Origin of the sequence: Komagataeibacter diospyri, assembly GCF_006538165.1 — a bacterium.
Lineage (GTDB): Bacteria > Pseudomonadota > Alphaproteobacteria > Acetobacterales > Acetobacteraceae > Komagataeibacter > Komagataeibacter diospyri.
On record NZ_BDLU01000032.1, the window covers coordinates 52,868 to 168,210 of the forward strand.

Below are 115,343 nucleotides of genomic sequence, written 5' to 3' on the forward strand. Positions count from 1 at the left end.
ACGAATATGGCTGCCTGGGCGAGACGCCGCCCACGGAATGGACAACCTACCTCAAGGCGCTCAAGGCCATCGCCAGCGGGACGGATACGACCATCACCGCGCTGCCGGCGGCCCCCACGGACACCACGTCCGACGCCACCGCGTCGACCACGACCCAGACGGCTACGACCGCGACAACGCAGACGGCGGCCGCCGCCACTTGATGCGGGTCTCCGGCCCGTTCCGCGCCTGCCTGACCGCCCTGTGAGGCGGTTTTTTATTGCCTGGAAATCTGATGTTCATTCTGTGGAGACTGCTGGGGTTCGGTGAAGATCCCCAGCTGCGTGACCGGCTTGTCCGTGTCGAGACCAAGGTCGAATCAACCGAGACGGACCTGCGCGCCCTGCGCGTCGAGGTCCGCACCCTGTCGACCGAAATGCGCGAATGCATGGGCCAGCTGATCGGCGGCATGAAGGCGGTCAAGGCGATCGGTACGGCCATCGTGGGCCTGATCACCGTCATCGGCACCGTGGCGGCCGCCCTGTTCGCCTATCCGCCGTTCTGCGACTGGGTCACGCATCTCCTGCACGGTGGCCATCCATGACTGCGGGCAATGCCCCGAACAAGGAACATGACGACATGAGCGAAAGGCTCCCGCGCGGCATCCGCAACAACAACCCGGGCAACCTGGACTATGTCGGCCAGCCCGGCGCGCATCTTGAAACCGGCGTGCCCTGCCCGCGCTTTGCCGCCTTCCCCACCATGGCGGACGGCATCCGCGCGCTACGCGACCAGCTATTGCGCTATGGTGAGCGGGGCCTGACCACGGTGCGCGCCATCATCTCCGTGTACGCCCCCGCCAGCGAGAACCCCACCGGGGCCTATGTTTACGCCCTGTGCAGCCATATGGGCGTGCAGCCCGATACCGTGCTGGACCTGCGCGACCCTGCCATCCAGCGGTCGCTGATCGCGGGCATCACGACCATGGAGAACGGGCCGGGCCATCTCAGCCCGGACCAGATCGCCCAGGCGCTTCAGGCTACGCCTGCGGTGCCCCACCCCGTCAGCGAGGCCTGATATGGATCCTGTCTCTCTCCTGCAGGATGTCCTGTCGATGCTCCCCGCGCAGTATGCCGGCGACATCGTGGTCATCGTGTCGTTCCTGATCTCGACCTGCGCCCTGATCGCGCGGTTCTGGCGGCCGCCGGATCCAACATCGAAATGGGTGCTGGTCTGGACCATCGTCACCGCCATTGCCCAGGCGCGCGGCTGGAACCTGCCCGCCTACCAGCCGGGCAAAAAGGCCGCGATGGTGCCCGCAACGGTTCCGCGCAGGGAGGTCGAGCAGCGCCTTGACGTGCCGCCCGGTTCCACCCGGCCGGGCAAACCACCAGTGCGCGCTTCCCCGCCTGCCTGACTGCTACAGCCCCGGCCCCGTGGTTGGACGGCCGATAAAGGCCGGGACTGCGCGCGCAGGATACGCAACCGGAACACGCATTTGTGTAACAAACCACAACCCAAAGTAACCGCCCGCGAGGCGGTTTTTTTTATGGAGACGCCAGATATGGCTGACGATACCAGCACCGCCATCCCTGCGCTGGAAGGCCTGCTCGAAACCGCGCTGGGCAAGCGCGACACGGCCGCCACGCAGGCGGACATCCAGCTGGGCGGCACCGTGCTGCAGCTGCTGATCCCCGTGATTGTCGAACGCGCGGCCCCCAACCTCGACCTCGCCGGTGTCGATGCCGCCATCACGAAGATCGTGGGCGGGGTCGCGGACCTGAAAACCGCGATCGAGGCGAAGCCGGCAACAGTGGCCGCTACGGTTGCGCCCGCAAAGGTCGAGGCCCCGCACCCGGTCGTGCCCGGTCAGCCCGTTCGCTGACCTGTCAACCTGATCCGGCCGGTCTGTAAACCGACCGCCGGGCCTCCCGCATCCTGCCACCTGTAAACTGGTCCACCTGCATCACACGAAAAACGCCGGTTTCCTGCGGCGTTGTGGTGCGGGTGGACTATTTTCATATCAAGACTGGAAAACTGGTCCATGACCCAGCGTGTCAACTTCGTCGCCGTCGATGGCGGCCGCCGCCGTTTCCTTGGCATGGGGCTGCTGTCAGCGGCCGGCATCGCCGCCGCCGCGATGCTGCCCGGGTGTAAGAGCACCACCACCGGCAACGTCACCACCATCACAATCAACGTGGCCGAGATCAAGGATTACGGGCAGGCCGGCCTGAATGCCGTCACCACCGTCCTGAGCATCGCGGCCGTCGCCAGTGCGATCGGCACGCCTGCCGTGGGCATCATCGGTCTGGCGGATACGGCACTGTCCACCGCCCTGACCGACTTTTCCACGGCGGCCGGGTCCACGCTGACCATCACCTATGACGACACGGACTGGAAAACCCGGGTGGACAGCATCCTGTCCGCGCTGACCAAGGTGGAAAGCGACCTGAGCGCCGCGATCACCGGGGTCTCGACCAAGGTCCCCAGCACGGACCTGTCCGACGCCAACACGGCCCTGAACGCCCTGGGCACCATCGTGTCGGCCTTCAAGGCCCTGCTGGATAGCGTGGCTACGCGCCGGAATGTCGGGGCACGCCTGTCGGGTTCTGCTGCAGCCCCCTCCCAGGCACAGGTGCAGCAGGCGCTCCAGGTGCTGGGGGTGACGGCATGACGCGCACCGGCATCTTCGCTCTCTGGGCTGCCAGCACCATCGGTGGCGTGCTTGGGGGCTTTATCCTGCTGGCCTATCTGTCGAGCAATTCACGATGACGCCCTTCATGGAGGGCGTCATCTCCGGTGCGGGCGGCGTTGTCGTCCTCATTGGATTGCTGGTCACGATCCCGCTCAAACTGCATGCGTGGTATATGGCAGCACAGTTACGAGACCGCGGACTCCAATAAAGCAAGATTGGTTCAAATCGAGCATTCCATAAGATTCCAGATACCTGCAAGCCATCAAGAAACCTGAGGAAATAAAATTCATAGAATTCTAAAAAATCTAACGCGTGAAGTATTCTACAGCAGCAGATACCATTGAGTTGACCTTTCCATCTATTTTCTTAATATTTTCATCATATGGCCTTGGTTTACTTTCTCCATAATGAGTAAATTTGCTTGTCAGCCAGTTTTTGATTACAGGCGTAATGGCATCCCTTATTTCTCTTGAGTTTAAATTCCACATCCTTGATTTATCTCTAAGAGCATCAGCTCTCCCTTTATCTGAAGGATGCAATGCAAAATTCAGGTCGACCCGCGAATAACATCCGCATATACAGTCTTTTATTTCGTGCAGAGCGTCTTCTCGTGACATCTATATAGTTTCCTTTACTTTATGCGACTGCTAAAACCTCGACGGTAGCTCGCCGCCCTAATGCGTGAAGTGCAGATTCTACACGACCGATTTTACTCTCATGTAGCAGATCCCGCATGCGCCGCACGGACGATTCCGCCACACCCAACCGACGCGCTAGTTCCACGTTACTGACCTTGTTCTCGAGCATGGCCATATGCAGTGCCAGCTTGGCGGCTTCCAGCATAGGCACATAGACCAGCGGGCGACCATTGGCCGCAGGCGGCATGGGAACGGCAACACCATCATCCACATAGATGGACAGCGACGTAACCAGAAGGTCCCGGGCCTCGCGCAGGGCTTCCTCCCGGGTTGCGCCCTCGGTTGCCCCCGGCAGTCCCTCGAATGAAGCCGTGATGGTGCCGTCCGGATTGGTCTCCAGATCGACCGGGTAAGCGTAAAGCATCCTCATACCTCCAGATCGGTTTCGGTCAGCCCGAGATCCTTGAGGATCTTGCGGAACGTCCCGGTGGCAATGTCACCGCGATGGTTCGACACCACGGTCGGCTTGCCGTTCAGCCGCACCACGATGTGCGACCCCTTCCCCTTACGTTCGGTCATGTCCCAGCCATTTTTGTTGGCGAGGCGGCGGAGACGGGCGAGGAGGTCAGCGGCTTTCATGTCCACAATATCGCGCATATATGCGCGAATGTCAACGGAAATCGATCATAAATGAACGAGAAAAGCCCCCAGCTTGCGAACATGCGCAAGCTCGGTTGCCATCCTGCTCAAAGGCGCAAGGGCCAGCCCTTCCTATACGCCATGCGCGGGTTCATGGCCCGGCAGGCCCCTGTGCGGCTGGATCGCAGTGGTATCAATCCCGCACCGCTGATGCTGGGCAATGACGTACTGGGGGACTGCACCAGCGCAGGCATCGGCAATCACCTGCGCGCCACGGCTGCATTGGCAGGCTTCCAGATCACCGTCGCCACACCGGACGCCGTCCAGTTCTATTCCCGCTCTACCGGCTACGTGCCCGGCAATCCCGCCACGGACAATGGCGGTGTGGAGGTGGACGTACTGACGACGGCCCTGCGCAATGGCTATGCGCTGGCGGATCAGACGCTATTCCCGCTTTGGGGCAGCGCCGATCCCGGCGACCTGAACGGGATCCGCAACATCACTGCAGGCCTGTCCGCCGCCTATCTGGGCATACAGCTGGCCACGGCGGATATGTGGGAGGATCAGGACGGCAACCTGCCGCCCGTGTGGGACACGGACAGCCCGGCCGACCATGGCGATCCGACGCCGGGCAGCGCTGGCGGTCATTGCCTGCTGCTGTGGGATTATGCCGGCACGGCCGACACCGACCTGGTCACGCTGCTGACTTGGGGCAGCCTGCAGAAAGCGACATGGCGCTGGGTCCGGTCGCGGATCATGGAAGCGCATGGGCTGGCATGGCGTCAGCTTCATGAACCGGGCAGCCTGTACCCGGCCGGTGATGACTGGGCGGCGCTGGTCGCGGCCAATGACGCATATCTGCGCGGCGCGGCATGAGCCGGGCTGACCGGCTGACATTTCTGTTCGCCTGCATGGTGGCCGTATCCGGATTTTTTTATCATCCACCGACTCACCATGCCTTCACCTCCATGATGTCCTGCAGGCGCGTCGTGTAGGCGGGCGACAGCATCGCTTGGCGAGCGCGCCACGTCCGGTCCAGTCCGTTGGAAAGCGGCCTGACCGTGCCGCGCCCATAGCGGCCGTTCACCGCATCCAGTGCGTCCATAAGCCGGGATGACTTTACCGGGTCCCGTGTCTGGAACAGCCCGGTCTGCATGCCAGCCGGACACAGTCCATCCAGCATCACGCCCGCCTTGAAATACCGATACCCCGGCTTCCAGATCCTGCGCAGCAGCCGGAGCGCCTCGGTAATCAGGACAAGCGTGTCACTGGTCGGCTCAATGCCACAGGATTGCTGGTTGGCGTACCAGCTTGTGTCCTTCTGGTGCGGGTTGGTCTGGATGAACACGGTCATGAAAGAGGCTGTCATTCCCTCAGCCCGCAGCTTTTCCGCCGCCGTAGTCGCATAGTGAGAGACGGCCTCGCGCAGGTCCGTCCAGTTATCGACCAGCCGGCCAAAGGTGCGGGTGCAAGCCAGTCCCTGCCGTGGCGCCGCAACCTCAGACAACGGCAGGCAGGATTGACCCCGCAGTTCGGCCTGCACGCGGGCACCGACCACTGTCAGCATGCTCCGCGCAGCCCGGCTGTCCATGGCCACGAAATCGGCAATCGTCTGGATCCCGGCGCGCTGGAGCTTTTCAGCAGTGCGGCGGCCGATGCCCCATACTTCCCCGATGGACAGTTCGCGGAAATAGGCCTGGCGGTCTGCCTCCCTGCTCAGATCGCATACGCCATCCAGTTCGGGCCGGTCCTTCGCGATACCATTGGCCAGCTTTGCGATCGTCTTGGTTGGCCCCCAGCCGATGCAGGTGGGGATCTTCGCCACGGCACGCACTTCGTCACGCAACTCACGGCAGAAAGCCGGCAGGTCATAGGGCAGCCCGGACAGGTCGAGGAACATTTCATCGATCGAGTAAGGTTCGACGCGAGGCACCCGGCTTTCCAGCACCTGATACATCCGGCGGCTCATGTCGGCATACAGCGGGTAATTGCTGGAATACCACTGCACGCCCTTTAGATCCGGTCGCTGCCGGATGAGATGCCAGGCATCGCCCATCTTGATGCCCAGCTGCTTGGCCTCTTTCGTGCGGGCTATGGCGCAGCCGTCATTGTTGCTCAGCACCACAACCGGTGCCGTGCGGATCCGCGCCTCAAAGACCCGCTGGCATGAGCAGTAAAACGAATTCGCGTCGATCAGGCCATATATCGGCATGGCCTAGATCTTCATGCGCACCAGGGCGGCGACCACGGCCCACACTTCCGAATCATGTGCAGGGTCCAGCGGATGCATCTGGGCATCCTGCCCTTTGCCCGAGCGCAGCCACCATGCTCCGCGCTGCCGGGTGATCTCACATACGATGGTCTGGTCCTGCCAGCGGGCCACGACCACGCAGCCAGACTGCGGTCGGGCTGCGGTGTCCACGATCAGGATATCCCCGTGCAGGATCCCGCGCGCGGCCAGCGCGTCCCCCACCACACGGACGGGATAGCGGTTTGGTCGGTGCAGATCGAGGGCTTCGCTCAGATCGATCGGCCCCTCGGTACTGTCAGAAGCCGGGGAGGCAAAGCCCGTAGTCCTGTCTCCTGCGTAAGCCCCTGACATGATCAGCCCGTCCTCTCTCAAAGATGAAATGAACGTAACATGAACAAGCCAAACGGTGTCAAGTTTGTTCTCGTAATGTTTTGCTGCATGGTGCTGTCTGCCTGCGCAATCCATCCTGCGAGGATCTCCACCACCATCCCGCAGGCCATGGCCGGTATTCAGGCCAGTCTGGCGCAGGCCGGGGTGGTGTCGGTATCGCATGCGGGCGATTGGACAGAGAATCAGGATGCCCGGTTCACGCGCGCTGTGCGTGCCGCCCAGTGCAGCCAGAACGTGGCCGACCCGGTGGTGGGCACGATTGCGGGCGATGTGACACTGCAGCTGTCCGGGCAGTTCACGCAAGGCGGCCAGTTCAGCGTGGGGGCGATCACGACCGCGCCCACCTTTGGCATGCAGGCCGATGCCAGCCGGGTACGCGGGCAGACGGTCAGCTTGCCGGTGGCCTATGCGCCCCTGTCATCCATGCCTGACGTGGAGATGGGGCGGCAGCTCGGCTATGAGACGGAAATGCTGGCACAGAACGATGATGCCCGGCACGCCGAGGCAACCCGGCTGATCGCCGATCGGGAAAGGCTGCGTGGTAGGGTGCAGGCTATGATTGATACTTGGGCTGCCAGCGAATGCGTCAGACCCTCGCCTAGCGTCCCATTCGTCGGTCAGAAACGATAACTGCAAACGTCTCGACCCATACAAACGGATCGAGACGCCCGCAGGCATCGGTTTTGCAAAACATTCCCTTGTTTTTAAAGGAAATACCGGTGCCTTCTAAGCTGTGGGTCGCTGGTTCGAATCCAGCAGGGCGCGCCACTTTTCAATGACTTGGCGGCTAAAAAGTTTGCACGGTTTGCAGATGGTTTGCAGTGCACTATGGCTCATTGCGGTTTCGCCCTGCTCCAGAGCCTCCGTGCGGCAGCGATCGAGACCATCTTGCTGGTCTCCTGCCGCTGATACTGCTCCCACAACTGCATATCCGCGACATCAGTGCGGCGCGGCAGATATGTGTCGATAATCCGCTGGCAATAATCGATCCCATGGCCGCTGATCAAGGCGATCTGGGGCGTTGTGGCTATGACCTGATCCCATGCACGGCTGAAATTACGCCGCACCCACTTCTTTCCGGTCGGGCTGGGTACCAGCAGCTACGGACCTGGGTTTCCAACGCGGCCGACGACATTGCCCGACCGGACTGCCATTTCCTGATCGATCGGACGCACATTTGGTCACGTAACAGACCATGGGCACATCCAGCAGCGTCCCCGTCTTGGATTACCGCAAGACTATGCGCAGACGCCCGTCCCGTTCAGAAATGCGCGAAGCATCATGTCGCAACAACCATCCCGGTCAGGATCAGCTTGCCCCGTATCTCAGATGGAACCTGCAGGCTGGACTGCTGGACCTTCTGGAACGGAAGGACCGGCATGAAGCGTCCTGTCCGGAAAGCGGAAAGTGATGTCCAGATGCGGCGGATGCTGCATGCGCATCATCAAGAAAAGCTATGGAGATCTTTTCAAAGTTCCCCGATCGCAAGATAGCCTGTAACAGTTTGAAAATCACATATGCCCGCCCGGCTTCGGCTTTGGGGGAAATTGACGCCTGCAACACGGAACGCATGCGCATATGGAGCGGCGTGAAAACAGATAATTCTCAATGCAGCCTCAATGTCTGGCGTCATTTCATCAGGTAGGGCGCTTTCTTTCAGGCGCGTGATCTCCGCGTCTCTTTCCGCGCCCCTGCTCCCTCAGAATAACGCAATCATTCACCACGTTCCGATAATTACCCCTGTTTGCGTCCGGGGCCGGAACACCTGACGCGTCGGCATTTCGGGTCTGGTGTCTGGCAACCGGTCGAAGAAAGGGGCACCTTACCGCCCCCTGTAAGTTCTGGGAAATATTCTATTCCGGCATTAAGCCCGAACCACCCGTTATTCTTGTAATGATCCCGAACTTCGTGAATTCAAAGCAGGATTTGACCATATTCCATATCAGCCATTACAGTAATATATTGTAATTACAATTGACAGGATTTTTGTTTTTTATATCATACTCAATACGAAATCCGAATATGGAATGTATATATGTCCGAGGCAACAAATATAGAACTCGATCAGGATGAAGAAATATTTCTTGATCAATTTTCGGATTTTGTCCTGACCTCCCCTCTCAATCCTCGACCTGACGGACTAAAACAGGTCGGTTTTCTTGGGCGCAATATGGAAACAGGGCGACCGCCTGTCACCATTTATGGAAAAGATGGTCATTCCCCGGAACATCCTTTTAAAATCGTCTGTTATTATACCGAAGACAACATATACAAAGAATACGCGGAGCGCCTGCGGACAAGCGCAGCCCGTTTTGGCCTCGATTGCTATTTGAAGCCGATTCGGAGCAAAGGCATATGGGAACATAATTGCGCCTTGAAAGCAGAGTTCCTGCTTGAAGAATGGTCTACCTCCCCCGACCCGATCGTCTGGGTCGATGCCGATGCGACCATTGAAAACATGCCCTCCCTGTTTGCATGTATCAATGCTGATATCGCACTTCATAAATGGACATGGGATCATGCCCATGCCGATGATGGGTGGGAATTCTGTTCCGGCACGCTCTACCTAGGGAAATCTCCTTATACAAAGGCGCTGCTTGAACAATGGGTGCTGCGATGCCGGGCCGACCCGATGACATGGGATCAGGTTCATCTATGCAGTGCCTGGTGTGATATAAATAGCAAACTCCCGCTGAAGACGGCATGGTTGCCACGTGCTTATTTGCAGATCGAAGGCGCGCCGGAAACAGATGCCGATGTCATCAAGCACTGGCAGTGCTTCGCGCCAGCTTCGCGCCGAACGCAAGACATCTCATTCCACTGCCCTTAAGATTACCGATCAGGGCATGGTCGATCGTCAGTTGAATCGCCTCTGGCGCAAGCCGGAGGAACTCTTCTGGATCATGGAGGAAACCAGCGGTACGAATCAGGGAAACAATCTGAATTTCCCCGAGGGATTTGATGTTCAGGCTGCGTTGAAAAAATCTGTCGACGGACATTTTCCTGTGCTGGAAATAGGATGTGGCGTCGGTCGGATCGCGTCTCTGTTCAGGCCGGACGAATATATTGGCGTTGACATCAATCCAACCGCACTTTTACAGGCCAGGACGTTATTCCCCGACCATACGTTTCGTATTCATGATCAGGGTTACGAATATCCTGAAAGTCCAACAGCACTGTTTTATACTGTCCTTCTGCATGTTTCCGATCATGAGATCGAAAACATTCTCCAGCTTGCCACAAAGGACCGCGAACGTCTGATCATCGCAGAGATCATGGACCGGAGATGGCGCCGTTCTGGAAATCCACCAGTATTCAATCGTGACCCCGAGGAATACATACTGATCATGCAACGGATAGGATGGGGTCTGGCATCAGCTTTTAAATATGAATACGAACATTATGCGAGGCAGCCGTGGAATATAGGCCGTGACAGCCGCTTTACAATGCTGGCATTCGAACCAATACGGCCGGAATCGACTGCCCTGAATGACTGAACGGACTGCATGTCCGTTTGTAATGAGCAGGGTGTGCAGTCCGCCTTTTCTTGGTCGGGTCCCGGGCATGAAAGTTTCAACCGCTCATATGAAGGCTCTGGCATCAGGGACTGCATAGCTGCAGATGGCCATGACAGAGCGCTGTCATTCACGCTTTCGTCCGGTCAGGCACACGACTGCCATCTGCTTATCCCCTATGCAGTGATCTGCCGCGAAGGCACGGCGGCTCTATTTTCGCCCATTGGGCATCGGTCAGAATGACGCGATTCATATGGTCTTTGAATTATATTCAGAGGATTGAAAAAATCCTTACCAAAAACTTCGGGAGGCTCTTGTCTCCCGCCAATACCATCTGCACTGCATGCCGTTTTTTGTCATGTCTTACATTCGTATCCAGCCCGCAACCCGTCAGGCAGGAATGCGTTGCCTATCCATGGTTACGAACGCATTACAGCCAGAATATGGAAAGCTTTCATTAATAATGGTCACGACAGATCATTCATGTGACCATTTACTTTTTCATCATGCCGAAACCATAGCCTGATTATTCATTCCATTAATGCATACACAAACAATCCAGACGCAAAACCTTGTCCATGAATTCATATCTTTATTCAAGACAGTGAAACGACATTGATCACATGACAGGAAGACCATGAAAAAAACGATCCTGTGTCTGGGCGTGCTGGCCGTTACGGGGTGTGCCACCAGACCTGCCGAAATCAATGCGCAATATGTGAACCCCGAACCTTACATGCGGCAGAACTGCGCGCAGCTTGCCCAACTGGATGAAACGGACACACAGGCCCTTGCCTCGGCAGATGCAGGGCGCATGGCGCACACCCGATATATCCAGCCCGGCCAACTGAAGGGCGAACTGGACGCGGTCCATACGGCCGAACGCGGCAAGAATTGCGTGGGGCGCTACAACGCGTCAGATTATGACAGCACCGGCGCGGTCTATCCTGACAGGATACTGCCTGACCGTCCTGCCCCGGCGGTGACGACCATGCCCGCCCGCAGCAATATCCAGAGCGGCGTCAATCCGGGCACAGGCACAGGCAGCATTACGGCACATTCCTCTGTCGCCGAACAGCAATTGTCCAGCCCGACTTATGTCGCACCGACCAGTCGTGCCTCCAGCTATCCAACGCCGAGCATGCCGGTACCAGCCGCAGGCTATACGACGTCCCCGTCCTATACTGCCAGTCCATTCCAGTAACCTGGCACGTTGCCCGGCTTCCATCGGCGCACTGATAAATAAGAAACAGAAGTTTGCGAGTGTCGCCTTTTTTCAAAAAGGCGGCATTCTCCAAAGCTTTTTGAAGAACGCCTCACCAAAAACTTCCTTTATGATTTGCAGACTGGCTTTTCAGACAGTCATTTAAATATCCCGCCCCGCCTGGCCGTCCGTTCCCCTGTTGTGGAAAAACGGGCGCTCAGGCGGAAACATGACAGTCGCCACAATCGAGACGCTACCTTCAGATTGTGCTGAGCACCCCGCCATCGACACGCACAGACGCCCCGGTAGTGGCGGAAGCCTGTGGGGACGACAGATAAACCACCATGTTCGCCACTTCCTCCACCGTTGCCGCACGGCGGATGATGGATGTGGGCCGATGCGTCATGACGAATTCAGCCGCAACTTCCTCCAGTGGCCTGCCGGTCTTTTCCTGTTCGGGTTTCAGCATATCCGCCAGCCCTTCGGACAGCGTCGGCCCCGGCAGCACGGAATTCACCGTAACCCCCGTTCCCGCCATCCGTTCCGCCAGTCCACGCGCCACCGAAAGCTGCGCTGTCTTGCTGAAACCATAATGGATCATTTCGACCGGGATGTTCAGCGCGGATTCCGAGGACACAAAGACAATCCGCCCCCAGTTCCGTTCCTTCATGCCCGGCAGATAGGCACGCGACAGCCGCACGCCGGACATGACGTTGACCTCGAAAAACCGGCTCCAGTCCGCGTCTGGCGTATCAAAAAAATCCTTCGGTTCAAAAATCCCCAGATTGTTGATCAGGATATCACACGATGGGTACGCGGCCACCAGCGCCGCACACCCCGCTGCCGTGCCCAGATCGCCCGTGAACCCTTCGGCCTTTCCCGCGCCAAGGCCGGACAGGTCCCGCACCGCCCTGTCCACCGCAGGTGCCTTTCGCCCGTTCACCACCACCCGCGCCCCGCTGGTGACCAGTCCCTTTGCAATGGCCATCCCGATGCCGCCGGTTGATCCCGTTACAATGGCCGTGCGGCCCGTCAGGTCAATGTGCATGGTCCCTACCTCCTGCAATATCTGAAAACGGGGCACATCGTACACCAGACATTGCCCCGCACAACCGACCCGGAGGCCGTGATGGGACATGAACGGACCGGCAGCGCATCCCGCACCGCCAGCTGGCGTCCCGTATTGTTCAAACCCGCGTGATGATGACGCAGGCATCATATCCGTCACACTGCTTTTCCTCCTTGGCCATGCCCGGAAACCACGCAGTGAGTGTGCCCCTGCCCTGTTCCCGGCACGCATTGACAATATACCAATGGATATAGTCACGATGGGGAGAGCGTTCCCGCGACGGGTCGCGCCAGCCGGGATCATCCCATAGCCTAGCAACCCGTTTGTGCGTTCAGACAACGCAAACCTTCGTCCGTTATGGAAAACATGACCCACGAAGCAGCCACAAAGGACACTGACGACATGACCAGTCCCTATCGCACCATCAATCCGGCCACCGGAAAGACGGAAAAGGTCTTTGACCTTCATGACGACAAGACAATGCTGGCGAAACTGTCCACCGCCCACCAGTTCTGGGAAAGCGACTGGCGGCACCGTTCCATCGCACAGCGCAAGGCGATCATGCTCAAGGCTGCGGAAATCCTGCGCCGGGACAAGGAAAAGCATGGCCGCCTGATTTCCATGGAAATGGGCAAGATCCTGCCCGAAGCTATCGGGGAAATCGCACTTTCGGCCGATATCCTCACCTATTACGCGGAAAAGGCCGAAACCTTCCTTGCACCGCGCGAACTGCCGGTGTCGCAGGGCCATGCAACCGTCACCAGCGAACCGCTGGGCATCATCTATTGCGTGGAACCGTGGAACTTCCCCTATTACCAGCTCGCCCGCGTCGCGGCCCCCAACCTGATGGCGGGCAACGTCGTCATGGTCAAGCACGCGCCGAGCGTGCCACAATGCGCCGTGGCGTTTGAAGAGCTGTTCCGTGAAGCGGGCGCGCCCGAAGGTGCGTATACCAACCTGTTCATTACCAATGACCAGTCGGAAAAGCTGATCGAACGCCCCGAAGTGCGTGGTGTCGCCCTGACCGGCAGCGAACGCGCCGGCAGCGCCGTGGCGTCACAGGCCGGGCGTGCGCTGAAGAAAAGCACCATGGAACTGGGTGGGTCCGACGCCTTCATCGTGCTGGATGATGCCGATCTGGACAAGGCCGTGCCCATGGCCATTCGTGGGCGCATGTCCAATAACGGTCAGGTCTGCACTGCAGCCAAGCGGATGATCGTGCACAAGTCACTGGTCGATGAATTCACGTCGCGCCTGAAGGTGGCAGTGAATGAATTCCAGTACGGCGACCCGCTGGAACAGGGCGTCACCCACGGCCCGATGAGCAGCCAGGCCGCCATGGAACGGGCCGTGTCCCAGGTGGAAAAGGCCGTGTCCCACGGGGCGGAACTGGTTGCGGGAGGCAAGAAGATCGACCGCGAAGGCTTTTTCATGAAGGCCGCGATCCTGACCAGCGTCACCAAGGACAACCCCATTTTCTATGAGGAAATCTTTGGCCCCGTCGCCATCATCTATTCTGTCGGCAGCGATGACGAAGCCATTGCCATGGCCAATGATTCGCCATACGGACTGGGTGGATCCATCCAGACCAGCGATGTGGAACGTGGCCGTCGCGTCGCGGCACGGATTGATACGGGCATGGTGTTCATCAACAACATTACCGGCTCGGCACCCGACCTGCCCTTTGGCGGGATCAAGAACTCCGGCTATGGTCGTGAACTTTCGGAATTCGGCATTGAGGAATTCCTGAACCGCAAACTGGTCCATACCCCCTGATCCAGCCCTGCCGGATTGCGCCCCCTGTCGTATGATGGGGGGCGTTTTTTATATGCAGCCCATTGGATCACGCCACGACGACGCATGCGCTCTGGCGCGGTATCATGCTCCGACTGGTCAGACCAAACCCGCAATGGATACCTTGCGAAGGGAAAGCATAGGAAACGGAATCTCCAGTTCATGTCATAAAAAAGACCAGAATATGTGCCACAGAAAATAAAGTATCTGTTTGTAACAAATATGCGTTTTTTTGTTTCAAATGAGACATAAAATGTGTCAGCGATTATAAACTGTATTAATTTTTTATTTTTGCGTGTCAAAATCATTTGCATGCGTATTGTCTATATCATCAACAGCCTGAATGGCGGAGGCGCCGAACGTCCGCTGCCCGATATCGTGGCGCAAATGCGCGCACGCGGCCACGATGTCCATGTCCTCGCTCTGGCGCGAAAGGCTGGCAATGCGGTTGCCTGGCTGAAAGACGCCGGGATTGTCCATGACATCCTCTCCCCACGTCCCGAAAAATTTGCCTCTTTGCGCACGACGCTTGCCGCCGTGCGTCGTCACGCACCCGACCTGATCTGGACATCCCTGACACGCGCGACCCTGTACGGGCAGATGGCGGGCATCGTGCTGCGCAGGCCCGTGGTAAGCTGGCAGCACAATGCCTATCTTCGTCCATGGAATCGACGCATCCTGCATGCCACGCACAGGCTGACGGATCTGTGGGTGGCGGATTCCCGCTTTGTCGCAAAATGCACGGCACGACAGCTGAATGTGCCGGAACGCGATGTAATTACATGGCCCCTGTTCACCGCACAGGCCCACATGCCACAGGCCGCGCCATGGGCCGGACCGGGTGACGGACGCGGGGTGTTCCGCCTGGGTACGCTGGGCCGACTGGAAGCCCAGAAAAATTACGGGCTGCTGATCCAGACCATGGCCTGTCTGCGTGATCATGCGCCGCACTGCCGCATCCACCTGGATATCGGTGGCGAAGGCTCCCTCGCCCCGCAGTTACAGGAGCAGATCACGACACTTGGGCTGGATAATATAACACTGTCGGGCTTTCAGGCCGACCCGTTCGCATATTGCGCCGGGCTGCATGGCTATGTGCAGCCATCGCTGTTCGAAGGGCTGTGCATCGCCCTGCATGAAGCGATGCAGGCGGGCGTGCCATCCATCGTCACGCCCGTGGGTGCCATGGCGGACGTTGTGACGGATGGGGAAACCGGTCTGTTCCTTGATCCTCCGACGCCGGAACGCCTCGCCAGCCTGCTGCTGCGGCTGTACGACAACCCCGCGCTGTGCGCCCGGATGGGGGCCGCTGCCCGGCAGCAGGTCCTGTCTTCGTATAACCTGAATGCGATAACGGCTCAGGCCCGGGCAGTCATGGAACGGGCGGAACAGCTGGTCGCCACGCAGGCTGGTGCCGTGCGGGCCGGTACCAGCCCCCTTACCCCCATCAGGTAATCAGGGTACCACATCCCCTTATCCCTTCAGGTGGAATACGACCGGCAGCGTAAGATGCGTGCCTTCCAGCGTGCCACCATCAGAAGTGCAATGAACATTGCGCGCGGCGGCAACGGCCGTGCTGTCCAGATCGTCGTAACCGGTACTGCTGCGCAGGTTCGCCTGCACCACCTGTCCCTGTCCGCCAATAACCAGATCCACCAGCGCGCTGCCTTCTTCATGCATATGCCGGGCCATGGGGGGATAACGCCATGCGGGTGGCGTACAATGCAATGCGGAGGCAGGCCGTGCAGCCGTTGCAGCCTGTTGCGCATGCCCGGATGCCGTCGTGGCGTGGGCGGTATCGGTCCGGGCCCCGGACGGGGGTGCAGGCGGCGCGACAGATTCTGCATGCGTGGCCGTTGCGTGGGCGGATGCCCGCGGCGGTGATACGGGCGTGCTGACGGGGGGATGCCGCATGACTGGCATTTCCTGCTTGCCCCCCACACGGGGTGTGGGCTGTGGCTGTGGCTGTGGCTGTGGCTGTGGCTGTGGCTGTGGCTGTGGCTGTGGCTGTGGCTGTGGCTGTGGCTGTGGCGTAGCCGGTCCGGGGGGCGTTGCAACCTCCGGCCGGTCAAAAAAGACCTGAATGGCATTTTTTTCGCTGGGTGATGCAGGCACGCCCTGGTGCCCCGGCAGCAGCCATGCCCCGATCACGCCGTGTCCCAGCACCGCCAGCAGCACCGCCCACCCGGCCGCCATGCGCGCCCAGCGCCCACGCGCCCGTGCACCGTCGGGGACAAGCAGCCGGGCTGCTGTTCTGTCTTGCTGTTGCGGCACGGTTCCATCCATTGTAGCCGGTACGGCGGCCTGCGTTCCATTTGACAAACAGGAACGCACCCACGAGAACATAAATCTGTTACCGCCTTATCTTACAACCACAAAGAGCCTGTTCAATCATGGGCCATGCCCGCCACCCCTTCCTGCATGACATGCCTGTGATCCGCTGGGTCATGGTGCTGTGCGCGTGCATGGGGCTGTGGGGACAGTTGCTGATTGAAAGCCGCAGCATGCCGGGGGAACTGCCCCGGACCACCATCATGCGGCTGACGGGGATCGATATCGCGCCCCCGGGACATACGGCCACCACGGTCCATAGGCCCGCCCATCATCATGCCATGATGGATGGCATGCCTGCCGGTCCGCACGACATGGCGGCCCATCCGGGCCATGACCATGCCGAAGGCTGCCCGCTGTGCCCGCTTCTGCACCTGCCCGCCCTTGCGCTGACACTCCTGCCCTTCCTGCCGCTGCCATCCCTGGCATGGCGGCAGGCCCGGCATGAGCCGCGACAGCCCCGCGCGCCCCCATCCTCTCCACTCGGCTTGCCGCCGTCACGGGGGCCACCTTCCGTTTCCTGAACCCATGCGCTGTCGCATGCCCGACCGGGTGTGCGCATTCCCGTTCCCTGTTCAGGACATGAAAAGTGACTTCCATAAAAAGAACGGCCGCGTCCATTGCCGCGGCTGCTGGCGGCTACATGCTGGCTGCCGGCCTGTACCCCGTCATGGCGCAGGCCGAAACCACCGTAACCCTACCCGGCCTGTCGATCGAGGACACGGCCGAAAACACCCCCATGGGTGACCGCCTGCTATCGGCCAGTTCCCCATCGCAGGCGTCCCGCACGGCAGCCAGCCTGAGCAGCCCTGATACCGCCAGCCTGTTTCGCAACCAGCCCGGCGTCAGCACCTATTCCGCAGGCGGGCTTGCGTCCCTGCCGGTCATCAACGGCATGGCCGATGACCGCGTGGCGACCGTGGTCGATGGCGTGCGCATTGCCTCAGGCTGCCCCAACCACATGAATCCCGCCCTGTCCTTCATCGACCCCGACAGCGTGGACACGGCCACCGCCATTGCCGGGATCACCCCCGTCAGCATGGGGGGCGACAGTACCGGCGGCACGATTGATGTGGAACGCAAGGACCCGCAATTCGCGCGCCATGGCAAAATACTGGTCACCGGGCATGTCACCGGCACCTATCGCAGCAATGGTGGCGGCTATGGCGCATCGGGCAGCCTGACGGTGGCCAATGACATGTTCAGCCTGCGCTACAACGCATCCTACAGCCAGGCAGGCGATTACAATGGCGGAGGGGATGCGGGCGTGGTCCGCTCCACCAGCTATCTGACCTACAACCATGCCGTGACCTTTGGCATGCACAAGGACAACCACCTGTTCACCCTGACATTCGGGCAGCAGGACACCCCGCATGAAGGGTTCGCCAACCAGTACATGGACATGACCAACAACCGCTCCACCTTCGTGAACGGCAAGTATGTCGGCACCTTTGACTGGGGCGAACTGGAGGCGCGCGGCTACTGGCAGCGCGAGGACCATGCCATGGACTTCCTGCCCGACCGCGACAAGACCACCCACATGCCCATGAACACCAACGCCCGCATGGCAGGCTACAGCATCAAGGCCACGATACCGCTGGCAGAAGGGCAGACCCTGCGGCTGGGCAGTTCGTTCGACCATTCCGGGCTGAATGACTGGTGGCCGCCTGTTGCCGGCAGCATGATGATGGGACCAGGCACCTATCACAGCATCAATGACGGCCATCGCGACCGACTGGGCCATTTTGTGGAATGGGAAGCGGCATGGACTCCGCGCGTGACCACGCTGCTGGGCTTCCGCAATGACCTGGTCATGATGAATACGGGGCCGGTATCCGGCTACTCATCAACCATGAACATGATGAACATGGCCAATATCAACGCGGCCAATGCGTTCAATGCCACCGACCGGGGCCGGACGGACGTGAACTTTGATGTCACGGCCATGGTCCGCTGGAAACCCCGCCGTGACCTTACGATCGAAGGCGGTTATGCGCGCAAGACCCGCTCGCCCAACCTGTACGAACGCTATGCCTGGGGGCGGTCGGCCATGGTCACCAGCATGATCAACTGGTTTGGTGACGGCAACGGCTATGTCGGCAATCCCGACCTGAAGCCTGAAGTCGCCAATACCGCCTCCATCACCGCCGACTGGCATGACCCGAACGGCGACAGGTGGGACCTGAAGGTCCAGCCTTACTACACCTATACCCACAATTACGTGAACGCACAGCGCCTGGCATCGGCCGGGCAGTTCTACACGCTGGGATTCGTCAACCATAATGCCCAGAGCTACGGCATAAACGGTTCGGGCAATTACCGCCTGTGGCAGAACACCCGTTTTGGTCGTGGGGAAATCGTGGCCAACATCAACTGGGTGCGCGGGCAGGACCTGACCAATGGCGCGGGGCTGTACCATCAGATGCCGACCAATGGCAGCGTATCGCTGAACGAACGGTGGAAGAACTGGAGCGGCCGGGTGGAAATGACCTTCGTGAAGGCCAAGGACAGCGTGGACTGGGTCCGCAACGAACCCCGCACGCCCGGCTATGCCCTGCTGGGACTGGGGGGACAGTACCACTGGCGCTACATGACGCTGGATGCCAGCATCGACAACGTGCTGAACCAGAAATACGAACTGCCGCTGGGTGGATGGTCGCTGGCCGATAACGCGGCAACCGGCGTGCTACGTGCGCTGCCGGGCATGGGCCGGTCATTCAATGTCAGCCTGACCGCCAACTTCTGACCAGATAAAAAAACAGAAAGTTTCCAGACGCCGCCTTTTTCTAAAAAAGGCGGCGTTCCCTGAAGCTTTTTGAAAAAAGATTCACCGAAAACCTCTTTAAATTTACAGGGGCTATGTTCCCTTTTCAGGCACCGGCGCCGGGGACGCATCTCCTGCCGCCGCTCCTGCCGGCCTGCGTCCCGGCGCCATACGGCGGAACCATGCCACGACCGGACGCAGGCAGACACCCAGCATGATAAGACCCGCCACGACGGCTGCTGCCGCCGCCCCTTCCAGATGCCACGCCATGGTCATGCCATAGACCAGCGGCAGGTAGGTCAGGGTGACGATGATCCGCCCTTTCAGCACCTGCGACACCTGCCCGATCACGGTCAGCAGCGGCTCCAGCGGCACGACCCCAAGCCCCAGTATCGCACTTCCCAGCATAAGCATGATCAGCGAACGCCCACCATGCCAGTGGACATGCAGCATCCATGTCAGCAGGATATTGCCCACCGCCATCGCCACCCCCATCAGCAGGATGGAAAACCCGCCGATCATCAGGAACAGCTTGATCGTCACGCGTTTGATGCCATACCAGTCCTGTTCTTCACGCAGGCGGATGAATTCGGGGTACAGCGCGGGCATCATAAGCTGTGCCGGCTTGGCGATCCCTTCGCCAATCTGGCGGGAGACGCGATAGACCGCCGCATCGGCCGGGCCAAGGATCCCCCCCACCAGCAACGTGCCGAACTGGTTGAAAACCGACCCCAGCAGATGGTTGCAACTGGTGGACAGGGTAAAGCGCCATATGCCCGGCGCATCACCCGCCTTCAGCGGGGCAAACAGGCTGAAACGCTGCGTGGCGCCCGTATGGCGCAGTTGCAGCCACCCCAGCATGGTGCTGCTTATGAACATGACCAGCTGTGTCACGCTCCATACCAGCAGATAGTAATCCAGCCCCATGTGATACATGAACCCGATGCCCGACCCCACGGTGCGCACCAGCGCGCCGGACAGGTCGGTCAGCATGGTCAGCCAGAAGGAATTGCACAGCCGGAACACCCCGGCCGACCAGCTGGTGTTCATGAATGCGATGGTCAGCATATAGGCAAAGGCCGCCCCCTGATCCGCCGCCGGCCACCCCATATAGGCACCGAACAGTGCGACCCCCAGCGTACCCACCAGCCACCCGACGCCGCCGCTTATGTAATCGGCACGGATGCAGAAAGCCAGCACACGCGAAAACTGTGCCTGGCGGCCATTGGTAAACGGTTCGGTGCCGTAATGCAGCAATGGCTGCCACGACAGCAGGTGCGTGGCCTGCGATACGGCGGCCCCGAACGTCGTAACCAGCATCAGCACACCGAACTGCGACAGCCCCAGCGCCCGCACCGCCCATGCGATATAGACAAAACTGCAGATCGCATTTGTCGCCCGCCCGGCAATCAGGAAACCGGTATTGCCGAAAATGCGCTTGAGTGCATCCCGTTCAGAAGTGGACATGGGTGATCACACGTACAAAAACCCGCGCACGGGATGGCCCCGGACACGTGCCCTCGGAACAACAGGCGAAAACGATAGCGCAGGCTCCCCTAACTGAATACGGACGAGGAAGGAGGCCGGCAGACTGGCCCCTGCCACCGTTCATCCGTGTATCCCACGGCGGGCACTGTAATGCGCCACGCCTGCCGGGGCTAGTCCCCGCCATGCACGTATTGCAACCGGGATGCAACTGGGGAGGCCGCCAACGCCCATCCCGCAATCATGCACAGCCATCCCGCCGTGGGCTGTGTCAGTAATGAGCTGGTGGACGCCATGGGCCAGAAAACCAGTGTCACGACAACCGCCAGCATCAGCCGCTGCGGGTCGCGTGTGGGGGCGACATCCTTCCATATGGTCACCAGCAGGCAGGCAACCAGTGCAATAAACAGCCCCATGGCAGGCAGTCCCCCCATGGTTCCCATCAGCAGGTAATAGTTGTGCGGATGCAGGTTGCAGCCGGTCGCACCGCCATGCGGCCCTTCCGCCACACCCAGCCACGGCAGGCCGTGAAAATACACCGGATCGGGACAGGCATGGCGAAACCCGTCAAACCCCAGCCCGAACCACGGGTGCTGCTGGATCATCACGCCCGCGCGGATGAACAGCATGCCATACGGGCTGTCGGCAAAGGCATGCATGTGCGCGATGAAGTTCACGACCAGCTTGTGATACGCCTGCGGCGCCAGCACCGGCGACAGCGCCACACTACCCGCCCCCAGCAGCCCCACGGCCACCAGTCCGCCCCGCAGGCGCGGCACCAGCACACCGACAATGCCCATTCCCCCCAGCATGAGGAACAGCGGCATGCGCTGCGCCACCAGCACCATGGTCAGCACCAGTCCCAGCAGCATGGCCGCCGCCATGACCCGCCCCCGCGCGCCTTCACGCTGCGACAGCCGTATGGCGGCGGGAAACAGTCCCGGCAACGCCGTCATGAACAGCCCCGATCCCGCGCGCGGCGCCCATAACGGCCCCAGCAGCGCGCCATCCGCCCACCGGCCGTAACCCCATATGTTGTGCCCCCATATGTATTGCTGCCAGCATCCCGCAACCAGCCATATGGCAACGCTCCCATACACCCGCGCCAGCACGGCACGTATGCGCGCAGCGGGCAGTATCCACACCTGCAGGGCGGCGATGAACAGGAAATATCGCCCGAAGCACACGGCCTGCGCGCGCCCATGACCATCCCCCATGACCATGGAGGAAAGGATGATCTGTCCCCATAGCAATCCCGCCACGATCACCCAGGGCTGCCGCAACCAGTTCCCGTGCCGGGTTACAATGCTATGGGCCCCGAACAGCACCGCCACCACCGTCACCACGATTTCAGCAGGTGCCAGCGCATACAGCAGCAGCACCGGCATGGGGACGACAAGGCCGGTTGCAATCCGCCACATCCACTGTTCAGTCTGCTGCTTCAACCTGTGTTCTCCCTGTTCACGCCCCTGCTGGCGGGATGTATCGCAAGATGGGTCGAAGGCAAAACCGTAGCGGGCCTTTCCCGACATGCCGTATCAACGGAATCCTGATAAAGCGCGGGCATATTGTATTTGTAAAACCGGAAAAAGATCCGCATCCTTGCCACCGGCATATCAAAACACGGGAGACGGCATATGGAAGACGAAGACGGCATCGTAACCGAACGGAAGGTTCTGGTGCACGAGATCCGCGCCGACCTCGAACGTCTGTCCGAAACAGTGGACAACGCACAGACGGTGACCGCTGACATCCGCGCCACCATCGCCATGGTGGCCGACAAGATGGATGCGCTGTCCGACCTGATGCGTTAGGGGCTGCCTGCATTCAACATAACCGGATCGTAGCGCACGAGATGGACAGACCCCATGAATGCAAGGAACGTTCTTTTACATCGCAAAGCAATCCTGAAGGCATATGCGGAAGACTGCATGCAACAGGCCTGAATTTGAAACTTCCTGTAAATTTCAAATACGTTTTGGATGAAGCTTTTTTCAGGAAGCTTCACCAGACGCCAGTTTTTTGAAAAAGCGGCCCCCATAAAACCTTTATTACTTTTCAGCAAAGTATCATTTTTAACACCCCCTTAAAAATTTCCTTATTCCCCTGATACAAAATGATATTTTCCAGACACGTATCTGATACGCATAACAGTTAAGAATTCCTCTCATCTGGAGGAAGACAGACATGATAAAGAAAATCGTCTTTCTGGCGCTGGCCATACCGGGTGCCGCAGTGGTCAGTTATCCGACAATCACCAATGCGCATCGGGTCGTTGGCCCAGCTTCCCTTTTCGATCAACCGGAATCCGTAAGATCGTATGGATTCGCGCCAGATGGGAACACCGCAGCATTACCAGAAACTGTCTGCAACAGGTCCTGCAACCCGTCACGATCGTCTGGAAAAAAATTCTTTCTGACAGGTAATAGGTTGAAAAAAAGGTAAAACGATCGCTGGTAGCGCCATATGCCGCAGATAAACATATTTTGAAATATATTCCGCCCCATATCGGCCTTTTATTCTTAACAAAAATTTCATAATCTTGACCTGAAATTATATAAAATATTCAGGCAGATATATTGTGGGAACCAGTAATACCTTTTTCAATACTTCATTAAACGCTTTTTTTATGTTGGTTGCGCCTGTCTCCCTCCCCACCATGGCAATGGCGACAACAATTTCAGGAAACGACAACTTTACCTTAACATCCGGAGAAAGTGTGGTTGCGGATGACGACAAGGGTATTTCCCTGAAAAAACCAGACAATCTGTCTGTCACGGTCGATCAGGGCGCGAGCATCACCTCCTCCGATGACGCAATCCATGCCGGAAGCGCCACTAAGGGAACGGTATCCATTACCAATAGCGGCACCATTGAAAGCACTACTGATGGACAGGCCATTGATCTGAACGACATTACGGGTACGTCCAACAGAACAACCATCACGAATACCGCAAGTGGCGTCATAAAAGCGGATAATGATGATGGCATCCGCCCGGGTACAAACGCCACGGTTGTCAATTCCGGGACCATCTATGCCGATGGGGCCGTCGGGGACAAGCATGACGGGATTGATTTTCAGGAAGCCCCCACCGGCACGGTCATCAATCAGAGTGGCGGCCTGATTTCCGGTGAACGCCATGGCATCACGACAGGTGGCTATGTCGATGTCTATAATGCTGCGGGCGCTACGATCATTGGGCGGAACGGGTCAGGCGTCGGGTCGGATGGCACCGGCAAGGTCGTAAATTATGGCACGATCATAGGCGGCTATAATGGATCCGGTACCGGAGATGGCGATGGGGTCGATATTGATGGTGCTGCGTATATTGACAACTGGGGCACCATCCGTGCTGAAGGCGCTGCCGGCGTAGATGCACAAAACCAGACAAACATATCCGAAGGCCTCGCCTTAACCGGTGGCGGCACGGTCATTAATGAAAAAGGCGCACTGATCACGTCCGTCCAGAGTGGGATAACCATGTGCTGCTCTGACAGTCCATTTACTTTCCATAACTATGGCACAGTCCACGGAGACAATATTGGGGTCGGTGTCAGCGGTCAAACTTCCATATATAATTATGGTGCCATAACGGGTGGATATGCCGCCCTGGCAAGCTGGATTATTGGGCCATCGACCACATCATTATATAATTACGGAACCATATCCGGCGGGACCGATGCCATCCTGAACTTTTCCGATTACAATACGTCCATTTACATGGCAAGCGGATCCCGGATTATTGGTGATATAGAAAATTATGGAAATATAAATTTCAGTGTTGATTCAACCTATAATATGGACAACCACATTATAGGCAATGGCGACATTATCAAATCAGGCAGCGGCGATCTGGTCCTGACGGCCAATAATGGCAGTTCCTTTACCGGCGCTACCGATATTCAGGCAGGCACCCTGACGGTTGATGGCTCCATCGCCTCTTCCACGGTAACGGCCCAGTCGAACACAATGCTGGATGGTAATGGCACGGTCGGAAGCGTAATAGTTAAGGACAACGCCACCCTGATGGCAGGTACCCCCGCCAAGGCAGGCACCCTCAAGGTAAATGGCAGCCTGCAGCAGCAGGCCGGGTCGTCCTATATCGTGAATGGCGGGCATGTATCCGTAAGCGGACAGGCACAGATCGGATCGAACACGCAGTTGGTCATGGCATCCACTGCGGGCATAGCCAATGGTTTCCGCAAATCAGATGAAGCCGGGATATACCGGGTCCTGACCGCGTCACAGGGACTGAGCGGGACTTATACCACACTGGTTGGCAATACGCAGATATCCGCTTTCGATGTCGTGACAGAAGGTTCGGACGCAAACGACGTATATCTGCGCCTGGAGCAGGTCCGTTCCTTTGCCGATGTTGCCCACACCCGTAACGAAAGTGCCGTGGCACATGCTCTGGACAGCATGACAGCGGGCGCGATGAAGGATGATGTCGGCCTTGTCGGAAATAGTGCTCAGGCCCGGCAGGCATTCAATGCGACATCTGGTGAAATCCATGCGTCCGCCCGCACGGAACTGATCCAGGACAGTTTTTATGTGCGCAATGCCGCCATTGACCGCCTGCGCGGGGCTGCATGCGATCCTGGTGCGGGCACCCAGTCCACCGCGACCATGAAAGGCCGCCGCACCGATGGCACCTGCCAGTCCGAAGGTGCGGCAATGTGGGGTGAAGCCTATGGTGGCTGGGGCCATAATGCGGGCGATGACAATGCCGGTTCCATGCACCACAGTGTCGGCGGCTTCGTGCTGGGGGCGGATACGTCCGTATTTAGCACATGGCGCATTGGTGGGCTGGTCAGTTATGGCCACTCCGGCTTTGAGGTCGGCAGTCGCTCATCTTCAGGCCACAGCAACAATGTGTCGGTTGGCGGCTATGCCGGGACGCATTGGGGACGCCTGGCCCTGCGACTGGGCGCAACATATTCATGGGATATGCTGGGCATCAACCGTCAGGTCATGTTCGCGGGTTATTCAGGGCGTGAAAACAGCAGCTATCTGGGGGGCACCGCCCAGGGTTTTGGTGACCTTGGCTACCGCTTCGACGTCGGGCATGTGGCATTGGAACCGTTTGGAAATGTTGCCTATGTCAACCTGCATACAGATGGCTTCAATGAACATGGTGGTAAAGCCGCGCTGGTCGGTCGGGGAATGGATACGGGCACGACCTATTCGACTTTTGGTTTACGCATGTCGTCCAATATACAAATGGGTTCCCTGCTTCTAATGCCGAATGCCAGCCTGGCTTACCGCCACACCTTTGGGCACCTGACACCAGCGACACAGGAATATTTCGCACGTGGCGATGGCCCGGCGTTTGATGTGGCAGGCGTTCACCTGTCGGAAAATACCGCCGTGCTGGACGCTGGTCTGAAGGCAAGAATGACCAACCGGGTCAATATTGGCGTGTCCTATATCGGTCAGTATGGTGAACGTTCCACCGATAGTGGTATTCGTGGAAAATTCGATCTGAAGTTCTGACTTCCCTGTATACGGACTGAGGCTGCCCTTATGTTGCCCTGCATGAGGTATGCAGGCGCAACAACCAGCCTCAACCTGCCCCATGACATGAAGACGGTTTATATTGAGTATCGTACAAACCCGCCATCCCTCGCGTCTGTTCCGGCGTGACGCATAACAGGAAATCAGCAGCCCGGAGACCTTAAGGACCGGGATGCATACCAACCTGTCCAGAACAGCCATCCATCCGACGGCCACAATTACAAAGAGTTATGTACGTGACTATTTAGAATTTCTTCTTCTTTTTCACACATGCATTACCGACAGGCGATCCGATCCGGGTGCGAAACAGCGGCGCAACGGATCAATTCCCATGAGTTCTGTATGACATCAGTCTTCATAGCTGACCCAAATCCGTCAAATCAGAAATACAATCCTATGTACCTTACCCCTCAGCCGGGAATTGACCAGAACGTGTAAACTTGGCGCGATGCAGGAAACGAACCTATATGGCACCATAACCCGCTTCAACAGCGCATGAACGGGGTCAGGTGCTGCTGCCAGCAAAAAAAGACGATACTGTAACCATACAAAATGCAGCATTTTTTGTGCACGGTCACATCTAGACGGCGGCGGTCTTGAAAATCTCCGCCACTCTCCGATAAATTTCCAAAATCGTTTATTATCAATACGATGGCGTGCGTTCATATTCCGCATGTAACGCCCTGCTCCTGCCTTCCCGAACATCAGGTCGGCACAAAAACCGGCACAGCCATCGACGCGGATCACCAGCCAGATCGCGGGTGATCGCCGGAGATCACCCGGTATGGTTTTTCATTGAATATGATACCATATTTCAGTATCATCCGTTTATGAAAGCCAAGCACCGCCGCACCCTCGAACTGATCTTCAGGCGGCCTGTCTCCGGCAACGTGCCGTGGGGCGACATTGAAGCCCTGTTCATCTCACTGGGCGCCGAAGTGTCGCGGGAAGGATCACGCATTGGCGTGGTCCTGTTCGGGGAAATCAGGGTCTTTCACCGCCCCCACCCCAAGCCGGATACGAACAAGGGTGCTGTGGCATCAGTGCGGAAATGGCTGGAGCAGAACGGAGTAACGCCATGAACAACGTGATGGAGATTGGCGGCCACCGGGCCGTCATCCAGTTTGATCCGGAAATCGGCATGTTCCGGGGCGAATTCCTTGGCCTGAATGGCGGGGCGGACTTCTACGCAGACAGTGTGGAAGGGCTGCGCAGGGAAGGCGAGACCTCGCTCCGCGTGTTTCTGGAAATGTGCGAGGAAAAGGGGATCGCCCCTACCAAACGCTACTCCGGCAAGTTTCAGGTCCGCCTGTCACCAGATGTTCATGCCCGTGCCGCTGAGATTGCGGCCGCCCGTGGCGTGAGCCTGAACCGGCTTGTTCAGGATGCGTTGGAGCTTGTTGAGCGGTAAGATTCACTTATCAATCAGATCGTGAATTACTGGTGCTGTTTTGTAAGGGAGGCGAATGGCAAGGCCTGAACGGGTTCCTGCCGTTTTTTCACCTGACACACATTATGTGTTTATCTTGTGCATAAGAGCTTTAATGCACACTACATATTGTGCTTTCCTCTTCCAATATTTTGAAGGTACGGCTATCCAGATTTCAGACAAAAAGAAAGGGGCTAGGATTCGTGGTCCTGCCCCTCTCTGCTCCGCAAGCGAATTGGCCGCCTGCGGAATGCTCTCTTGTGTAGCATGGGCCATATGGCCCGTACAAGATGCAGGGTCAAGGCGGCTTACATTAAAACTGTAGGTTACAAATTGACCAACTTCAGCAATGCTTCGCTATATGAGCAGGCAATCCGCTCCCAGCAGCGGCTATATGTTCGATATCATGGGTCAGATCGTATAATTGAACCGCATACCTTCGGCAGATGTCGTAACGGCAATGAATTGTTGCGCGCTTGGCAGGTCTCAGGTGGTAGCCGTTCTGGCATACCAACGGGCTGGAAGCTGTTCAACGTAGACGAAATAAATACTGCACAACCGACAGGTGAAACATTCCCCATTCCCCAGCCTGGGTATAAACGTGGTGATACAGCCATGCGCGTAATCTACGCGCAATTGTAAATCCACCACAGTTGCAACGGCCCGGTTCAAATGCCGGTCCGTTGTAGACTGCACAGTCAGACCAATGCTTCATTATGCTCTCTTTCTGATTCTCTTTCCTCAAAAGAAGATCCTATGCGGCCTCCACCAGATCACGGCGCGGAAGGCCCAAGATTATCGCGCACGTAACGCTGGTGGTCCCAACGCTCCACAAAATAGATCACCCACGCCAGCGCGGACTGTACCACGATGATGCCAAGAGCCGCCCAGATCATTCCATCCGTCCCTGCCGCCAGCAGTCGCGCGCGAACGCGATGAGCAGATAGCTCACCGCGCAGGCCGCCCCCAGCACGAAGCCGAGGGCCAATCCGGAATAGAAGTTCACGACGCCTGAATGGCCGCGTTATCGGCCTTGCACTTGGCGTAGATCGCTTCGATGTCGGCTGCGGTCGGGCCGGTGCTGCTCTTGGTCTGCTCGACCGCCTGCACGATGGTGGTCCATGCTTCGGGCCCGTATTTCTCGATCAGGCCGATGACGGTGGTGGCGCCGCTTACGATGGCGCTGATTTCCGCTGTATCCATATCAGTTGCTCCCCGTGGTCGTGGTCGCCTGCGCGTCGGCCAGCGCGGATTGCAGTCCGGCCAGCGCGCTTTCGGCAGTGGAAACGGTGGTGGTGGTCAGGCTGTCTCCCGCGGTGATGGCGTTATCCAGCGCGGTCAGCGGGGTCATGGCGGCGGCGGATGCCGTCTTGATCTCGGCCTTGACCGTGGCGTTCACATTGCCGCTGGCCAGATAGGCTTCGGCACCAGTGGCGGCCACGTGGTAGGCGCTCATGGTATCGTATGCAGCCTTCTGCAGGTTCACCTGCCTGTCGGATGCACAGGCCCCGAGGGTGGCCAGCGAGAGGACGGCGGCGCAGGCCGCCAGGCGGGATCGTTTGATCATGTCGGTTCCTTATGGCCAGATCACGGCTGGCGTGTAGGCGGACCACGTGTTCTCTGCCGTGCAGACGTAGATGCCGCCGGATGCGAAAATGATGGTGCCGGGCACCCCGGGCGCACTGTCGGACGCGGGCGCGGCCCCGATGGTGATGGTCAGGTTTCCCGCGCCATCAACTCCGGCTGCGCTTGTTTCGATCATGCGCTGCGCATCAAGGCGCGTCGGGTATTTGCCGGGATCGAAAGGTCGACTGCGCCTGATGGGGTTAGGCGTTCCCATTGGTCGCCTGCTCCGGCCGGCCTTTTTTGTTCAGGACCGGGATACCGGCCGAAGCCACGGCCTGCTTGGCGGCAGGCTTGTCCGCCACCGGCACGCGCACGCCCGATTGCCCCGGTTTGAAGTGGTTTTCCGCCCAGCCGATGTTCAGGCCGATGGTGGTGATGACCTGCCAGGCCACCGCCCACCGGCTGCCTGCGTGCGGCGGCGGCACCATCGCGGTGACTGCGCCACAGGCGATGATGAACAGGGCGACATAAAAGGCATACTGCTCCGGAACCTCGGTCAGCAGCAGCGCGATGACGGCCCCGAGACCGCCCAGTTTTGCAGTGGTGTTCATGCACCATCTCCATGCAGGCCGATCCGGTAGAAATCGTGATGGCCGATTGTCTTGATGAAAAACCGGGGCAGCGCCCACATCGGGACCGGGCTGCCGTGCCGGTAGTAGCTGTCCGCGCCGTCCGTCAGGTCCACCAGCGCTCCGGCCACCAGTTGCAGGGCCAGTTCGTGAGCCGTCCGGTATTGCGGGTCGGACTGGTTCAGGCTGGCTATCTTCCCGGCGTTGGGATCATCCGCATTCCAGCAGGAGAACTGCCACGGCGCGCGGCAGACGGATGTGATGTCGCGGCCCCACCAGCCGGGGTGCGCCGCCCGGTTGCCGATTACGTTCAGGACCGCCTGCATGCCGCACAGCCCTTCCCCCCTCGCCTCGCCCCATGCGGTGCGGGCTGCAGTGTCTATGGCGGTGGCGTCCAGCATCAGCCGAACACCCCGTGCCAGATGTGGCAGACGGCGCGCCATGCGGCGTCTCCGATCTGGCCCCAGCCCAGCAGCCCGGTAATCAGGACAGCCCAGAACATCATCCGCTTGTCGCGGGCCGCTTCCCGTTCCTCGATGCGTCCCAGCCGGGAGGACAGGTCGTTATCGCGATTGTCCTGCTTTTCCTGCAGGGCGCTGAAACGGTCGTTCATTTCACGGCGGGTCTCGGCGGCATTATCGTTGACCGCCTGCATCAGAAGCGCGTTCTGGTGCTTCATGTCATCGCGCAGATTGTCCTGCACGCCTTCGACGCGGGCGACACGTTCACGCACCACGGCGACTTCCTCGACCGTGGCATAACGGGGATCGGTCATCAGTGAGATACCGCCTCACCGGACACGCCCGTCCATGCGCTGCCGTTCCACAGCACCAGCACGCCAGCGCTTCCGCTGCCGATCCTGCAGTCAGAGCAGAAGGAAGGAATGCCAGTCTGCCCCGATGCGGGAAGTGCTGCATATGTGGTGGAAAGCGGGACGCCTATGCCCTGGGACCCCGGCGTCTGTGCGCCGAAGTCAAACAGGCCATGGTCCATGGGGGACGTGGGTGCTGCATGCGCCTGCACCGTGACAAGAAGGCTGGCGGCTGCCAGAAGGTGAGAGAAGCGCATGCCGTCCCCGAAAACTGAATGGTCAGGTTTTCGGGGTATGGGTGGTTTGTTAGTACGGTGTGGGATGGCAGGCGTTTTTATCCCTCACATACCGTGATCTCTCGGCACCGACGTAAAGCATAACTTGACACATTAAGCGTAAAGCAATACTTTACTCTCGATGGAAATCGAAAGCATCAGACACAAGGGATTGCACCGGTTTTTCGAGACAGGAAACCCGAAGGGAATCGTGGGAGATACTGCCCGCCTGCGCAAGATGCTGGCTTTTATCGATGCTGCGGCTTCGCTGGATGAACTTTCGGTTCCACCCAATTACGGCCTGCATGCCCTGTCAGGAGATCGGGCCGGCACATGGTCCATGACCATAACGCGCAACTGGCGGCTGACCTTCCGGGTCAATGACCAGGGCGCACTGGAAGATATGGATATGGAGGACTATCATGGCGCTTAAGATGCACCCGTCCCTCGCCGTAAACGTTGGGGACTGGATCAGAACTGAACTGGTTGAGCCCCACGGCCTGAAGATCAAGGAGCTGGCCGAACACTTCGGGGTATCACGGCAGGCGCTGAGCGCCCTGCTGAACGGTCGCGCCCACCTGTCCGCCGATATGGCGATCCGGTTTGAAAAGGCATTTGGCGTAAAGGCCGATACCCTGATGCGCATGCAGGTGGCATGGGACATGGCGCAGGCCCGCATCCATGAGGCGGACCTGCATGTGCGGTCTCTTGTCGCGGCGTAACAGTCCGGTCGCGTCCCCTCCCCGCACAGGCAAGGAAGGGAACATTCCACCTACCGGCCTAACTGTCGGGTTTGTTCCTGCTTGATCCGCTGCACGTCATTCCACATCTGCATGATGCCGTGCGCCGCAGCCCGCAGGCTACGTTCGCAGTTGTCGGCATTGGCCTTGTCCGGGTGGTGGTAGATGCGGGTGCAGACGGCCAGCGCCTTGCCCAGTTCACCGGCGACTTCGGTGGCGGACAGGGGCTGCGCATCTTCAAAGAAGTCGGGCTTTTGCGGCGTGAGATCGACCGCCTGCCCCATGTCTTCTGTCCGTATATACCGCCCCAGCACCTTCACCGCGAACAGCACCCGCTCGCCCAACGGGTTGACGGTCCAGACCAGCCCGGTACGTGTCCGCGCCAGACGTTCCCATTCCGCCGTGGGTTCCAGGCGGGCCACCACGATATTGCCCTTCTCATTGACGATCACGGCCTCGGTGCCCGGCGCAAGGTGGCAGTCATTCGCATCGAACAGAATCAGCTTGCCATCAAGCTGTATGGCCCCGCTCATGTTGGGATTGCTCCCGAACGATGCGCGAAAGGGCGCGGGGTTGCCTTCTGGGCCAGTCCGGCCGCCAGCGTGGTGTCATCGTCCGGCACGTCACCGATGATCGTCCTGATCTTCGCCAGCCCCTTCTGCGTAATCATCGGCTGGCCCACGCCTTCGACATAGCCGGTACGCCTGACCTCGACGTTCTTGGACTCCATCAGCCCGGCCTTGATCTTGTCGGCATAGGCGCACTTGCGACCTGTGACGCTGTGGGTATAGAGCCAGCCGAGTTCGATCAGCCGGTTGACGAACTTCCGCTCCGGCCACCCGCACTGCTGGGCTGCGGAACGCAGGTTATGGACCCCTTCGAGTGATGCCAGTTTATCGAGGGCCGCCACTTTGGGTTCCAGTGCCCTCTTTTCCTCGACTAGCTTGTCACGCTCCTGTGCCAGGCGACCAGCTTCGAGAAGGGCTTCGGCGTAGGTCTTGGGGAGTGCCGGGGCCTGCTGGGCTTCCAGTTCCATCCATCGGCGGACCACCTTCAGGCGCAGGTCGGCGCGGTAGCCGAGGACGAGGTTGTAGGTCAGATCCTGCGGGAGGTTATAGCACTCACGCTCCTTGCCTTGAGCGTCTAGATAGGTCGATCCAAACTTGGATCGACCCTCTCCGACCTGTTCCAGCATAGCGCGAATGTCACGCATAACGTGCGCATGTTGCTTGGCCGTCAGTTCCGCGATCTCGCGGCTCGACATGGTGAGTGCGTTTCCTGTGGAAACTGCTATGGTCGGTATGCTAAAAGCCGTCATTCGTTGGGTTCCTTATTCAACGTGAGAAGCATCGGGGGATTGTTTGGCGACGTGCCCCGATGCTTTGTCTTCTTCCATTCGCAGTCTAATGAGAAAATTGATTTCTGCATTCATACTGCGCCGACTTTTAAAAGCTTGTGCCCTAATCCATTCATGAGATGGCGGATCAAGCCTTATCTGAAGAGGCTTTTTTTCTTCCGTACGAAACGAAGACACTTTCCTATCCTTAGTCATTCAACGGGGCTATTCCCGTTTCTGACTAATGCCATTTTGGGGTTATGGCGTCAATGCTTATTTGGCATTATGTTCCTTGATTGTGTCCTCTATCCGTGCGTAATGGACTTCACTGCGCCAACCATAAAGCAACTCTTCCCATTCAAATATTCTATGAATTGACACAATATCGTTTATATTTAAATTAAAAATATTCCAGTCTTCATTCATTCCATTACATCCAAATGAAATAACATCCTTATTTACTCCCAAAAACCTTCCACACATTGCATCAATATTACTTGTGAAAATAATCATTGGCCTTCTGAAAGATTTACACAAATCGCCGAAATATGGATCAATTAATAAATTAATGTCTTTCATGTAGTATAAAATGTCCCCAGACAGCCACCTCTCCGACAACGAGTCTGAAGGCATCAAGAAGGCTGTAACATTCTTCGGAACAGACAGATCCTCATCCAATAACCCTGGAGGACAAGAAACTTTCATTGAAGTATTATCCAAAATAACAAATGAATTCGTTTTTTGTGACTTTATGGTTGATTTTACATCAATAAGAATTTTATTTTTATTATTCGTCTCCTGCAGTATATTAATATCGTTCCCTGCCAATAAATCGTTTATACTGACATCAAGGGCTTTTGATATTTTTTCAATATACTCAACAGTTAACCTTCTTTGCCCTTTTTCGAGCCGATCTATTTGAGACTGAGAAACACCGAGAACATTCGCCAATTTAGCTTGAGACAAGCCGCGAATCTCTCTCATTTCACGTATATAATTTTTCTTTGCCATGACCCATTATGCCGTACTGGCATATCAGCCGTCCAACACCATATTGGCATTATAATTAAAACGTCTTTCTTCCTTTCCTGTCCCACACTACAGGCATTTTGTTCCCCCCTTGTTCGCTACCACGTTCCAGTTATCCATCCGACCCCTTCGCCACAATGCCTGCCTCATTTCCCGCTATAATGGCCTGACGACCGGGCTGCTTGAAGGAAGTTGAACGAATGATGCATCATACCCGATCGACGCAGAACGCCAGAAACATCACGATATAATTCGTGAGGTTGCAACCAATATGCCATCAAACCATATCTACCTTGAATGAGAATAAAGGAATAATTTCCTATTTTCTTGTTCATATTGGTTCTTAGATGTAAAATTCACACCTAGGGTGTATCCTCAGACGCATGAATGGCGTTGTATGCGAAAACAGTTTTGCACGGGTGCATTCATGCGCGACGGGCAAGACCGACAGAGCTTGGGTTTGGACGTGAGAGCGTATCCCGAGCTTTTCGTGTCGAAAGAGTTTTGTGGAGGCATTTAGTCAGGGAGGTCATGTGATGCCTAATCATAATGTTGCGGCGATCGCTAACGAGTTCCTCAAACGCGCACGCAGAGATGAGTGTGGACTGACAAATATGCAACTCCAGAAGCTTCCATATATTGCTCATGGATGGGGACTCGTGGCGTTAGATGCGCCGTTAATTGAACAGCAGCCACAAACTTGGCCATACGGTCCGGTTTATCCAGACCTGTATCAAGATTTGAAAAGATATGGTGCTGGCTCAGTGACTGCCCTAATTCGAGAAAACAACTCTTCTCCATTCAAGGAAGAACGAGGGGATGTGATTTCTGGGTGTTTGACACGAGCAGAGTCTAAACTCCTAGATACAGTATGGAAGAAATATGGAAGTTTATCTGGAAGCGCTTTATCTAGGATCACGCATCTTCCCGACACTCCGTGGTCTCAAGTAATGAAAACAGATGGCCCATTTTCGACAATAAATAACGAAGTTATAAAAAAACATTACAAATATTTAAAAAATAAAAATATAGAAAAAGAAAAGTCTTGATTCTTTATGTCCACAACTCAGGATCAACCTGACCTTTCTTTTATAGGCCCAGCAGCAGAATTATCAGAAGATAGCGAAACTGCCTCCCCTCCGGGAGGTAGTTCTGCGGGTGATGAAAAGAATCCTGATAAAGACAATGGCAATGTGGCCGATTTTGTTACTGCCTTTGCCAGACAATTAGAGGCCGAAGCTCGAGAGGCCGCAATTGCAGACAGCAAAGCAAAACGAGAAAGAGAAAAAGAGCGACTTCTTGATGAGTTGAAATCATCAAGACAAGACAGAAAAATAAAAAGAAAATTTAGTGATGATGTATTGAGTTATCTTTGGTGGTTTTCTTTCTGTTGCTTAGCAATAATTTTCCTTCAAGGTTTTTCTCCAAAAGTAGATCTTCATTATCATAGCGATCATTTTTGGAATATCGAGCTAAGATCGAGTGGTTTCCATATTGGAAATACGCCGCTGACAACATTGATCGGCAGTACGGCAGCAAGTGCTATTGGACTGGTTGCAATAGTCCTAACCGGCCTTTTCAAAGTTAAAAAAGATGAAGGAAAGAGAAAGGATAGCGACAAAAAAACCTGAAACCAAGATTGAGCAGACTGATAGAATAGCAGGACTGCACACCGCCCATATCCAGCACCCTCGAAGACGTAGAACGCCTGGCAAAAGCTCTTCAATCTGCATCACCTGCATAGGCCATGTAGTAGTCAGACGACTGCCACAAAGCGCCAGCCCGGTGTTGATTCCGTAATATCAGAAGATTACGCAATGCCCGCCGAGCAGGCGCATTTCCGGGCGTTGGCGCGGAAGCATCTGGAAAGGCTGCTCTAAAATTTAGCGGCAGGCGGCCTTCCGGATTTCACGCAAATTGTATCTACAATTAAATTGATCTTATGCTCTTTATCGTATATACAATCTGAATGAGATACGATTGGGACGAAGCCAAGCGCCAGAGCAATATCGAAAAGCATGGCGTGGACTTTGTTACCGCTGAGGATTTCGAATGGGATGTAGCACTGGTGTTTGCCAGTCGCAGTTCCAGCGAACCTCGGCTCTGTGCCGTCGCGCCAATCAATCTCCGCCTTCATGTGCTGGTGTTCAGCATTGAAACGCGTGTTGTCCGCATTATCAGCCTGCGCAAGGCAAACAAACGGGAGGCAACGCTCTATGCCGCGCAAACCTGAATTCATCATGCCGACCGATGAAGAAGATGCCCGGATCAACCGGGGCATTGCATCAGACCTCGATAGCCCCGAACTGACCGCGGCAGATTTCCACAATGCCCGGCCTGCCCGGTCTGCTGTGCCAGAACTGGCCTCTGTCAGCAGGGTACGTGGGCCACAGAAAGCACCGACCAAAAAGCTGGTTTCCATGCGTCTGGATCCGGACCTTGTAGAGCGCCTGAAAGCTGACGGTCCCGGATGGCAGCGGCGTGCGAATGACATGCTTCGGCAGGCTGTGGGGTTGTGAGTAATGGCAAGGATGACATTAAGTCGGCGGGAGTCGGATGGGGCAGCGGAGTAGCCACATCCCCCTTCTCCTGCACAACCAATGATGCCATCCTCATCATGACGCGCCGTGACACGGTGTAATTCTCCCAGCCGTAGGACGGTTTTCGGGCCGGATCGCCATGCAGGGTTCCCGGGAGGCCCTGCCGGTGCGTCACTCTCTCCTTAAAGATTTCCTTATCTGCCAGATACAAAATGAGATTATCCAGACACGCACCGGATACGTGCGCCAGTTAAGACTCCCTCTCATCTAAAGGGAGGCCAGCATGATAAAGAAAATAGTCTTTCTGGCGCTGGCACTGCTAACGGCGGCAGTGGTCAGCTATCCAACAATCACCAATGCACATCGGGCCGTTCAGCCAGCTTCCCTTTTTGACCAGCGGTGAGGTGCGTTGACCCGCCTCCTGCCGGTAATGAAGGATTAATCTCCATCATTAGAGATATAAGATGCCATTTTATAAATCGCTGCACCATTTCATACAGAACTCGCACAGGAATTTTGATATCACCACCGCACATGCACCGGGTCATGAAGCCCCGGATGCCGGTATTTACCGATGCACAGGGTGCGGACGCGAGATTGGTCTGGCAAAGGGTCACGCTTTACCACAGCAGAACCACCATCAGCACGCACTGCGGGATGGCCCTATCAGGTGGCAGCTTGTGGCAGCGGCGATTGAGAAGGGTTCTCCTTAGAATAATCAATGATCCGTCTGACTGACAGGGGCGGATCATAAAACCCGGCATTCGGAAAATGCCGCCACATGACCGGGGCGAGATCAGCAACGGCGCGCGCCACTATAACCAGTTTCCCGGACTCAATATTGCTTCCCATGAAGTCACAGACAGCTTTGACATCGGGGTCCATTTCGACAACCAGTTTATCCATAATGTCCTCCACGTGATTACTCTACCGCACAGTAGGGTATCTGTACAATAGGCTTACTGACCCGCCATTGCCTGATACGGGCTCCAGCTAGGCGACAGCCAGAACTTCTGGCCCTGGTTCTGCTGGATGCCCTGTTGGTAGCGCCTGAGGTATCCGGGGTTCATCATTTCCTGCAGGCGATAGAACACCAGATAATCGAGGGCGGCGCGGGTGTAGAACAGGTTGCCGAACGGCAGTTCCCGCCGGGCTTCCTGCAGCAGGTTCATCTCGAACGTCTTGCCCTTGGGCGCATCGGCGCTGCCCAGCGCCATGTCGCGGCTGTTGGCGAACATCTTGAACAGGCTGCTGGCGTCCGAGAAGGTCGGGCCTGCCAGCGTTTCGAGGAATGAGTTGCCCATGCGGCTCTGTTCGCCAAACAGGAAATCACCATAGATCCCTGCCCCGCCGCCCTGCTGCATGGCAGCCAGCACGGTGCGCCAGTCGGCCGGGTCGCGCGGTTCCTTGCCCACGGCCATCGCTTTCAGGCTCATGGCGGCGTAGCCCAGAACGGTTGTGGCCACGATCAGGTGCGCGATGCCCGCCACGTCCGCGCCGTCGCGCGTGACCTCCCTGCCCCACACGCGCCGGATATGCGTAAGCGGGAACGACTTGAACTGCATGAGCATCCGCATGGCCTGCCCCAGCACCGGGTTCACCCGGTCGGCGGCGGCGTAGCTGCCCTGCATGAAGGCCTGCGTGCGCGGGTCGATCTCGGTCATGCCCTCGCGCACCTGGTCGATAATGTAGGAGGACAGCTTTGATTGCAGTTCGTTGCGGGCTTCATCGTGGGTGATGTTGTCGCGCAGCAGGGGTTTCAGGTCGTCCTCGGTCAGGTGATCCAGTTCGGCTGGCAGGATGTGCATGTTGCCATCTGCCGCTTCCTTCGCCGTGCCGCGCAGCACGTTCCATTCGGCTTCATCAATGCCGTAGCGCGTGAGCGACTGGCGCAGTTTTGGGTGCAGGCCGCTGAAATCCTTTCCTGCATTGCGCCCAAGGTTGTGGGTCAGCATGGTGCCGAACCCTTCCTTCATGGCGTCGGTCCAGTATTGCAGGCCGTTCAGCCGATGGAAGAACTGCACGGTGCGACCCATCTTGCCCAGCGGGCCGTCCTCGCCATGGAAGCGGGTCATGATCGCGCCCAGCGTGCCGTCAATCCCCACGCCCATCATGTGCGCGATCTGGCGCCGGTTGCGCGTGCCCTTGCTGAGCGTGCCGGGAACCACGCTTTTCAGCGCGTTCATGTAGCTTTCCAGCAGCGGGATGCCGTTATGCCGCGCCACCGAAGCCGTGACCGCGATATCGGGCAGCGAGGACAGCACCACGCCACCCAACTTGGTGATGGCCTGATAGGAGCGCAGATAGGCCCCGATGGCGGCAATGGTCTTGTTCTGCGGCGCGGCCGCCCGGCCGGTCACGACATCGACCAGCGCGCCATCCTTCAGCGTGCGCAGCCTGTCCACCGTCTTGAAGTCGTTGCGGTCTTTGGCTGTGGCTATGGCCCGATCGGCCACATGGTCGAACATGGCGCGCGGGTTGGTGCCCAGCGTACGCATGACGGCGGCGTTGCGTGCGCCGCGCTCCATGCCCTGCATCACGCTGTCCAGTACGTTGCCCTGGCCAAACTGCTCGTTATAGGCCAGCCAGTCATCGGCCGATCTGAACATCAGGCTGCGTTCCTGACTGGCGCGTTTGGCGGCATTGGCCGGTCCCCTGAAGCCGGACAGCCAGTCCGATCCGTTGGCGCTTTCATGCACGCCCGATGCCAGCGCCTGCCATGTGGCGCGCAGGTAATGTTCCTCGCTGGTGTCGGCATCCAGCCGGTCAAAGGTGCGCGGGTCCAGCTTCGGCAGGATGCTGTCGCGCCATGCCCGGTAATCTTCCTCGCCGCCGTTGCCGCGGATCTTCCACATGTCATGGCTCTGGCGGGTGACGTAGTGTTCCTGTTTTCCGATCCATGCTCCGGCCTCGTTCTGCAGGGCGCGGACCTTTTCCTGATGGCGGTGCAGGATCTCGGCGGCCTGCCGGGCGTGTTCGTTACCCGTGGCCGCGCCCGATGCCGGGTCATCCAGCCGCCACATCTCACGCGCGATATCGCGGTCAAAGTCATGGTTGCGGCGGGTCACGGCCTTGAGCAGCCCGGCGCGGTCGAGGTCCGTCACCAGCGGGCCCATGACATCCGCAACCAGAGCGTGTGTCGTGGCCGCAACCGACAGGGCGGCCCCGCGCTGCGTGTTCTCGCGCCCGGCGATGATGCCTTCCAGCGCCTGCGCTTCCTCGCCTTCGGTCAGGCGGCCCATGATCTCGGACCGGCGGGCAAGGTTGATCTTCTGGTTGCGTTCCTCGATCAGGGAGGCGATGCGGCGTTCCATGCCAAGCTGCCGCCCGGCCTCGCGCGCGGCGTCCTGCGGCGACATGCCTTCGCTCATCAGGCGGTCCATGCGGCGCTGGGTGCTGGCGAACACCTCATGCAGTTCATCTTCGGACAGGGCGCGGCCCGCGGCGCGCGCGGCGGTCTCGAAACAGTGGCGATATGATCCGTCAGCCATTCTTCATATTCCCGATCATGCAGCCTGCGGCGGCTTCATACGCGCGGGCATCGCCTTCCGCGCGCTGTGTCTGTTCATGGATGTCGTCCAGCACCTTGCGGTCCTCGTCCGTCATGCCTTCGGGCATGGTCATCTTCCCTTCGCCATCCGTGGCCATGCCAAGGCGGCGGTTGGCGTCATCCACGGCGGCGCGGGCCTGCGCCAGTTCGTCATCTGCTGTGCCGCCCGTTACCTGCGGGGCAGCGGCTTCGGTCTGGTCCACCGATCGACGGGAGGATGTGATGTCCGACGTATCTTCAAGGATCTTGCGGCGGGATGCATCGGTCAGTATATTGGCTGCACTGCTCTGCATCCCGCCGCTACCCAACCCGGTCGAACCGGACGGAACCTGCGACTGGGCATAAGAGGGATGATCCCCGTCCGGACGGGGTGAGCCAGACTGGGCGGACTGGCTCCATAGCAGTTCTTTTTTCTTCAATGCCCGATATTTAAATGGTGATGCTGTAGCAACACGGTAATGCCCTTCCCCATCTTCGATCAGGTGAAGGACTGCCGCGTTATGTCGTGAATCAGAAACCGTTTTTCCTTCAATCCGGTTCACGAACAGCGCCATCTTTTTTACGCTGCCTGTGTCGCGTCGGATCTCACTCGCATTCCCTATCGTATCCCTCACGAATGATACCGCATCAGGATACCCCTGCGAACGGATGTCACGTCCATGCTGGGCTTCGATATGGAGACGACCGTAATTGTCTCCGGCTTTTTCCGCCCCTGAGCCGGGAAAGTAATGCTGACCTTCCGACAGGATGATGGGCAACGACGGCACGCCGTCTATTCCTTCCGGAATGTGCCCAACCCGAACCGGCGCATCAAGCGGTGTGCCCGGCACATCCTCGGGCCGCGTCGGCGGCCATGGCCGATCATCCATCCCCTGCGCCTGATCCTGCGCCTGCGTGGGGATTTCCTGCCCTGCCCCTTCGGGATCAATCGCATCCGTCAGTTCACCCACCACGTTGGGGCGGTCCTGCGCCAGGGCGGCGATGGCCTCATTCGTCGCGACGTTTCGCGCCTCGGGCGACAGGCTTTCCATCCGGTCGGATACCGGGTTGGCCATGTCATCCAGCGTGGGGGCCGTGTCCTTGGTCGGCTGGGCCTTTTCCAGTTCGCGCGCCGGGAACGCCATGTGCATGCCGCCGCCCAACAGGCCGCCAAACGCAACGTTGGTCAGCGCCTGTCCCATGGTCCAGTCGTTATGCTCGTCCTGCGAGATGCCATAGTTCAGCGGTTCCAGCGCAGCCTGTCCGGCCATGCCCTGCGTGGCCCCGGCCAGCCCGCGGGCTGCCAGACGGCTATCAACACCGAACCGGCCAAGAATGGAGGCCGCGCGGGCCTCCCCCATGCCCGGCACGAAGGCCGAGACGACATTCAGCGGATCAAGGAACTGTGGCAGCAGGCCGCCACCAATCCGGGCCGTCCCGCCCAGTATGCCGCCCGGCCCGCTGGCCATGGTGGCCTGCCGGACGGCCTGCGCATGTTTCTGCTGGTACAGGTCGTTGGCCAGCGCATCCGATACCGGCGCGCTGAACTTCAGGCCCGGCGTCTGATACCGGCTGTTGGCCTGATCGGCTGTCAGGATGTTGGGGTCCAGTGCCTGCGCGCGATGGCGCACCCAGTCGGCAATACCCATAACCGGCGTATCATGGATGCCTTCCGACACGGCCGCGCCAAGGGTCTGCCCCAGCGTGGACTGCATGTTGTCCGTGCCCTGCTGCTGGACGGATGCAGCCTCGATCGGGTCACCACTGATGAACGGCATCAGCCCAGCCCCCCTGACTGCACGGTGTTGAGGGAACCCGGATACGGCGCGGACCCGCCACCCTTGCCATACTGGCCGGAACGCATGCCATCGAACGTGACGGTCACCGGGCTGCCGTCCTTGCGGCGCATGACGTAAGGCGTGGCCCCGTTGCGTGGCGGGATGACCAGCACGAGGCCGCTTTCATCATTATTGGGCACCCACTGGCCGCCTGCGCGTGCGGCGCAGGCTCCGGCAGTGGAAAACGGAACTCGAGCGCGAGGCCGTAACCGGGGACAGTGACCAGCTTTTTGAGGAAGCGGTCATCCGCTGGATTACCGAAGTGCTGGAAACCTCGGTCAAGCCCCAGACCATGCGGCGCTACACCATCTCCATCCGCAGTCTGGAAGCCACATTCAAGGGCGTGCGGGTGTGCGACATCACCACCCGACTGATTTCCAATTTTGTATCCAGTCGGTCGGGGTACGTCACCAACGCCACCATCCGCCGGGACCTGACCGCCCTGTCCCGCCTGCTGTCGGCCTGCGTGGCGTGGGGTTGGATCACCAGCAACCCCGCCCTGTCCTTTGACCGCACGATCATCCGCGAACGACGCGATCCGATCACGCCGCCCTGCCCGGATTCGGTAGCGCGGGTCAAGGCTGCCTGCCCGCCCGGCATGGCGGCAATTCTCGACCTGCTGGAACAGACCGGCATGCGGGAAAACGAGGCCGTCAGTCTGACAGGCGACAACGTGGACCATGAACGCCAGCAGATCCGGCTGTTGCGCACCAAAACGAGTCGGCCGCGCACGATCGCATGGGTCACGCCGGGCGGAAATGCGACGGCATTGCTTGAGCAGGCACCCCATACCGGCTGTCTGTTCCCAAACCGGGATGGACATCCCTATCGCAACGCAGCTTCGAATTACGGACAGATCATGCGCCGGGTGATGGCGCGATGCGAAGCCAAGGGCATTCCCTTCACCCGCTTCCGCATCCATGACCTGCGCCACGCCTTCGCCATCCGATGGCTCAAGACAGGCGGGGATATCTACCGGCTGAGCCGCCATCTGGGGCACACCTCGGTCAAGACGACCGAGATCTACCTGTCCGCCCTGACAGCGGATGAACTGGACCGCGTGCTGCATGTCGGCACAAAAGACGGCACAGAGACCCCATAAATGTAGCGGTTTTTGTGCATGCTAACATCTAGACGGCGGCGGCAGACCTAGCTAAACAGACGATATGGAGAGGTGGCCGAGCGGTTGAAGGCAGCGGTCTTGAAAACCGCCGTGCGTGTGAGCGTACCGTGGGTTCGAATCCCACCCTCTCCGCCAAACCAGTATCCCAACCCATACCAATCTGTTTCAGAAGGCTGGTTTTCTGCCCTTCTGTCGGCATTCTCTGTGCGTATTGTTCCTATTTTGTTTCATGCTGCTCCGTCCTCTTGTGGGCACGCAGCGGGCATGAAAAAGCAGGGGAACGGGTAAGGGGAGAATCCACATACTGACCAACACGAAAATCCGTTCGGCCACGCCAGAGCCACAGCATACCGGCTTGCAGACGCCGGAGGATTGTTTGTGCATGTCATGGCCAGTGGCAAGAAAATCTGGCGGCTCCGCTACAAATTCCAGAAACGGGAAAAAATGCTGACGCTGGGTGATTAACCATCTGTCGCGCTGGCAGATGCATGCCTGGAACACGAAGAGGCCAGGCGCATCCTGCGTAAAGGGCGTGACCCGGTACCGGTCTGGCTCGCCATCCCTGTGACAGGTCTGTTCCACTGCTTACAGAATCCGCAGTCCCTGCATGCCACCGGGCAGGCATATGGGGCACAGACATATGTATTATCCGCGCCCCGTCCAATCAGTCTTCAGGCACATGCCCCGCCATGCGTGCCGCTTCATCGGCAATGGCCTGTTCACGCACCCGGCGACGGGCACGGGCCCGCAACCACAGCCATGCGCCAGTCCCCAACATGACCGCACCTGCAACACCGCACAGGTACATCAGGATTGGATGACGCGACAGGAACCAGTCCACCCACATCCACAGCGGCAACCTGCCCACCGTATAGGTGGGTGATGTGCGATAGGTCGTGAATTTGTCACCATTCTTCAGCACGAGGTCACCCTGCAGGCTGGACAGCGCCTTGCGGTCATGCAGGCTGGTGACCAGATCATGAATATGGGCGCCATTATCCCCCAGCAGCGCCAGCACCGAACGATGGCTGGCATAGGGGGATTCCGCACCGATCATCATTGCGGCGTTGTGCACCGGGGCATTCAGGTTGGCGGTCACGCCATTGCGCAGCCCGCTGCCATCACGGTCCTGAAACATATACCATATACCCTGCAGCCCCATATCCTGACCGACATGGATATGGCCATCGTCAATCTGGTATGCCGAACGTGACAGCAGGGCAGCCGCCGGGCCCATCTGCTGCACCGGGGCAAGCAGGATCACATCGCCCGGGGGCGGATTCTTCGCGATATCCGCTGTCGTGGCAAAATGCACCCCTGCGGCGGGATACCATGTCACCGACCCCATGAAGCCCATCAGGTCAAGATAGGCCCCGATCGTATCGGTATCCGGCGTGGGCGGCAGGACCACCGTGGTTTCCCCAAGATCGGCCATACGCGAAAACGGAAACCCGATTTCGGAAAAATAGGACAGGTTGGGCAAGGTGGTGAAATGCACCCCACGCCGGAAATCCAGCACGGAATCCGAATCAATCCCAAGACGCAGGTTACTGACTTCATTCGAACGGTGACATGCCCCACGGTCCACCGGACGGGCATCAAAGTTGAACTGCAGATCATTCTGCCCGAACAGAAGCCATGACGGCAGCGCCGTGACATGCCCCACTGCCCCGGCATGCTGGGTGACCATCCGTTCCGACCACATGCGCCACAGGCTGTTGCCCAGCAGCGAATAGCTTTGCAGATAGGAGTTGTTGAGACTGACATCCAGACGGGAAGTATTGGTATCAACCACCGGGCTGTCCGGTGTACGTACCCACAGATCCATCAGGAAAGGCAGGCCGTGCCACGTATACAGATCGGGTGGCAGGTGAAACGGCACGTGCAGCGTACCGGGCGCGAAGCCACCAGCCTGCAGGTCGCCTGCCGTCACCAGTTCACCAAAGCGCACCGGGCGATCCGTCGGGATGAAGGCCGGGGCATCATAAGGCCTGCGGGGACGTAGGGTGACGTCCTGCACTACGGTAGATGACACGTTGCCCAGCGTATCGGGCGAAAACACCAGCGCGCGGGCCGCGATCTCAACATCATGCGGCGTGCGCCCGGTTACGATCAGGACGGTGCCCCACCTGTCATTGGGATTGGCGATTTCCAGCAGCGTCGGACCGGCGGGCATGTGTCTGTGGTCATCAACGGGAATGTTCTGGCCGATTTCAATGGCATTGCCCGATGCCGGTATGCTGCGCGACACGGGAAAGGATAGCTGCCGCGAATCAGCCATCCTGCCAAACCATGAGGCGACAAGCCCCCCTGCCCGCATGATGTCCTCCCCCGGCACTTCTGCGGGCATGACCACAGGCACCCGCATGGCCACCTTCAGGTTGGGATCGAAAAAGGGTACCGGCAACCGGCTCAGGTCACGTTCAGGCACGATCCGCGCGGTGGTCAGGGTAATGCTGGACTGGTCCGATATCTGGGCCCACAGCACATCATTGTACAGGTCGTTGCAATCACGCCTGTATTCACCGGCAAAATGGAAATTGAGCTTGTTGTCCCCCGTGAAATAAAGCGGATCGACCGCAAATTCCATCGGCCCGAAAGTCGGATGGGCGGGATCGATACGGATCGTGCCGACATACTGTTCATTCAGGGTAATGGTCAGCGCCGTGGCTTCGGGCAGAAGCGAGGGCGAAATCGCCCCCGACAGCTTCAGCGTCGCATGGGTCACGACGCGATTGGCCGGCACCACCACGTCAATTCCCTGCAATGGCGAAAAGCCGCGCAGGGTCAACGGGCCATTTTCAAGGCCGAGATCATGAAACGGAATGGTGCGCGTAATTTCGGTATCGGCCACCCGGTCCGCAAGCGTCGGGTCCGCCATACTGCCCACGGGGGGAATATCGCCACTGTTGGTATCCCCCAGCGGGGTCAGGCGCGACACGCCGGTCGTGTTGTAAACCGGGGGCGACACGGGTGCCCCGGCTGGGGCGGTGGTAGCTGGCGGCACGGGCGGGGGCGAAGCAGCGTCCTGCGCCACGGCAGGCATCATCACCGACAGCAGCATGCCCATCCCTGCCGCCATCATGGTCATGCCATAGCCAATGCCCCGACGGACAGGGGGCACCACAAGGCTCTTTTTTTCCAGCGTTTCTTCCTTGTGCACGCTATCATCACTTCCTTCAGCTTCCTGCGCCGGGCTGAGATCCCACAGGTAGGGCGGGGACAGAAGGCCGCCTATGCTTTTTATGACCTGATATATGCTGTTCAACGGTCGGTCATCCTTGAAATCGGCCCAGTTATGCCATGCATCGCTTCGGCCGAACACAAGGCTGACAATCTGGCGTTCCTGTTCCAGCGTCTCGATTTTCCATTGCAGGTGCAGCCACGAACCGCGCTGCCCGAGTATGGTGGCAGGCACTGCCACCTCGATCCCGTCATCGGGCTTGCTATAGCGCAGGGTGATATCCAGCGGGGTTTCCAGCTGTTCGGGCAGGCTGAGGGTCACACCCGCCCCGCCCAGCGAGATATCGGTCGTATGGGCATGGAATACCGCGCCATCGTCAAAACAGACATCAACCGGCAGCTTGACCCGTACCCGCGGCTTGTGCCGGATCTGCCGCGTCTCTCGTCCCACCGCAATGGACGCCAGCACCACGATCAGGCTGATGGTGATCCATAGCGTATTGAGCACGAAAGACTGGAACGCCAGTTTCTGGTGATACTGGAAAATCATGCCCAGAATGCCACGCACCATCCCCGCAAACAGGATCAGCGCCATGATGACATTGGGGTACACCGCGCTGAAATCAAAATATCCCCGCGCCAGCAGCCCCCCCTTATCGGTGACGTTGAACTTGCCCTTGTGCGGCTGCAGCAGGGTGACGATGGTGATGCGGATGAGAAACAGCGCGAGCGATGTCTCGTAGATTTCGCTCCAGAAGGAATAGCGCCATCGCCCCTCGATCCGTGACAGGGTCATGATGGAATGGAAGATATGCGGCAGCGCATAGACCATGATGGCAAATGGGGATGCCGCAATGATGTTCTGCCCGAAAAACAGGAACCCCAGCGGTGAAACAAGGAAGGTTACCCTGGGGATGGCAAACAGGAAGTGCGACATGGCCGACAGGTAGCAAAGCCGCTGTTCCCACCGCAGGCCGCCGCCCAGCATGGGATTATCCAGCCGCATGATCTGCAGCATGCCACGCGCCCAGCGCACGCGCTGGCCGATATGCAGGATCAGCCGTTCGGTCGCCAGTCCACCGGCCAGCGGCTGGCACAGATACGCCGTCCCCCACCCCTTGCGCTGCATCTTCAGCGCGGTATGGGCATCTTCCGTAACCGTTTCGGTCGCGAACCCGCCAACACTCAGCAGCGCCGAACGGCGGATGGCCGCACAGGAACCGCAGAAGAACGTGGCATCCCAGAAATCATTGCCGTCCTGCACCAGTCCGTAGAACATGTTGCCTTCGGGCGGGACGTCATAGCCTGCGGCAAGGTTACGCTGGAACGGGTCTGGGGAATAGAAATGGTGCGGCGTCTGTAGCAGCGCCAGCTTGGGGTTCGCCACCATCCAGCCAATGGTCTTGAGCAGGAAGGACCGGGTGGGCACGTGGTCGCAGTCGAAAATGACCACGAACTCCCCCCTGGTGATCTTCATGGCATGGTTGAGGTTACCGGCCTTGGCGTGGTTGTTCTCGGAACGGATGATGTAGCCCGCGCCGGATTCCCTGGCGAAATCGTAAAAGGACTTCCGCCGCCCGTCATCCAGGATATAGACATTCAGCTTGTCCGCGGGCCAGTGCAGGTCCATCGCCCCCAGCACGGTCGAACGCACCAGTTCCAGATCCTCGTTATAGGACGGGACATAGACATCCACCATCGGCCAGTCATCAGGGTTGTCCGGCAGGCGGTGCGGCTTGCGGCCCAGGGGCCATGACATCTGGAAATAGCTCAGGCACAGGGTGGACAGGGCGTACCCCTCCGCCATCAGCAGGGCTATCGACATGACAATCTGCAGCGGGCCGGTAAACTGCACCGTGCTGCCCAGCCGCCAGATCAGATAGCGAAAGGACACGAACAGAGACAGCATCATGAGGATGCAGGTGACATGCCGCCCCTTCCTCCGGTTCAGGAAGAAGAACAGGCTGATCGTACCCACGGAAATATAGGCCTGCTGTGCCGGGGCAAGGGTGATGTCGCCAACAGACAGGCAGAGAAACGCCCCTCCAGCCAACAGAAAGCAGACAAGCCACTTCAACCCGCGCGGCGTGGCCATGAACGCATCACCGCCCCACTTCAGCCACAATTCCCTTAGCATATTTTATAACCAGACCGACCTGAATAAAAACTGCTGATACACATGCATGCAACAGACGCGCAGGGACATTTCACGGACCATTATTGCGCCCCGCGGCAGGCATGATTTATTCCTTATGACAAACAGTTCCGCTTAAAAGGTATCTCTTTCCCGTGATTTTTTAATGGGAGGGAACATTAAATGACGTGCCATCGTGACCGCAAGGTATTATGTGGGATGCCGATTTATTTTTACATATCGGATAAAAAAACAAACCTCACGCCCGTTGACAGTATAAGTCAGGGAAATTCATAAATCCGATATCGGGTAATAATATCATATCCATTTATTCATTAAATAAAACATTTCATTTTACATATATCATCTGATCATGACAGACGGAAAAAGGCACCCGATCCACAGGACCGGGTGCCTTTTTCATATCATCGCATATGCAGCGCCTGCCCACCGGGGCAAAAATGCGCCGCCTGCGGGATCAGACCGCGCGGCGACCCGCGCCACCGGAACGGCCTCCGCCACCAGGGCGACCGCCACGGCCACCACCGGGCGGACGACCGCCACCAGCCGGACGACCCCCGCCACCGGAACGCCCGCCACCGGGACGGCCTCCGCCGCCCCCACGGCCACGACCACCGCCACCCAGCACGGGCGGACGCATGGTGGAATTCTCGGCCGTTTCCGAATGGTACGGATGTTCGGACACGACCGGGATCTTCTTGCCGATATTCTTTTCAATATCGCGCAGCCACGCCCGCTGTTCCGCATCACACAGGGACACGGCCCACCCCTCACGCCCGGCGCGCGCCGTGCGGCCAATGCGATGGACATAACTTTCAGGCACATTGGGCAGATCGTAATTGAACACGTGGGTCACGTCGTCCACATCAATGCCACGGGCCGCGATATCGGTTGCTACCAGCACCTTCACGTTGCCGGAACGGAACCCCGACATGGCGCGTTCACGCGCGCCCTGCGACTTGTTGCCATGAATGGCTTCGGCCGTGATGCCATGCTCGCTCAGGAAAGCTGCGACCTTGTTGGCTTCATGCTTCATCAGCGTGAACACCACGGCGCGCTCGACCTTGGGCGAGTCCACCAGCAGCTTCAGCGCCTCGCGCTTGTTGCCGGTATCGACAAACATCACCGCCTGGCGGATCCGGTCCACCGTGCTGGACGGCGGGGTGACCTGCACGGTGGCGGGATCACGCAGCAGGCCATGCGCCAGATCGGAAATGGTCTTGGGCATGGTGGCCGAAAACAGCAGCGTCTGGCGGTCGGTGGGCAGGGCTGCGACAATCTTGCGGATATCGCGCACGAAACCCATGTCCAGCATGCGGTCGGCTTCATCCAGCACCAGGACTTCAAGTCCGGACAGGTCGACATGTCCCTGCCCCATCAGGTCCAGCAGGCGGCCGGGGGCTGCAACCAGCACGTCCACGCCACGGCGCAGGGCCTCGATCTGGCGCCCCTGCCCCACGCCACCAAATACGACAGCGTAGCTGAAGCGCATGTGGCGGGCATAGGATGCGAAGCTTTCCCCGATCTGGGATGCCAGTTCGCGTGTGGGTGCCAGCACCAGCGCGCGTGCGCCCTTGGGATGGGCACGGCCCTTCTCACGGAACAGGCGATCAAGGATCGGCAGCGCGAAGGCCGCGGTCTTGCCCGTTCCGGTCTGTGCCAGACCCAGCAGGTCGCGCCCTTCCAGCAGATAGGGAATGGCGCCGGCCTGAATGGGGGTGGGCGTGGCGTAGCCTTCCTCGTCCAGTGCCCGCAATAGCGGCTCTGCAAGATGAAGATCGGCAAACGTTGTCATGAATGGCGCCTCCTGGCGCGAAAAAACAGGGCCGTGGGGCACGCAGGAACCTGCATGCCCGGATGGCGAACTGACAGACATACCCGGCACCGGCCCTTATATGCACGGGGGCACTCGGTCTGTTGTCGCAAGGATATCATGTAAGGAATAAAGGCCGGTCCAGTCTGCTTCTGTTCGTGTCCCCCGCGTCAAGGACACGTGCAATCAAACCAGCACAAGGAACAGGCGCGGTCCGTTCCCAAGCCTGAGGCTGTATATTGTTACGGGGGGGACCGCAAGCTTTTTCATGCAAGCCCCCCCTTCATGCGCCCCCATTACGGGCGGGCCGGTTCAGGCAGAGGGAAATCGGTCGGTCAGGATGACTTCGCTGTCAGGCAGCCTGCCCACGCGCGGCGGGGCATGTTCCGTGCCCTTGCCGATGACGACAAACATGGCCACCACATGGTCGGCCGGCAGGTTGATCAGGCGGCCGACCGCGTCATAATCAAACCCGTCCATGGGACAGGACTGGTAGCCCATGGCCGTGGCGGCCAGCATGAGTGTCTGGGCTGCAAGCCCCGCGCTGCGCATGGTTTCGTCCTGCTGGACCCATTCGCGGCCTTCGTAATAACCCCGGATCATCTCCGCCATGCGCTGCTTCACGTCATCGGGCGCGCCATCGAAATAACGGGCCGGGTCCTTCTTCCACGCATCACGGTCGGCACAGATCACGATCAGGGCGGAGGCATCGGTCACATCGGGCTGGTCCCACGCCACCTTGCGCAGTTCATGACGCAGGGCCGGATCGCGCACCACCACGAAACGGCAGTGCTGGATATTGAATGCCGAAGGCGCACGGCGCGCGGCTGCAAGCAGTTCATGCAGTTCCGCCGGGCTTATCGCGTGATCCGGGTCATACGCACGGATGGCGCGCCGGGTCCGGATGGCCTCAAGAGTATCCACTGTCACATCTCCCCACCGTGGCGACTTTATTTATGGGGGGTATCCTTGCGCCGTAACAGAAACAGCGCCTGTTCCCCAAACAGGTTGGCCAGCCGGATCGAACGCCGCCACGGTGCGCGCTCGCCATCTTCATCAACAGCCATCCACTGCTGGACAACATAACCCTCGTCCCGGCACAGCGTCAAAAAGTCGAGGATCGTGCACGGGTGGATATTGGGCGTGTCGTACCACGGCGTGCTCCACACGCTGGTCATGGGCATGCGCCCGCGCATCAGAAGCTGCATGCGCAACCGCCAGTGGCCGAAATTGGGGAATGACACGATGGCGTAACGCCCGATACGCAGCATCTGGCGCAGCACCTCCCGCGGGCGTTCGACCGCCTGCAGGGTGCGCTGCAGCACCACGTAATCAAACGCATTGTCGGGGTAATGGACAAGGTCGTGGTCCGCGTCCCCGTGCATGACCGGCAGGCCATGGGCAACAGAACGCGTAACCTCGCGCATGTCGATCTCGATCCCGCGCGCATCACACCCGCTGTTGCGGAACAGGTAGTCCAGCAGCGCGCCGTCACCACTGCCCACATCCAGCACGCGGGTCCGGGGACGGATCATGCCCGCGATCAGGCGCTGATCAAGCCGCATGGTCAGCCAATCCCCGCATGTTCGGCTGCCCCGCACAGGAAGCCACGGATGGTCCGGTCGAAATCAGGTTCATCCAGCAGGAAGGCATCATGACCCTTGTCACTATCGATCTCGACAAAGGATACGTTTGCCGCGACCTGGTTGAGCGCACGCGCCAGAAGCCGCGCCTGCGACGTGGGGAACAGCCAGTCAGACGAAAACGATATGATGCAGAAGCGCGTGCGCGTGCCCTGGAACGGACGCGACATGTCACCATCATGCTCGGCCCCGAGGTCGAAATAATCCATCGCGCGCGTGATCGTCAGGTAGGAATTGGCGTCAAACCGCCGCACGAAGGTCGATCCCTGGTGACGCAGGTAGCTTTCCACCTCAAACATCTCACCAAACAGCGCGCCCGGTCCCCCTGCGGCCCCACGCCCGGGAGTCGTGCGCACGCGGCGGCCGAATTTGCGTGTCAGCGCCGCTTCGGACAGGTAGGTGATGTGCGCCATCATGCGCGCGACCGCCAGCCCGCGGGCCGGGATCTCGTTACATTCCCAGTACCGCCCCCCATGCCATTGCGGGTCGGCGAATATGGCCTGGCGGCTGACTTCGTTGAAGGCGATGTTCTGCGCCGAATGGAAGGGGGATGTCGCAATAGGCATGGCCGCGAACACCTGCTCCGGATAGGTTGCGCACCATTCCAGCACCTGCATGCCGCCCATGGATCCGCCAACCACCGCCAGCAGGCGGTCAATGCCCATATGTGCGACCAGAAGATGCTGCGCGCGTACCATGTCACGGATGGTGATGGCAGGGAAATCGGTGCCCCATGGCTCCTCCGTCCCGTCTTCGTTCACCCGCAGGCTGCGCGGGCCGGTCGTGCCCATGCACCCGCCCAGCACATTGATGCAGATGACGAAGAAACGGTCGGTATCAATCGGCAGGCCCGGACCGACCATGCGTCCCCACCATCCGGGCTTGCCGGTCAGGGGATGGGGGTCGGCCACATACTGGTCGCCTGTCAGCGCATGGCAGACAAGGATCGCATTGTCACGCGCGGGCGACAGGGTGCCATAGGTACGGTACGCCACATCCACCGGGGCAAGGTGGAAGCCACAGTCCAGCTGCAATCCGTCAGGAAAGCTGACATGCTGGTGCGACAGGGTGGTAGCGGGATTGGTCTGGTCCATTCTGTATCCGGCATTGCGTCGACAGGGACAATGAAAAAAACTGACAGGGGTTGCGTATGGCACCCCGGCCCGGCACATGCAAGGTTCATGGCACGCCCCGGCCGCCGGGCCGGGGTTCAGAACTGCTCGACCCTGCCCACCCCTTCAATGGCCTTGATCATCTGCGCCACGCGGGGGGTTACGCGGTAACGCTCGGCCAGCGTCAGTTCCACATCGCGCGTTTCCGCAACCGATGGCAGCAGGATCACACGGCCCCGCCCATTGCCATTGTCCTGCAACACGTCACGGATCGGTTCCAGCGCGTCCGCCCGGTCGAACCAGATGCGCAGTTCCGCCGCGGCCTCCGCCGCAGCCTGCTCCAGCTCCATCACGTCGGATGCCGTGATACGCAGCGCCTCGCCTTCCAGCTTCAGGTCCGCCGTAACCACCACCGCATTGCCCGCCACAAGGATTTCACGCGACCGTGACAGCACTTCTGAAAAGAAGGTAATCTCACACCCACCCGACGCATCGGACAGGCGCACCCACGCCATCTTGTTACCCGTGCGCGTGGGGCGCTCCTTGCGGTCCACCACACAGCCCGCGATCTTGACGCGACCGATACCCGCCTGCGCTGCCGCCTCCAGCCCCGTGGCCCTGACCGCCCCCAGCCTGCGCATGAGCGGGCCGTAGGAATCCAGCGGATGCCCGGTCAGGTGGAAACCGATGGCGTCGGCTTCCATGTTCAGCCGTTCGAATTCAGGCCAGTCGGCGCAGCGTGGCAGGCGCAGCGGTTCACGCTGCGCCGGCGTGCTGGCACTGCCGCCGAACAGCCCGATCTGGCCGCTGGCGGCTTCCTGCGCATTGGCCTGCGCGCGCCGCATCACGGTTTCAGCCCCCCCGCAGGCCTGTGCGCGGTTTGGCAGGATGGTGTCAAATGCCCCCGCGCGGGCAAGGTTTTCCAACTGCATCTTGTTGACCTGTTTAGGGTCAAGACGGGCTGCCAGATCCTCAAGGTCGGTAAAGGGCCTGTCACCGCGCACCGCCACCAGCGACTGCATGGCGCTCAGACCGACCTTTTTTACCGCGGCCAGCGCGTAGCGGATGCCATAGCCTTTGCCATCGGGCAGTTTTTCCACCGTAAAATCGGGGCCAGAGGCATTGATGTCAGGCGGCAGGATGGGAATGCCCAGCCGGTCGGCTTCCTGTCGCAGGCCCGCCAGCTTGTCGGTCTTTTCACGCGCAAGCGACATGCAGGCCGCAATGAAGGCGACGGGATGGTTCGCCTTCATCCACGCCGTCTGGTACGACACCAGCGCGTAGGCGGCGGCATGGGATTTGTTGAACCCGTAATCGGCGAACTTGGCCATGAGGTCGAACACCTCGGCAGCCTTTTCGCGCTCGATCCCGCGCTTCATCGCCCCTTCGGTAAAGATCACGCGCTGGCGGTCCATTTCCGCGCGGATCTTCTTGCCCATGGCGCGCCGCAGCAGGTCGGCCCCGCCCAGGCTGTAGCCCGCCATTTTCTGGGCAATCTGCATGACCTGTTCCTGATAGACCATGATACCGTAGGTCTCTTCCAGGATCTCGCGGATTTCCTCGTGCGGCGGCTCCCACGGCTCACCATGCTTGCGCCTGCAGTAATCGGGAATGTTGGCCATGGGACCGGGACGGTACAGCGCCACGGCGGCAATCAGGTCTTCCAGCCGGGTCGGGCGCATCTGCTTGAGCACGTCGCGCATGCCAGCGCCTTCGAACTGGAATACGCCGCCGGTATCGCCGCGCGCCAGCATGTCGTAGGTCAGTTCGTCATCCAGTGGCAGGGCCGACAGATCGACCTCGACCCCCATGCCGTGCAGGAACTGCACCGCACGTTGCAGGATGGTCAGCGTGGTCAGGCCAAGGAAGTCGAATTTGACCAGCCCCGCCTGCTCCACGAATTTCATGTTGTACTGCGTGACCAGCATATCACTCTTGGGGTCGCGGTACAGCGGCACCAGTTCCACCAGTTCGCGGTCGCCAATCACAACACCGGCAGCATGGGTACTGGCATGGCGGAACAGGCCCTCCAGTTGCTGGCCGATTTCCATCAGCCGGCGGATGGCCTCATCCTCGTCACGCATTTCCTGCAGCCGCGGCTCCCCCTCGATCGCCTGTTTCAGGGTGACCGGCTGGGCCGGGTTATTGGGGATCAGTTCAGCCACGCGGTTGACCATGCCGAATGGCAGGCCCAGTACGCGCCCCACGTCACGTACCGCCGCACGCGCCTGCAATTTACCAAACGTGATGATCTGGGCCACGCGGTCGGGGCCGTATTCGTTACGGACGTAGCGAATGACCTCATCACGCCGGTCCTGACAGAAATCGATATCGAAGTCAGGCATCGACACACGTTCGGGGTTCAGAAACCGTTCGAACAGCAGGTTGAAGGGAATGGGGTCGATATCGGTAATGGTCAGCGCCCATGCCGCCAGCGACCCCGCACCCGACCCGCGCCCTGGCCCCACGGGTATGTCATGCGCCTTGGCCCACTGGATGAAGTCGGCCACGATCATGAAATAACCGGGAAAACCCATCTGGGCGATGATATCGAGTTCGAATGCCAGGCGTTCCTCGTATTTCGTCCGGGTCTCGTCATCGACAGTCATGCGCGACAGACGGTTTTTCAGGCCGGTCACGGCCATGTGCCGCAAGGTCTGTTCTTCGGTCTGGCCTTCTTCCACCTTGGGGCAGACCGGCAGCAGGGGCTTGCGCGTCTCCACCGCTATGGCGCAGCAGCGCGCGATGTCCAGCGTGTTGTCGCAGGCTTCGGGCAGGTCGGCGAACAGTTCGCGCATGACCTCCGGCGGCTTGAACCAGTGTTCGGGCGTTACCCGCCAGCGGTCGCGTTCGGCCATGGTGCGGCCCTGCGCGATACACAGCAGCGCATCATGCGCCTCGTACATGTCCGGCTTGGGAAAGAAGCATTCATTGGTGGCCACCAGCGGCAGGCCCATACGGTCGGCCATGGCGATCATGCCCGGTTCCACAGCACGTTCCGCCGCCTGCCCATGCCGGTGCAGTTCCACCGCCATGTGGCTGCCATAGGCTTCATGCAGCCGGTCCATGAGGCGCGCGGCCTCCCGCTCCTGCCCTTCGGCCAGCATGTGGAACAATGGCCCCCGGCTGCCGCCCGTCAGCAGGAACAGCCCGGCCGCGCGTTCGCATAACAGGTCGAGCGTAACGGTCGGTTCGTCCGTTTCGTGTTGCAGAAACCCCGCCGAGGACAGGAATTGCAAATTGGCCAGCCCCTCCGCATTGCGCGCCAGCAGCACCACGGGTTCCGCCGGGCTGCCGGGCTTGTCACTGCGTGACGGCAGGCCCACCTGGCAGCCGATAATGGGCTGCACGCCCTTTTTCCCGCAATATTGCGAGAATTCCAGCGCGCCGAACATGTTGCCCGTATCGGTAATGGCGACGGCAGGCATGCGCATGTCATGCGCCAGCGCCACCAGTTCAGGCACGCGGATGGCCCCCTGGCTGAGGGAATAGGCGGAGTGGACACGCAGGTGGACGAAATCGGCATGGGACATACGGTCATTCTACCGCACTCCACCTTCAATGTGCACTCCCCATCCCGCATGCAGACGCAATGGCGAAGCGGGTCACTTGATCAGAATGGCATGGAAGACGAAGATGGCGTGTACCTGACCTTCTGACAGGCAGAAGGTCAGGTCGCTGCATGAAACTTTGCTTTCATCCATTTTCCTGCACAACGGTACGAGGCGATCGGAGCGCTCCGTACGCTGCCCCATATCCCGTGAACAGGACAGGTACCTGCTGGTGCCTGCGGCGACCGAAATCAGGCCGCCGTGTTTTCCACCGGCACAACCAGCCCGTCACGAAGGGTCACGATACGGTCCATGCGGCGTGCAAGGTCCATGTTATGGGTTGCGATCAGGGCGGCGACCCCGTGGGCCCGCACGGTTTCCAGCAGCGCGTCGAACACCGCATCAGACGTATTCACATCCAGGTTGCCCGTCGGCTCGTCAGCCAGCAGGACATGCGGACGGTTGGCCAGTGCGCGTGCAATGGCCACGCGCTGCTTTTCCCCTCCCGACAGCTTGCCCGGCAGGTGATCCAGCCGGTGCGCCAGCCCGAAAATGGACAGCAGTTCATCCGCCCGCGCACGTGCGGCCCTGCGCGCAATGCCCGCGATCATCTGCGGTAGCATGACGTTTTCACGCGCGCTGAATTCAGCCAGCAGATGATGGAACTGGTACACGAACCCGATCCGGTCGCGCCTGATTTCGGTGCGCCGGGCATCCATCAGCGCACCCGCATCCTGCCCCGCCACCATGACACAGCCCGCATCCGGCTTTTCCAGCAGCCCCGCCAGATGCAGCAGCGTGGACTTACCCGTGCCCGACGGTGCGACAAGGGCCACGATCTCACCGGCGTGCAGCGTCAGATCCGCGCCGCGCAGCACATCCAGCGTTTCCTCTCCACTGACATAACGGCGCACGACACCATCCATGCGTAGCGGTGGGGCGGCATTCAGGACATCACTCATGGCGCAGGGCCTCCACCGGGTCGGTTTTCGCAGCCCGCCATGACGGATACAGCGTCGCCAGCAGCGACAGCACCAGCGCCATCACGATCACTTCGATCACCTGCGACCAGATCAGCCTGGCGGGCAGATGTTCCAGATAATAGACCTCGGGATTGAACAGGTTGGTGCCTGTGATGCGCTGCAGAAGCTGGCGGATATGTTCGATATTCAGGCAGAACACGATGCCCAGCCCGGTACCCACAAACGTGCCGGTCACCCCCACTGACGCCCCGCACATGAGGAAGATACGCATGATCGCCCCGCGCGTGGCCCCAAGGGTGCGCAGTACGGCAATATCCGCGCCCTTGTCCTTGACCATCATGATCAGCGATGAAATCACGTTGAAGGCGGCGACAAGGATGATCAGCGTCAGGATCAGGAACATCACGTTCTGTTCCACCTGCACCGCGCCGAAGAAGGCATTGTTGCTCTGCGTCCAGTCCATGACGCGCACATTGCCATCCATGACCTTCTCGATCGCCTGACGGATGGGGCTGACATTTTCCGCGTCCCGGGTCATGACCTGCACCTGCGTCACCTGCCCCGGTAGCTGGAAATACACCTGAGCCGCATGCAGCGGCAGGAAGACATAGCTGGCATTATAGTCATTCACCCCGGCATCGAATATGGCCACCACGCGATAGGCACGCACGCGCGGCATGGTGCCAAATGCGGTCGCCGCCCCCTGCGGGGAAACCAGCGTCAGCCTGCCGCCGATCGTCAGTCCCGCGCGTTCCGCCAGCGTGGTGCCGACGATGATGGTGTCATCCGCGCCAAAGTCGTCCACGGACCCCGCGACAAGGTTGTCGCTGACTTCATGCAGCGCCAGCAGGTCGGCCCGCGTCATGCCGCGCACCAGTCCGCCCGCATTGTAGCTGCCGGAATTGAGCAGCACCTGCGATTCAACCAGAGGCGCCGCCGAGACAACACCCGGCACCCTGCGCACCCGGGCCGCCACATCATCATAATCACTGATGGTGCGTGTCACGCCAAATACGCTGAGATCTCCATTCAGGCCGAGGATACGACCCAGCAGGTCGGCCTTGAACCCGTTCATGACCGACATGACGATAATCAGCGTGGCGACACCCAGCGCGATCCCCACAAGCGAGAAGATCGCGATGACGGAAACGAACCGCTCCCCCCGCTGGGCATGCAGGTACCGCCCGGCGACCATCCGCTCGAAGGGGCCAAACATCAGGCGCGTATTTTCGCGATAAGGGCCAGCGCCGCATCCACCGTTTCCTCGGTGCGCTCACCCGTGCGGCGGTTCTTCACTTCCACCTTGCCATCCTTCGCCCCGCGCGGACCGACAATCAGCTGCCACGGATGGCCCAGCAGGTCGGCATCAGCAAACTTGGCCCCCGCGCGTTCGGCGCGGTCGTCATACAGCAGATCGTCAGGGGCGGCCGCATACAGCTTTTCACAAATGGCGTCGCACTGCGCGTCACCATTCTTCAGGTTGATGATGGCAGCCCGGAAGGGGGCGACGGAAGCGGGCCAGATAATGCCGTTGTCATCATGGCTGGCTTCAATGATCGCGGCGACAAGGCGCGACACGCCAATGCCGTAAGAACCCATTTCCGGATACAGCGGCGCGCCGTCAGGACCGCTTACGGCAATATCCATGGACCGGGTATATTTGCGCCCGAAGTTGAAGATATGCCCGACCTCGATGCCACGGCCCTCGCGCTGGCGTTCGGCGGGCACTTTTGCCCATGCATCCGCGTCATGCATCTCATCCGTCGCGGCATAGAACGACGTCATGCCGGTGAAGAACTTTTCAAGCGATGCCCGGTCATTGAGGTCAACGTTCTCGCCCAGCCAGTCCTGGTCCTCCAGTGCGCTGTCAAAGAACACGCCACTTTCCCCCGTCGGGGCAAGGATCAGGAATTCGTGGCTCAGTTCCCCGCCAATTGGCCCGGTATCGGCGCGCATCGGGATCGCGCGCACGCCCAGACGCTGGAACGTGCGCAGATAGGCCAGCATCATGCGGCGATAGGTATCGACAGCGGATGCATGATCAAGGTCGAAGCTGTAGGCGTCCTTCATGTAGAATTCGCGCCCGCGCATCACGCCGAAGCGGGGACGCACCTCGTCACGGAACTTCCACTGGATCTGGTACAGGACCTGCGGCAGTTCCTTGTAGGACTTGACCGCCTGTCCGAACAGGTCAGTGATCATTTCCTCGTTGGTCGGCCCGAACAGCATGTCACGTTCATGGCGGTCACGGATGCGCAGCATTTCCGGCCCGTAGGCGTCATACCGGCCTGAACGCTTCCACAGATCAGCCGACTGCATGGTGGGCATCAGCAGTTCCTGCGCGCCCACGGCATCCTGTTCGTGGCGTACGATATTCGCGATATGGCGCAGCACCCGCAGGCCGGTCGGCAGCCAGGCATAGATGCCTGCGGCTGTCTGGCGAATCATGCCCGCACGCAGCATGAGCCGGTGTGACGTGATCTGGGCCTCGGCCGGATTTTCCTTGAGGGTCGGCAGAAAACTGCGGGACAGACGCATATCCGTATGAACCTTGAAGTATGAGAACCGATAATGCTGCGGACCCTAGACCAATCACAACGCCCGTGGAATGGGGCATATGTGTGATATCCCCCCCGGCCACACCGAAGCGTGATGGCCAAAGCCCGATAGGGCGTAAACATCCGCGTGATGAGGCATGGCGGCAACCCCGCCCCGGAGCTAAGCTGCGCAGGCAAATCTGGTTGCACACAAGACGCCGGGTTTAGGGAAAACGTACCAAAAAAATAATGGCAGGAAACGGTCCGTCCGTTCCCTGCCATAATCATTTAAAGAAGTTTTTGGTAAAGCTTTTTTCAAAAAGCTTCCAAAGAACGCCGCCTTTTTTGAAAAAGGTGGTTACCAGAAACTTCCATCAACTATACCCGCAGCAGATGCACATCGACCAGCGGACGCTTCTGCAGCTTGCGACCCAGCGCACGACGCAGGGCGGTCTTGGCCGCTTCGCGGAAGGTGGTGTCGTTTTCACGCAGTTCATCAGGGATCTCGTCCAGCGCATTGCCGAATTCTTCGGTCACGCGCTGTGTTTCGGGGTCTTCGGCATCCAGCAGGCCGGGCGCGCTGACCTTCGGGTCGCCGATCAGGTAGCCTTCGTCATCCACAGCGAAGCTGCCAAGCACCATGCCGTTGAACAGCATCCGCCGCCGCGCCGACAGCACGCCACCATTCATGGGCAGAATACGTCCGCCATCCAGCACCAGACGCCCGGTGGGAGCGGTATCGCCAATTTCGACCCCATCGGCGCGGATGTCGAGGATATCGCCATCTTCCAGCAGCACGGGTTCGATATTCAGTTCCTGCGCAATGGCGGCATTGGCTGTCAGGTGACGCCATTCACCATGCACCGGGATCAGGAAACGCGGGCGCACAAGGTCATACAGCCTGCGCACGTCGCCACCCGTGGCGTGGCCCGATACGTGCACAAGGTGATCCTTGTCAGTAATCACATGCACGCCGCGACGGGTCAGGCTGTCCTGCACCTGAATCACGGCCTGCTCGTTACCGGGGATCATGCGGCTGCTGTAAATGACCGTATCCCCTTCACCCAGCGCAATGTTGGGGTGGGTGTCGGCCGCGATACGCGACAGGGCGGAACGGGGTTCGCCCTGGCTGCCGGTCACGATCAGCAGGATCTGGTTGTCGGGGATGGAATTGGCGTCCTGTTCCGACAGGAAATGCGGCACATCCGACAGGTAACCGCATTCACGCGCTGCGACCTCAAGGTTGCGCAGGCTGCGCCCGACCACGGCCACGCGGCGGCCAGCGGCCTTTGCCGCCATGGCCAGCGTTTCCACGCGGGCGACGTTACTGGCGAAGCAGGTCACCGCGATCCGCCCCTCAAGCGAGGCGATGAGACGCGTCATCTCGCGCCGCACGTCGGCTTCGGATGCAGACGGGCCTTCGGTGCGGACATTGGTGCTGTCGCACACCATGGCCAGCACGCCCTCACGCCCCAGTTCAGCAAAGGTTTCAAGGTCGGTCGGCGGCCCCACCTGCGGATCGGGATCGATCTTCCAGTCACCGGTATGGACAATGATGCCCTGCGGCGTGCGCAGCACCAGCGACTGCGATTCCGGCACCGAATGCGTGACCGAGACGAAGCGCAGGTCAAACGGCCCGACCGTAAAGGCGCTGCCGGGGGCGACCACATGAATGGGCACCTGCTGCAACAGCCCGGCTTCCCCCAGCTTGCGGCGCAGCACGGCGGCTGCAAACGGCGTGACATAGACCGGGCAGCCAAGCTGCGGCCACAGATGGGCGATCGCGCCCAGATGGTCTTCATGCGCGTGGGTGACCACCAGCCCGGTCAGCCTGTCCCTGCGTTCGGCAATGAAAACCGGGTCTGGCAGGATGATTTCCGCTTCCGGCGTGTCATTGCCGCTGAAGCCGATGCCACAATCCACCGCAAGCCATGCCTCACCCTGCCGGTACAGGTTGAGGTTCATGCCGATTTCGCCTGTCCCGCCTAACGGAAGGAATGAAACGCCTGTCATATCATTCATCAATAAATCCTGTATCAGTTACCATGGTTTCAGATGCGTTTGAAAAATGGCACAGGAACGCCCGTTCCGTGCCGTTGTACGTGCCCTGCTGTCAGCCCGGTCGGGGCCAAAATCCTGTCCGGCGCCAGCCTGTCGCCGGTCCGCCTGCCCTGGTGACGTCGGGTGGAGCAGCCCATCCCGCCCGGTATGGGGGAACGGCGCTCGACACCTTTCGCCATAAAATCACGCATGGGATTATCATGTAATCCCGCCAACTTAAATCTCTTTCCTTGGCTGGGGCCGATTATTCTGGGTTCGCAGGGGCCAGCAGCACTTCCCCCGTCACCACGCGCCGCACCCCTTCGGACGTGCGCAGCAACAGGATACCGTCATCCCCCAACCCTGCAAACGTGCCGGTAAACTGCTGGTTTCCTGCCGTAACCCGTATGGGTGTGCCGATCGCGTGCCCGCGTTCCAGCCACGCCGCACGGATGGCGCCAAATCCATGGGCCCGGTAACGCGACAGCCACAGGTCCAGATGGTGCAGAAGCCTGTACGCCACGTCGGGTGCCGCCGGCACATCGGCCTGGCAGTCCGCCAGGCAGGACAGCGTGCGGCCTGCGATATCGGGTCTGGCGCGCAGGTTGGCCCCAATGCCGATCACCTGCCACGACCCCCCTGCCCCGATCCCGGTTTCGATCAGGATACCGGCCATCTTGCCCCCATCCAGCAGCAGGTCATTGGGCCATTTCAGTTCCAGCGTATGACCGGCGGGCACGTAACCTGTAATGGCGTCATACAGTGCAAGTCCCGCAATGAAGGGCCATAGCCCCACCGGCACGTCCGCCCCCTGCCCCACCAGCATGACCGACAGGGCCAGATTGCCACCGGGATCGTTCCATTCGCGCCCCCGGCTGCCACGTCCCGCCGTCTGTTCCAGCGCGAGTATGGCAACACCATCCTCCCTTTCGCCCGCCTCAAGCCGGGCCTTGCACAGGTCGGATGTTGATCCCAGCCTGTCATGCACCTCCATCCGCCATGCGGCCCCGCCGCCACGGGGGATCGGGACAATGGACGGACGGCGGGCGGGCTGGGTCATGCGTTACCTGAACAATGCGCTCGCCGCCGCCTGTGCCGCTGTTGCGACAGGACCAAGCCCCACCACGAAGAATGTGGTCACCAGCCCCATCCCCACCGATACGAACGACACGGAAACAGGCGAGCGGTCCAGCGCCGGGGCGGCGGCATCGAAAAACATGATCTTGACGATCCGGATATAGTAATACGCCCCGATCACGCTGCTGATGATACCGATTGCCGCAAGCCCGTAAAGATGCGCGTTGATCGCGGCATAGAATACCATAAGCTTGCCAAAGAACCCGGCCAGCGGCGGCGCGCCCGCCATGGAGAACATGAACACCGCCATGGCCAGTGCCATGCCCGGATCCGTGCGGCCCAGACCGGACAGGTCGCTGATCCGGCTGACCGCATGCCCCTTGCGGCGCATGGCGACAATGCCCGCGAACGCACCGACATTCATGAACAGATAGGTCACCAGATAGACCAGCGTACCGCGCGTGCCCTCTGCCGTGCCGGCCGCCATGCCGATCATGGCGTAACCCATGTGCCCGATGGAGGAATACGCCATGAGCCGCTTGATATTGCCCTGCGGAATGGCCGCAAGCGACCCGAACACCATGGACGCGGCGGAAACGATTTCAATCAGCAACTGCCACTGCGGCGTCATGCTGCCAAAGGGACCGGCCATGACGCGCAGCAGCACCGCGAATGCCGCGATCTTGGGCGCACCGGCCATATAGGCGGTGACCGACGTGGGCGCACCCTGGTACACATCGGGCGTCCACATATGGAACGGCACCATGGACAGCTTGAAGCACAGTCCCACCAGCACGAACACAATGCCTACCATAAGCCCCGCGGGCAGCACCGCACTACCGCGCACGGCCTGCTGCAGGCCGGCATATTCCATCGTTCCGGCAAAACCGTATGCCAGCGAGATGCCATACAGCAGCAGCCCCGACGCCAGCGATCCCAGCACGAAATACTTCAGCCCCGCTTCCGCCGCCGTTACCCGGTCACGGGCAAAGGCGCACAGGATGTAGATAGACAGCGAAGACAGTTCCAGCCCGACAAACAGCGTCATGAGATTTCCCGATGACGCCATGATCATCGTGCCCAGCGTGGAAAACGCGATCAGGACAGGGAATTCGAACTTGTCGATTTCCATTTCCCGCGCGTACCCTACGCTCAGCACGACTGAAAGGGCGGCCCCTGTCAAACTCAGCACCTTCATGAAACGGGCGAAGCCGTCATTGATGAAGATGTGGTTGTACCCGGTGCCATCGGGCGAAAACACGACAAGGATGCCCGTGACCACCAGAGCCAGCAGCGTCATCATCGCACAGGAAAAGAAGGCCTGCCCGCGCCGTTGCATCACCCCGGCAAGCAGGATGACCAGCCCCGACAGGGCCAGCACGATTTCGGGCAGCGCAAGTGTCCAGTTCATTGGTATTGGCCCTGACATGCCTGGGGTTAGCGGAAGAACAGCATGGTGGTCAGCAGCACCACCAGCCCGATCAGCATGGAAAAGGCATAGACCGCCATCGACCCGGTCTGGATGCGCACGGCCTGCCCCGCACTGCCTGCGGTCAGGCGGGCCAGCCCTTCGGGTATGCCTTCGACCACATCTTCATCCACGCCCTTCCACAACAGACGCGCAACCGCGCGATAGGGGCGGATGATGGCCACGTCATACAGTTCATCGAAATACCATTTGTTCAGCAGGAACAGGTAAAGCGGACGCAGGCTGCGCGCGAGTGCGGCCGGAATGCCGGGGCTTGCGACATAGCAGACATAGGCCACGACGATGCCGAATACGGCGGCGAATGTCGGCACCAGTGCTATGAAGCCGGGCGTCTGTTCAAGACGTTCAATCACGTCATGACCGGGAATTGCGGCAATCGCCCCGTTCCAGAACGCTGCCTGGTGGCTGCCGATATAGAACGGTTCCAGCACGATACCCGCAATCACCGCACCCACGGACAGCAGCCCCACCGGCAGCAGCATGGACGCCGGGCTTTCATGCGCGCCGTCATGCAGGTGCGCCTCCCGCGGCTTGCCATGGAACACAAGGAAGATCAGGCGCCAGCTGTACAGCGCAGTCAGGAATGCGGTGATGCACCCCATGACCCAGCCATAATGGCCCATGGTGCTGTCCGACATCCATGCGGCCTCCAGGATCGCATCCTTTGACCAGTAACCGGCAAAGGGAAAGATACCGGCCAGTGCAAGGCTGCCGATCCACATGGCGGCATAGGTGAAAGGGATTTTCCGCCACAGCCCGCCCATGCGGAACATGTCCTGTTCATCATGTACGGCATGGATCACGCAGCCCGCGCCAAGGAACAGCAGCGCCTTGAAAAATGCATGCGTGGTCAGGTGAAACATGGACGCCTGATAGGCCCCGACACCAACGGCCACGAACATGTAGCCCAGCTGCGAACAGGTGGAATAGGCAATGGTGCGCTTGATGTCGGGCTGCACCAGCCCCACGGTCGCGGCAAAGAAGCTGGTGGTGCCCCCAACCAGCACGATCAGGTCGCGCGTTACCGGGGCCAGTTCCACCAGCGGCGACATACGCACCATAAGAAAGATGCCCGCCGTGACCATGGTTGCCGCATGGATCAGGGCGGAAACCGGGGTTGGCCCCTCCATCGCATCAGGCAGCCATGTGTGCAGGAACAGCTGCGCCGACTTGCCCATGGCCCCGATGAACAGCAGCGTGGCAATGACTTCATACAGCGGATGCGTGCCGAACAGCACGAACGTGTCATTCACATGGTAGGGAATGGCGGCAAAGATTTCCTCATACGACACGCTGCCCAGCCGGATGAAGATCAGCGAAATTCCGACAAGGAAAAACAGGTCCGCCACACGGTTGACCACAAACGCCTTGATGGCGGCGGCACAGGCGGATGGCCGGTCGTACCAGTAGCCAATCAGCAGGTAACTGGCCAGACCCACCCCTTCCCAGCCAAAGAACAGCTGCAGCAGGTTGTCCGACGTCACCAGCATGAGCATGGCGAACGTGAACAGCGACAGGTAGGAGAAGAAGCGGTACACCGGCCGCGCTTCATGAGCCATGTAGCCCACGCTGTACACATGCACCAGCAGGGAAACAACGGTAACCATGGCCACCACGCTGACCGAAAGCATGTCCATGCGCAGCTGCCAGTCGGCACGGAAACCCGCGGCATGGACCCAGTCGGCCACCGGCACGACAAACGTGCCCACATCGCCCATCTCGAACCCCAGCACGCCAATGGCCGCCAGCGCCGAACAGGTCATGAGGCCGATCGTGGTCAGCCGCGCCGCCCCGTCACCCATCAGGTGACCGAAACAGCCCGCCACCAGAAAGCCGATAAGGGGCGCGAACACCGCTACTTCAAAAAGGAAGGATGCCGTCTGCATTTCCCTTACCCCTTCATCATCGTGATATCATCGACTTCGATCGAGCCGCGATTACGGAAATAGACCGTGACAATGGCCAGCCCGATGGCGGATTCCGCCGCCGCGATGGTCAGCACGAACAGGGTCATCACCTGCCCCGACAGGTCGCCGGTAGCAGCCGAAAACGCCACGAAATTGATATTGGCCGAAAGCAGGATCAGTTCGATCGACATCAGAATGATGATGACGTTCTTGCGGTTCACGAAAATGCCGAACACGCCCAGAACCAGCAGGATTGCGCCAATGCTCAGGTATGGCCCAAGACCAATCCCCTCAATCGCGCTATGCATTGTCCTGTCCTTTCGTGCCTGCCGCAGGGGTAATGACCACCAGCGCGGTTTGTGTTTCTTCTTCCATTTCCTGTTCACGCCACGCCTGCGTGCCATAGCTGCCGGGGACGGACGCCACGTCGTATGACGTATGCGGACGCAGGAAGCCGCCCTGTGCCGCAACACCCACGCCCAGCGGAACCTGCAGCATTTCCAGGCTGTCGGCGGGCGTGCGGTCATGCTGGCGGTCGATGTTCTGGCGACGTCCGGTCGGCCGGTCACGCAGCGTCAGTACGATTGCGCCGATCATGGCCACCAGCAGCACCAGTGCGCAGGACTGGAACAGAAAGATGTAGTGGGTATAAAGCACGTCCCCCAGCGCCGCCGTATTGGTACGCGTGGGCGACGACGGAACAATGTGCCCGACCTGATCAATATTGGACGCCACGCGCCAGCGGGTGAACGCCATGATCAGTTCAACCAGCAGCACGCCGCCAACCACGCCACCAATGGGCGCGTAGCGCTGTACGCCTTCACGCATCCGCGCGAAATTGACATCCAGCATCATGACTACGAACAGGAACAGGACCGCGACCGCGCCGACATAGACAATCACCAGCGTCATCGCGAGGAATTCGGCCCCCGCAATCAGGAACAGCCCCGCCGCATTGAAGAATGCAAGGATGAGGAACAGTACCGAATGCACGGGGTTGCGCGCGCACACCACCATGGTGGCGGACAGGACCAGAACCGCCGCAAAAACGTAAAAGACAATCTGGGTCATCATGGGTGAGCTTCCTGCAGCATGGATGTTTCCTCCTGCTGGCATGACGGGGCTGGCCGGTGCTGCGCCCGCCGTGCGATGTCAGCGGTACGGGGCATCAAGTTCGAGCCTGCGGGCAAGGACGCTTTCCCAGCGGTCGCCATTGGCCAGCAGCTTGTCCTTGTCGTACATAAGTTCTTCGCGGGTTTCGGTCGCGAACTCATAATTCGGGCCTTCGACAATCGCATCGACCGGACATGCTTCCTCGCACAGGCCGCAATAAATGCACTTGGTCATGTCAATGTCGTAGCGTGTGGTCCGGCGGGAACCGTCATCACGCGGTTCGGCCTCGATGGTGATGGCTTCCGCCGGACACGTCGCCTCGCACAGCTTGCACGCAATGCAGCGTTCTTCCCCGTTGGGGTAACGACGCAGCGCGTGTTCGCCACGAAAGCGCGGTGACAGCACGCCCTTTTCATAAGGGTAGTTGATCGTGGCCTTTGGTTTGAAAAACGCCTTCAGTGTCACGCTCATGCCCGTCACCAGTTCGGACAGAAGCATGGACCGGGCGGCTTTGCTTAAGGTACCCATCAGCCTGCTCCTCCGGGCAGAAGGCCCGTTACCATCAGGAATCCCGCGCTCAGCACCATCCACGCCAGCGAGAAGGGCAGGAACACTTTCCAGCCCAGCCGCATGAGCTGGTCATAGCGATAGCGGGGGAATGTCGCGCGCACCCAGATGAAGACAAACAGGCAGAACAGGATCTTCGCGATCAGCCACAGCGGCCCCGGTATCCATGTAAAGGGCGCGATCCCCAGCGGCGGCAGCCATCCACCCAGGAACAGGATGCTGACCATGCCAGACATGAGGAACATGTTCGCGTATTCACCAAGAAAGAACAGACCGAAGGCGAGCGCGGAATATTCGACGAAGAAGCCCGCCACCAGTTCGCTCTCGCCTTCCGGCAGATCGAATGGCGCGCGGTTGGTCTCGGCCAGTGCCGAGATGAAAAACACGATGAACATCGGGAACATGGGCAGGCAGAACCATACGTTGCGCTGCGCCAGCACGATGTCATTCAGGTTGAGGCTGCCCACCGCCAGCAGGACCGACACGATCACCAGCCCGATGGACACTTCGTAGGACACCATCTGTGCGGCCGACCGCAGGCCACCAAGAAAGGCATATTTGGAATTGGACGCCCACCCCGCGATCAGGATGCCGTAAACACCCAGCGATGAAATCGCCAGCAGGTACAGCACGCCCACATTGATGTTGGCGATGGCCAGCCCGTTGCCCGTAGGGATCACCGCCCATGCCACCATCGCCAGCGAAAATGTCAGGAACGGCGCGAACAGGAACAGCATCCGGTTCGCACCCGACGGGATCACCGTCTCCTTCGTGAGCATCTTGATCGCGTCGGCAAAGGCCTGCAGCACGCCAAACGGGCCGTTCACGTTCGGCCCCTTGCGCAATTGCATGGCGGCCATCACCTTACGTTCGGCCAGCGTCAGGTATGCAACCCCAAGCAGCAGCGGCACCAGTACCGCCAGCGTTTCCAGCACGATCAGCAGAAGCTGGCCCAGCGTGGTGTGAAAGAAGAAATCTGCCATCTTGCCTACTCCGCCGCGATTGCGGGACGCACGTAAATCCCAGAACAGGTTTCCATGGTGGGACTGGCGCGGCACATGGCATGGGTCAGGTAATAATCAGCAATGACCGGATGGAACGGATCACTGGACATGATGACCGTTCCTGCCTGCGGCGGCGTCATGTCTGATGTGCCGTGGCGGGCCCACGCAACCCCGAATGCCGGGTTGGCCCGCACCATGCGTGCGCGCAGGGCCTCGATCGTGTCGTAGGGCAGCTTGCGCCCCACAACTTCGGAAAAGGCGCGTAATATGCGCCAGTCCTCGCGCGCATCACCGGGCGGCATGATGGCGCGGAACGCTTCCTGCACCCGCCCTTCGGTATTGGTGTAGGTACCGGGCTTTTCGGCATATAGCGTGCCGGGCAGGATCACGTCCGCCCGCGCGGCCCCCGCGTCGCCATGATGGCCCTGATAGATGACAAAGGTTTCCGGCCCGATGCGGTCGGTTGCGAATTCATCCGCACCCAGCAGCCACAGCACGTCCACCCCGCCATCCAGCATGCCCGCCACGTCACGGCCTTTTGGTCCGGGCACAAGGCCAAGGTCCAACCCGGCAACGCGGCTGGCGGCCGTGTGCAGCACGTTGAATCCATGCCAGTCAGGCGTAATGGCCCCGACCTGCACCGCCAGATCCCAGCATGCCTTTGCAATTGCCTGTCCGTCGGGCCGCGTCAGTGCGCCATGACCGAGAATGACCATGGGCTTTTCCGCGTTTTTCAGCACATCGGCAAACGCCAGCTTCCCGTCTGCCAGTTCAGCCAGCGTATCCGGCCCAGCACCCAGTACCTCGGCCGTGTAGGTCGGGTCGGCATTGGGCGCGCCAATCATGCCGATGGGAAAACCACCCCGCCCGGCCGCAAGGAAACGCTTGCGGATACGCGCATTCAGCACGGGCGCTTCCTGCCGGGGAATGGAGCCTACGATCAGCAGCGCGTCCGCATCCTCGATACCGGCAATGCCACTGTTGAAGGTATAGAAATCACGGCGCGACATATCGTATTTCGCCCCGTCCTGCCGGCAGTCGATATTGCTGGACCCCAGTGTTCCCATAAGGTCCTTCAGCGCCATCATGCTTTCAGCATCGCACATGTCGCCCGCAATCGCGCCGATGCGCTCACCCGGCACGCTTTTCAGCCGTGTCGCGATGGTGGCAAAGGCATCCTGCCAGCCTGCGGGCTGCAATCTGCCATCCACCCGCACCCATGGCCGGTCAAGGCGCCGACGGCGGAAACCATCGACCACGAACCGTCCCTTGTCCGACAGCCATTCCTCGTTCACCTCGTCATTGATGCGCGGCACGATGCGCAGTACTGCCGCCCCGCGTGCATGCATGACGATATTGGTCCCCACCGCGTCACATACGTCGATGGAATCCGTGCGCCTGAGTTCCCATGACCGGGCGGTAAACGCGTACGGCTGCGATGTCAGCGCGCCCACGGGACAGATGTCGATCAGGTTTCCCGACAGTTCGGATGTCAGGGCCTTTTCAACATAATTGGTGATTTCAAGGTTTTCACCGCGTGAAATCCCGCCCAGTTCGGGCACGCCCGCGATTTCGGTCGAAAAGCGGATGCAGCGCGTGCACTGGATGCAGCGCGTCATGACCGTCTTGACCAGTGGGCCAAGATATTTATCGGTCACCGCGCGCTTGTTTTCGCGATAGCGGGAATGATCCGCGCCATAGCCGAAGGCCTGGTCCTGCAGGTCGCATTCTCCACCCTGATCACATATGGGGCAGTCCAGCGGGTGGTTGATAAGCAGGAATTCCATCACCGCACGACGGGCGCGGCGCACGACTTCGGTATCGGTGAATATCTGCATCCCGTCACCAATCGGGAAACCGCATGAGGCCACCGGCTTGCGCCCGCCCGATACCTCGACCAGGCACATCCGGCAATTGCCCGCGACTGACAGGCGTTCATGATAACAGAAACGCGGGATTTCCTTGCCCGCCGCCTCACACGCCTGCAGCGCGGAGGAACCTGCGGGGACTTCAACCGGAATACCGTCAACGGTTACTTTTACCACTGTTCCTACTCCGCAGCTTCAACCAGGCCCGCAGGCACCTGCACGGACCGCGTGCCGCCATGGGCTGCCTTGTAGGCATGAATGCGTTCTTCCATGACGGGCCGGAACCGGCGGATCAGCCCCTGTATCGGCCATGCCGCCGCATCGCCCAGCGCGCAGATGGTGTGCCCTTCCACCTGCCGGGTGACCTGTTCCAGCATGTCGATTTCCTCGATTTCGGCGCGGCCTTCGACCATGCGTTCCATGATGCGCATCATCCATCCCGTGCCCTCGCGGCACGGGGTGCACTGGCCGCAGCTTTCATGCTTGAAGAATTTCGAGAAGCGGGCGATGGCCGCGATGATGTCGGTGGATTTGTCCATTACGATCATGCAGCCGGTGCCAAGGCCGGAGCCTTCGGCGCGCAGGCTGTCGTAATCCATCAGCACGGTGTCACACACATCGCGCGGCAGCATGGGCACTGAACAGCCACCGGGAATGACCGCCAGCAGGTTGTCCCACCCGCCCCGCACGCCACCGCCATGCTTTTCGATCAGGTCCTTCATGGGCACGCCCAGCTCTTCTTCAAACACGCAGGGCGTGTTGACGTGGCCCGATATGGCCATGAGCTTGGTGCCCGCGTTGTTGGGCCGCCCCAACCCGGAGAACCACGCAGCCCCCCGGCGCAGGATGGTGGCGGAAACGGCAATGCTTTCCACATTGTTGACCGTGGTGGGGCAGCCATACAGGCCCATGGCCGCCGGGAACGGCGGCTTCATGCGCGGCTGGCCCTTCTTGCCCTCCAGGCTTTCCAGCAGGGCGGTTTCCTCACCACATATGTACGCACCGGCACCCCGGTGGATGTAGAAATCGAAGTCCCAGCCCGACCCGCAGGCATTCCTGCCGATCAGTCCCGCCGCATACGCCTCGTCAATGGCGTGCTGCAGGTGCATGGCCTCGTTATGGAACTCGCCACGAATGTAGATATAGGCCGCATGCGCCCCCATGGCGAAGGAGGCAATCAGCGCGCTTTCCACCAGCTTGTGCGGGTCATGGCGCAGGATCTCGCGGTCCTTGCAGGTTCCGGGTTCTGATTCGTCGCCGTTGATCACCAGGTAATGCGGTCGCCCGTCATTCTTCCTGGGCATGAACGACCATTTGACGCCAGTGGGAAAACCCGCGCCACCGCGCCCACGCAGGCCGGACGCCTTCATCTCGTTAATGATGGCATCGCGCCCGCGCGCCAGTATTTCCGCCGTGCCGTCCCAGTCGCCCCGTGCGCGCGCGCCAGCCAGCGTCCAGTCATTCTGGCCATACAGGTTGGTGAAGATGCGATCCTTGTCCTGCAGCATGTTCCTTACCCCTGCCCCTGCGGCTTTTGCGCCGCGTCTTCCACCAGCACCTTGCGCCCACCGGCGGGGGCGGAGTTCAGGCGGTCTATGGTGGGACCGGGCGTGGGCCGTTCGCCACGCTTCAGCGCCTCGATCAGTTCAATGGTGCGCGGACCGTCCAGATCTTCGTAGTAATCATCATCGACCTGCAGGATCGGGGCATTGGCGCAGGCACCAAGGCATTCGACCTCCGTCAGGGTGAACAGGCCGTCGCTACTGGTCTCACCAAACGCCCTGATGCCCGTCGCCGCCTTGCATGCCGCCGTCACGTCATCCGAACCACGCAGCCAGCACGATGTGGTGGTGCACACCTGCAGGTGGTACCGGCCAATCGGTTTGGTGTTAAACATGAGGTAGAAGGTTGCGACCTCGTAAACCCGGATCGGAGCCATTTCCAGACGTTCGGCCACCACATCCATGGCCACGCGGGGTATCCACGCGCTGCCGGTCTGGCGGCCCATCTGCTTTTGCACGACATACAGCAGCGGCAGCACGCCACTTGCCTTACGTTCAGGCGGATACTTGGCGAGGATGGTCGCAATCTGCTGCTCGCTTTCGGCATCGAATGCGAACTGGGTCGGTTCCGCGCCCTCGGGCGCGTTGGGCTGGACGGACATGTCGGTCACCTGTCAATCTCGCCAAACACCAGGTCGAGCGACCCGATAATGGCCACGGCATCCGCCAGCATGTGCCGGCGCGACATCTCGTCGATTGCCTGGAGATGGGAAAAACCCGTAGGCCGAATCTTGCAGCGATACGGCCGGTTACTGCCATCGGCCACCAGATACACACCGAATTCCCCCTTGGGCGTTTCGGTCACGGTGTAAGTGGCCCCCGGTGGCACGTGATAGCCTTCGGTAAACAGCTTGAAGTGATGGATCAGCGCTTCCATCGACCGCTTCATCTCGCGCCGCGGCGGAGGCGTGATCTTGTGATCGCGCACCTTGATCGGGCCAGGACGGATCTGTTCAAGGCACTGGTTGATGATCTTTACGCTCTCGCGCATTTCCGCGACACGGATCAGGTAACGGTCATAACAGTCGCCCTGCCGGCCCACGGGCACGTTGAATTCGACCTTGTCGTAATTGTCATAGGGCTGGCTGCGGCGCAGGTCCCACGGCACCCCCGATGCGCGCAGGCACGGGCCGCTGAAGCCCCAGGCCAGGGCCTGTTCGGTCGTGAACACGCCGATACCCACCGTACGCTGTTTCCAGATGCGGTTACTGGTCAGCAGCGATTCCAGATCATCGATCCATTTGGGAAAGGTCCGCGCCCAGTCGGCAATGCGTTCCTCCAGCCCCGCGGGCAGGTCGCGCGCGACACCACCGGGGCGGACGTAATTGGCGTGAAAACGCGCACCGGACGCGGCCTCATAGAACTCGATCAGCTTTTCGCGTTCCTCATACCCCCACAGCGCGGGCGTAAGCGCGCCGCAGTCCAGCCCGAAGGAGGTCAGATTGAGGATATGGTTCAGGATGCGCGTGATCTCGGCAAACATGACCCGGATCCACCTCGCGCGTTCCGGGGCTTCGATATTCAGCAGTTTTTCCACTGCCAGCGCGAAGGCCTGTTCCTCACACATCGGCGAGACGTAATCGAGGCGGTCAAAATACGGCAGCGCCTTGGGATATGTCTTGTACTCAATCAGCTTTTCCGTGCCGCGATGCAGCAGCCCGACATGGGGAATGGCGCGGGCGACGACCTCGCCCTCCATTTCCAGTACCAGCCGCAGCACGCCATGGGCGGACGGATGCTGGGGCCCGAAGTTCAGTGCGTGGGAATCAATTTCCACCACATGGCGTTTGACCTCGCCATCACTGTCTTCCGGCAGCATGCTGTCGGGAATATCCGTATCACTACGAAGGGTTACGTCGCTCATCTGTCGCCTATCCCTGTCGTTTCATGTCCTGGCGGTCGGCATGCGCCTTTTCATCGCCCGGTAGGGTCAGGATGCCTTCCCATGGGGATTCAAAATCGAAATTGCGGAAATCCTGCACCAGATCGACCGGCCCATAGACCACCTGACGGCGTTCCTCGTCGTAATGCAGCTCGACATAACCGGTCAGGGGGAAATCCTTGCGCAGCGGATGCCCTTCAAACCCGTAATCGGTCAGGATGCGGCGCAGATCCGGCTGGTCAGTGAACAGTACGCCGAACAGGTCATAGCATTCGCGTTCCCACCATGTAGCAGCGGGCCAGAGCTGATGGACGGACGGCACGGGCGATGTTTCATCCGTGGTCACGATCACGCGGATGCGGTGGTTATGGGTAACCGACAGCAGATTATAGACCACATCGAACCGTTCGGCCCGTTCGGGAAAGTCCACGCCGCAGATATCCATCACCTGCTGGCAGGCATAACGCGGGTCATCACGCAGCATGGTCATAAGGTCGAGCAGGCGATGGCGCGTGGTGCGCACCACCAGCTCCCCCTTCTCGATCCCGGCTGAAATAATACCCGGAACAGTGGTGGACAGACGGAAGGCGATTACGCCCAGCGATCCCGACACGACACGCGGCGCCGCGACGGTAATGGGGGGAATGTTTGCAGGATCAGCCACGGCGGATCGTCCCTGTCCTGCGGATTTTCTTCTGCAGTTGCAGGATGCCGTAGATCAGCGCCTCCGCCGTGGGGGGGCAGCCGGGCACGTACACATCCACCGGCACGATGCGGTCGCAGCCGCGCACCACCGAATAGGAATAATGGTAATACCCGCCACCATTGGCGCACGACCCCATGGAAATGACCCAGCGCGGCTCGGCCATCTGGTCATAGACCCGGCGCAGTGCCGGGGCCATCTTGTTGGTCAGCGTGCCCGCCACGATCATCACGTCCGACTGGCGTGGTGACCCGCGCGGGATGATGCCCATGCGGTCCAGATCATAACGCGGCATGTAGGCGTGGATCATTTCCACGGCACAGCACGCCAGCCCGAAGGACATGGGCCACAGGCTGCCGGTCCGCCCCCAGTTCACCAGCTTGTCCAGACTTGCGACCACAAAGCCCTTTTCGGTGATTTCGCCGGTAATGCCCTTGATGACCGCATCCTGCTGCGGCCCCGGCGGCAGCATTTCCCGGTTCCACGCAATACTGTCCGCGGGCCGGTCCGGCCCGGATGTATCGTTGCTACCCATTGGCGCGCCTCCCCTTGTCATGCTCAATCCCAGTCCAGCGCGCCCTTGCTCCATTCATAGATGAAGCCGACCACCAGAACGCCCAGGAAACCCATCATGGACGCGAAACCAAACCACCCGATCCGCGACAGGCTGACCGCCCACGGGAACAGGAATGCGACTTCCAGATCGAAAATGATGAACAGGATCGCCACCAGATAGAACCGCACGTCAAAACGATGACGCGCATTGTCGAATGCCTCGAAACCACATTCATATGCGGACGTTTTCTCGGCATACGGCTTCTGGTGGCCAAACAGCAGTGAACTGCCCAGCATTGCGCCTGCGATCACCACCGCAATGCACCCGAATATGAGTACGGGCAAATAATCAGCGATAACGGAATGCATCTTCCGTGTTCCCAACCTGTTAATCCGCCATCGGGTGTCTTGAACGACTTATGTATGGCTTCCGGGATGCTAGACCCAACGTGCTGATGGGAACAGTTACTTAACCGTGTTCTTTGGTGAACATTACTGTGAGGATATATACCGGACCATTTCCGTCAATATTGCGTGACCATTACTTAAATGGCACGAAATATTGTTTTCATTTTTCCGTGTGGACTGCGGGCACAAAAAAAACGCCAGTGCGGCTGCATCTGGCGCGGTGCGGACAATAATGGATTGTGCCGTAATGGCGCGAGTGACGGGGCTCGAACCCGCGACCTCCGGCGTGACAGGCCGGCGCTCTAACCAACTGAGCTACACCCGCGTGGTGTATGTCCCTGCTTATATGAAAGCATGGGAAGTATGGTGGGCGATGACGGGATCGAACCGCCGACCCTCTCGGTGTAAACGAGATGCTCTACCGCTAAGCTAATCGCCCGCGACCCTACTAAGCGATTGCAAAAAAAGGGGCAACCCAAAAAATGGATTGCCCCTTCTTTTTTTTACCTGAAAAAGTAGCCAGCCTTACTTGCTGACGGCTTCCTTCAGGTTCTTGCCCGGCTTGAAACGCACGGAGGTGGAAGCCGGAATGTCCAGCGGTTCACCCGTGCGGGGGTTACGCCCCTTGGCCGCCTTGCGGGTTGCGGTCACGAACGTACCAAAACCAACCAGACGGACTTCCTGCTTGCTTGCAAGCGCCTTTTCGATCGCACCGAAAACCGCATCAACCACTTCGCCAGCCTTTGCCTTGGCCAGATCGGCTTCCTCGGCTACCGCAGCGACGAGTTCCTGCTTGTTAAGTGGCTTCTCCATTTTACGCCTTTCTTTGTACTGTGCGCCTACGCAATCATTCAAAAGTCGCGCCGCATTTCTGCACGCACTATGCCGCTGTTTTTTCTCACGTCAACCGACAGAATTCGGGGAATGACAGAGAAATTCCGTCATTCCCCCCCTTCATGACAATTTTGCGACCCTGCACCCCTGCCTTAATGCGTCAATGCGGGGGTTGCCGTGTCTTCCTTGGTGCCAGATGCCACAGGCTCCGTCCATTCAATCGGTTCGGGCTTATGTACCAACGCCTGCCCGATCACCTCATCCACATGCGAGACCGGCAGGATGGTCATGGCCTGTGTCACGACTTCGGGAATATCCACCAGGTCCTTCTCGTTATCCTTGGGAATGAAGATGGTGGTCAGACCTGCACGGTGGGCAGCCAGCAGCTTTTCCTTAAGCCCGCCAATGGGCAGGACACGGCCACGCAGCGTGATTTCACCCGTCATGCCCACATCGCGGCGCACCGGGATGCCCGTCATCACGCTGACGATGGACGTCGCCATGGCGATACCGGCGGACGGACCGTCCTTCGGCGTAGCCCCTTCGGGCACGTGCACATGCAGGTCACGCTTTTCAAACAGGTCGGGACTGATTCCAAACGTCACGGCGCGGCTGCGGACATAGGACAGGGCCGCGGCGACACTTTCCTTCATCACGTCGCCCAGCTTGCCGGTCAGCTTGATGTTGCCCTTGCCGGGCACCATCACACTTTCGATGGTCAGGATTTCGCCGCCCACCTCGGTCCATGCCAGCCCGGTCACGACTCCGACCATGTCTTCCGACTCGGTCTCGCCATGGCGGAAGCGCTTCACGCCCGCATATTTTTCAAGGTTTTCAGCCGTAATCTCCACGGTCTTCGCCTTGCCTGTCACGATTTCGGTCACGGCCTTGCGTGCAAGGGTCGCGATTTCACGTTCAAGGTTACGCACGCCTGCTTCACGGGTGTAGCTACGGATCAGTTCGCGCAGTGCATCATCCGACACCGACCATTCGCCGGGCTTCAGGTTGTTCGCTGCCGTCTGCTTGGACAGCAGGTGGCGCTTGGCGATCTCGACCTTCTCATCTTCCGTATAACCGGACAGACGGATGATCTCCATGCGGTCCAGCAGGGGCTGGGGCATGTTCAGGCTGTTGGCCGTCGTGATGAACATCACATCCGACAGGTCATAATCGACTTCCAGATAGTGATCGCCAAAGGTCGAATTCTGCTCCGGGTCCAGCACCTCCAGCAGGGCGGAAGACGGGTCACCGCGCCAGTCAGCACCCAGCTTGTCGATTTCATCCAGCAGGAACAGCGGATTCGAGGTCTTGGCCTTCTTCATCCCCTGAATGATCTTGCCTGGCATGGAACCGATATAGGTGCGGCGATGGCCACGGATCTCGGCTTCGTCACGCATGCCGCCCAGCGACATGCGGACATACTGCCGCCCCGTCGCCTTGGCGATGGATTTGGCCAGCGAGGTCTTGCCCACGCCCGGCGGTCCCACCAGACACAGGATCGGCCCCTTCAGCTTCTGCGCGCGACTCTGCACAGCCAGGTATTCGATGATGCGTTCCTTGACCTTCTCCAGACCATAATGGTCGGTATCGAGGACCTTCTGGGCCTCCGACAGATCATGGCGCACCTTGGAACGCTTTTTCCACGGGATACCAAGGATCCAGTCAAGGTAGTTGCGCACCACCGTCGATTCGGCGGACATCGGACTCATGGTCCGCAGCTTCTTCAGCTCGGCCACCGCCTTCTCGCGGGCTTCCTTGCTCAGCTTGGTCTTGGCGATCTTTTCCTCAAGCTCGGCGGTTTCGTCCTTGCCGTCCTCACCTTCGCCCAGTTCCTTCTGAATCGCCTTCAGCTGTTCGTTCAGGTAGTACTCACGCTGCGTTTTTTCCATCTGCCGCTTCACGCGATTGCGGATGCGCTTTTCCACCTGCAACACGCCGATTTCGGCTTCCATATGCGCGAAAACCCGCTCCAGACGCGCATTCACGTCCTGGATTTCAAGGATTTCCTGCTTTTCGGGAATCTTCAGGTTCAGATGGCTGGCAATGGTATCCGCCAGCTTGGACAGGTCATCAATCTGGTTGAGCGAGACCAGCACCTCTGGCGCGATCTTCTTGTTCAGCTTGATGTACTGCTCGAACTGGCCGATCAGCGTACGGCCAATGGCCTCGGCTTCCTTGCCGTCGGTTTCCTGTTCCGGCACGTCCTCGATCTCGGCCTCGAAATGGCCATCGATCTCATGCAGGGCGGTGATGTGGGCGCGACGGCCGCCTTCGACCAGCACCTTTACCGTACCATCGGGCAGCTTGAGCAACTGCAGGATGGTGGACACGGTGCCGTAGCGATAGATATCGTCGGGCGTCGGGTCGTCCTGTGCCGCGTTCTTCTGCGCGACCAGCAGGATCTGCTTGTCGCTACGCGTTACGGCTTCCAGCGCGCGCACGGATTTTTCACGTCCCACGAACAGCGGCACGATCATGTGCGGGAAAACGACAATATCCCGCAGGGGCAGCACCGCGATCGTATCATGCGCGCTGGCCGTTTCTTCCGTCTCACGCTGGGCGGGGGGCGGATTGGCTACCATGTTGTTGTCCGTCTTTTCCGTCCCGTCGGGGACGGGATTCAGCCTGTCAGTTTCAGACATGTTATTTTTTGACCTCCTGATGGACGATCCCGGACGGGCACCCGAACATTGCGGCCTGCCCATCCGTCGCGCCGCATATGCGACAACTTCACTTCATGTTGTCACGACGCGCCATCACCACAAGTCCGGCGATGGCATTTCGGCGTAAACCGGCCCAGTCGTCAGGCAGACTGTTCGGCTGGCTGATTCTTCCCATACACATAGACAGGCTGTGCCTTGCCTTCGGCCACTTCCTTATTGACCACGATTTCCTCGACGTTTTTCAGACCGGGAAGTTCGAACATGGTCGACAGCAGGATGCTTTCCAGAATGGCGCGCAGGCCACGCGCACCGGTACGCCGCGCGATGGCGCGCTGGGCCACCTGACGCAATGCGTCTTCGGTAAAGGTCAACTGCACGTCTTCCATCTGGAACAGGCGCGCGTACTGCTTGACCAGCGCGTTCTTGGGCTTGGTCAGGATCTCGATCAGGGCTGCCTCATCCAGATCCTCCAGCGTCGCGACAACGGGCAGACGACCGATGAATTCGGGGATCAGCCCGAATTTCAGCAGATCCTCAGGCTCCACGTCACGCAGCACCGCACCCATCCGGCGTTCGTCAGGCGACTGCACATCCGCGCCGAACCCGATGCCCGACCCCTTGCCACGCGCGCTGATGATCTTGTCCAGGCCGGCAAAGGCACCGCCACAGATGAACAGCATGTTGGTGGTATCGACCTGCAGGAATTCCTGCTGCGGATGCTTGCGCCCGCCCTGCGGCGGCACGGAGGCGACGGTGCCTTCCATGATCTTCAGCAGCGCCTGCTGCACGCCTTCGCCACTGACGTCGCGGGTAATGGAGGGATTGTCCGACTTGCGCGAAATCTTGTCGATCTCATCGATATAGACGATGCCGCGCTGCGCCTTCTCCACATTATAGTCGGCGGCCTGCAGCAGCTTGAGAATGATGTTCTCCACGTCCTCGCCCACGTAACCGGCTTCGGTCAGGGTCGTGGCGTCGGCCATGGTGAAGGGCACGTCAAGGATGCGGGCCAGCGTCTGCGCCAGCAGGGTCTTGCCCGACCCCGTTGGCCCGATCAGCATGATGTTGGATTTCGCGATCTCGACATCATTGTTCTTCTGGGCATGGGCCAGGCGCTTGTAATGGTTATGCACCGCAACCGACAGCACCTTTTTCGCGTGTCCCTGCCCGATGACATAGTCATCCAGAATCTTGCAGATTTCCCGCGGCGTTGGCACGCCATCGCGTGATTTGACCAGATGCGTCTTGTGTTCCTCACGGATGATATCCATGCACAATTCGACGCATTCATCGCAAATGAACACGGTGGGACCGGCGATCAGTTTGCGGACCTCGTGCTGCGACTTGCCGCAGAACGAGCAGTAAAGCGTATTTTTGGAATCGCCGGATTTGTTATTCATAACCGCTCCTATTCCCACGCGGGGGAACTTCTCCATACCTTGCGGCCGGGCCACGGGGGCACGGCACGCCGCAGGTGATTTTCACCCACAGGGGCAGGAAGCGCACCTGCGCGCGCGCTTCCTTTTGCAGATTACTCCGCAGGTTTTGATGCAACGTTACGACGGACCACTTCATCCACAATACCGAATGCCTGCGCTTCTTCCGCCGACATGTAGCTGTCGCGTTCCAGCTTCTGCTCAATTTCCTCAAGCGTGCGGCCGGTATGCTCCTTGTAAATCTCGTTCAGGCGCTTGCGGATGGTCAGGATTTCCTGCGCCTGGATCTCGATGTCGCTGGCCTGTCCCTGCGCGCCACCGGATGGCTGGTGCACCATGACACGGGAATTGGGCAGGGCGAATCGCCGCCCCTTTTCCCCACCGGCCAGCAGCAGCGACCCCATGGATGCCGCCTGCCCGATGCACACCGTGCTGACGGGGCAGCGGATGTACTGCATGGTGTCGTAAATCGCCAGTCCCGCCGACACCACGCCACCGGGGCTGTTGATGTAGAACGAGATTTCCTTGCTCGGGTTCACGCTTTCCAGATAAAGCAGCTGCGCCGACACAAGGGCGGAAACCTGGTCATAGACCGGTCCGGTCAGAAAGATGATCCGTTCCTGCAGAAGGCGGGAATAGATGTCGAATGCCCGTTCCCCGCGGGAGGTCTGCTCCACCACCATGGGCACCAGAGCGTTATTGAAGATCTCTACGGGATCCCGATCCCTCATAGCCATATTCCCGTCCTGAAAAGCAAGGCCCCGTCCTGCGCACGATCACCGGCAAAAGATGCGCGGACAACGCGGGCGCAGCCGGACCCTTCCCGGTTACTTATGACAAAATAGAGACAAACACGCCAGATACCACCCCACCCCTGTCATTTTGCCATGATCGGGGGTGACAAACTGTACGTGTTCACCTGTCCGCAAACACATACGGCGCGCGGAAGTCCCCTTCCGCGCGCCGTATGCGCTACCTATGTCGCGAAAGCGGATCAGACGTCAGCTTCCGGCATTTCAGCCAGCTCTTCCGGCGTCACTTCCTTGTCCTCGACCTTCGCAAGCTCGACGATGTAGTCGATGACCTTGTTTTCAAAGATCGGGCCACGCAGGCTGTCAACGGCCTGCGGGTTCTTGGAGAAGTACTCGAACACGGCCTGTTCCTGACCGGGATAGCGCGAGGCTTCGGCGCGCACCGCGTGCACGATTTCTTCCTGCGTTACGGTGATGTTGTTCACACGACCGATTTCCGCCAGCAGCAGGCCCAGCTTCACGCGGCGTTCGGCGATCTTGCGATAGTCGGCGCGCAGCGTGTCCTCGTCCTTGTCCTTGTCTTCCTCATCCAGGCGACCGGCCTTGCGGTCTTCCTCGATGCGGTTCCAGATCTGGGCGAATTCGGCGTCAACCATGCCCGGAGGAGCTTCGAAATCGGTCTTTTCCGCCAGCTTGTCCAGCAGTTCGCGCTTCAGGCGCAGGCGGGACAGCTGTTCGTATTCCTGACCAACCTGCTTGGAGATCAGTTCACGCACCTGCTCCAGCCCGTCGAAGCCGAGCTTCTTGGCCAGTTCATCATCAATCTTGGCCTCGACCGGACGGCGGAGTTCCTTGAGCTTGATGTCGAAGGTGGCTTCCTTGCCCGCCAGATGTTCCGCGCCATAATCGGCGGGGAAGGTCACGGTGATCACCTTTTCGTCACCGGCCTTCATGCCCTCGATCTGCTCGGCGAAGCCGGGGATGAAGCCTGCGCCACCCAGTTCGACGCTGACGTCGTCAGCGGACCCGCCTTCGAACGCCGTGCCATCGACCTTGCCCACGAAGTCGACAACGGCCACATCGCCATTGGCGGCGGGACGGTCTTCCTCGACCTTTTCGAACTCACGCTGGCGGCTGGCGATTTCCGTCAGGGCCTTGTCCACGGTCTCGGCGTTCACTTCTGACTTGAGACGCACGAGCGACAGGTCGGACAGGTCGGGGATGGTGATTTCGGGAAGGACCTCGAACTCGACCGTGAACTTCAGGTCTTCCCTGCTGCCCGGCTCGCTGCCGGAAACCAGGTCAACCTTGGGCTGCATGGCCGGGCGCAGGCCGCGCTCATCCAGCAGGGTGCGGGTTGCTTCACTTACAACCTGCTCCAGGACCTCGCCCTGAACAGATTCACCAAAACGCTGCTGCAGGATGCTCATCGGCACCTTTCCGGGGCGGAAGCCCGGCAGCTTCATGGACTGTCCAACTTCTTTCAGGCGCGCGGTGCGCTTGCTCTCGATTTCCGCGGCAGGCACCGTAACGGTAAACCCGCGCTTCAGGCCATCGGAAAGCGTTTCAGTAACCTGCATCTGCCAGGCCATCCTCTCGGTCAGAACGTGTCAAAGAACGCAATAGGCCGGTCTGGCCACCACGTCTGCTCGCATAACGCGACTTGCCGGGATCTTGGTACGGGCGGAGGGACTTGAACCCCCACGACTTGCGTCACCAGAACCTAAATCTGGCGTGTCTGCCAATTCCACCACGCCCGCACTGTGCCCAGGCTGTAAGCGCGGGGCTTTAGCGCACCATTGGCCACGGGGCAATATCCCACGCGACCCGAATGGCGTTTTCAGCCTAAAACTTTTTTTGCCATGGCTTCCGCCCGCGCCCTTGCCATCCCCAGATGGCGGTCAAAATCCTCGGCTACCGGCCATTCCCCGGCATGCAGCGCCGCATCGCCATGCATCCATACCCCTGCACAGGCTGCATCCCAGCGTGGCATGCCCGCCGCCAGCAGGGCCGCGATGATTCCCGTCAGCGTATCGCCCGACCCCGCCGTGCCCAGCATGGGAGTGGCATGGCTGTTGATCGCGACCCGCCCGTCGGGGCTGGCGATGATGGTGTCCGGCCCCTTCATGACGGTCACCGCCCCTGTCCGCGCCGCAGCCTGCCGCGCCGCCGCCACGCGGTCTGGCCCCGGCTTGCCGAAAACGCGCGAAAACTCGCCGATATGCGGGGTGATGATGGCAGCCCCCTTCAGCCGGTCAGGCTGCCCCGCCGCCATGGTGAACGCCCCGGCATCGGCAATCACGTCCCGGCCCGCGCGCACCAGTGCGGGAAAGGTTGCCGCCACCTCATCCACCGACAGGCCGGGACCACAGACCCATACATGTCGGCGCGAATCCTGCAGCAACCCGTCCAGCGCGCCGGAATCCACGATCAGCCCCGGCGGCGCGGTCATGCGGTATACTTCCGCGCTGTCTCCCACCGCCAGCCGCACGAGCCCCGCACCTGCCCCCCGTGCGCCCGCTGCCGACAGACGGGCCGCACCCGGCATTTCACGCCCGCCACATATACTGACAACGCCACGGCTGTATTTATAGCTGGTCGGCCCGCATGCAGGCGTACGCCACAGACCCGGTTCGTTATGCCATGTACGAATCGGCACCGATGCCACGGCATCTTCCCCGATACCGATATCCGTCAGCACGGTCCGGCCACACAGCGTATGGCCCGGCAGCAGCAGATGACCGGGCTTAAGCCTGCAGAACGTGACCGTCATTTCCACCTGTGGCGCGTATCCCCGGACCGCCCCCGTCGCCCCGTCCACGCCTGTTGGCATGTCTATGGCAACCAGACGGGAAGCCGCCTTCAGCACGTCCGCCACGTCCGGGCCGATATCCCGGCTCAGCCCCGCGCCAAACACGGCATCGACCACCAGGTCAAAACCGGCGGCATTTTCAGGCGTGAACGCCACGACCGGCCCGCGCCACCGTGCTGCGGCAGCGGCCGCGTCGCCGCCGGGATGCGGAGGCGCCATTTCCGCGACCGATACCGGCCAGCCTTCCTCCGCCAGCCTGCGCGCGGTCACGTAACCGTCGCCACCATTATTGCCCGGACCACACAGCACCAGCACGCGGCACGGACGCATGTGCCGCCTGATGGCGCGGGCCACGGCCCGGCCCGCGTTTTCCATCAGCACGGCCACCGGCACGTGGCGGGCAGCGGCGGCGTCAATCCGCCCCATTTCATCGGGTGCGGGCAGCAGAAGGTGGCGCACGCCCCTATGTGCTGTTTCATCCATGGTCATGATGTCCTTCCCCCTTTCGGCAACTTTGGCTGCGTGACCGGTCTTGCGCATGATACAGGAATGGGGAAACAAGCATTCCGTATCCCGCCGCATGGCACGGATCGTTTTTTACCCATCCACCCCCGCAAGGAGGCGTCATGTCCTATTCCATAGTCTGGAGCCTTGTGCTCGCACTCCACATAACCGGCATGGCGGCCTGGGTCGGCGGCATGATCTATGCGGCCTTCGTGCTCAAGCCCAGCCTCAGCCTGCTGGATGGAACGCAGCGCGCCTCAGTCCACCTGCAGACGCTCAACCGTTTTTTCCGTATTGTATGGCATACCATGCCAACGGTGCTGATTACGGGCTGGCTCCTGATTTATCACGATGGCGGCTTTGCGGTGGTGCCATGGCCGATCAACCTCATGCAGCTGTTCGGACTGATCATGGCCGGCATATTCGCCCGCATCTATTTTGGCCCCTACCAGAAGGCGCGCCGCGCGCTGCGCCCGCAGCAGGGTACATTCGACTCGATCCGTTCGCTGGTCATGCTCAACACCGGAATCGGCGTGCTGACCATCATCTGTGGCTGCCTTGCCCATCCGTTCTGAAAATATGGACGTCCCCCTCACGTCCCCTTGATTTCCATTGCGGATATGGGTAGGCACAGGGAATGTGGCACATCAGGGGTCTGACCCCGAACATGCCGCACTCCCCTTCCCTGCATTGCTGCAGGTACATCAGGGACGGCAGCCTGATACAGCGCGACACGGTGGCAATCGGACGGGGCCATATTCATCTGCTGATACGTTCGAGAGTAATTTGAGCGCCAAAAAAACGTCCTCCGCCCCGGCCCGCTCCGCAAAAAAGGCGGCAGCCCCAGCCTCCGCCGCAAGCACGGACGGGGTTGCCCCCACTGACACCTCTGCACCGGCAGACGCCGCAGAACAGGAAGCACAGCCCCTGTTTTCCGAACTTGGCCTGTCCGAACCCATCCAGCAGGCGATTGATGAGATGGGATACCGTCATCCCACCCCCATCCAGGCACAGGCCATCCCGTATGTACTGATGGGGCGCGACGTTCTGGGTGTGGCGCAGACCGGAACCGGCAAGACCGCATCCTTCACCCTGCCCATGCTGGAAATCCTGTCCGGGTCACGGGCGCGGGCACGGATGCCGCGTTCGCTCATCCTTGAACCCACACGTGAACTCGCGTTGCAGGTCGCGGAAAACTTCGTCAATTACGGCAAGCACCTCAAGCTGACCCATGCACTGCTGATTGGCGGCGAAAGCATGGCCGAACAGAAGGAAGTGCTGAACCGCGGTGTTGACGTGCTGATCGCTACACCCGGGCGGCTGATCGACCTGTTTGAACGCGGAGGCCTGCTGCTGACCCAGACCAAGCTGCTGGTGATCGACGAAGCGGACCGCATGCTGGACATGGGCTTCATTCCCGATATCGAGAAGATCGTGGGCATGCTGTCGCCGCTGCGCCAGACCATGTTCTTCTCCGCCACCATGGCGCCGGAAATCCGCAGGCTGGCGGACATGTTCCTGCGCAATCCCAAGGAAATTACGGTCAGCCGTCCCTCCTCCGTCGCCTCGACGATCGAGACGGGACTGGCCATTGTCGACGCCAAGGAAAAGCGCCGCGCGCTGCGCAAGCTGCTGCGTGCGTCGGACATGCAGAACGCCATTGTGTTCTGCAACCGCAAGCGTGATGTCGATGTACTGTGCAAATCACTGATAAAACATGGTTTTTCCGCAGGGCCCCTGCATGGTGACCTGGCGCAGTCGCTGCGTTTCTCGACACTTGAAGCATTCAAGAGCGGCGAACTGAAGATTCTGGTCTGTTCCGACATCGCGGCGCGTGGGATCGACATTGGCGGCCTGTCGCATGTGTTCAATTTTGACGTACCGTTCCATGCTGAGGATTACGTCCACCGAATCGGCCGTACCGGCCGCGCTGGCCGTACCGGGCATGCCTATACCCTGGCCACGCCGGATGAAGAAGCGCTGGTCCAGGCCATCGAGAAACTGACAGGCAAGCCCATTCCCCGAATCGAAATCCCCGGCGTGGAAACGCTGGAATGGTCGGACGAACCCCGCGCCGCCAATGGCCGCCGCAAGTCCGCCCGCAAGGGCAATGCGGCAGCCCCTGCCCCGCAGCAGGCGGTTCCTGCTCCCCCTGCGGTCGCCGAGGAAGCGATTCCTGCCCCACGCAAATCGCGCAGGGCGCAGGGTGGCAATGCAGGCGGCGCCTCCACTTCCACGCGTCGCGACTCGGGCTTGCTACCGTCCGCGCCAGATCAGCCGGTTACTGGCTTTGGCAATGACGTGCCGGCCTTCATGCAGCTGCCGCGCCGTGAAAAATCCGTCATTCCGGCCGACGAATAAGTACTCTGCCCTTCAGGCGATAACAGGGAATGGAAAACGCAGTGGCGAATGCCATCCGGGTGGTGGCGCTCGGCAATGATGGGGATGGCATAGCCCAGACCCCGGAGGGGCGGATATTCGTACCCGGCACGGTGCCGGGTGATGAAATCCTGCTGGTGGACCAGAACGGCACGCACGGCACGCTTGACCGCGTGGTGATACCCGGGGTCGATCGCGTGGCCGCCCCCTGTTCCCTGTTCGGCCGCTGTGGTGGCTGCCGGATTCAGAACATGGCATTACCGGCCCTGCTGGACTGGAAAACGGGCCGGGTGCTCGACTCCCTGCAACGGGTTGGGTTTGACGCCATTCCCACACCGCAGGCCCATCAGGTCAGCCCACATGCCAGGCGCCGGGTCGATCTGGCCTTCCGCCGGGTCGGGAAAGAGATCGTGCTGGGACTGCACCGCCGTCGCGGCGATGTTGTGGACATGACCGAGTGCACGCTGCTCGACCCCACGCTTTTCGACCTGCTGACACCATTACGCGCCATGCTGCATTCGCTGCCGGCCGTACATACGGGAGGTGATATCCAGATCAATCTTCTGGATAGTGGTCCCGATCTGCTGATTACGATGGACGGCACGCCAGACCCCAATGACCGGCGTATCCTTGCCCAGTTTGGCAAGGCGCATGGCGTCCCACGTATTTCACTACAGGCCCGCCCACCGGAGACACTGGCCCTGACCGGGCCGGTCTTCCATCATTTTGATGACGTGCGCGTGATGCCTCCGCCGGGCGCTTTCCTGCAACCCGCGCGGAGGGGGGCTGCCTTTATCAAGGCGGCGGTCCTTGCGGGCCTGCCACGCAAGGGGCTGAAGGCGGGTATTATCGAATTATACGCGGGCTGCGGCACGCTGTCCTTCGCACTGGCTGAACAGGCCAAGGTCCATGCCTATGAAGGCGATCGCGCCGCCTTTGCCTGCCTGAAACAGGCCAGTGGCGGCACACGCGTCCTGCCTGCGCAGCGAGACCTGAACCGCCAGCCAGTCATGGCGACTGATCTGGCAAAGGCAGCGGCGGTCGTGCTGGACCCACCCCATGCGGGAGCCGGTGCGCAGATCGCCCAGATTGTGGCAGGAAAGCCACCATGCGTCATCTATGTCAGTTGCAATCCCGTTGCCCTGCAACGGGATCTGACACCGTTGCGCCAGGCGGGCTACCGGCTGGATAGTATCACGGTCATTGACCAGTTCCTGTGGTCAGCGGAAGTCGAATCAGTCTGCGTGCTGACCCTGCCAGGAAAAAACCGCCGTAACCGGCGGTAAAAGCAGGATTTTTAAGGAAGCTTTTTTCAGAAAGCTTTGAAGAACGCCGCCTTTTTTGGAAAAGGCGGCGCCCTGAAGCCTGTCTAGTTTTCAATATCAGACGTGAAAGCTTTCCCCGCAGCCGCAGCGGCCCTTTTCATTGGGATTGCTGAAGGTGAAGCCGGATTCAAGCTGCTTGACCTCATAATCCATCACCGACCCGATCAGGAACAGCGTCGCCTTGCGGTCCACCAGCAGGGTAACTCCCTTGTCCACCACCACTTCGTCACCCGGACCGGCCTGTTCAACAAAGCTCATGTCATAGGCATGGCCAGAACAGCCCTTGGTTGAAATGGCAATGCGCAGCAGATGCCCGGCATGATTGGTCTGGTACAGTTTTTCCAGCCGCTGCGCGGCCCGGTCCGTCAAGGTCATAAGCGGCGGCAGGGCACGGCGCGGGGTGGCAGCAGTAGTAGTCGTAGCGTTATGTTCAGTCATGGCACGTTCCCCTTTTCTGGGTTCAGAACATGTTCAGGGCAAGGCGCGCATCTTCGCTCATACGCGACATGTCCCATGGCGGCTCCCACACGATTTCCACCGTGGCAGTGGTGACCATATCAATTTTTTCCACCGCTTCCTTAACCTGTACAGGCAGTTCCTGCGCGCTGGGGCAATTTGGGGCTGTCAGTGTCATTTCGACCTTGACCGATCCATCCTCATGCAGGTCGATGGCGTAAATCAGGCCAAGTTCATAGATATTGACCGGGATTTCCGGGTCATACACCGTAGCGATCGCAGCAATGACCGTGTCCTCATCCGGCATGCTGCCACTGGCTGCGGCATCAGCCGGCTTTTCCCCGTCTGGTGTCCACGTTGATACGGGTTCGGCCTTGGGACTGGGCGTATCTTCGGTCTCAAGGGAGAAATGCCCGGCTCCCTCTGCCATGCCGATGGCAGGCTCTACCTGATTTTTCTCGTCCATGGGACTTTCACCTGTCTTTATCATCATTGAGCATTTCGATCAGCGCCGACCATGGCAGCATCGCGCAGCGGATACGTGAACGATGCCGGTGCAATGGCGCAAAAGCCGAAAGTTCACCCAAGCCCTCGGGGGCTATACCTGTTTCAACGGCCGTAACAAGGTCCGCATGCAGCTGGCTGACGCGTGCAGGTTCCTGCCCGACCACCCGTTCCGCCATGAGATCAGCAGACGCAGCACAGATCGCGCAGCCCCGCGTTTCATGCCGTAATGCCGCAACCCGGCCCTGTACATCGACATTGGCCTGCAGCCTTACCCGGTCGCCACACAGGGGGTTTGACCCTTCCCCCTGCATCTGCGCACCTGCCAGCGGGCCGGAATACCGGGGAGTTCTGGCCCGTTCCAGCACTACGGTGCGATACAGATCATCCTGCGTCATGACTGTCACGCCATCAGACAAAAAAGCCGCGTATCTGTTCCAGCGTGGCGGCCAGGAAGTCAATTTCCTCTGGCGTGGTGTAGATGCCGAAACTGGCCCGCGCGGTGGCCGAAACCCCCAGCCTGTGCATGAGCGGCTCGGCACAGTGATGCCCCGCCCGCACCGCGATGCCGTTGCGGTCCAGCAGGGTAGCGATGTCATGCGGATGGACATCATCCATGGTGAACGAAATCACCCCGCCACGATCCGGCGCGGTCCCGATCACTTTCAGTCCGCTGACATTGCCCAGCGCCTGCAGCGCGTGGGTGGTCAGGGCTTCCTCATGTGCGCCGATCGCGTCAAACCCTATGGATTCGATATAGGCAAGGGCCGCGCCCAGTCCAATGGTCTCGATGATGGCGGGGGTGCCTGCCTCGAATTTATGCGGGACACTGGCCCATGTTGACCGTTCGAACGACACGGTGGAAATCATGTCGCCACCGCCAAGGAAGGGCGGCATGGCGTCAAGGATCTCGCGTCGTGCCCACAGCACGCCAATGCCGGTCGGGCCATACAGCTTGTGCCCGGTCACCACGTAGAAATCCGCGTCCAGCGCGCGCACGTCCACACGACGATGGACGGCAAGCTGACTGCCATCGAACAGCACTTTCGCACCGGCCGCATGCGCCATGTCGGCAATGGCGCGGGCATCCGTGATCGTACCCAGCACATTGGACATGTGGGTGATCGCCACCAGCGCCACCCGTCCGTCGGACAGGTTGCGCGCCAGGGCGTCCATGTCCAGCGCGCCATCATCGGTAACGGGGGTTACGCGCAGTTCAACGCCCGTGCGATCCCGCAGCATCTGCCATGGCACGAGGTTGGCATGGTGTTCCATTTCGGACACCAGAACCACCTGCCCCGGCTTCAGCAGGGAACCGAATGAATGGGCGACAAGGTTGATCGCCTCGGTGCTGTTGCGGGTGAATACGATTTCCTCCCGTGCGCTGGCGCCAAGGAAGGCCGCCACCTGATCGCGCACGGCTTCGTAGGCTTCCGTCGTGCGTTCGCTCATCCAGTACAGCCCGCGATGGATGTTGGCGTACTGGGTGCGCATGGTATCGGCCATGGCGTCAATGACCTGCCGCGGCTTCTGCGCGGAAGCCGCGCTGTCAAGGAACACAAGGTCCCTGCCATGCACCTTCTGCGACAGGATCGGGAAATCGGCCCGGATACGGCGCAGGCTGCCCGCGACGTCCGTGCGGCTGGCTACAGTCTGGTCCATCATGCGACCTCCCGCGTCCACCATGCCTCTACAGCAAGGTTCAGGCTGTCCTTCAGGCGCTGGTCATCAATCTGGTCCACGACATCATGCAGGAAGGCGCGGATCAGGATGGAGCGCGCGGCGGCATTGGGAATGCCACGGCTGCGCAGGTAAAACAGCTGGTCATCATCCAGTGCGCCCACGGTGGCGCCATGACTGCACTTCACGTCATCAGCGTAGATTTCCAGTTCCGGCTTGGCGTCGATTTCCGCGCCATCGGACAGCAGAAGCGCCTGATTCATCTGGTACCCATCAGTCTTCTGGGCAATACGCTCGACAAGGATCTTGCCCTGAAACACGCCACGCGCCTGATCGGACAGGACATTCTTGATTGTCTGGCGCGACACGCAGTCCGGTGCTGCATGGGTGATCACACTGGTCAGGTCACCATGCTGGTGGCCGGACAGAAGCTGCGCGCCATTGACATGCACGCTGGCCCCCGGCTGCGTCAGCCCGGCATGCACTTCATGCCGTGACAGGCTGGCCCCCAGCGTAAGCGTAAAACTGTCATAGACACCTGCCGCCGCAACCCGGGCATGGCTGACCGCCAGATGCACCGCCTGCCTGCCTTCTGCCTGGATACGGGCATGCGACAGGTAGCCTTCATCCGCCACCGTAATGTCATACAGCGGATTGTGCAGGTACTGACCCCGCCCGACCGATGCATCCAGCAGCGCCAGACGACCGCCCTTTTCCACCACGATGCGGTGGCGCGGGTGGAAGGAAACCGGCTCGGCCTCTCCCGTCTGGCCAATACTGACCAGCAGCAGGCAGCCACCATCCACGCCCGCGGGCACGACCAGATCCAGCCCGTCGCGCGCAAGGACGGTATTCAGCGCGGTGGTGACATCACCCGCCGGATCGATCCCGTCATCGGGTAGCATGCCTGCGGCCAGGGTCGAAATCCGCACGCCTTTTGGCAGGCGCGAACGACCGGCATCGAACGATCCGTTCACGAACACGACGCGGCTGGCCCCGGCGCCAAGACCGGAAATGGTTTCGACCTCCGCCAGCAGGGTATCGACAGCTCTGTCATCAACCACTTGCGGCGCGGCCGTGAACGGCACGTCAGCCAGTGCCCGCAGGGATGTATATTTCCACGCCTCCACACCCGTGCGGGGCAGGCCGACATGGCGCAGGAAATCGGCGGCCTTCTGCCGTTGGGCATTGCCCGTTACATCACCCCGGTCGAGAAAGGTGGCAGCATTGACCCCGACCGGTGCAATGGCGTTCACGCCGCCTCCGACAGGAACTGGGCGTAACCCTGCGCCTCAAGCTGTTTGGCCAGTTCGGGACCACCGCTGTGGATGATGCGGCCCTTCGCCATTACATGGATACGATCGGGCACGATATAGTCCAGCAGCCGCTGGTGATGGGTGATGACCAGCGCCGAAAAATCGGGCGAACGCAGGGAGTTCACACCTTCGGCCACGATACGCAGGGCATCAATGTCCAGTCCGCTGTCCGTTTCGTCCAGAATGGCGAAGGATGGCTGGAGCATGCGCATCTGCAGCACCTCGTTGCGCTTCTTCTCCCCACCGGAAAAGCCGACATTGACGTTACGCTTGAGCATCTCGTCCGACATGGACAGGTGCTTGGTTTCCTTGCGCACGGCTTTCAGGAAAGCCACCGCGTCCAGTTCCTCCTGCCCGCGCGCGCGGCGCACGGCGTTGACGGCGGTGCGCAGGAAATTGGCGTTGTTCACACCCGGCAGTTCGACCGGCGTCTGGAACGCAAGGAACAGGCCAAGGGCTGCGCGTTCCTCCGGTTCCAGCGCCAGCAGATCCTGCCCCTTGAAGGTGGCGGCCCCGCCGGTCACTTCATAATCCTCGCGCCCGGCCAGCACATAGGACAGGGTGGACTTGCCCGAACCATTCGGCCCCATGATGGCGTGGACTTCACCCGCCGGGATTTCCAGATCGACCCCACGCAGTATTTCCTTGTGGGTCTCCCCGTCCGAAATGCGGGCGCACAGGCCATTGATGCTTACGAATTGCTTGCTCACGTCTTTGAATCCCTGTTAGCCCACGCTGCCTTCTAGGCTGATCTGCAGAAGCTTCTGCGCTTCCACCGCGAATTCCATCGGCAGTTCCTTCAGAACGTCCTTGCAGAACCCGTTCACGATCAGGCCCACCGCGTCTTCTTCCGACAGGCCACGCTGGCGGCAGTAGAACAGCTGGTCTTCCGATATCTTGGATGTCGTCGCCTCATGCTCCACACGTGCGGACATGTTGCGGCTTTCGATATAGGGCACGGTATGCGCCCCGCAACGGTCACCGATCAGCAGGCTGTCGCACTGGGTGAAGTTGCGGCTGCCCGATGCCTTGGGCATCATGCGCACCAGCCCGCGATAGGTACTGTCGGACTGACCCGCGCTGATGGTCTTGGCGATGATGGTCGAACGCGTGTTGCGCCCGATATGGATCATCTTGGTGCCGGTATCGGCCTGCTGGTGATTGTTGGTGACGGCAACGGAATAGAATTCGCCCACCGATCCCTCACCCTGCAGGATGCACGACGGGTATTTCCACGTGATGGCCGACCCGGTTTCCACCTGCGTCCATGAAATCTTCGACCGCGCGCCACGGCATGCGCCACGCTTGGTCACGAAGTTGTAGATGCCACCCTTGCCGTTCTCATCACCAGGATACCAGTTCTGCACGGTGGAATACTTGATCGACGCATCTTCCATCGCCACCAGCTCGACCACGGCGGCATGAAGCTGGTTTTCGTCGCGCATGGGCGCCGTGCACCCTTCGAGGTAGGAGACGGACGCGCCATCTTCCACCACGATCAGGGTGCGTTCGAACTGCCCGGTATTACGCGCATTGATGCGGAAATAGGTGGACAGTTCCATCGGGCAGCGCACGCCTTTGGGCACGAACACGAAGGAGCCGTCGGTAAACACGGCGGCGTTCAGGGCGGCATAGAAATTGTCCGTAACCGGCACGACGCTGCCCAGGTATCTGCGCACCAGTTCGGGATGTTCCTGCACCGCTTCGGAAATGGGGCAGAAGATCACGCCCGCTTCCTGCAACGTCTTGCGGAAAGTAGTGGCGACGGACACGCTGTCGAACACGGCGTCAACCGCGATGGGCGCGCGCGCTTCCTGCCCTTCGGGCACTTCCACGCCAGCCAGCATCGCCTGTTCATGCAGCGGGATGCCCAGCTTTTCATAGGTGCGCAGCAGTTCGGGATCGACCTCATCCAGCGACTTGGGACCGGGCTTCCTGCGCGGGGCGGCGTAGTAATGCACATCCTGGTAATCGATGGGCGGATGATTGACCTTGGCCCATGTGGGTTCGCGCATCTCCAGCCACGACCTGTAGGCCTTCAGCCGCCATTCCAGCAGCCATTCCGGCTCCTTCTTGCGACTGGAGATCAGGCGGATCGTGTCCTCGTTCAGGCCCTTGGGGGCGATATCCATTTCGATATCGGTCTCGAACCCCCATTTATAGGTGTTCTGCCCCAGGGTTTCGACCGTCTTGCGGGTTTCGGCTACTGCCGGCATGTGTCTTTCCTCCCCCTGTTTCAGGCCGTGGCTGCGGGCCCGCCGGGCATGGACGGCGGGCGCAGGCCGTCCAGTCTGTCAATGACTGTGTGGTTTTTCATGTCCGCCAGCGTAATGGCGGACAGGGCGTTGCGAATGGCGGCGTTGACCATGTCCCACTGACCGCCCAGGCCACAGGTGGACCGGGCGTCGCAATCCCCGCCATCCACGCATGTCGTCAGCGATATGGGGCCATCGATCGCCTGGATCACGGCCGCGATCGATATTTCCTCCAGCGGACGGGCCAGCCTGTAGCCGCCGCGCGCGCCGCGCTGTGATGTCACGATGCCCTGTGTCGCGAGTATCTTGAGCACCTTGGCCACGGTGGGTTCGGGAATGCCGGTCGAACGCGACAGGACAGGCGAGGTCGTGACCTCGTCCTTCTGTCCCAGCCGGACCAGAGCCACGACGGCATAATCGGTCAGTTTCGACAGTTTCAGCATTCCGCTCTCCCGCCTGTTCCGGTCTCCGCGCATAATTGGACCGAAACAGTACTGTTTCCTGAAGTTTCAGATGGGCTACCAGCCACGCGTCGTCAAGTCCAATCGTTGCATACGGCCCTGCCCTACCCGATCCCGGTTCCGAATATCAGCTGTAATAGCACGGACAGCCCGCACCCGGCCAGAAAGCCGACCAGCGTGCCATTCAGCCGGATATACTGCAGATCCTTGCCTACCCGCAGTTCAAGGCGGTCACTCAGGCTCTCCGCATCCCATCCATTGACGACCGAGTAAATAAACCGCGACATCCGGTCCCGCAGGAACGGCAGGCTGCCCATGATCATGCCACGCGCGCCGTCATTGATCCGCTTGCGCATGGTGGCGTCATGATACATCTGTTCCGCCAGGCGCTGCAGTGCGTCACGCACAATGGAGGACAGCCATCCGGTATCCCCCTTGTCCATGTCTTCTTCGATCAGGCGACGCAGGCGGCGCCATACGTCACTGCTCCAGCCGCGCACGCTGTCATGCGTCAGCACGCCCATCACGGCATCCGTGATTTCGCGCCGACGTACCGGGTCCTGCTCGATCCGGTCGATTTCGGCACGGACCCATGTGGTGAACCCCTCACGCAATTCTGAATTCTGCGGGTCGATCCGGTCCAGCTCCTGCCCCGCGGCCAGCAGCACCTTGGTCGCGATCGAACCGCCAATGGCCCAGCCCAGCACGCGGCCGCCCTGTTCGCGCACGCGTTCCTCGATCATCATGCGCAGGGCCGGTTCCTTGGCCTTGATGCCTTCCTTCAGTCGCGACAGCAGAAACGACAGCACTTCCTGGTGGCAGTCCCCTTCCACCATCGCGCGCAGGCTGCGGGTCACGACAGGGGCGATTTCCTCCCCCCCCAGCAGAGTCGGCAGCAGGCGGGCGATGGCGGAACTCGCCCGTCCGTCCTCCAGCCGGTCCAGCACGTGCGGCACGGACCCCAGCACCGCGCGGTTGACCATGGCCGCCGTTTCCGGCTCCTGCAATATGTTGCCGATGATGGACGGCAGGTCGATGCGGTTGAACGCGGCCTCGACTTCATGCTCGGTGAACACGTTTGTTGAAACGAACCGCCCCAGCGCCTGCGCCAGCCGTTCCTTCTGCGCGGGCAGGATGGCGGTATGCGGAATCGGCAGCCCCATGGGCCTGCGGAACAGCGCGGTCACGGCAAACCAGTCAGCCAGTCCCCCCACGACCCCGGCCTTGGTGCCCGATCGCAGGATTTCCAGCCACGGACGATCCGCCAGCCAGCCCATCTGCGGCAGGGCGTACCCCGCTACCGTCAGCCCCGCCATGGCCGCCAGCAGGCCGGTCGCAGACCGTTTGTAACGCAGCAGCGTGCGCCGCGCGTCCTGATCCGTTTGTGGAATAGCGTTCATGAAGTCCTTGATACCATTGTCTCCACTCCAGCCCAAGCAACACTCGGTGTAACGCGCCAAATAGGCGTGAATATGCCATGGTGGACATTGCGGGCCGTCGCCGAACATGGGATTTGAAAAAACCATGACGATTTTTCATGACAGGACAACACGATGACCGAAGCCGCCGCGCGGACTGTCTCCGACCTGCTGCAACAGGCGGAGCGACTGATTGCCAGCCATGACGAGACTGCAACCGGCAGCCCGGTCATGGTACTGGCGCGCCAGATCGGCCGCCAGATGGGCAGTGGCCCCCTGTCGATGGAAACGGTGGAGGAAATCGTGCGCCTGCTGCGTGACCGGGCCTTTGCCGGGCGGGCGCACCATATCGCCGCCTATCTGGATGGTCCCGACGACACGGTGGTGGCGACGCGCATGCGTGACGTCGCCCGCCGCATCGTACAGCCGGACCCCGATGACAGTCCCGTACCCATCGCGCGTTTCCGCGCCGCCATCGAACGCAGCCGCTTTGCCGCCGTATTTACCGCCCATCCCACATTCGCGCTGGCCAACCCGGTTTACGAGGCGCTGGCGGACCTCGCCTCCACCAATCCGGCCGAGGCTCCGGCGCATGTCCCGGCCTTCCTGACCCACCGCCGCGTGGGACCGCCCACGCTGGATGAGGAGTTCACGCTGGCGACGCAGGCCATCATGCGCGGGCGCGACGCACTGGACCGGCTGAACGCTATCCTGCTGTCAGAAGCGCGGACCCACTGGCCACAGTTATGGTGCACGCTGGCACCGCGCCCCATCATCATGACCAGCTGGGTCGGCTATGACACCGATGGCCGGACCGATATCGGCTGGTGGGACACGCTGCGCCTGCGGCTGCGCATGAAGCAGATGCAGCTTGCCCGCCTGCATGACCAGATCACCCCCGTAACCAGTTGCGCCAACGACCTGCTGCCGCGCGTCCAGACCGCGCTGGAAACCGTGGCGGCACAGATCGCCGCCTGCCCCACCGGGCCGGAACCTGAAGCGGTATCGCGTTTTGCCGATGCGCTGATTACCCGCAGCACCGACGCGCTGACCAGCACCAACGACCTGAACGCCGCCTTCAGCGAGGCGATCGACGCTGCGACACCCGAAGACAGGATGACGCTGGCGGTAGCACGCGCGGGTTTCATGGCGCATGGCCTGTCGGCGGCGCATACGCATACGCGCCTGAACGCGACACAGTTGCACAACATCGCCCGCCAGCGCCTGGGCATTACCGACAGCCCGGATGTCCCGGCCCAGCGGCGCGCGCTGATCAGCCGCATGAACGATGCGCTGGAAGCAGTCCAGCCGGTCGATATTGATTTCGGATCGCTGCTGATGGAACAGGCCAGCGCGGGGCGGCTGATGATGACGGTGCGCCAGATCCTGCGCCATATCGACCGCACCAGCCCCATTCGCTTCCTGATCGCCGAGACCGAGACCGGCTACACCCTGCTGACCGCGCTGTGGCTGGCGCGGCTGTATGGGGTGGAGGACATGATCGAGATCTCGCCCCTGTTCGAGACGCAGGAAGCGCTGGAAAACGGCGAACAGATCATCGAGGAAGCCCTGCGCTCCCCCCACTGGCGCGCCTACCTGCAGCGCACGCGCAAGCTCAGCCTGCAGTTCGGCTTTTCCGACTCCGGGCGTTACGTGGGTCAGCTGGCCGCGACCTACCTGATCGAACGGCTGCGCATCAAGGTATGCGACCTGCTGCGCAAATGGGATCTGGCCTGTGTCGAGGTCATCCTGTTCGACACGCATGGCGAAAGCATTGGCCGTGGCGCGCACCCCTACCGGCTGGCGGACCGCTTCGATTACCTGTCCCCGCCGCATGCGCGCGCCCGCTTTGCACGCGCGGGGATTCAGATGCGTGAGGAAACCGCGTTTCAGGGTGGTGACGGCTATCTTCTGTTCGGCACGCAGGCTCTGGCGGATGCAACCGTCAGCATCATTGCCGAACATGCCTTCGCCACCACCACGCTGGACCGTGACCCGGTATATGATGAACCCGATTTCTCGGCCGATTTCTTCGCCACCATCGCCAATGGCATGACCGGGCTGGTGGAAGATCCCGGCTATGCCGCCCTGCTGGGCGCGTTTGGCCCGTCGCTGATTGACAAGACCGGGTCGCGCCCGTCCGCGCGGCAGAGCGACGCGGCATCGACCGTGACCCGCATCAAGCACCCCAGCCAGCTGCGCGCCATTCCCAACAACGCCATCCTGCAGCAGCTGGCATGGTGCGCGAATACATTGCAGGGACTGGGCACGGCGGCGGCCCGCCACCCCGAAACGTTCGAGAAATACCTGGCGGAAAGCCCCCGGTTCCGCCGCGCCATGGATTTCGCGGCCCACGCGCTGGCCCATTCAGACCACGGCGTGCTGCGCGGCGTCATCCGCCTGCTGGACCCAGATATGTGGCTGGAACGCGCCACGGCGCAGAAAGACCCGGCACGGCAGGAAGCCTGCCTGTCGCTTATGCACGGACTGGAAAACCTGGATTTCTGGGCCAGCACGCAGGCCATGTTCCGGCGCATACAGTCCGATCACCTCGCCCTGCGGCGCGCATGGCCTGACGCCCCGCGCATGCGGCCCGATGAACTGCTGCTGCATGCCATCCGCATCGCGATCATTGAACAGATCTGGCTGCTGTCCACACAGATACCCTATTTCTCGCCCCGCCATGCGTTTTCGCGCGATGTACTGACGCTGAAGGTATTGTGCCTTGAAATCCCCGGTGTCCTGGCGGAACTGGAACAGATATTCCCCTACCGTTCGGATGGCAGTTTCGATCTTGATTTCCATGAACCGCACGGTCCCCGACAGGAAGGTACCTATCACCGCGAATACACCGAGATTTTCGAACCGATGCAGCGCCTGTTCCAGATGGTGCGCGAAATCAGCACCGGGGTGATGCACCATGTCGGCGCCTTTGGCTAATTCCCCAAAAACATCACGCAACGGGTGGCGGATCAGCGAACCGCCACCGCCCTATGGCGTGGCGTTGCCACAGACCCCTGCCATACGGCGCGTGGTGGCGAACAATCCCGGTCCCATGACCGGCAACGGCACCAATAGCTGGCTGGCGGACCATGATGGGGGCTGCGTGATCATTGACCCCGGCAGCACCGATCCCGCCCATCTTGACGCACTGGTCATGGCTGCGGGCAACCTGCCAGTTACCCATATCATCCTGACCCATACCCATGCGGACCACCTGGCTGGCGCCCGCCCGCTTGGAACACGGCTGGGCATTCCGGTCTGCGGTTTTCATGCCAGTGCAGAAGCCGACTTCATCCCCGATATCGGATTGCGCGACGGAGATGAAATCGCGGGGCTGCGGGTGCTGTACACACCGGGCCATGCCAGCGACCATATCTGTCTTGAAACGCCGGATGGCATCATCTTCACCGGCGATCATGTCATGGGCTGGTCCACCACCATGGTGCCCCCTGCCCCGCATGGATCGGTCCAGCAGTTTCTGGACAGCATGGACTACCTGCTGCGACGCGACAGCCACCTGCTGTTACCCGCGCACGGCCCGGCCATACCGCATGTGAAAGCCTGTATCGAGGGACTGGTCGCCCACCGCCGCGCACGTGAGGACAGCATTCTGGCGCTGCTGCCGCCTGAACCCCGCACGCTGGATGAAATCGTGGACAGCATGTACCACAACCTGCGCCCCGGCCTGCGCCGCGCAGCCCGGCTGAACCTTCATGCCCACCTGGAAAAGCTGGCACATGATGGTCACGTGATTCTGGATGGGGATCAATGGGCGAAGACCATGCCCTGATGGCGTTATCCACCATCGCGTCACGGATTTATTTTACCACGACGGAATATATTTTCATGCGTGCTTGATAACCGGAAGACATCAAGCACCTCAATCCAGCATACCCCTTGCAGCAAGTATGCTTTCAAAGGGTGTCATCATATCATGTGACATGCGGCTATTCTGGACGGTTCAGATATTTCATTACAGAAGCAGGCGAAGCTATCCTTTCCCTGCCGTAATCCTGAGTACAGACCACCTGTCTACATGATTTTACCCGGCTGCCATTCAATCGGCCGCCTCATGATACAAAAAAACCGGCCCCTTTCGGGAGCCGGTTTCTTTTGATGCTCTCTTTCGAGAAAGATCAGGCAGACTGCGCCATGATCTCTTCCGCAACGTTGCGGGGCACCGGATCGTAATGATGGAACTGCATCGTGAAGGATGCACGGCCCTTGGTCATCGAACGCAGGTGCGAAATGTAGCCGAACATTTCCTTCAGCGGCACGGCCGCGCGGACCATGACGGTGGAACCAGCGGTTTCCTGACTCTGGATCATGCCACGGCGACGGTTAAGGTCACCCACCACGTCACCAACATGATCGTTCGGGGTGGTCACTTCCACGTCCATGATCGGCTCAAGAATAACCGGACCGGCCTTCTTCATGCCTTCACGGAAGCAGGCCTTGGCCGCGATTTCGAACGCCAGTGCCGAGGAGTCGACATCATGGTATTTGCCGTCCAGCAGCGTGAACTTGAAGTCCACGGTGGGGAACCCGGCCAGCACGCCGGTCGTGGCCTGCGCCTGGATGCCCTTGTCCACCGCCGGGATGTATTCCTTCGGCACGGTGCCGCCGACGACCTTGTTCTCGAAGGAGATGCCTTCGTTACGCTCAACCGGCGCGAACTCGATCTTCACTTCCGCGAACTGGCCCGAACCACCCGACTGCTTCTTGTGGGTATAGGTTTCGGTATGCGCCTTGGTGATCGTTTCACGATACGCAACCTGCGGCGCGCCGATGTTCGCGTCCACGCCATATTCACGACGCAGGCGGTCGATGATGATGTCGAGGTGCAGTTCACCCATGCCCGACAGGATGGTCTGGCCCGTTTCCTGATCGGTCTTCAGGCGCAGGGAGGGATCTTCACCGGACAGCTTCTGCAGCGCCAGCGTCATCTTTTCCACGCCGTCCTTCGTCTTCGGTTCGACGGAGATATCGATGACGGGGATCGGGAAGCTCATGCGTTCCAGCACCACGGGATCGGCCGGATCGGCCAGCGTGTCGCCGGTCTGGCTGTCCTTCAGGCCGACAAAGGCGGCAATGTCGCCTGCGTGGACTTCGGACAGTTCCTCGCGCTTGTCAGCATGCATCTGGTAGATGCGGCCGATACGCTCCTTGTGACCCTTGGTCGTGTTCAGCACGGTATCACCGGTCTTCAGCACGCCACGATAGACGCGCACGAAGGTCAGCGTGCCGTATTTGTCGTTGATGATCTTGAATGCGAGACCAGCAAACTTGCCATCCGGGTCAACCGGGATGATCGGCAGCTTGTTCTCGTCCACTTCCTCGTCTTCCGGCGGGGCGATACGGATGCCTTCCACGTCGTTCGGCGCGGGCAGGAAGTCGATCACGGCGTCGAGCAGCGGCTGGACACCCTTGTTCTTGAAGGCCGTGCCGCACAGGACGGGACGGAAGTCACCAGCGATGGTGCCCTTCTTGATGCAGCGCTTCAGCGTCGCGACGTCCACGTCGCCCTTGTCGAAGTATTCTTCCATCGCCGCGTCATCAACCGACAGCGCGGTGTCCAGAAGGTTCTGGCGCGCTTCGGCGGCCTTTTCCTTCAGGTCGGCGGGAATTTCTTCGTAATGGAACTTCGCACCCAGCTCACCGCCTTCCCAGACGATGGCGCGCATCTCGATCAGATCCACCACGCCGACGAAGTTTTCTTCGGCGCCGATGGGCAGCTGCAGCGGGATCGCGACAATGTCCAGCTTCTCCTTCAGCGTGCTGAAGGCGTAGTAGAAGTCGGCACCGGTACGGTCCAGCTTGTTGATGAAGATGATGCGGGGCACGTTGTAGCGGTCAGCCAGACGCCAGTTGGTCTCAGACTGCGGCTGCACGCCGGCAACGCCTTCGATGATGAAGATCGCGCCATCAAGCACACGCAGCGAGCGGTTGACTTCGATGTTGAAGTCAATGTGGCCCGGGGTGTCGATGATGTTGATGCGACGGCCTTCCCACTCACACGTCACGGCAGCCGAGGTGATCGTGATGCCGCGCTCACGCTCCTGCGCCATGTAGTCGGTGGTGGTGTTGCCTTCGTGCACCTCACCGATCTTATGAGACACACCGGTGTAGTACAGGATACGCTCGGTGGTGGTGGTCTTGCCGGCATCGATGTGCGCGGTAATACCGATATTGCGAATCAGGGACAGATCAGACTTGGCGGACACGGGGGAACCTCCACAAGACAACACGGGCGCGAACGGGAACCTTTCCCTTTCGCGCCTGCCGGAACCGTAAGCTGCTTCCGCCCTCAGTCTTTTTCAACATGGACGACGCAGACCGGCACAGCGGAACAATGCACCAGACTTCAGTCAGGCTTCATCTACGACAGACGGGCCGACCGCCACCCCGTCACTGCAGGGTGATGGCCGGCCCGGTCGCATATCAGGCCACAGCGGCCTTTTTTTCCTGAACGCGCAGGATACGGCGCTTCACCGTCATGGCTTCCGGCGTCAGCTTGCGGTTCGGGGTGGACAGCAGGAACGCGTCCAGACCGCCATTGTGTTCGACCGTGCGGATGCCGTTGGTGGTCATGCGCATGGGAACCGCCGTGCCGAGAATATCGGACAGCAGCGAGGTTTCCTGCAGGTTGGGCAGGAAGCGACGACGGGACTTGTTGTTGGCGTGGCTGACGTTGTTGCCCGTCAGCACGCCCTTGCCTGTGATCTGGCAGCGGCGAGACATTTTATCATCCTCGGATATAGCTGTAGCCGAGGCATAAATGCCCGGCAAGGATCGTCTAGATTAGGCGCGGCTTATCGCCAAACCACCGCCAACAGTCAAGATGCATAAGCATGATTCGGCATTTTTTGTCCGGCATGGGGGACAAAGCGTGGCATTTCGTCCCCACTTTTTCCCCTGAGGGCTCAGCCTGCCTTCTGATCGTGGTCGGGGTGCAGTTCACCCGCCTGCACGCTGTGCAGCGCGTTTTCCAGCATGGCCTGCATGGTCTCGCGCCCCATGGTGCGCGACAGAAGCCCCAGTGAGCCGCCCAGCAGTGCGGAGGCAATGGCCACCGGCGGCAGGTTTTCACCCAGCATATATTCGATGGCCTTGTCCACCACCGCGCCGCAATGGCTCAGTTCGGGGGGGATGGCGTCCCCTTCGGGGGGCTGGTTGTTCGTGTCCGTCATGTCACGGCTCCTTCTAGCGTTCTTCCTGATATGTACTTCCTTGCCACCGCTGACCAGTGCGGGGCGGTCATGCGCGCGCCTCCGTCGCGCATGAGCGGGTCAAACCCCGGCGGCTTCCTCCTCGGCCTGTATCGCCCACATTTCGGCATACAGGCCGCCGCGTTCCAGCAGGGCGCGATGGGTTCCGCGCTCCAGTATCCGCCCCTGCCCCATCACAAGGATTTCATCCACATCAACGATGGTGGACAGGCGGTGGGCGATGATGATGGTCGTGCGGTTGGCGGCCACCGTGTGCAGCGCGGTCTGGATTTCCTGCTCGGTGCGGGTATCCAGCGCGCTTGTCGCCTCATCCAGCAGCAGGACGCGCGGATTCTTCAGGATGGTGCGGGCAATCGCCACGCGCTGCTTTTCACCACCCGACAGCTTCAGCCCGCGTTCACCCACCCGCGTGGCGTAGCCTTCGGGCAGGGTCATGATGAAGTCATGGATGCAGGCCAGCTTCGCCGCATGCTCCACCTCCGCCTGCGTGGCGCCCAGGCGACCATAGGCGATGTTGTAGCCGATCGTGTCGTTGAACAGGATGGTGTCCTGCGGCACGACGCCCACGGCCCCGCGCAGGGCCGCCTGCGCACAGTCACGGATGTCATGCCCGTCGATCAGGATGCGGCCCGATGTCACATCATAGAAGCGGAACAGCAGGCGGCTGATGGTGGACTTGCCCGCCCCCGTCGGCCCGACAATGGCCACCCGGTGGCCCGCCGGGACATGGAAGCTGACCCCGCGCAGGATCTCGCGGTCGGGACGGTAGCTGAAATGCACGCCCTCGAAACGGATGTCGGCGGCAGGCGCTTCATCCAGGCGCGCGGGCAGGCTGACCGCGTCCGCGGAATCGGTGATATCGGCCTGTTCATCCATCAGGGCGAACATGTGTTCAAGATCCACCAGCGAATTGCGCAGCGAGGAATAGACGCTGCCCAGGAAGTTCAGCGGCAGGTAGAGCTGCATGAGGTAAGTGTTGACCAGCACGAAATGCCCCACCGTCATGCGGCCTGCCTCCACATCCCGCCCGGCCATCAGCATGACGGCGATCAGGGCGGTGGCAATGATCGCGGCCTGCCCGAAATTCAGGCCATTGAGCGAAATCTGGGTGCGGATGGCGGCGGCCTCATAACGCCGCTGGGCGTCCTCGTAGCGTTTGCGTTCGTGTTCCTCGTTGCCGAAATATTTGACCGTTTCATAATTCAGCAGGCTGTCCAGTGCTTTCCAACTGGCCTCGCTGTTGATGTCGTTCATCTGGCGCCGCAACCCGATCCGCCATGACGTGAACTGGATGGTGAACACCACGTAAGCCGCCACCGCCACAAGCATAACCACCGCGTACCGCCAGTCGAACAGCCGCCAGATCACGATAATGACCATCAGTGCCTCGATCAGGGTCGGCACCACGTTGAACACACCCACACGCAGCAGGGTCTCGATCGCTTCCGTCCCGCGCGCAATGGCACGCGTCACCCCGCCCGACTGGCGGTTGAGGTGAAAGCGCAGTGACAGCTGGTGCATATGCGTGAAGCTGCGCATGGCCGCGATCCGGCTGATACGGTAACGCAGCGGGGCGAACAGGGCATCGCGCAGTTCCCCCAGCCCCGCCGCCGCCATGCGCAGCAGGCCGTAACCCACAATCAGCACCAGCGGCATCATGGCCGCATGCCCTGCTACGGGCTGCAGGGCGTCAATCACCCGGCTGTAGGCATAGGGCACGCCAATGGTGGCGACCTTGGCCGCGATCAGCAGGATGCATACCCCCACCACGCGCAGCCGGGTGCGCAGGTCATGGCGGGGCCACAGATAGGGCAGAAGGCCGCGCAGGGTGGCGGCGGCGGAACGTTCCGGCAGGTCCTGCCGGGTCTTGTGGGAAACAGCCATATGCACGGCATGTGGCATACGTTACGGGTTTTGCAACCCATATCTCCCTGTCATTCCGGCGCGCCCGAAGGATTGTCAGCCCCGGGGGCAGCCGGTATGCCAGCCATGGCCCGAAGGACAGGGATGGATCATGTCACGTAACCTCGATGGTTTTTTTCGTCATATCGCCGCCTGCAACACGGCGGTGCTGCCCGGTGGGCGGCTGGAATTCCGGCTGGGCACGCAGCCCGCGGGGTGGGTGCAGCCTGACCTGCTGCCGGTCCTGCTGCGCCATGGCATGACGCATGCGGGGGACAGCGTCACCCTGGATGACCCCGCGCGGCTGGAACAGATAGGCGGGGCCATGGCACGCGAGGGGGTGTACCGCTCCCACCATGAACTGTTTGACGTCTGGACCGACATGGGCCGACCGCCGGTCGCCCGCATTGACCGGGGCGCGCTGCCGCTGTTTGGCCTGATGGCGGCGGGCGTGCACCTCAATGGCCTGGTGCGGCGGCCCGATGGGCTGTATCTGTGGATCGCCCGGCGGTCCATGACCAAACGGCTGGACCCCGGCAAGCTGGACCATCTGGTTGCGGGTGGCATCCCGGCGGGGCACACGGCGGCACAGGCGCTGGTCAAGGAAGCGGCAGAGGAAGCCAGCCTGCCGCCCGAACTGGTGGCCCACGCCCGCCCCACGGCGGACATCCGTTACGCGCTGGATCGCCCGGAGGGGCTGCGCCGCGACGTGCTGCACTGTTTCGAACTGGAACTGCCGATCGATTTCATCCCCACCCCCGCCGATGGGGAAGTGGAGGAATTCCGCCTGATCCCGGTGGAGGAAGCCTATGCGCTGGTCCGTGATACCGATGAGTTCAAGTTCAACGTGAACCTTGTGCTGATCGACCTGTTCCTGCGCACGGGCATGATTGACCCCACCAGTCCCGAAGGCCAGCGCCTGCGCCATGGCCTGACCGGCTGGCACGCCCCGAAAACCGACTGATCCACCGCCCGCGCGCAAGGACCATGCGATGACCCTCCCCCCCGTTCCCCGCAAGATACCCCGCACCATCACGCAGCTTGGCCGCACACGGCAGGACGAATATGCGTGGATGAAGGACGACAACTGGCAGAACGTGCTGCGTGACCCGTCCCTGCTGCGCCCTGACATTGCCGTACACCTGCGGGCGGAAAACGCCTATACGCAATCAGTCCTGTCGGGAACGGAGGCCCTGCAGGAGCAGCTTGTGGCGGAAATGAAGGGACGGATCCAGCCTGACGATACCTATCCCGCCGTGCCCCACGGGCCGTTTTCCTACCAGACCGGTTACGACGCAGGCGCGCAGTACCCTGTCTACAGACGTTATCCCACCGACCGGCCGCAGGCGGAAGAGGTGCTGCTGGATGTCAACGCGGCAGCCCATGGACATGACTATTACGCCGTCGCCACCGCCAGTCACAGCCCCGACCATGCCCTGTTCGCCTATGCCGAGGATACCCAGGGTTCCGAAATCTACCGCATCCACATCCGCAGGCTTGCGGATATGACCGGTACGGCCCTGCCGCCCGTTGACAACTGCAGCGGAGCCTTCGTTTTCTCGCCCGACAGCCAGTTCCTGTTCTGGGTCTGGCGGGACGAACATGGCCGCCCGGCCCGCGTCTACCGCCGCCGTATCGGGGAAGATACGGATACGGTGGTATATGAGGAACCCGATCCCGGTTTCTTCGTGGGCGTGGACGCGACGCGTTCAGGCGGATGGATCATCATCTCCACCGGCAACCACGACACATCCGAATCCTGGCTGATCCCTGGTCACGACCCGCAGGCTGCACCCGTCTGCGCCGCACCCCGTCAACCCGGACTGATGTACGGACTGTACCATCAGGGCCAGCATTTCATCATCCTGACCAATGCCGGCGGCGCATATGATTTCAAGATCATGACCACACCCGACAGCGCGCCGGGACGTGAAAACTGGCATGACCTGATCGGGCATGAACCCGGGCGCTACATTACCGACTGCATGGTCTGGTCGGGCCATATCGCATGGCGCGAACGCCGGGATGCGAACACCCGCATCGTCATCCGTGACCTGCAGGGCCGTACCCATGCGCTGGAACCCGATGAAGCGGCCTATGACCTGACATTCGCGGGCGGTTACGAATACGACACGACCGAACTGCGCTATATCTACCAGTCCCCCACCACGCCACGGCAGTGGCATGCGCAGGACATGACGACGCGTGCCGACCGGGTGCTCAAGCGGCAATCCGTGCCCTCGGGCCACGACCCGGCGCAGTACCGCTGCTGGCGGCTTATGGCGCAGGCCCCGGATGGGGAGCAGGTACCCATAACCGTGCTGGGCCGCCATGACACGCCCATAGATGGCTCCGCCCCGCTGCTGCTTTACGGTTACGGGTCCTATGGCCATGCCATCGACCCGGTATTTTCCACCCGCGTGCTCAGCCTTGTGGACCGGGGGTGGTTCTATGCCATTGCCCATGTCCGCGGCGGGTCGGAAAAGGGCTGGAACTGGTTCCTTGGCGGTCGGGGGCGCAACAAGCCCAGTACCTTCAGCGACTTCATCGCCTGCGCCACCTCCCTGACCGATGCGGGCTTTGGCGCGCCGGGACGGATCGTGGCGGATGGGCGTTCGGCAGGTGGCATGGTGATGGGAGCGATCGCCAACATGCGGCCCGACCTGTTCGCGGGCATTGTGGCGGTGGTACCATTCGTGGATGAACTGAATACCATGTCCGATGACACACTGCCCCTGACCCCACCGGAATGGCCCGAATGGGGCAACCCGCTGGAAGATGCAGATGCCTATGACCTGATCGCAAGCTACGCCGCGTATGAACAGGTGGCCCCGCGCGCCTACCCCGCCATTCTGGCCCTGGGCGGCCTGACCGACCCGCGCGTTACATACTGGGAACCGGCGAAATGGGTCGCGCGCCTGCGCGACCACAACCGATCGGACCGACCCATCATGCTGCGCACGAATATGGAAGCGGGGCACCGGGGGGCGACGGGACGCTTCGATTCCCTGAAAGAAGCCGCCCTGATTCATGCTTTTGCCCTGTGGGCCGTTGAAACGACGCCCCCGACATAGGATTAATGTCTTTGCTGGAACGATCCCGTTAACACCAGCACCCGTATCGACACAGCCCGTTTTCCAGAGGAATGACCATGACGGATCCCTACAACGCGGATCAGGAGCAGGCAGGTGCCCCCATGCCGGGCCACCGCATGGATCCTGCATCCACGATGCGCACCTTCCGGTCATTCAGCGAAACCCAGCGTACGCAGCGCATGGCGCGTGCGGGGCTGGCACTGTTTTTTGTCCTGCTGGCGCTGTACACCGTGCGCGGTTTCCTGCCATCTCTGATCTGGGGCTGCATATTCGCGATTGCCTCGTGGCCACTATACGCACGGGCACGCAGGCGGTGGCATTCACGCGCGCATCAGACCCTGCTGCCGGTCCTGTTCACGCTGGCCATTGCCCTGATCTTCCTCGGGCCACTGGCGCTGTTCGGGCTGGAAGCGGGGCGTGAGGCGGAAAGCGTGCTCAGGCTGCTGAATGATGCCCGCCATTCCGGCATTCCCATCCCACCATGGGTCAGCCGCCTGCCCTATGGACAGCAGACGGTTGAAACATGGTGGAACGACCACCTGAAAAATCCTGCCGATGTCTCCGCCCTGCTCGGGTCCATGAATATTGGACAGGGCGTAAAGGTCACGCAGCAGCTTGGATCGCAGGTGCTGCACCGCGTCCTGCTGTTCGCCTTCGCCATACTGACGCTGTTTTTCCTGCTCAAGGATGGGGATGCGGTCATCCGCCAGTCCCTTAACGTATCCCGCCGCGCCTTTGGCAAAAGGGGGGAGCGGATTGCGTTGCAGATCATCGCATCCGTCCATGGGTCGGTATCCGGACTGGTGCTGGTCGGTATTGGCGAGGGCATGCTGATGGGCCTTGCCTATCTGGTCGCAGGCGCGCCCCACCCGTTCCTGTTTGGAGTGATAACGGCCATTGCCGCCATGATCCCTTTCTGCGCCCTGATTGCCATCAGCGCCGTCGCCATACTGCTGGTCATCAATACCGGGGCAGTGCTGACGGCCATTGCCATCATTCTGTTTGGCATTGCCGTGATCCTGCTGGCGGACCATCTGGTACGCCCTGCCCTGATCGGCGGTTCAACCCAGCTACCCTTCCTGTGGGTGCTGACGGGCATTCTGGGCGGGGCGGAAAGCTGGAGCCTGCTGGGGCTGTTTGTCGGGCCGGCCATCATGGCGGTGCTGCACATGCTATGGCTGAACTGGAGCCGCGCGCGTTACTAGCGCGCTTGTAGCAGATACAAAAAAAGCACCCTGTTAGAGGTGCTTTCATCGAGGCATCCGCCCAAAATATTCGATCGCAGACAGGGATATCGGGCAGGCGGGATTCGAACCCACGACCCCCAGTCCCCCAGACTGATGCGCTACCAGGCTGCGCTACTGCCCGCCTGTCTGCGATGCGCAGGATGTAGCAGGCCAATAGGGGGACGGCAAGCCACGATCTGCGCAAAAATGAAAAAAACCGGATAAATCAGACCGGCACCATTTCCCGCAGGGCCTGCAGTTCCACCAGCACGCCACGCAGGCTGTCTCGCAGCACGGTATTTTCCGCCTGCAGGCGCTCAAGCTCGATCATCACGATCTGCTCCAGCGGCATTTCTTCCTCATCCACCACCTCATCTTCGGGCGGTATCATGGCTTCTGGCGCCGTTGCTGCGGTAGTCGGGGCATCGTCCGTGACCGGAGCCTCCGACCGGGATTCCGGGGATACAGCCGGGGTCGTATCGGTGACCTGTATGGTCTCCTCGATAATCGTGACCTGTTCGATAACCGTGCCGGCCTCGACCGGTTGCGTGTGTTCCGGTGCGGACGTGTCAAACGGTTCGTCAGCCGCGGCCTGCGCATCCGCCACCGGAGGAACCGATGCCACCGTTGCGTCAGGCGCAGCGTGTGCAACAGGAACTTCTACCGCCACGGGCGTGGCTGGCGTGGCTGGCGTGGCTGGCGTGGCTGGCGTGGCTGGCGTGGCCACGATTGCAGGTGACGGGTCCAAGGCAAGGGCAACCTGCCCCATTTCGGCCTGTGCCTGTGCGATTGACAGCTTGCGGACATACAGCAGATCGGCAATCTGCCGCAGCACGGCAATATCCTGCGGGCGGTAGTACCGCCGCCCTACCTGCCCCCGCAATGGCTGCAGTTGCGGAAAGCGGGATTCCCACATGCGCATGACATGCTGTGCCAGACCGAGTTCACGCGCGACTTCATAAATGGGCAGGCTGTCCTCGCCCGGCTGTGTCATGTCGTGCGTGGGGGGCGCGGTACTGGCCGGGTCATGCTGCATGCTCATTCCTCGTCTCCTTCCGGCGGGATTTCACCACCGGACTGTCCATTGACATGGGCACGAAGCAGCTGGCTGGGGCGAAACACCAGCACAGAACGGGGAAGAATCGGAACTTCCACGCCTGTTTTGGGGTTACGGCCCGTACGCTGTCCCTTCTGCCGGACAGAGAATGTGCCAAACCCGCTTATTTTCAGGGTATCGCCGGTCTCAAGTGTCCGTGCCATCCGTTCCAGAATATCTTCCAGAATATCGGCGGATTCATGGCGGGACAGCCCGACCTGATCATATATCTGTTCTGCCAGAGTGGCGCGCGTCACGGTGCTCATGCGTAAACGTTATGCATGCGCGTCATCATCGTCAATTGAATGTATTCAATGAAGGGACGGTTTATTGCGCGCCCATTTCAATGTGGTACCGAAACGACATCACAGACGCGCCAGCGCCGAGCCCCATGTCAGGCCACCACCCAGTGCTTCCATCAGCACCAGATCGCCCTTACGGATGCGCCCGTCCCGGACCGCTTCATTCAGCGCCAGCGGGATGGAGGCCGCCGACGTATTGGCATGCCGGTCCACCGTCACCACCACCCGGTCCGCCGGAAGCGCAAGCTTGCGCGCCACACCGTCGATAATGCGCAGATTGGCCTGGTGTGGCACCAGCCAGTTCACATCCGAATGTGTCAGGTTATTGGCCACCAGCGCCTCATCAACCGAGGAAGACAGCTTGCCCACCGCATGGCGGAACACCTCGCGCCCGTTCATGCGCAGGTGGGCGGGTTTATCATGCTGCCCGGTGGCGCCATCCACATACAGCAGGTCACCGTACTGGCCATCGGAATGCAGGTGGGTGGACAGGATGCCGGCATCACCATCCTGTGGCCCGGCGGCGGTCAGGAACACGGCCCCAGCCCCATCACCAAACAGCACGCATGTCCCCCGGTCCGACCAGTCAAGGATACGCGAATAGACTTCGCTGCCGATCACCAGTGCGGAACGGGCCTGTCCGCTGCGAATCAGCGAATCGGCCATCGACAGGGCATAGATGAAACCCGAACACGCCGCGGCAAGATCGAATCCGAATCCGGATGTCATGCCCAGCTCGGCCTGCACACGCACGGCGGTGGAAGGAAATGCCTGGTCCGGCGTGCTGGTCGCGACGATCACAGCATCGACATCAGCCGGCGTCGCACCTGCGTATTCCAGTGCCCGACGTGCGGCCTGCGCCGCCATGGATACGGCGGTATCATTTTCACCGGCGATATGACGCTGGCAAATGCCGGTACGACCACGAATCCATTCATCGGATGTATCGAGCCGGGATGCCAGCTCGTCATTGGTAACGATCCGCTCAGGCAGATAACCGCCAAACCCGGACAGAAGCGAGCGTTTCGCCGTCATACCTGTTTTTCCACCAATCTCATCTTACATGCACGGGTGGGAACAGCCATGACAGCCTGCCCGCCACACCGGATGTTACAGGGTCAGGATGCAGGAACCGCCTGCTGCTGGTCCGGGACCGCCTTGACGGATGTCAGCTTTTCCATATGCGCAAGGCGGTCACGTATGCCGTCGGTAAAGCGATGCGTGACCATGTCCATGGCCACATCGACCGCAGCGGCAAACCCTTCGGCATCCGTGCCGCCATGCGACTTGACCACGACACCATTCAGGCCGACAAACACCGCGCCATTGTAGCGGCGTGGATCCAGCCATTCCTTCATCCGTTCCAGTCCCGGGCGCACCAGAAGATAGCCGATCCGGCCCAGCAGGCTGGAAGTAAAGACCTGCCGCAGGAGGGTAAACGCCATTTTCAGCGCGCCTTCCCCGGTTTTCAGGGCCACATTGCCAGTAAAGCCGTCTGTCACCACCACGTCGGTCGTACCTGCCGTGATGTCGTGCCCTTCGACAAAGCCGTGGAACTGTCTGGCCAGCGCGCTGCCACGCAGCACTTCGGCCGCCTGACGCAGGCGTTCGTCGCCCTTCAGCTCCTCCGACCCGACATTCAGCAGGCCGATCGTGGGCGCGGGCAGGCCCAGCACCGCCTTGGCGAAGGCTTCGCCCATGATGGCGAATTCCACCAGGTTACGCCAGTCGCACGACACATTTGCACCGAGGTCAAGCATGACCACGTCGCCACGTGTCGTGGGGCTGAGTGCCGCCATGGCCGGACGGCTTATGCCGGGGAGTGTCTTGACCACGATCTTGGCCAGCGCCAGCATCGCCCCGCTGTTGCCAGCGGATACAACGCCCTGTGCCGCACCCTTGGCCACCGCATCCATGGCCAGCCGCATGGAGGAATCGCGCACACGCAACGCCGCCGTGGGCTTCATGTCCATCGGGATTGCCGAACCGGCCGGAAGGATTGTGCAGATATCGGCCGCGCGCGGATGGCGGCTCAGAAGGCCGGACAACTTTGCCTCATCCCCTACCAGAAGGATTCTGGCTGAAGGATGTCGGTCTGCTGCAATTGCCAGTCCGGCCACTACAACTTCCGGACCACCATCCCCACCCATGCCATCTATGGCCAGGGTATAGGACCCAGTCTCGGAAAAGGAGGAACCTGTCTCGCTCATGCTCGTCTTGTGCCGGGTAAGAAAGGAACGCGCAAGATCAGGGAGTACAACTTTGGCACCCCCCTTTCCCGTGCGGCCCGGACGGGACGGCCACCAGGCACGCCCATAGGCGCGGCCCATGCAGACCGCGCCCCTGACCGGGTTAATGACGCCAGCAGCGCCCTGTTATCAGGCGCGGACCGCCGTCTTCAGCGCCTTGCCGGCGGAAGCGACTTCGCGACCGTCATAATGCCCGCAGTGGCTGCAGACGTGATGCGGACGCTTGAGTTCGCCACAGTTGGAGCATTCCGCGTGCGCCGGAACACTGAGTGCCGCGTGGCTGCGACGCATGCCACGACGGGACGGCGAGGTTTTTCTCTTGGGTACAGCCATGGGCCTGGGCCCCTCCGATCTGGATCACAACCGGCAGGCACACCATCGTGGCGATACACCGGTCAGTTATCAATAATTGAGGGGGGCGCTCTAACAGATCATTCGCACTTGCGCAAGAGATGATGCGCAAGGCGTGCAATCCACGCCCCCCGTTACCTGCCCCTTCCTTTGCGTCAGTTCTGCTTTTTTTTCAACTCGGCCAGAGCGGAAAAAGGCTGCCTGCGCACGGTTTCTTCGGGTTCCGCCTCTTCCTTGCCCGCGAATTCGGCCGGAATCTCGCATCCGGGCTTGTGCGGATACGGATCCAGCGCCAGCGAAAGTTCCTCCGCCGCCAGTTCACCAAGATCGATGCTGTCACGGTCATAGGGAATTTCATCGATGGAAAAGGGATCGATCTCGTCATCCTCGCGGAAACGTTCCGCCGGGATGCAGCGCACGGTGAACGATTCCGCCAGCACGTCCTCGAACGCCTCAAGGCTTACGACACATTCCTGTGTCACATGCGCGGTCAGCCAGCCTTCGGCCAGCACTTCCCCATCCTGTCCCGGCACCAGCCGGTAGCGGCAGGACAGGTTCCGCAGGCCGGGAATCCCGAACCGGCGCGCCAGCCTGCGGCATTCCTCATCCGATGCCTCGACCACCGTTTCCATGCCACGGGCCGGGATGCGACCCACGGCAAGCGGGCGGGAAAATTCTGCATCCATGTCGTACTACTCCTGCGCGTCTGTTCACGGGGCCGGCGCCGTGATGCCCACATGGTGGAAATATGGCCATGACTTTCGTGTTTTTCCACCGCCGGGGCGATCTGTGATTGACTTCATTTTCCCAATCGGGCACCGGAAAG

At 60.4% G+C, this 115,343-nt stretch carries 109 protein-coding genes and 5 tRNA genes (1 of these 114 cut by a window edge); 36 read left to right on the top strand and 78 right to left on the bottom strand.

The genetic code is table 11. The features are described 5' to 3' along the window. The 6 genes from MSKU9_RS06175 to MSKU9_RS06200 all read left to right on the top strand — a co-directional run. On the top strand, positions 1-203 hold the final stretch of the coding sequence (locus MSKU9_RS06175) for a hypothetical protein (protein WP_141260464.1). It extends 331 nt beyond the left edge of the window; the window shows 203 of its 534 coding nt (coding positions 332-534); its start codon lies off the left edge, out of view; the stop codon is at positions 201-203. 71 nt (positions 204-274) lie between these two features. Continuing rightward, the gene (locus MSKU9_RS06180) at positions 275-583 is read left to right on the top strand and encodes a hypothetical protein (RefSeq protein ID WP_025438741.1); all 309 of its coding nucleotides are present in this window, start codon (positions 275-277) and stop codon (positions 581-583) included. Between the two features lie 35 nt (positions 584-618). Further along, positions 619-1,056, top strand: coding sequence for a structural protein (locus MSKU9_RS06185; RefSeq protein ID WP_141260465.1), 438 nt, complete (start codon positions 619-621; stop codon positions 1,054-1,056). A gap of 1 nt (position 1,057) precedes the next feature. Then, positions 1,058-1,396 carry a hypothetical protein gene (locus tag MSKU9_RS06190; RefSeq protein WP_141260466.1) on the top strand — a complete coding sequence of 113 codons (339 nt, stop codon included), beginning with the start codon at positions 1,058-1,060 and terminating at the stop codon, positions 1,394-1,396. A gap of 147 nt (positions 1,397-1,543) precedes the next feature. Further along, complete coding sequence (locus tag MSKU9_RS06195; protein WP_227002394.1) at positions 1,544-1,864, top strand: hypothetical protein; 321 nt, start codon at positions 1,544-1,546, stop codon at positions 1,862-1,864. A gap of 159 nt (positions 1,865-2,023) precedes the next feature. Continuing rightward, positions 2,024-2,653, top strand: a complete 630-nt coding sequence (locus MSKU9_RS06200) for a hypothetical protein (protein WP_141260468.1) — start codon at positions 2,024-2,026, stop codon at positions 2,651-2,653. A 326-nt stretch (positions 2,654-2,979) separates the two neighbouring features. Here the strand turns inward: MSKU9_RS06200 and MSKU9_RS06205 are convergent, their stop codons facing one another. Genes MSKU9_RS06205 through MSKU9_RS06215 form a run of 3 tightly spaced genes read right to left on the bottom strand, consistent with a single transcriptional unit; the run spans position 2,980 to position 3,969 of the window. Further along, on the bottom strand, positions 2,980-3,291 hold the full coding sequence (locus MSKU9_RS06205) for a hypothetical protein (RefSeq protein WP_141260469.1): 312 nt from the start codon (positions 3,289-3,291) through the stop codon (positions 2,980-2,982). A 19-nt stretch (positions 3,292-3,310) separates the two neighbouring features. Next, positions 3,311-3,736: a type II toxin-antitoxin system HicB family antitoxin gene (locus MSKU9_RS06210; protein WP_141260470.1), complete on the bottom strand. Its 426-nt coding sequence runs from the start codon at positions 3,734-3,736 to the stop codon at positions 3,311-3,313. Between the two features lie 2 nt (positions 3,737-3,738). Next, positions 3,739-3,969 carry a type II toxin-antitoxin system HicA family toxin gene (locus MSKU9_RS06215; RefSeq protein WP_078526102.1) on the bottom strand — a complete coding sequence of 77 codons (231 nt, stop codon included), beginning with the start codon at positions 3,967-3,969 and terminating at the stop codon, positions 3,739-3,741. A gap of 63 nt (positions 3,970-4,032) precedes the next feature. Here MSKU9_RS06215 and MSKU9_RS06225 point away from each other — a divergent pair, with 63 nt between their 5' ends. Beyond that, a complete protein-coding gene (locus tag MSKU9_RS06225; RefSeq protein WP_141260752.1) occupies positions 4,033-4,827 on the top strand; it encodes a hypothetical protein in 795 nt (264 codons plus the stop codon). Positions 4,828-4,900: 73 nt separating this feature from the next. Here the strand turns inward: MSKU9_RS06225 and MSKU9_RS06230 are convergent, their stop codons facing one another. Both MSKU9_RS06230 and MSKU9_RS06235 read right to left on the bottom strand, forming a co-directional pair. After that, positions 4,901-6,163, bottom strand: coding sequence for a Y-family DNA polymerase (locus tag MSKU9_RS06230; protein ID WP_141260471.1), 1,263 nt, complete (start codon positions 6,161-6,163; stop codon positions 4,901-4,903). Positions 6,164-6,166: 3 nt separating this feature from the next. Then, positions 6,167-6,553: a LexA family protein gene (locus MSKU9_RS06235; RefSeq protein ID WP_141260472.1), complete on the bottom strand. Its 387-nt coding sequence runs from the start codon at positions 6,551-6,553 to the stop codon at positions 6,167-6,169. Between the two features lie 39 nt (positions 6,554-6,592). On the opposite strand from MSKU9_RS06235, the gene MSKU9_RS06240 reads away from it, so the two are divergent. Continuing rightward, positions 6,593-7,222, top strand: a complete 630-nt coding sequence (locus tag MSKU9_RS06240; RefSeq protein WP_141260473.1) for a hypothetical protein — start codon at positions 6,593-6,595, stop codon at positions 7,220-7,222. 203 nt (positions 7,223-7,425) lie between these two features. Here the strand turns inward: MSKU9_RS06240 and MSKU9_RS06245 are convergent, their stop codons facing one another. After that, on the bottom strand, positions 7,426-7,659 hold the full coding sequence (locus MSKU9_RS06245) for a hypothetical protein (RefSeq protein WP_141260474.1): 234 nt from the start codon (positions 7,657-7,659) through the stop codon (positions 7,426-7,428). Positions 7,660-8,627: 968 nt separating this feature from the next. Here MSKU9_RS06245 and MSKU9_RS06250 point away from each other — a divergent pair. From MSKU9_RS06250 to MSKU9_RS06260, 3 genes are all read left to right on the top strand, one after another. Continuing rightward, the gene (locus MSKU9_RS06250) at positions 8,628-9,422 is read left to right on the top strand and encodes a glycosyltransferase family 77 protein (protein ID WP_141260475.1); all 795 of its coding nucleotides are present in this window, start codon (positions 8,628-8,630) and stop codon (positions 9,420-9,422) included. Between the two features lie 16 nt (positions 9,423-9,438). Then, positions 9,439-10,089, top strand: coding sequence for a class I SAM-dependent methyltransferase (locus MSKU9_RS06255; protein WP_141260476.1), 651 nt, complete (start codon positions 9,439-9,441; stop codon positions 10,087-10,089). A 655-nt stretch (positions 10,090-10,744) separates the two neighbouring features. Beyond that, positions 10,745-11,311: a hypothetical protein gene (locus MSKU9_RS06260; RefSeq protein ID WP_141260477.1), complete on the top strand. Its 567-nt coding sequence runs from the start codon at positions 10,745-10,747 to the stop codon at positions 11,309-11,311. Between the two features lie 259 nt (positions 11,312-11,570). Here the strand turns inward: MSKU9_RS06260 and MSKU9_RS06265 are convergent, their stop codons facing one another. Next, the gene (locus tag MSKU9_RS06265; protein WP_141260478.1) at positions 11,571-12,359 is read right to left on the bottom strand and encodes an SDR family NAD(P)-dependent oxidoreductase; all 789 of its coding nucleotides are present in this window, start codon (positions 12,357-12,359) and stop codon (positions 11,571-11,573) included. A 387-nt stretch (positions 12,360-12,746) separates the two neighbouring features. Here MSKU9_RS06265 and MSKU9_RS06270 point away from each other — a divergent pair, with 387 nt between their 5' ends. Then, complete coding sequence (locus MSKU9_RS06270) at positions 12,747-14,156, top strand: NAD-dependent succinate-semialdehyde dehydrogenase (protein WP_141260479.1); 1,410 nt, start codon at positions 12,747-12,749, stop codon at positions 14,154-14,156. Between the two features lie 330 nt (positions 14,157-14,486). Further along, positions 14,487-15,629 carry a glycosyltransferase family 4 protein gene (locus MSKU9_RS06275; protein ID WP_141260480.1) on the top strand — a complete coding sequence of 381 codons (1,143 nt, stop codon included), beginning with the start codon at positions 14,487-14,489 and terminating at the stop codon, positions 15,627-15,629. Positions 15,630-15,647: 18 nt separating this feature from the next. On the opposite strand, the gene MSKU9_RS06280 is transcribed toward MSKU9_RS06275, so the two are convergent. Continuing rightward, positions 15,648-16,460 (bottom strand): TonB family protein, encoded by an 813-nt coding sequence (locus tag MSKU9_RS06280; protein WP_141260753.1) that lies wholly within the window; start codon positions 16,458-16,460, stop codon positions 15,648-15,650. A gap of 107 nt (positions 16,461-16,567) precedes the next feature. Between MSKU9_RS06280 and MSKU9_RS06285 the strand changes: the two genes are divergently transcribed. Then, positions 16,568-17,029 (top strand): DUF2946 family protein, encoded by a 462-nt coding sequence (locus tag MSKU9_RS06285; RefSeq protein WP_193557646.1) that lies wholly within the window; start codon positions 16,568-16,570, stop codon positions 17,027-17,029. Between the two features lie 119 nt (positions 17,030-17,148). Beyond that, complete coding sequence (locus tag MSKU9_RS06290) at positions 17,149-19,251, top strand: TonB-dependent receptor (RefSeq protein WP_227000875.1); 2,103 nt, start codon at positions 17,149-17,151, stop codon at positions 19,249-19,251. Positions 19,252-19,362: 111 nt separating this feature from the next. On the opposite strand, the gene MSKU9_RS06295 is transcribed toward MSKU9_RS06290, so the two are convergent. Next, a complete protein-coding gene (locus tag MSKU9_RS06295) occupies positions 19,363-20,736 on the bottom strand; it encodes a lipopolysaccharide biosynthesis protein (protein ID WP_141260482.1) in 1,374 nt (457 codons plus the stop codon). A 191-nt stretch (positions 20,737-20,927) separates the two neighbouring features. After that, positions 20,928-22,286 carry an O-antigen ligase family protein gene (locus MSKU9_RS06300; protein ID WP_227002395.1) on the bottom strand — a complete coding sequence of 453 codons (1,359 nt, stop codon included), beginning with the start codon at positions 22,284-22,286 and terminating at the stop codon, positions 20,928-20,930. A 105-nt stretch (positions 22,287-22,391) separates the two neighbouring features. Between MSKU9_RS06300 and MSKU9_RS18220 the strand changes: the two genes are divergently transcribed. From MSKU9_RS18220 to MSKU9_RS06320, 4 genes are all read left to right on the top strand, one after another. Continuing rightward, a complete protein-coding gene (locus MSKU9_RS18220) occupies positions 22,392-22,568 on the top strand; it encodes a hypothetical protein (RefSeq protein WP_162851926.1) in 177 nt (58 codons plus the stop codon). A gap of 905 nt (positions 22,569-23,473) precedes the next feature. Beyond that, positions 23,474-26,251, top strand: coding sequence for an autotransporter outer membrane beta-barrel domain-containing protein (locus tag MSKU9_RS06310; protein WP_162515727.1), 2,778 nt, complete (start codon positions 23,474-23,476; stop codon positions 26,249-26,251). A gap of 851 nt (positions 26,252-27,102) precedes the next feature. After that, on the top strand, positions 27,103-27,354 hold the full coding sequence (locus MSKU9_RS06315) for a type II toxin-antitoxin system HicA family toxin (protein WP_141260485.1): 252 nt from the start codon (positions 27,103-27,105) through the stop codon (positions 27,352-27,354). Further along, on the top strand, positions 27,351-27,683 hold the full coding sequence (locus MSKU9_RS06320; protein WP_141260486.1) for a type II toxin-antitoxin system HicB family antitoxin: 333 nt from the start codon (positions 27,351-27,353) through the stop codon (positions 27,681-27,683). The genes MSKU9_RS06315 and MSKU9_RS06320 overlap by 4 nt, the downstream gene beginning before the upstream one ends. Before the next feature lie 791 nt (positions 27,684-28,474). On the opposite strand, the gene MSKU9_RS18760 is transcribed toward MSKU9_RS06320, so the two are convergent. From MSKU9_RS18760 to MSKU9_RS06355, 8 genes are all read right to left on the bottom strand, one after another. After that, positions 28,475-28,597, bottom strand: coding sequence for a hypothetical protein (locus tag MSKU9_RS18760; protein WP_264371841.1), 123 nt, complete (start codon positions 28,595-28,597; stop codon positions 28,475-28,477). A 106-nt stretch (positions 28,598-28,703) separates the two neighbouring features. Further along, positions 28,704-28,904 carry a hypothetical protein gene (locus tag MSKU9_RS06325; protein WP_039733456.1) on the bottom strand — a complete coding sequence of 67 codons (201 nt, stop codon included), beginning with the start codon at positions 28,902-28,904 and terminating at the stop codon, positions 28,704-28,706. Position 28,905: 1 nt separating this feature from the next. Next, complete coding sequence (locus MSKU9_RS06330; protein WP_141260487.1) at positions 28,906-29,268, bottom strand: hypothetical protein; 363 nt, start codon at positions 29,266-29,268, stop codon at positions 28,906-28,908. A 9-nt stretch (positions 29,269-29,277) separates the two neighbouring features. Continuing rightward, positions 29,278-29,541: a hypothetical protein gene (locus MSKU9_RS06335; RefSeq protein ID WP_141260488.1), complete on the bottom strand. Its 264-nt coding sequence runs from the start codon at positions 29,539-29,541 to the stop codon at positions 29,278-29,280. Next, positions 29,528-29,878 (bottom strand): hypothetical protein, encoded by a 351-nt coding sequence (locus tag MSKU9_RS06340; protein WP_141260489.1) that lies wholly within the window; start codon positions 29,876-29,878, stop codon positions 29,528-29,530. Before MSKU9_RS06340 ends, MSKU9_RS06335 begins: the two co-directional genes overlap by 14 nt. Then, complete coding sequence (locus MSKU9_RS06345) at positions 29,875-30,339, bottom strand: cell wall hydrolase (protein WP_227002396.1); 465 nt, start codon at positions 30,337-30,339, stop codon at positions 29,875-29,877. The genes MSKU9_RS06340 and MSKU9_RS06345 overlap by 4 nt, the downstream gene beginning before the upstream one ends. Further along, the gene (locus MSKU9_RS06350; protein ID WP_039733460.1) at positions 30,297-30,671 is read right to left on the bottom strand and encodes a hypothetical protein; all 375 of its coding nucleotides are present in this window, start codon (positions 30,669-30,671) and stop codon (positions 30,297-30,299) included. Before MSKU9_RS06350 ends, MSKU9_RS06345 begins: the two co-directional genes overlap by 43 nt. Further along, on the bottom strand, positions 30,671-30,964 hold the full coding sequence (locus tag MSKU9_RS06355) for a hypothetical protein (RefSeq protein WP_141260491.1): 294 nt from the start codon (positions 30,962-30,964) through the stop codon (positions 30,671-30,673). The genes MSKU9_RS06350 and MSKU9_RS06355 overlap by 1 nt, the downstream gene beginning before the upstream one ends. A 160-nt stretch (positions 30,965-31,124) precedes the next feature. Between MSKU9_RS06355 and MSKU9_RS06360 the strand changes: the two genes are divergently transcribed. Further along, the gene (locus MSKU9_RS06360; protein WP_118963051.1) at positions 31,125-31,415 is read left to right on the top strand and encodes a type II toxin-antitoxin system RelE/ParE family toxin; all 291 of its coding nucleotides are present in this window, start codon (positions 31,125-31,127) and stop codon (positions 31,413-31,415) included. Next, positions 31,405-31,704 (top strand): HigA family addiction module antitoxin, encoded by a 300-nt coding sequence (locus tag MSKU9_RS06365; protein WP_193557647.1) that lies wholly within the window; start codon positions 31,405-31,407, stop codon positions 31,702-31,704. The genes MSKU9_RS06360 and MSKU9_RS06365 overlap by 11 nt, the downstream gene beginning before the upstream one ends. A gap of 50 nt (positions 31,705-31,754) precedes the next feature. Here the strand turns inward: MSKU9_RS06365 and MSKU9_RS18540 are convergent, their stop codons facing one another. The 3 genes from MSKU9_RS18540 to MSKU9_RS06380 form a co-directional block, all read right to left on the bottom strand. Beyond that, positions 31,755-32,255 carry a hypothetical protein gene (locus tag MSKU9_RS18540; protein WP_227002397.1) on the bottom strand — a complete coding sequence of 167 codons (501 nt, stop codon included), beginning with the start codon at positions 32,253-32,255 and terminating at the stop codon, positions 31,755-31,757. Continuing rightward, the gene (locus tag MSKU9_RS06375) at positions 32,252-32,986 is read right to left on the bottom strand and encodes a phage regulatory protein/antirepressor Ant (protein WP_141260492.1); all 735 of its coding nucleotides are present in this window, start codon (positions 32,984-32,986) and stop codon (positions 32,252-32,254) included. The genes MSKU9_RS18540 and MSKU9_RS06375 overlap by 4 nt, the downstream gene beginning before the upstream one ends. A gap of 345 nt (positions 32,987-33,331) precedes the next feature. Next, complete coding sequence (locus MSKU9_RS06380; protein ID WP_141260493.1) at positions 33,332-34,069, bottom strand: helix-turn-helix domain-containing protein; 738 nt, start codon at positions 34,067-34,069, stop codon at positions 33,332-33,334. A 554-nt stretch (positions 34,070-34,623) separates the two neighbouring features. Here MSKU9_RS06380 and MSKU9_RS06385 point away from each other — a divergent pair. From MSKU9_RS06385 to MSKU9_RS06400, 4 genes are all read left to right on the top strand, one after another. Then, on the top strand, positions 34,624-35,136 hold the full coding sequence (locus MSKU9_RS06385) for a Panacea domain-containing protein (RefSeq protein ID WP_082084873.1): 513 nt from the start codon (positions 34,624-34,626) through the stop codon (positions 35,134-35,136). Positions 35,137-35,142: 6 nt separating this feature from the next. After that, a complete protein-coding gene (locus MSKU9_RS06390) occupies positions 35,143-35,718 on the top strand; it encodes a hypothetical protein (protein WP_141260494.1) in 576 nt (191 codons plus the stop codon). 338 nt (positions 35,719-36,056) lie between these two features. Then, positions 36,057-36,320, top strand: coding sequence for a BrnT family toxin (locus MSKU9_RS06395; protein ID WP_141260495.1), 264 nt, complete (start codon positions 36,057-36,059; stop codon positions 36,318-36,320). Beyond that, complete coding sequence (locus MSKU9_RS06400; RefSeq protein ID WP_141260496.1) at positions 36,304-36,606, top strand: BrnA antitoxin family protein; 303 nt, start codon at positions 36,304-36,306, stop codon at positions 36,604-36,606. The genes MSKU9_RS06395 and MSKU9_RS06400 overlap by 17 nt, the downstream gene beginning before the upstream one ends. A gap of 687 nt (positions 36,607-37,293) precedes the next feature. On the opposite strand, the gene MSKU9_RS06405 is transcribed toward MSKU9_RS06400, so the two are convergent. From MSKU9_RS06405 to MSKU9_RS06420, 4 genes are read right to left on the bottom strand one after another with little or no spacing between them, the layout of a single operon-like run. Next, entirely contained in the window at positions 37,294-37,533 is a 240-nt protein-coding gene (locus MSKU9_RS06405) for a hypothetical protein (RefSeq protein WP_141260497.1), read from the bottom strand. Positions 37,534-37,586: 53 nt separating this feature from the next. Continuing rightward, positions 37,587-40,118: a hypothetical protein gene (locus tag MSKU9_RS06410; RefSeq protein WP_141260498.1), complete on the bottom strand. Its 2,532-nt coding sequence runs from the start codon at positions 40,116-40,118 to the stop codon at positions 37,587-37,589. After that, the gene (locus tag MSKU9_RS06415) at positions 40,111-41,934 is read right to left on the bottom strand and encodes a hypothetical protein (protein WP_141260499.1); all 1,824 of its coding nucleotides are present in this window, start codon (positions 41,932-41,934) and stop codon (positions 40,111-40,113) included. The genes MSKU9_RS06410 and MSKU9_RS06415 overlap by 8 nt, the downstream gene beginning before the upstream one ends. Further along, positions 41,934-42,134, bottom strand: a complete 201-nt coding sequence (locus MSKU9_RS06420) for a hypothetical protein (RefSeq protein WP_141260500.1) — start codon at positions 42,132-42,134, stop codon at positions 41,934-41,936. Before MSKU9_RS06420 ends, MSKU9_RS06415 begins: the two co-directional genes overlap by 1 nt. 17 nt (positions 42,135-42,151) lie before the next feature. Between MSKU9_RS06420 and MSKU9_RS06425 the strand changes: the two genes are divergently transcribed. The 3 genes from MSKU9_RS06425 (at position 42,152) to MSKU9_RS18895 (ending at position 43,582) form a co-directional block, all read left to right on the top strand. Then, on the top strand, positions 42,152-43,096 hold the full coding sequence (locus tag MSKU9_RS06425; RefSeq protein WP_227002398.1) for a tyrosine-type recombinase/integrase: 945 nt from the start codon (positions 42,152-42,154) through the stop codon (positions 43,094-43,096). 66 nt (positions 43,097-43,162) lie between these two features. Then, positions 43,163-43,252, top strand: a tRNA-Ser gene (locus tag MSKU9_RS06430). Between the two features lie 252 nt (positions 43,253-43,504). Continuing rightward, positions 43,505-43,582 carry a hypothetical protein gene (locus tag MSKU9_RS18895; protein ID WP_370685916.1) on the top strand — a complete coding sequence of 26 codons (78 nt, stop codon included), beginning with the start codon at positions 43,505-43,507 and terminating at the stop codon, positions 43,580-43,582. A gap of 199 nt (positions 43,583-43,781) precedes the next feature. Here the strand turns inward: MSKU9_RS18895 and bcsA are convergent, their stop codons facing one another. The 33 genes from bcsA to MSKU9_RS06595 all read right to left on the bottom strand — a co-directional run bounded on the left by bcsA (position 43,782) and on the right by MSKU9_RS06595 (position 85,255). Next, positions 43,782-48,437, bottom strand: coding sequence for a UDP-forming cellulose synthase catalytic subunit (gene bcsA, locus MSKU9_RS06435; protein WP_141260501.1), 4,656 nt, complete (start codon positions 48,435-48,437; stop codon positions 43,782-43,784). A gap of 475 nt (positions 48,438-48,912) precedes the next feature. Then, on the bottom strand, positions 48,913-50,250 hold the full coding sequence (locus MSKU9_RS06440; RefSeq protein ID WP_141260502.1) for a DEAD/DEAH box helicase: 1,338 nt from the start codon (positions 50,248-50,250) through the stop codon (positions 48,913-48,915). Positions 50,251-50,580: 330 nt separating this feature from the next. Then, positions 50,581-51,192 carry a nitroreductase family protein gene (locus MSKU9_RS06445; protein ID WP_141260503.1) on the bottom strand — a complete coding sequence of 204 codons (612 nt, stop codon included), beginning with the start codon at positions 51,190-51,192 and terminating at the stop codon, positions 50,581-50,583. Between the two features lie 26 nt (positions 51,193-51,218). Continuing rightward, positions 51,219-51,833 carry a methionine biosynthesis protein MetW gene (metW, locus tag MSKU9_RS06450; protein WP_141260504.1) on the bottom strand — a complete coding sequence of 205 codons (615 nt, stop codon included), beginning with the start codon at positions 51,831-51,833 and terminating at the stop codon, positions 51,219-51,221. A gap of 2 nt (positions 51,834-51,835) precedes the next feature. Beyond that, on the bottom strand, positions 51,836-53,005 hold the full coding sequence (gene metX / locus MSKU9_RS06455; protein WP_141260505.1) for a homoserine O-acetyltransferase MetX: 1,170 nt from the start codon (positions 53,003-53,005) through the stop codon (positions 51,836-51,838). Between the two features lie 116 nt (positions 53,006-53,121). Next, entirely contained in the window at positions 53,122-56,556 is a 3,435-nt protein-coding gene (gene dnaE / locus MSKU9_RS06460) for a DNA polymerase III subunit alpha (RefSeq protein WP_141260506.1), read from the bottom strand. 269 nt (positions 56,557-56,825) lie between these two features. Beyond that, positions 56,826-57,536 carry an ABC transporter ATP-binding protein gene (locus MSKU9_RS06465; RefSeq protein WP_141260507.1) on the bottom strand — a complete coding sequence of 237 codons (711 nt, stop codon included), beginning with the start codon at positions 57,534-57,536 and terminating at the stop codon, positions 56,826-56,828. Next, a complete protein-coding gene (locus MSKU9_RS06470) occupies positions 57,529-58,773 on the bottom strand; it encodes a lipoprotein-releasing ABC transporter permease subunit (protein ID WP_141260508.1) in 1,245 nt (414 codons plus the stop codon). Before MSKU9_RS06470 ends, MSKU9_RS06465 begins: the two co-directional genes overlap by 8 nt. After that, positions 58,773-60,095 (bottom strand): proline--tRNA ligase, encoded by a 1,323-nt coding sequence (gene proS / locus MSKU9_RS06475; RefSeq protein ID WP_141260509.1) that lies wholly within the window; start codon positions 60,093-60,095, stop codon positions 58,773-58,775. The genes MSKU9_RS06470 and proS overlap by 1 nt, the downstream gene beginning before the upstream one ends. A gap of 377 nt (positions 60,096-60,472) precedes the next feature. Beyond that, positions 60,473-62,116: a ribonuclease J gene (locus MSKU9_RS06480; protein ID WP_141260510.1), complete on the bottom strand. Its 1,644-nt coding sequence runs from the start codon at positions 62,114-62,116 to the stop codon at positions 60,473-60,475. A gap of 283 nt (positions 62,117-62,399) precedes the next feature. Then, positions 62,400-63,194, bottom strand: a complete 795-nt coding sequence (locus MSKU9_RS06485) for a biotin--[acetyl-CoA-carboxylase] ligase (RefSeq protein ID WP_141260511.1) — start codon at positions 63,192-63,194, stop codon at positions 62,400-62,402. Positions 63,195-63,197: 3 nt separating this feature from the next. Further along, positions 63,198-64,622 carry an NADH-quinone oxidoreductase subunit NuoN gene (nuoN, locus tag MSKU9_RS06490; RefSeq protein ID WP_141260512.1) on the bottom strand — a complete coding sequence of 475 codons (1,425 nt, stop codon included), beginning with the start codon at positions 64,620-64,622 and terminating at the stop codon, positions 63,198-63,200. Positions 64,623-64,648: 26 nt separating this feature from the next. Next, positions 64,649-66,586, bottom strand: a complete 1,938-nt coding sequence (gene nuoL / locus MSKU9_RS06495) for an NADH-quinone oxidoreductase subunit L (protein WP_141260513.1) — start codon at positions 66,584-66,586, stop codon at positions 64,649-64,651. A 5-nt stretch (positions 66,587-66,591) separates the two neighbouring features. Next, positions 66,592-66,915: an NADH-quinone oxidoreductase subunit NuoK gene (gene nuoK / locus MSKU9_RS06500; RefSeq protein ID WP_038508161.1), complete on the bottom strand. Its 324-nt coding sequence runs from the start codon at positions 66,913-66,915 to the stop codon at positions 66,592-66,594. Further along, positions 66,908-67,681: an NADH-quinone oxidoreductase subunit J gene (locus MSKU9_RS06505; protein WP_141260514.1), complete on the bottom strand. Its 774-nt coding sequence runs from the start codon at positions 67,679-67,681 to the stop codon at positions 66,908-66,910. Before MSKU9_RS06505 ends, nuoK begins: the two co-directional genes overlap by 8 nt. A gap of 78 nt (positions 67,682-67,759) precedes the next feature. Further along, the gene (gene nuoI, locus MSKU9_RS06510; RefSeq protein ID WP_141260515.1) at positions 67,760-68,248 is read right to left on the bottom strand and encodes an NADH-quinone oxidoreductase subunit NuoI; all 489 of its coding nucleotides are present in this window, start codon (positions 68,246-68,248) and stop codon (positions 67,760-67,762) included. Then, positions 68,248-69,270, bottom strand: a complete 1,023-nt coding sequence (gene nuoH, locus MSKU9_RS06515; protein ID WP_141260516.1) for an NADH-quinone oxidoreductase subunit NuoH — start codon at positions 69,268-69,270, stop codon at positions 68,248-68,250. Before nuoH ends, nuoI begins: the two co-directional genes overlap by 1 nt. A 5-nt stretch (positions 69,271-69,275) precedes the next feature. Further along, the gene (gene nuoG, locus MSKU9_RS06520; protein ID WP_141260517.1) at positions 69,276-71,336 is read right to left on the bottom strand and encodes an NADH-quinone oxidoreductase subunit NuoG; all 2,061 of its coding nucleotides are present in this window, start codon (positions 71,334-71,336) and stop codon (positions 69,276-69,278) included. A 5-nt stretch (positions 71,337-71,341) separates the two neighbouring features. Further along, positions 71,342-72,667: an NADH-quinone oxidoreductase subunit NuoF gene (gene nuoF / locus MSKU9_RS06525; protein ID WP_141260518.1), complete on the bottom strand. Its 1,326-nt coding sequence runs from the start codon at positions 72,665-72,667 to the stop codon at positions 71,342-71,344. Positions 72,668-72,672: 5 nt separating this feature from the next. Beyond that, positions 72,673-73,323: a complex I 24 kDa subunit family protein gene (locus MSKU9_RS06530; RefSeq protein ID WP_141260519.1), complete on the bottom strand. Its 651-nt coding sequence runs from the start codon at positions 73,321-73,323 to the stop codon at positions 72,673-72,675. Positions 73,324-73,328: 5 nt separating this feature from the next. Then, positions 73,329-74,585, bottom strand: a complete 1,257-nt coding sequence (locus tag MSKU9_RS06535; RefSeq protein WP_141260520.1) for an NADH-quinone oxidoreductase subunit D — start codon at positions 74,583-74,585, stop codon at positions 73,329-73,331. A 7-nt stretch (positions 74,586-74,592) separates the two neighbouring features. Then, positions 74,593-75,267, bottom strand: coding sequence for an NADH-quinone oxidoreductase subunit C (locus MSKU9_RS06540; RefSeq protein WP_141260521.1), 675 nt, complete (start codon positions 75,265-75,267; stop codon positions 74,593-74,595). Continuing rightward, positions 75,260-75,841, bottom strand: coding sequence for a NuoB/complex I 20 kDa subunit family protein (locus MSKU9_RS06545; RefSeq protein ID WP_141260759.1), 582 nt, complete (start codon positions 75,839-75,841; stop codon positions 75,260-75,262). Before MSKU9_RS06545 ends, MSKU9_RS06540 begins: the two co-directional genes overlap by 8 nt. A 23-nt stretch (positions 75,842-75,864) precedes the next feature. Beyond that, positions 75,865-76,230 (bottom strand): NADH-quinone oxidoreductase subunit A, encoded by a 366-nt coding sequence (locus tag MSKU9_RS06550; RefSeq protein WP_010506373.1) that lies wholly within the window; start codon positions 76,228-76,230, stop codon positions 75,865-75,867. Positions 76,231-76,517: 287 nt separating this feature from the next. After that, a tRNA-Asp gene (locus tag MSKU9_RS06555) sits at positions 76,518-76,594 on the bottom strand. 39 nt (positions 76,595-76,633) lie between these two features. Then, a tRNA-Val gene (locus tag MSKU9_RS06560) sits at positions 76,634-76,708 on the bottom strand. Between the two features lie 86 nt (positions 76,709-76,794). Further along, a complete protein-coding gene (locus MSKU9_RS06565; RefSeq protein WP_007399823.1) occupies positions 76,795-77,082 on the bottom strand; it encodes an HU family DNA-binding protein in 288 nt (95 codons plus the stop codon). 173 nt (positions 77,083-77,255) lie between these two features. Beyond that, positions 77,256-79,685, bottom strand: coding sequence for an endopeptidase La (gene lon / locus MSKU9_RS06570; protein ID WP_264371842.1), 2,430 nt, complete (start codon positions 79,683-79,685; stop codon positions 77,256-77,258). A gap of 221 nt (positions 79,686-79,906) precedes the next feature. Then, on the bottom strand, positions 79,907-81,166 hold the full coding sequence (gene clpX, locus MSKU9_RS06575; protein WP_025438914.1) for an ATP-dependent Clp protease ATP-binding subunit ClpX: 1,260 nt from the start codon (positions 81,164-81,166) through the stop codon (positions 79,907-79,909). 131 nt (positions 81,167-81,297) lie between these two features. Next, on the bottom strand, positions 81,298-81,933 hold the full coding sequence (locus MSKU9_RS06580) for an ATP-dependent Clp protease proteolytic subunit (RefSeq protein ID WP_010506376.1): 636 nt from the start codon (positions 81,931-81,933) through the stop codon (positions 81,298-81,300). 263 nt (positions 81,934-82,196) lie between these two features. Beyond that, positions 82,197-83,534: a trigger factor gene (gene tig, locus MSKU9_RS06585; RefSeq protein WP_141260523.1), complete on the bottom strand. Its 1,338-nt coding sequence runs from the start codon at positions 83,532-83,534 to the stop codon at positions 82,197-82,199. Positions 83,535-83,629: 95 nt separating this feature from the next. Continuing rightward, positions 83,630-83,714 (bottom strand) — tRNA-Leu (locus tag MSKU9_RS06590). 80 nt (positions 83,715-83,794) lie between these two features. Beyond that, positions 83,795-85,255, bottom strand: a complete 1,461-nt coding sequence (locus MSKU9_RS06595) for an NAD(P)H-hydrate dehydratase (RefSeq protein ID WP_141260524.1) — start codon at positions 85,253-85,255, stop codon at positions 83,795-83,797. Between the two features lie 137 nt (positions 85,256-85,392). Here MSKU9_RS06595 and MSKU9_RS06600 point away from each other — a divergent pair, with 137 nt between their 5' ends. The 3 genes from MSKU9_RS06600 (at position 85,393) to MSKU9_RS06610 (ending at position 88,935) form a co-directional block, all read left to right on the top strand. Next, the gene (locus MSKU9_RS06600; RefSeq protein ID WP_141260525.1) at positions 85,393-85,845 is read left to right on the top strand and encodes a CopD family protein; all 453 of its coding nucleotides are present in this window, start codon (positions 85,393-85,395) and stop codon (positions 85,843-85,845) included. Between the two features lie 211 nt (positions 85,846-86,056). After that, the gene (locus tag MSKU9_RS06605) at positions 86,057-87,631 is read left to right on the top strand and encodes a DEAD/DEAH box helicase (RefSeq protein ID WP_141260526.1); all 1,575 of its coding nucleotides are present in this window, start codon (positions 86,057-86,059) and stop codon (positions 87,629-87,631) included. A gap of 29 nt (positions 87,632-87,660) precedes the next feature. Further along, on the top strand, positions 87,661-88,935 hold the full coding sequence (locus MSKU9_RS06610; protein ID WP_141260527.1) for a class I SAM-dependent RNA methyltransferase: 1,275 nt from the start codon (positions 87,661-87,663) through the stop codon (positions 88,933-88,935). A gap of 96 nt (positions 88,936-89,031) precedes the next feature. Here MSKU9_RS06610 and MSKU9_RS06615 read toward each other — a convergent pair whose 3' ends face one another. The 9 genes from MSKU9_RS06615 to MSKU9_RS06655 form a co-directional block, all read right to left on the bottom strand. Then, entirely contained in the window at positions 89,032-89,412 is a 381-nt protein-coding gene (locus tag MSKU9_RS06615) for a HesB/IscA family protein (RefSeq protein ID WP_141260528.1), read from the bottom strand. A gap of 22 nt (positions 89,413-89,434) precedes the next feature. Beyond that, the gene (locus MSKU9_RS06620; RefSeq protein WP_141260529.1) at positions 89,435-89,896 is read right to left on the bottom strand and encodes an SUF system Fe-S cluster assembly protein; all 462 of its coding nucleotides are present in this window, start codon (positions 89,894-89,896) and stop codon (positions 89,435-89,437) included. A 7-nt stretch (positions 89,897-89,903) separates the two neighbouring features. Beyond that, entirely contained in the window at positions 89,904-90,332 is a 429-nt protein-coding gene (gene sufU / locus MSKU9_RS06625; RefSeq protein ID WP_141260530.1) for a Fe-S cluster assembly sulfur transfer protein SufU, read from the bottom strand. 13 nt (positions 90,333-90,345) lie between these two features. Continuing rightward, positions 90,346-91,596: an aminotransferase class V-fold PLP-dependent enzyme gene (locus tag MSKU9_RS06630; RefSeq protein ID WP_141260760.1), complete on the bottom strand. Its 1,251-nt coding sequence runs from the start codon at positions 91,594-91,596 to the stop codon at positions 90,346-90,348. Beyond that, positions 91,596-92,870: a Fe-S cluster assembly protein SufD gene (sufD, locus tag MSKU9_RS06635; RefSeq protein WP_141260531.1), complete on the bottom strand. Its 1,275-nt coding sequence runs from the start codon at positions 92,868-92,870 to the stop codon at positions 91,596-91,598. The genes MSKU9_RS06630 and sufD overlap by 1 nt, the downstream gene beginning before the upstream one ends. Then, a complete protein-coding gene (gene sufC, locus MSKU9_RS06640) occupies positions 92,867-93,640 on the bottom strand; it encodes a Fe-S cluster assembly ATPase SufC (RefSeq protein WP_141260532.1) in 774 nt (257 codons plus the stop codon). Before sufC ends, sufD begins: the two co-directional genes overlap by 4 nt. Positions 93,641-93,655: 15 nt before the next feature. Then, on the bottom strand, positions 93,656-95,146 hold the full coding sequence (sufB, locus tag MSKU9_RS06645) for a Fe-S cluster assembly protein SufB (protein ID WP_141260533.1): 1,491 nt from the start codon (positions 95,144-95,146) through the stop codon (positions 93,656-93,658). 20 nt (positions 95,147-95,166) lie between these two features. Next, complete coding sequence (locus MSKU9_RS06650) at positions 95,167-95,628, bottom strand: SUF system Fe-S cluster assembly regulator (RefSeq protein ID WP_141260534.1); 462 nt, start codon at positions 95,626-95,628, stop codon at positions 95,167-95,169. A 122-nt stretch (positions 95,629-95,750) separates the two neighbouring features. Then, positions 95,751-97,046 carry a DUF445 domain-containing protein gene (locus MSKU9_RS06655; RefSeq protein WP_141260535.1) on the bottom strand — a complete coding sequence of 432 codons (1,296 nt, stop codon included), beginning with the start codon at positions 97,044-97,046 and terminating at the stop codon, positions 95,751-95,753. 153 nt (positions 97,047-97,199) lie between these two features. On the opposite strand from MSKU9_RS06655, the gene MSKU9_RS06660 reads away from it, so the two are divergent. Then, positions 97,200-100,004, top strand: coding sequence for a phosphoenolpyruvate carboxylase (locus MSKU9_RS06660; RefSeq protein ID WP_141260536.1), 2,805 nt, complete (start codon positions 97,200-97,202; stop codon positions 100,002-100,004). Further along, positions 99,985-100,857 (top strand): MBL fold metallo-hydrolase, encoded by an 873-nt coding sequence (locus MSKU9_RS06665; protein ID WP_141260537.1) that lies wholly within the window; start codon positions 99,985-99,987, stop codon positions 100,855-100,857. The genes MSKU9_RS06660 and MSKU9_RS06665 overlap by 20 nt, the downstream gene beginning before the upstream one ends. Before the next feature lie 346 nt (positions 100,858-101,203). On the opposite strand, the gene fusA is transcribed toward MSKU9_RS06665, so the two are convergent. The 4 genes from fusA to MSKU9_RS06685 all read right to left on the bottom strand — a co-directional run bounded on the left by fusA (position 101,204) and on the right by MSKU9_RS06685 (position 106,198). Then, positions 101,204-103,291 (bottom strand): elongation factor G, encoded by a 2,088-nt coding sequence (fusA, locus tag MSKU9_RS06670; protein WP_141260538.1) that lies wholly within the window; start codon positions 103,289-103,291, stop codon positions 101,204-101,206. Positions 103,292-103,508: 217 nt separating this feature from the next. Continuing rightward, the gene (rpmB, locus tag MSKU9_RS06675; RefSeq protein WP_010506414.1) at positions 103,509-103,808 is read right to left on the bottom strand and encodes a 50S ribosomal protein L28; all 300 of its coding nucleotides are present in this window, start codon (positions 103,806-103,808) and stop codon (positions 103,509-103,511) included. Between the two features lie 182 nt (positions 103,809-103,990). After that, positions 103,991-104,257 carry a hypothetical protein gene (locus MSKU9_RS06680; protein WP_010512913.1) on the bottom strand — a complete coding sequence of 89 codons (267 nt, stop codon included), beginning with the start codon at positions 104,255-104,257 and terminating at the stop codon, positions 103,991-103,993. Positions 104,258-104,356: 99 nt separating this feature from the next. Further along, complete coding sequence (locus MSKU9_RS06685; protein WP_141260539.1) at positions 104,357-106,198, bottom strand: ABCB family ABC transporter ATP-binding protein/permease; 1,842 nt, start codon at positions 106,196-106,198, stop codon at positions 104,357-104,359. A gap of 112 nt (positions 106,199-106,310) precedes the next feature. On the opposite strand from MSKU9_RS06685, the gene MSKU9_RS06690 reads away from it, so the two are divergent. The 3 genes from MSKU9_RS06690 to MSKU9_RS06700 all read left to right on the top strand — a co-directional run bounded on the left by MSKU9_RS06690 (position 106,311) and on the right by MSKU9_RS06700 (position 110,498). After that, positions 106,311-107,162 (top strand): NUDIX hydrolase, encoded by an 852-nt coding sequence (locus tag MSKU9_RS06690; RefSeq protein WP_141260540.1) that lies wholly within the window; start codon positions 106,311-106,313, stop codon positions 107,160-107,162. 28 nt (positions 107,163-107,190) lie between these two features. After that, positions 107,191-109,272 carry a S9 family peptidase gene (locus MSKU9_RS06695; RefSeq protein ID WP_141260541.1) on the top strand — a complete coding sequence of 694 codons (2,082 nt, stop codon included), beginning with the start codon at positions 107,191-107,193 and terminating at the stop codon, positions 109,270-109,272. Between the two features lie 71 nt (positions 109,273-109,343). Continuing rightward, on the top strand, positions 109,344-110,498 hold the full coding sequence (locus MSKU9_RS06700; RefSeq protein WP_141260542.1) for an AI-2E family transporter: 1,155 nt from the start codon (positions 109,344-109,346) through the stop codon (positions 110,496-110,498). 89 nt (positions 110,499-110,587) lie between these two features. Here MSKU9_RS06700 and MSKU9_RS06705 read toward each other — a convergent pair. The 7 genes from MSKU9_RS06705 to MSKU9_RS06735 form a co-directional block, all read right to left on the bottom strand. Beyond that, a tRNA-Pro gene (locus MSKU9_RS06705) sits at positions 110,588-110,661 on the bottom strand. An 84-nt stretch (positions 110,662-110,745) separates the two neighbouring features. Beyond that, positions 110,746-111,561, bottom strand: coding sequence for a MerR family transcriptional regulator (locus MSKU9_RS06710; protein WP_141260543.1), 816 nt, complete (start codon positions 111,559-111,561; stop codon positions 110,746-110,748). After that, positions 111,558-111,881: an integration host factor subunit alpha gene (locus MSKU9_RS06715; protein WP_141260544.1), complete on the bottom strand. Its 324-nt coding sequence runs from the start codon at positions 111,879-111,881 to the stop codon at positions 111,558-111,560. The genes MSKU9_RS06710 and MSKU9_RS06715 overlap by 4 nt, the downstream gene beginning before the upstream one ends. A 99-nt stretch (positions 111,882-111,980) precedes the next feature. Further along, positions 111,981-112,952: a beta-ketoacyl-ACP synthase III gene (locus MSKU9_RS06720; protein ID WP_141260545.1), complete on the bottom strand. Its 972-nt coding sequence runs from the start codon at positions 112,950-112,952 to the stop codon at positions 111,981-111,983. Between the two features lie 83 nt (positions 112,953-113,035). Beyond that, on the bottom strand, positions 113,036-114,127 hold the full coding sequence (gene plsX, locus MSKU9_RS06725; protein ID WP_141260546.1) for a phosphate acyltransferase PlsX: 1,092 nt from the start codon (positions 114,125-114,127) through the stop codon (positions 113,036-113,038). Between the two features lie 168 nt (positions 114,128-114,295). Further along, the gene (gene rpmF / locus MSKU9_RS06730; protein WP_010506434.1) at positions 114,296-114,499 is read right to left on the bottom strand and encodes a 50S ribosomal protein L32; all 204 of its coding nucleotides are present in this window, start codon (positions 114,497-114,499) and stop codon (positions 114,296-114,298) included. 173 nt (positions 114,500-114,672) lie between these two features. Continuing rightward, positions 114,673-115,203, bottom strand: coding sequence for a YceD family protein (locus MSKU9_RS06735; RefSeq protein ID WP_141260547.1), 531 nt, complete (start codon positions 115,201-115,203; stop codon positions 114,673-114,675). Positions 115,204-115,343: the final 140 nt, after the last annotated feature.

Bases quoted from the DNA above. Each gene is read 5' to 3' on its own strand.
- MSKU9_RS06365 (WP_193557647.1), top strand. From the start codon at position 31,405: ATGGCGCTTAAGATGCACCCGTCCCTCGCCGTAAACGTTGGGGACTGG.
- MSKU9_RS06565 (WP_007399823.1), bottom strand. From the start codon at position 77,082: ATGGAGAAGCCACTTAACAAGCAGGAACTCGTCGCTGCGGTAGCCGAG.
- MSKU9_RS06400 (WP_141260496.1), top strand. From the start codon at position 36,304: ATGCCGCGCAAACCTGAATTCATCATGCCGACCGATGAAGAAGATGCC.
- MSKU9_RS06250 (WP_141260475.1), top strand. From the start codon at position 8,628: ATGTCCGAGGCAACAAATATAGAACTCGATCAGGATGAAGAAATATTT.
- MSKU9_RS06405 (WP_141260497.1), bottom strand. From the start codon at position 37,533: ATGGATAAACTGGTTGTCGAAATGGACCCCGATGTCAAAGCTGTCTGT.
- MSKU9_RS06415 (WP_141260499.1), bottom strand. From the start codon at position 41,934: ATGCCGTTCATCAGTGGTGACCCGATCGAGGCTGCATCCGTCCAGCAG.
- MSKU9_RS06595 (WP_141260524.1), bottom strand. From the start codon at position 85,255: ATGACCATGGATGAAACAGCACATAGGGGCGTGCGCCACCTTCTGCTG.
- MSKU9_RS06300 (WP_227002395.1), bottom strand. From the start codon at position 22,286: ATGTCGGGAAAGGCCCGCTACGGTTTTGCCTTCGACCCATCTTGCGAT.
- clpX (WP_025438914.1), bottom strand. From the start codon at position 81,166: ATGAATAACAAATCCGGCGATTCCAAAAATACGCTTTACTGCTCGTTC.
- MSKU9_RS06385 (WP_082084873.1), top strand. From the start codon at position 34,624: ATGCCTAATCATAATGTTGCGGCGATCGCTAACGAGTTCCTCAAACGC.
- bcsA (WP_141260501.1), bottom strand. From the start codon at position 48,437: ATGCTAAGGGAATTGTGGCTGAAGTGGGGCGGTGATGCGTTCATGGCC.
- MSKU9_RS06380 (WP_141260493.1), bottom strand. From the start codon at position 34,069: ATGGCAAAGAAAAATTATATACGTGAAATGAGAGAGATTCGCGGCTTG.
- MSKU9_RS06680 (WP_010512913.1), bottom strand. From the start codon at position 104,257: ATGACGGACACGAACAACCAGCCCCCCGAAGGGGACGCCATCCCCCCC.
- MSKU9_RS06395 (WP_141260495.1), top strand. From the start codon at position 36,057: ATGAGATACGATTGGGACGAAGCCAAGCGCCAGAGCAATATCGAAAAG.
- MSKU9_RS06665 (WP_141260537.1), top strand. From the start codon at position 99,985: ATGTCGGCGCCTTTGGCTAATTCCCCAAAAACATCACGCAACGGGTGG.
- MSKU9_RS06720 (WP_141260545.1), bottom strand. From the start codon at position 112,952: ATGACGGCGAAACGCTCGCTTCTGTCCGGGTTTGGCGGTTATCTGCCT.
- metW (WP_141260504.1), bottom strand. From the start codon at position 51,833: ATGCGGCTTGATCAGCGCCTGATCGCGGGCATGATCCGTCCCCGGACC.
- MSKU9_RS06550 (WP_010506373.1), bottom strand. From the start codon at position 76,230: ATGCATTCCGTTATCGCTGATTATTTGCCCGTACTCATATTCGGGTGC.
- MSKU9_RS18540 (WP_227002397.1), bottom strand. From the start codon at position 32,255: ATGAGCGGGGCCATACAGCTTGATGGCAAGCTGATTCTGTTCGATGCG.
- MSKU9_RS06375 (WP_141260492.1), bottom strand. From the start codon at position 32,986: ATGTCGAGCCGCGAGATCGCGGAACTGACGGCCAAGCAACATGCGCAC.
- MSKU9_RS06295 (WP_141260482.1), bottom strand. From the start codon at position 20,736: ATGTCCACTTCTGAACGGGATGCACTCAAGCGCATTTTCGGCAATACC.
- MSKU9_RS06485 (WP_141260511.1), bottom strand. From the start codon at position 63,194: ATGACCCAGCCCGCCCGCCGTCCGTCCATTGTCCCGATCCCCCGTGGC.
- MSKU9_RS06505 (WP_141260514.1), bottom strand. From the start codon at position 67,681: ATGATGACCCAGATTGTCTTTTACGTTTTTGCGGCGGTTCTGGTCCTG.
- MSKU9_RS06355 (WP_141260491.1), bottom strand. From the start codon at position 30,964: ATGCGCTTCTCTCACCTTCTGGCAGCCGCCAGCCTTCTTGTCACGGTG.
- MSKU9_RS06195 (WP_227002394.1), top strand. From the start codon at position 1,544: ATGGCTGACGATACCAGCACCGCCATCCCTGCGCTGGAAGGCCTGCTC.
- MSKU9_RS06440 (WP_141260502.1), bottom strand. From the start codon at position 50,250: ATGACAACGTTTGCCGATCTTCATCTTGCAGAGCCGCTATTGCGGGCA.
- lon (WP_264371842.1), bottom strand. From the start codon at position 79,685: ATGGTAGCCAATCCGCCCCCCGCCCAGCGTGAGACGGAAGAAACGGCC.
- MSKU9_RS06340 (WP_141260489.1), bottom strand. From the start codon at position 29,878: ATGAACACCACTGCAAAACTGGGCGGTCTCGGGGCCGTCATCGCGCTG.
- MSKU9_RS06465 (WP_141260507.1), bottom strand. From the start codon at position 57,536: ATGAGTGATGTCCTGAATGCCGCCCCACCGCTACGCATGGATGGTGTC.
- MSKU9_RS06710 (WP_141260543.1), bottom strand. From the start codon at position 111,561: ATGAGCATGCAGCATGACCCGGCCAGTACCGCGCCCCCCACGCACGAC.
- MSKU9_RS06215 (WP_078526102.1), bottom strand. From the start codon at position 3,969: ATGCGCGATATTGTGGACATGAAAGCCGCTGACCTCCTCGCCCGTCTC.
- MSKU9_RS06695 (WP_141260541.1), top strand. From the start codon at position 107,191: ATGACCCTCCCCCCCGTTCCCCGCAAGATACCCCGCACCATCACGCAG.
- MSKU9_RS06480 (WP_141260510.1), bottom strand. From the start codon at position 62,116: ATGAATGATATGACAGGCGTTTCATTCCTTCCGTTAGGCGGGACAGGC.
- sufB (WP_141260533.1), bottom strand. From the start codon at position 95,146: ATGCCGGCAGTAGCCGAAACCCGCAAGACGGTCGAAACCCTGGGGCAG.
- MSKU9_RS06225 (WP_141260752.1), top strand. From the start codon at position 4,033: ATGCGCAAGCTCGGTTGCCATCCTGCTCAAAGGCGCAAGGGCCAGCCC.
- nuoF (WP_141260518.1), bottom strand. From the start codon at position 72,667: ATGCTGCAGGACAAGGATCGCATCTTCACCAACCTGTATGGCCAGAAT.
- MSKU9_RS18895 (WP_370685916.1), top strand. From the start codon at position 43,505: ATGGCCAGTGGCAAGAAAATCTGGCGGCTCCGCTACAAATTCCAGAAA.
- MSKU9_RS06325 (WP_039733456.1), bottom strand. From the start codon at position 28,904: ATGGATACAGCGGAAATCAGCGCCATCGTAAGCGGCGCCACCACCGTC.
- MSKU9_RS06535 (WP_141260520.1), bottom strand. From the start codon at position 74,585: ATGAGCGACGTAACCCTTCGTAGTGATACGGATATTCCCGACAGCATG.
- MSKU9_RS06335 (WP_141260488.1), bottom strand. From the start codon at position 29,541: ATGGGAACGCCTAACCCCATCAGGCGCAGTCGACCTTTCGATCCCGGC.
- MSKU9_RS06735 (WP_141260547.1), bottom strand. From the start codon at position 115,203: ATGGATGCAGAATTTTCCCGCCCGCTTGCCGTGGGTCGCATCCCGGCC.
- MSKU9_RS06350 (WP_039733460.1), bottom strand. From the start codon at position 30,671: ATGACCGATCCCCGTTATGCCACGGTCGAGGAAGTCGCCGTGGTGCGT.
- MSKU9_RS06185 (WP_141260465.1), top strand. From the start codon at position 619: ATGAGCGAAAGGCTCCCGCGCGGCATCCGCAACAACAACCCGGGCAAC.
- MSKU9_RS06275 (WP_141260480.1), top strand. From the start codon at position 14,487: ATGCGTATTGTCTATATCATCAACAGCCTGAATGGCGGAGGCGCCGAA.
- MSKU9_RS06320 (WP_141260486.1), top strand. From the start codon at position 27,351: ATGAACAACGTGATGGAGATTGGCGGCCACCGGGCCGTCATCCAGTTT.
- MSKU9_RS06180 (WP_025438741.1), top strand. From the start codon at position 275: ATGTTCATTCTGTGGAGACTGCTGGGGTTCGGTGAAGATCCCCAGCTG.
- MSKU9_RS06545 (WP_141260759.1), bottom strand. From the start codon at position 75,841: ATGGGTAGCAACGATACATCCGGGCCGGACCGGCCCGCGGACAGTATT.
- MSKU9_RS06580 (WP_010506376.1), bottom strand. From the start codon at position 81,933: ATGAGGGATCGGGATCCCGTAGAGATCTTCAATAACGCTCTGGTGCCC.
- plsX (WP_141260546.1), bottom strand. From the start codon at position 114,127: ATGAGCGAGACAGGTTCCTCCTTTTCCGAGACTGGGTCCTATACCCTG.
- MSKU9_RS06230 (WP_141260471.1), bottom strand. From the start codon at position 6,163: ATGCCGATATATGGCCTGATCGACGCGAATTCGTTTTACTGCTCATGC.
- MSKU9_RS06615 (WP_141260528.1), bottom strand. From the start codon at position 89,412: ATGACTGAACATAACGCTACGACTACTACTGCTGCCACCCCGCGCCGT.
- MSKU9_RS06650 (WP_141260534.1), bottom strand. From the start codon at position 95,628: ATGCTGAAACTGTCGAAACTGACCGATTATGCCGTCGTGGCTCTGGTC.
- nuoI (WP_141260515.1), bottom strand. From the start codon at position 68,248: ATGGGTACCTTAAGCAAAGCCGCCCGGTCCATGCTTCTGTCCGAACTG.
- MSKU9_RS06190 (WP_141260466.1), top strand. From the start codon at position 1,058: ATGGATCCTGTCTCTCTCCTGCAGGATGTCCTGTCGATGCTCCCCGCG.
- MSKU9_RS06690 (WP_141260540.1), top strand. From the start codon at position 106,311: ATGTCACGTAACCTCGATGGTTTTTTTCGTCATATCGCCGCCTGCAAC.
- tig (WP_141260523.1), bottom strand. From the start codon at position 83,534: ATGCAGGTTACTGAAACGCTTTCCGATGGCCTGAAGCGCGGGTTTACC.
- MSKU9_RS06630 (WP_141260760.1), bottom strand. From the start codon at position 91,596: ATGGACCAGACTGTAGCCAGCCGCACGGACGTCGCGGGCAGCCTGCGC.
- MSKU9_RS06200 (WP_141260468.1), top strand. From the start codon at position 2,024: ATGACCCAGCGTGTCAACTTCGTCGCCGTCGATGGCGGCCGCCGCCGT.
- MSKU9_RS06290 (WP_227000875.1), top strand. From the start codon at position 17,149: ATGCTGGCTGCCGGCCTGTACCCCGTCATGGCGCAGGCCGAAACCACC.
- sufU (WP_141260530.1), bottom strand. From the start codon at position 90,332: ATGACGCAGGATGATCTGTATCGCACCGTAGTGCTGGAACGGGCCAGA.
- metX (WP_141260505.1), bottom strand. From the start codon at position 53,005: ATGGACCAGACCAATCCCGCTACCACCCTGTCGCACCAGCATGTCAGC.
- MSKU9_RS06330 (WP_141260487.1), bottom strand. From the start codon at position 29,268: ATGATCAAACGATCCCGCCTGGCGGCCTGCGCCGCCGTCCTCTCGCTG.
- MSKU9_RS06410 (WP_141260498.1), bottom strand. From the start codon at position 40,118: ATGGCTGACGGATCATATCGCCACTGTTTCGAGACCGCCGCGCGCGCC.
- nuoK (WP_038508161.1), bottom strand. From the start codon at position 66,915: ATGCATAGCGCGATTGAGGGGATTGGTCTTGGGCCATACCTGAGCATT.
- MSKU9_RS06345 (WP_227002396.1), bottom strand. From the start codon at position 30,339: ATGGCGCGCCGTCTGCCACATCTGGCACGGGGTGTTCGGCTGATGCTG.
- nuoH (WP_141260516.1), bottom strand. From the start codon at position 69,270: ATGGCAGATTTCTTCTTTCACACCACGCTGGGCCAGCTTCTGCTGATC.
- MSKU9_RS06260 (WP_141260477.1), top strand. From the start codon at position 10,745: ATGAAAAAAACGATCCTGTGTCTGGGCGTGCTGGCCGTTACGGGGTGT.
- MSKU9_RS06655 (WP_141260535.1), bottom strand. From the start codon at position 97,046: ATGAACGCTATTCCACAAACGGATCAGGACGCGCGGCGCACGCTGCTG.
- nuoL (WP_141260513.1), bottom strand. From the start codon at position 66,586: ATGCAGACGGCATCCTTCCTTTTTGAAGTAGCGGTGTTCGCGCCCCTT.
- MSKU9_RS06240 (WP_141260473.1), top strand. From the start codon at position 6,593: ATGAACAAGCCAAACGGTGTCAAGTTTGTTCTCGTAATGTTTTGCTGC.
- MSKU9_RS06620 (WP_141260529.1), bottom strand. From the start codon at position 89,896: ATGGACGAGAAAAATCAGGTAGAGCCTGCCATCGGCATGGCAGAGGGA.
- nuoN (WP_141260512.1), bottom strand. From the start codon at position 64,622: ATGAACTGGACACTTGCGCTGCCCGAAATCGTGCTGGCCCTGTCGGGG.
- MSKU9_RS06235 (WP_141260472.1), bottom strand. From the start codon at position 6,553: ATGTCAGGGGCTTACGCAGGAGACAGGACTACGGGCTTTGCCTCCCCG.
- dnaE (WP_141260506.1), bottom strand. From the start codon at position 56,556: ATGTCCCATGCCGATTTCGTCCACCTGCGTGTCCACTCCGCCTATTCC.
- MSKU9_RS18220 (WP_162851926.1), top strand. From the start codon at position 22,392: ATGGAAGACGAAGACGGCATCGTAACCGAACGGAAGGTTCTGGTGCAC.
- proS (WP_141260509.1), bottom strand. From the start codon at position 60,095: ATGCGTCTGTCCCGCAGTTTTCTGCCGACCCTCAAGGAAAATCCGGCC.
- MSKU9_RS06280 (WP_141260753.1), bottom strand. From the start codon at position 16,460: ATGGATGGAACCGTGCCGCAACAGCAAGACAGAACAGCAGCCCGGCTG.
- MSKU9_RS06285 (WP_193557646.1), top strand. From the start codon at position 16,568: ATGGGCCATGCCCGCCACCCCTTCCTGCATGACATGCCTGTGATCCGC.
- rpmF (WP_010506434.1), bottom strand. From the start codon at position 114,499: ATGGCTGTACCCAAGAGAAAAACCTCGCCGTCCCGTCGTGGCATGCGT.
- MSKU9_RS06685 (WP_141260539.1), bottom strand. From the start codon at position 106,198: ATGCCACATGCCGTGCATATGGCTGTTTCCCACAAGACCCGGCAGGAC.
- MSKU9_RS06660 (WP_141260536.1), top strand. From the start codon at position 97,200: ATGACCGAAGCCGCCGCGCGGACTGTCTCCGACCTGCTGCAACAGGCG.
- MSKU9_RS06715 (WP_141260544.1), bottom strand. From the start codon at position 111,881: ATGAGCACCGTGACGCGCGCCACTCTGGCAGAACAGATATATGATCAG.
- MSKU9_RS06265 (WP_141260478.1), bottom strand. From the start codon at position 12,359: ATGCACATTGACCTGACGGGCCGCACGGCCATTGTAACGGGATCAACC.
- MSKU9_RS06470 (WP_141260508.1), bottom strand. From the start codon at position 58,773: ATGTTTGGCCCCTTCGAGCGGATGGTCGCCGGGCGGTACCTGCATGCC.
- MSKU9_RS06600 (WP_141260525.1), top strand. From the start codon at position 85,393: ATGTCCTATTCCATAGTCTGGAGCCTTGTGCTCGCACTCCACATAACC.
- MSKU9_RS06270 (WP_141260479.1), top strand. From the start codon at position 12,747: ATGACCCACGAAGCAGCCACAAAGGACACTGACGACATGACCAGTCCC.
- MSKU9_RS06205 (WP_141260469.1), bottom strand. From the start codon at position 3,291: ATGTCACGAGAAGACGCTCTGCACGAAATAAAAGACTGTATATGCGGA.
- rpmB (WP_010506414.1), bottom strand. From the start codon at position 103,808: ATGTCTCGCCGCTGCCAGATCACAGGCAAGGGCGTGCTGACGGGCAAC.
- MSKU9_RS06390 (WP_141260494.1), top strand. From the start codon at position 35,143: ATGTCCACAACTCAGGATCAACCTGACCTTTCTTTTATAGGCCCAGCA.
- MSKU9_RS06360 (WP_118963051.1), top strand. From the start codon at position 31,125: ATGGAAATCGAAAGCATCAGACACAAGGGATTGCACCGGTTTTTCGAG.
- MSKU9_RS06255 (WP_141260476.1), top strand. From the start codon at position 9,439: ATGGTCGATCGTCAGTTGAATCGCCTCTGGCGCAAGCCGGAGGAACTC.
- MSKU9_RS06210 (WP_141260470.1), bottom strand. From the start codon at position 3,736: ATGCTTTACGCTTACCCGGTCGATCTGGAGACCAATCCGGACGGCACC.
- MSKU9_RS18760 (WP_264371841.1), bottom strand. From the start codon at position 28,597: ATGATCTGGGCGGCTCTTGGCATCATCGTGGTACAGTCCGCGCTGGCG.
- MSKU9_RS06315 (WP_141260485.1), top strand. From the start codon at position 27,103: ATGAAAGCCAAGCACCGCCGCACCCTCGAACTGATCTTCAGGCGGCCT.
- MSKU9_RS06610 (WP_141260527.1), top strand. From the start codon at position 87,661: ATGGAAAACGCAGTGGCGAATGCCATCCGGGTGGTGGCGCTCGGCAAT.
- MSKU9_RS06530 (WP_141260519.1), bottom strand. From the start codon at position 73,323: ATGTCCGTCCAGCCCAACGCGCCCGAGGGCGCGGAACCGACCCAGTTC.
- MSKU9_RS06700 (WP_141260542.1), top strand. From the start codon at position 109,344: ATGACCATGACGGATCCCTACAACGCGGATCAGGAGCAGGCAGGTGCC.